This window comes from Kitasatospora sp. NPDC059827 (genome assembly GCF_042731675.1).
Lineage (GTDB): Bacteria > Actinomycetota > Actinomycetes > Streptomycetales > Streptomycetaceae > Kitasatospora.
Genome location: NZ_JBHWIV010000002.1, coordinates 172612 through 262251 on the forward strand (window position 1 = coordinate 172612; position 89640 = coordinate 262251).

61 protein-coding genes and 1 pseudogene (1 of these 62 only partly in view) are annotated in these 89640 nt (G+C 73.9%); 37 read left to right on the forward strand and 25 right to left on the reverse strand.

Annotated features, from left to right (window positions below; genetic code table 11):
- The 8 genes from ACFV8H_RS01990 to ACFV8H_RS02025 all read left to right on the forward strand — a co-directional run.
- Positions 1-483 carry the 3' portion of a TauD/TfdA family dioxygenase gene (locus ACFV8H_RS01990; RefSeq protein ID WP_380396108.1) on the forward strand. The gene continues 387 nt to the left of window position 1, outside the view, so only the last 483 of its 870 coding nucleotides appear in the window; the start codon falls outside the window, past its left edge; its stop codon occupies positions 481-483.
- Positions 480-1250: an SDR family oxidoreductase gene (locus tag ACFV8H_RS01995; RefSeq protein ID WP_380396109.1), complete on the forward strand. Its 771-nt coding sequence runs from the start codon at positions 480-482 to the stop codon at positions 1248-1250. The genes ACFV8H_RS01990 and ACFV8H_RS01995 overlap by 4 nt, the downstream gene beginning before the upstream one ends.
- 3 nt (positions 1251-1253) lie before the next feature.
- The gene (locus tag ACFV8H_RS02000; protein WP_380396110.1) at positions 1254-2012 is read left to right on the forward strand and encodes a methyltransferase domain-containing protein; all 759 of its coding nucleotides are present in this window, start codon (positions 1254-1256) and stop codon (positions 2010-2012) included.
- A gap of 83 nt (positions 2013-2095) precedes the next feature.
- Positions 2096-3190, forward strand: coding sequence for a methyltransferase (locus tag ACFV8H_RS02005; protein ID WP_380396111.1), 1095 nt, complete (start codon positions 2096-2098; stop codon positions 3188-3190).
- A gap of 64 nt (positions 3191-3254) precedes the next feature.
- Complete coding sequence (locus ACFV8H_RS02010) at positions 3255-4094, forward strand: hypothetical protein (RefSeq protein ID WP_380396112.1); 840 nt, start codon at positions 3255-3257, stop codon at positions 4092-4094.
- 79 nt (positions 4095-4173) lie between these two features.
- Positions 4174-4566 carry a RidA family protein gene (locus tag ACFV8H_RS02015; RefSeq protein WP_380396113.1) on the forward strand — a complete coding sequence of 131 codons (393 nt, stop codon included), beginning with the start codon at positions 4174-4176 and terminating at the stop codon, positions 4564-4566.
- Between the two features lie 67 nt (positions 4567-4633).
- Complete coding sequence (locus tag ACFV8H_RS02020) at positions 4634-5341, forward strand: alpha/beta fold hydrolase (protein WP_380396114.1); 708 nt, start codon at positions 4634-4636, stop codon at positions 5339-5341.
- Positions 5342-5752: 411 nt separating this feature from the next.
- Complete coding sequence (locus tag ACFV8H_RS02025) at positions 5753-6805, forward strand: LuxR C-terminal-related transcriptional regulator (RefSeq protein ID WP_380396115.1); 1053 nt, start codon at positions 5753-5755, stop codon at positions 6803-6805.
- 36 nt (positions 6806-6841) lie between these two features.
- Here ACFV8H_RS02025 and ACFV8H_RS02030 read toward each other — a convergent pair whose 3' ends face one another.
- Positions 6842-8320 carry a DHA2 family efflux MFS transporter permease subunit gene (locus ACFV8H_RS02030; RefSeq protein WP_380396116.1) on the reverse strand — a complete coding sequence of 493 codons (1479 nt, stop codon included), beginning with the start codon at positions 8318-8320 and terminating at the stop codon, positions 6842-6844.
- Positions 8321-8353: 33 nt separating this feature from the next.
- Positions 8354-9436, reverse strand: a complete 1083-nt coding sequence (locus tag ACFV8H_RS02035) for a ferritin-like domain-containing protein (RefSeq protein WP_375886182.1) — start codon at positions 9434-9436, stop codon at positions 8354-8356.
- 217 nt (positions 9437-9653) lie between these two features.
- On the opposite strand from ACFV8H_RS02035, the pseudogene ACFV8H_RS02040 reads away from it, so the two are divergent.
- A pseudogene (locus ACFV8H_RS02040) lies at positions 9654-12404 on the forward strand (AAA family ATPase); the annotation flags it as partial.
- A gap of 69 nt (positions 12405-12473) precedes the next feature.
- On the opposite strand, the gene ACFV8H_RS02045 reads toward ACFV8H_RS02040, so the two are convergent.
- Genes ACFV8H_RS02045 through ACFV8H_RS02080 form a run of 8 tightly spaced genes read right to left on the reverse strand, consistent with a single transcriptional unit; the run spans position 12474 to position 31089 of the window.
- Entirely contained in the window at positions 12474-14081 is a 1608-nt protein-coding gene (locus ACFV8H_RS02045; RefSeq protein WP_380396117.1) for an acyl-CoA carboxylase subunit beta, read from the reverse strand.
- The gene (locus ACFV8H_RS02050; RefSeq protein WP_380396118.1) at positions 14078-14677 is read right to left on the reverse strand and encodes an NADPH-dependent FMN reductase; all 600 of its coding nucleotides are present in this window, start codon (positions 14675-14677) and stop codon (positions 14078-14080) included. Before ACFV8H_RS02050 ends, ACFV8H_RS02045 begins: the two co-directional genes overlap by 4 nt.
- A gap of 5 nt (positions 14678-14682) precedes the next feature.
- On the reverse strand, positions 14683-14877 hold the full coding sequence (locus tag ACFV8H_RS02055) for an MbtH family protein (RefSeq protein ID WP_375890436.1): 195 nt from the start codon (positions 14875-14877) through the stop codon (positions 14683-14685).
- Positions 14878-14900: 23 nt separating this feature from the next.
- Positions 14901-16136, reverse strand: a complete 1236-nt coding sequence (locus ACFV8H_RS02060) for an amidohydrolase family protein (RefSeq protein WP_380396119.1) — start codon at positions 16134-16136, stop codon at positions 14901-14903.
- A gap of 1 nt (position 16137) precedes the next feature.
- Positions 16138-20490 (reverse strand): type I polyketide synthase, encoded by a 4353-nt coding sequence (locus ACFV8H_RS02065; RefSeq protein ID WP_380396120.1) that lies wholly within the window; start codon positions 20488-20490, stop codon positions 16138-16140.
- A complete protein-coding gene (locus ACFV8H_RS02070) occupies positions 20487-24989 on the reverse strand; it encodes a MupA/Atu3671 family FMN-dependent luciferase-like monooxygenase (protein WP_380396121.1) in 4503 nt (1500 codons plus the stop codon). Before ACFV8H_RS02070 ends, ACFV8H_RS02065 begins: the two co-directional genes overlap by 4 nt.
- A complete protein-coding gene (locus tag ACFV8H_RS02075) occupies positions 24986-30145 on the reverse strand; it encodes an amino acid adenylation domain-containing protein (protein WP_380396122.1) in 5160 nt (1719 codons plus the stop codon). The genes ACFV8H_RS02070 and ACFV8H_RS02075 overlap by 4 nt, the downstream gene beginning before the upstream one ends.
- A complete protein-coding gene (locus ACFV8H_RS02080) occupies positions 30142-31089 on the reverse strand; it encodes a DUF5829 family protein (RefSeq protein WP_380396123.1) in 948 nt (315 codons plus the stop codon). The genes ACFV8H_RS02075 and ACFV8H_RS02080 overlap by 4 nt, the downstream gene beginning before the upstream one ends.
- Positions 31090-31325: 236 nt before the next feature.
- On the opposite strand from ACFV8H_RS02080, the gene ACFV8H_RS02085 reads away from it, so the two are divergent.
- From ACFV8H_RS02085 to ACFV8H_RS02100, 4 genes are all read left to right on the forward strand, one after another.
- The gene (locus ACFV8H_RS02085) at positions 31326-32093 is read left to right on the forward strand and encodes a BTAD domain-containing putative transcriptional regulator (RefSeq protein ID WP_375890417.1); all 768 of its coding nucleotides are present in this window, start codon (positions 31326-31328) and stop codon (positions 32091-32093) included.
- A 67-nt stretch (positions 32094-32160) separates the two neighbouring features.
- A complete protein-coding gene (locus ACFV8H_RS02090; RefSeq protein ID WP_375890416.1) occupies positions 32161-32400 on the forward strand; it encodes a phosphopantetheine-binding protein in 240 nt (79 codons plus the stop codon).
- Complete coding sequence (locus ACFV8H_RS02095) at positions 32397-33623, forward strand: beta-ketoacyl-[acyl-carrier-protein] synthase family protein (RefSeq protein WP_380396124.1); 1227 nt, start codon at positions 32397-32399, stop codon at positions 33621-33623. The genes ACFV8H_RS02090 and ACFV8H_RS02095 overlap by 4 nt, the downstream gene beginning before the upstream one ends.
- An 86-nt stretch (positions 33624-33709) precedes the next feature.
- On the forward strand, positions 33710-35260 hold the full coding sequence (locus tag ACFV8H_RS02100; protein WP_380396125.1) for a GMC family oxidoreductase: 1551 nt from the start codon (positions 33710-33712) through the stop codon (positions 35258-35260).
- 25 nt (positions 35261-35285) lie between these two features.
- Here ACFV8H_RS02100 and ACFV8H_RS02105 read toward each other — a convergent pair whose 3' ends face one another.
- Positions 35286-36140, reverse strand: a complete 855-nt coding sequence (locus ACFV8H_RS02105; protein ID WP_380396126.1) for a TIGR03619 family F420-dependent LLM class oxidoreductase — start codon at positions 36138-36140, stop codon at positions 35286-35288.
- Between the two features lie 20 nt (positions 36141-36160).
- Positions 36161-37066, reverse strand: a complete 906-nt coding sequence (locus ACFV8H_RS02110) for a proline iminopeptidase-family hydrolase (RefSeq protein WP_380396127.1) — start codon at positions 37064-37066, stop codon at positions 36161-36163.
- 215 nt (positions 37067-37281) lie between these two features.
- On the opposite strand from ACFV8H_RS02110, the gene ACFV8H_RS02115 reads away from it, so the two are divergent.
- From ACFV8H_RS02115 to ACFV8H_RS02145, 7 genes are all read left to right on the forward strand, one after another.
- On the forward strand, positions 37282-38313 hold the full coding sequence (locus tag ACFV8H_RS02115) for a methyltransferase (protein ID WP_375890404.1): 1032 nt from the start codon (positions 37282-37284) through the stop codon (positions 38311-38313).
- Positions 38314-38351: 38 nt separating this feature from the next.
- Positions 38352-39410 carry a methyltransferase gene (locus tag ACFV8H_RS02120; RefSeq protein WP_380396128.1) on the forward strand — a complete coding sequence of 353 codons (1059 nt, stop codon included), beginning with the start codon at positions 38352-38354 and terminating at the stop codon, positions 39408-39410.
- Between the two features lie 25 nt (positions 39411-39435).
- Positions 39436-39876 carry an acyl-CoA thioesterase gene (locus tag ACFV8H_RS02125; RefSeq protein ID WP_375890400.1) on the forward strand — a complete coding sequence of 147 codons (441 nt, stop codon included), beginning with the start codon at positions 39436-39438 and terminating at the stop codon, positions 39874-39876.
- Between the two features lie 187 nt (positions 39877-40063).
- Positions 40064-41263, forward strand: a complete 1200-nt coding sequence (locus ACFV8H_RS02130) for a cytochrome P450 (RefSeq protein ID WP_375890398.1) — start codon at positions 40064-40066, stop codon at positions 41261-41263.
- Entirely contained in the window at positions 41254-42684 is a 1431-nt protein-coding gene (locus ACFV8H_RS02135; protein WP_380396129.1) for an MFS transporter, read from the forward strand. Before ACFV8H_RS02130 ends, ACFV8H_RS02135 begins: the two co-directional genes overlap by 10 nt.
- A 52-nt stretch (positions 42685-42736) precedes the next feature.
- A complete protein-coding gene (locus ACFV8H_RS02140; protein ID WP_380396130.1) occupies positions 42737-43786 on the forward strand; it encodes a ketoacyl-ACP synthase III family protein in 1050 nt (349 codons plus the stop codon).
- Positions 43787-43793: 7 nt separating this feature from the next.
- Positions 43794-44096 (forward strand): hypothetical protein, encoded by a 303-nt coding sequence (locus tag ACFV8H_RS02145; RefSeq protein WP_380396131.1) that lies wholly within the window; start codon positions 43794-43796, stop codon positions 44094-44096.
- Between the two features lie 43 nt (positions 44097-44139).
- Here ACFV8H_RS02145 and ACFV8H_RS02150 read toward each other — a convergent pair whose 3' ends face one another.
- A complete protein-coding gene (locus ACFV8H_RS02150; protein WP_380396132.1) occupies positions 44140-45300 on the reverse strand; it encodes a hypothetical protein in 1161 nt (386 codons plus the stop codon).
- Between the two features lie 364 nt (positions 45301-45664).
- Between ACFV8H_RS02150 and ACFV8H_RS02155 the strand changes: the two genes are divergently transcribed.
- The 5 genes from ACFV8H_RS02155 (at position 45665) to ACFV8H_RS02175 (ending at position 54797) form a co-directional block, all read left to right on the forward strand.
- A complete protein-coding gene (locus ACFV8H_RS02155; protein ID WP_380396133.1) occupies positions 45665-46675 on the forward strand; it encodes a D-alanyl-D-alanine carboxypeptidase family protein in 1011 nt (336 codons plus the stop codon).
- Positions 46676-46788: 113 nt separating this feature from the next.
- A complete protein-coding gene (locus tag ACFV8H_RS02160; protein ID WP_380396164.1) occupies positions 46789-47685 on the forward strand; it encodes an endonuclease/exonuclease/phosphatase family protein in 897 nt (298 codons plus the stop codon).
- Positions 47686-47833: 148 nt separating this feature from the next.
- Positions 47834-48580 carry a two-component system response regulator CseB gene (cseB, locus tag ACFV8H_RS02165; protein WP_380396134.1) on the forward strand — a complete coding sequence of 249 codons (747 nt, stop codon included), beginning with the start codon at positions 47834-47836 and terminating at the stop codon, positions 48578-48580.
- A gap of 4 nt (positions 48581-48584) precedes the next feature.
- Positions 48585-49961, forward strand: a complete 1377-nt coding sequence (locus ACFV8H_RS02170; protein ID WP_380396135.1) for a sensor histidine kinase — start codon at positions 48585-48587, stop codon at positions 49959-49961.
- Between the two features lie 645 nt (positions 49962-50606).
- A complete protein-coding gene (locus tag ACFV8H_RS02175; RefSeq protein WP_380396136.1) occupies positions 50607-54797 on the forward strand; it encodes a molybdopterin-dependent oxidoreductase in 4191 nt (1396 codons plus the stop codon).
- Between the two features lie 67 nt (positions 54798-54864).
- Here ACFV8H_RS02175 and ACFV8H_RS02180 read toward each other — a convergent pair whose 3' ends face one another.
- Both ACFV8H_RS02180 and ACFV8H_RS02185 read right to left on the reverse strand, forming a co-directional pair.
- On the reverse strand, positions 54865-55953 hold the full coding sequence (locus ACFV8H_RS02180; protein ID WP_380396137.1) for an alpha/beta fold hydrolase: 1089 nt from the start codon (positions 55951-55953) through the stop codon (positions 54865-54867).
- An 11-nt stretch (positions 55954-55964) separates the two neighbouring features.
- The gene (locus ACFV8H_RS02185) at positions 55965-57251 is read right to left on the reverse strand and encodes an esterase/lipase family protein (RefSeq protein WP_380396138.1); all 1287 of its coding nucleotides are present in this window, start codon (positions 57249-57251) and stop codon (positions 55965-55967) included.
- A 255-nt stretch (positions 57252-57506) separates the two neighbouring features.
- Here ACFV8H_RS02185 and ACFV8H_RS02190 point away from each other — a divergent pair, with 255 nt between their 5' ends.
- Positions 57507-58844 carry a GH1 family beta-glucosidase gene (locus ACFV8H_RS02190; RefSeq protein WP_380396139.1) on the forward strand — a complete coding sequence of 446 codons (1338 nt, stop codon included), beginning with the start codon at positions 57507-57509 and terminating at the stop codon, positions 58842-58844.
- Between the two features lie 533 nt (positions 58845-59377).
- On the opposite strand, the gene ACFV8H_RS02195 is transcribed toward ACFV8H_RS02190, so the two are convergent.
- Complete coding sequence (locus ACFV8H_RS02195) at positions 59378-60007, reverse strand: winged helix-turn-helix transcriptional regulator (protein ID WP_380396140.1); 630 nt, start codon at positions 60005-60007, stop codon at positions 59378-59380.
- 81 nt (positions 60008-60088) lie between these two features.
- On the opposite strand from ACFV8H_RS02195, the gene ACFV8H_RS02200 reads away from it, so the two are divergent.
- The 3 genes from ACFV8H_RS02200 to ACFV8H_RS02210 are packed head-to-tail and all read left to right on the forward strand — an operon-like array spanning position 60089 to position 62798.
- Positions 60089-60841, forward strand: coding sequence for an MBL fold metallo-hydrolase (locus ACFV8H_RS02200; protein ID WP_375946412.1), 753 nt, complete (start codon positions 60089-60091; stop codon positions 60839-60841).
- A 43-nt stretch (positions 60842-60884) separates the two neighbouring features.
- Positions 60885-61529, forward strand: a complete 645-nt coding sequence (locus tag ACFV8H_RS02205) for an NAD(P)-dependent oxidoreductase (RefSeq protein WP_380342638.1) — start codon at positions 60885-60887, stop codon at positions 61527-61529.
- A 3-nt stretch (positions 61530-61532) separates the two neighbouring features.
- Positions 61533-62798, forward strand: coding sequence for a multidrug effflux MFS transporter (locus ACFV8H_RS02210; RefSeq protein ID WP_380396141.1), 1266 nt, complete (start codon positions 61533-61535; stop codon positions 62796-62798).
- A gap of 85 nt (positions 62799-62883) precedes the next feature.
- Here the strand turns inward: ACFV8H_RS02210 and ACFV8H_RS02215 are convergent, their stop codons facing one another.
- A complete protein-coding gene (locus ACFV8H_RS02215) occupies positions 62884-64821 on the reverse strand; it encodes a BTAD domain-containing putative transcriptional regulator (protein ID WP_380396142.1) in 1938 nt (645 codons plus the stop codon).
- A gap of 112 nt (positions 64822-64933) precedes the next feature.
- Between ACFV8H_RS02215 and ACFV8H_RS02220 the strand changes: the two genes are divergently transcribed.
- Positions 64934-65812 carry an alpha/beta fold hydrolase gene (locus ACFV8H_RS02220; protein WP_375942947.1) on the forward strand — a complete coding sequence of 293 codons (879 nt, stop codon included), beginning with the start codon at positions 64934-64936 and terminating at the stop codon, positions 65810-65812.
- A 290-nt stretch (positions 65813-66102) separates the two neighbouring features.
- Positions 66103-66927: a Gfo/Idh/MocA family protein gene (locus ACFV8H_RS02225; RefSeq protein WP_380396143.1), complete on the forward strand. Its 825-nt coding sequence runs from the start codon at positions 66103-66105 to the stop codon at positions 66925-66927.
- Positions 66928-66986: 59 nt separating this feature from the next.
- Here the strand turns inward: ACFV8H_RS02225 and ACFV8H_RS02230 are convergent, their stop codons facing one another.
- On the reverse strand, positions 66987-69242 hold the full coding sequence (locus ACFV8H_RS02230; RefSeq protein ID WP_380396144.1) for an MMPL family transporter: 2256 nt from the start codon (positions 69240-69242) through the stop codon (positions 66987-66989).
- Between the two features lie 141 nt (positions 69243-69383).
- Here ACFV8H_RS02230 and ACFV8H_RS02235 point away from each other — a divergent pair, with 141 nt between their 5' ends.
- From ACFV8H_RS02235 to ACFV8H_RS02245, 3 genes are all read left to right on the forward strand, one after another.
- On the forward strand, positions 69384-70058 hold the full coding sequence (locus ACFV8H_RS02235; RefSeq protein WP_380396145.1) for a TetR/AcrR family transcriptional regulator: 675 nt from the start codon (positions 69384-69386) through the stop codon (positions 70056-70058).
- Positions 70059-70363: 305 nt separating this feature from the next.
- Positions 70364-72379 (forward strand): sensor histidine kinase, encoded by a 2016-nt coding sequence (locus ACFV8H_RS02240; RefSeq protein WP_380396146.1) that lies wholly within the window; start codon positions 70364-70366, stop codon positions 72377-72379.
- 124 nt (positions 72380-72503) lie between these two features.
- A complete protein-coding gene (locus ACFV8H_RS02245) occupies positions 72504-73073 on the forward strand; it encodes a GNAT family N-acetyltransferase (protein WP_380396147.1) in 570 nt (189 codons plus the stop codon).
- A gap of 48 nt (positions 73074-73121) precedes the next feature.
- Here ACFV8H_RS02245 and ACFV8H_RS02250 read toward each other — a convergent pair whose 3' ends face one another.
- The 6 genes from ACFV8H_RS02250 to ACFV8H_RS02275 all read right to left on the reverse strand — a co-directional run bounded on the left by ACFV8H_RS02250 (position 73122) and on the right by ACFV8H_RS02275 (position 82512).
- Positions 73122-75755, reverse strand: a complete 2634-nt coding sequence (locus tag ACFV8H_RS02250; RefSeq protein WP_380396148.1) for an acyl-CoA reductase — start codon at positions 75753-75755, stop codon at positions 73122-73124.
- Complete coding sequence (locus ACFV8H_RS02255; protein ID WP_380396165.1) at positions 75752-76918, reverse strand: acyl-protein synthase; 1167 nt, start codon at positions 76916-76918, stop codon at positions 75752-75754. The genes ACFV8H_RS02250 and ACFV8H_RS02255 overlap by 4 nt, the downstream gene beginning before the upstream one ends.
- Positions 76919-76965: 47 nt before the next feature.
- Positions 76966-78111 (reverse strand): GNAT family N-acetyltransferase, encoded by a 1146-nt coding sequence (locus ACFV8H_RS02260; protein ID WP_380396149.1) that lies wholly within the window; start codon positions 78109-78111, stop codon positions 76966-76968.
- Complete coding sequence (locus tag ACFV8H_RS02265; protein ID WP_380396150.1) at positions 78111-79499, reverse strand: MFS transporter; 1389 nt, start codon at positions 79497-79499, stop codon at positions 78111-78113. The genes ACFV8H_RS02260 and ACFV8H_RS02265 overlap by 1 nt, the downstream gene beginning before the upstream one ends.
- Positions 79496-80758, reverse strand: a complete 1263-nt coding sequence (locus ACFV8H_RS02270) for a phenylacetate--CoA ligase family protein (RefSeq protein WP_380396151.1) — start codon at positions 80756-80758, stop codon at positions 79496-79498. Before ACFV8H_RS02270 ends, ACFV8H_RS02265 begins: the two co-directional genes overlap by 4 nt.
- 590 nt (positions 80759-81348) lie before the next feature.
- Positions 81349-82512, reverse strand: a complete 1164-nt coding sequence (locus ACFV8H_RS02275; RefSeq protein WP_380396152.1) for an alpha-hydroxy-acid oxidizing protein — start codon at positions 82510-82512, stop codon at positions 81349-81351.
- A gap of 211 nt (positions 82513-82723) precedes the next feature.
- Between ACFV8H_RS02275 and ACFV8H_RS02280 the strand changes: the two genes are divergently transcribed.
- Positions 82724-83560: a class I SAM-dependent methyltransferase gene (locus ACFV8H_RS02280; RefSeq protein ID WP_375890326.1), complete on the forward strand. Its 837-nt coding sequence runs from the start codon at positions 82724-82726 to the stop codon at positions 83558-83560.
- A 106-nt stretch (positions 83561-83666) separates the two neighbouring features.
- Here ACFV8H_RS02280 and ACFV8H_RS02285 read toward each other — a convergent pair whose 3' ends face one another.
- Positions 83667-85226: an amino acid adenylation domain-containing protein gene (locus ACFV8H_RS02285; RefSeq protein WP_380396153.1), complete on the reverse strand. Its 1560-nt coding sequence runs from the start codon at positions 85224-85226 to the stop codon at positions 83667-83669.
- 392 nt (positions 85227-85618) lie between these two features.
- Here ACFV8H_RS02285 and ACFV8H_RS02290 point away from each other — a divergent pair, with 392 nt between their 5' ends.
- The gene (locus ACFV8H_RS02290) at positions 85619-86446 is read left to right on the forward strand and encodes an aminotransferase class IV (protein WP_380396154.1); all 828 of its coding nucleotides are present in this window, start codon (positions 85619-85621) and stop codon (positions 86444-86446) included.
- 175 nt (positions 86447-86621) lie between these two features.
- Positions 86622-89640 (forward strand): amino acid adenylation domain-containing protein (locus tag ACFV8H_RS02295; protein WP_380396155.1); only part of this gene is annotated, 3019 nt, incomplete at its 3' end.

An 89640-nucleotide genomic window follows, 5' to 3' on the forward strand; every position in this document is an offset into this window, starting at 1 on the left:
CTGCTCGTCCTGCTCTGCCTCCAACCCGCCTACCACGGCGGGGGGCTGACCAAGCTGGCGAGCGCCCGGCACGTCCACGACCTGATCGGCCGGGAACGGCCGGACGCCCTGGCCACGCTCTGCCAGGACTGGACCTTCGACCGGACCGGCCGGGCGGGCCCGCAGCTGGTCGTCACCCCGATCCTGTATCCGAGGAAGGACGGCACGACCGGCTGCTACTACCAGACCCGGACCGTCCGCTCCTCACCCGACCGCGGCGGACCGGAACTGACGGACCGTCAGTGGGAGGCGCTCGGCGTGCTGGACGAGGTGCTGTACCGCCCGGAGATCGCCTTCGGCCTGCCGATGGCCGCCGGCGACCTGCTGATCATCCGCAACAGCCGCGTCCTGCACGGACGTTCGGCGTACGTCGACGAACCCGGCCGGTACGCCCGGCGGATGCTGCGGATCTGGCTCAACGAGGGGGAGACGTGGGCGCCGTGAACCGACCGGACGGAAAGGTCGCCGTGGTCACCGGCGGCGGCAGCGGGCTCGGCCGGGCCTCCGCGCTGGCCCTGGCCGGCGCCGGCTGGACGCTGGTGCTCGCGGGCCGCCGCAAGGACGCGCTGGAGGAGACCGCCGCACTCGCCGTCGACACCGGGGCCGTCGACCCGGAACGGGTGCTGGCCGTGCCCACCGACATCCGCAACCCCGAGGAGGTCTCCCGGCTGTTCGACGCCGTCCGCGACCGCTACGGCCGGCTCGACCTGCTCTTCAACAACGCGGGCGCCGCCGCCCCGCGCCGGCCCATCACCGAGACGACCTTCCAGGACTGGAACCGCGTCCTGGACACCATCGTCACCGGCAGCTTCCTGTGCGCCCGGGAGGCCTTCCGGCTGATGAGCACCCAGCAGCCGCAGGGCGGCCGGATCATCAACAACGGCGCGCCCTCCGCGCACGTGCCGCGCCCCCACTCCCACGCCTACACGGCCGCCAAGCACGCCGTCCTCGGCCTCACCAAGGTGCTCGCCCTGGACGGCCGGCCCTACGGCATCACCTGCGGGCAGATCGACGTCGGCAACGTCAGCCCGCCGGACGGCGCCCCGCAGCCCGCCGCCACCCAGGCCGACGGGACGTCGGCGGTGGAGGCGACCATCCCGGTCGACCGCTTCACCGACGCCCTGCTGCTGATGGCCGCGCAGCCGCCGGACACCACCATCCAGTCCCTGGTGGTCCTGCCGGCCACCATGCCGTTCGTCGGAAGGGGTTGACCCGTGCTGGTCAGCGCACGTTCCTTCGCCGAGTACCGGGCGATGTTCGCGCTCACCGACCGCGACCTCGGCCCCGGCCGGCGCATCCTGGACTGCCCGGCCGGGGCGGCGAGCTTCGTCGCCGAGGCCGGGCGGCGCGGGATCGACGCGGTCGCCGTCGACCGCGAGTACGCCGTGCACCGGGAGGAGTTGGGCCTGCTGGTCGAGCGGGAGACCGGCTTCAAGCGGGAGCTGCTGGCGCGCGAGACGGCGGGCTTCACCCCGTCCTGGTACACCGACACGGACGACCTGATCCGGCAGTGGACCGCCAACTCCCGGCAGTTCCGGGCCGACATCACCGCCCGCCCGGAGCGCTACGTCGCCGGGACGCTGCCCGAACTCCCCTTCCCGGACGCCTCCTTCGACCTGGTGCTCAGCTCGCACCTGGTCTTCTCCTACGGCAACCGGCTGGGCGAGGAGTTCCACCGGGCCGCACTGCTGGACCTCGCCCGGGTGGCCCGGCGCGAGGTCCGGCTGTTCCCGCTGACGGTCTACGACACCGGCGAGCGCTACCGGGGGCTGGAACGGCTGCGGGAGGAACTGGCCGGAGCCGGGATCGGCAGCCGGGTGGAGCGGGTGGCGTACGAGTTCCAGCCGGGGGACGGCGAGATGCTGGTGCTCTCCTGCGCCGGGTACCGCGCGCCCACCGGGGCGCGGCCCCGGGCCGTCGCCGACGACCCGGTGCGGTGGCGGCACCGGGAGGGGGCACGGCCGCAGGCGTAGGACACCCGAGTACCACGCGGGCAGGGCGCGGGCACGGCTCGGACGTGACTAGGACAGGACTCGGACACGATGAGGAGGACGGCATGCGGCAGGACGACGGTGACAGGCCCGGTGCGGAGCGGGCGGAGGGAGGGGCGCCGGACACGGGAGGCGCCGCCGGTGACGGGTCGGAGGACGGCTTCCGGCGCTCCGCCGCCCACCTCATCGACGAGGCCCTCGGCTTCCTCTTCCCGGCCGCCCTCCGCGCCGCCGCCGACATCGGGGTGGCCGACCACCTCGCGGACGGCCCCCGCGCCCCCGCCGAACTCGCCGCCGCGACCGGCACCGACGCCGACGGCCTCCACCGCGTCCTGCGGCTGCTCGCCACCCGGGGCGTGGTGCGGGAGGACGACCGGGGCCGCTTCGCACTGACCGAGACCGGGCAGGCCCTGCGCGGCGACGTCCCGTACTCCGCGCGGACGGCCGTCCTGATGCTGACCGACCGCACCATGTGGCGCCCGGCCGGCGAACTGACGCGCTGTCTCACCGACGGCACCTCGGCGTTCGAGGCGCTGTTCGGCATGCCCTTCTTCGACCACTTCGCCCAGGACGAGCGGACGGCCGCCGTCTTCCACGTGGGCATGGCGGCGATGTCCGACCCGGAGAACGCGCTGATCGCGGCCGCCTACGACTTCCCGAAGGCCGGCACGGTGGTGGACGTGGCCGGCGGCCACGGCGGCCTGCTGCTGGAGGTGCTGCGCCGCAACCCGGGCCTGGACGGGGTGCTCTTCGACCGCGCCCACGTCCTCGCCGGGCACCGGCTCGGCGCGGCCCCGGAGGTCGCGGGCCGCTGGACGACGGCGGAGGGCGACTTCTTCGAGGCCGTGCCGCCCGGCGACGTCCACGTGCTCAAGCGGATCACCCACGACTGGGACGACGACCGCTGCGTGACCTTCCTCGGCCACTGCCGCCGCGCCCTGCGCCCGGACGGCCGGGTCCTGGTCGTGGACGCCGTCGTCCCCGCGGGGAACGCTCCGCACCAGTCGAAGGCCCTGGACCTGATGATGATGGCGTCCCTCGCGGGCCGCGAGCGCACCGAGGAGGACTTCGCGGAGCTCTTCCGGCGGGCCGGCCTGCGGCTCTCCCGGGTCCTGCCCACGCCGACGGTCCTGTCGGTGGTCGAGGCGGTCGCGGCCTGACCGGTTCGCTCGGAGCGGAACGGTCGCGGGAACGAGGCCGCAACGGGCCGCGTTCGTGGACGGTATGAACACCCATCAGCACCACGACCACGAGCAGCACCACCAGCACCAGCACCAGCAGCACGAGCAGCACGCCGGTCACGGTGACCACCACGGTGACCACCACGCCGGGCACCACGGCGGGCACCACGGCGGGCACGGCGCTCCGCAGGGGCTGGCGGCCTCCGACCAGGGCTACACCCTGATACCGGAGACCGTCGGCCCCGAGGGCGAGTTCACCTTCCGGATCACCGGGCCGGACGGCGCGCCCGTCACCGCGTACGAGCCCCAGCACGAGGCCCTGCTGCACCTGATCGTGGTCCGCCGCGACCTCTCCGGCTACCGGCACGTCCACCCCACGCTGGACGCGGACGGCACCTGGCGGGTGGCCAACCCCTTCGACGGGCCCGCCGACTACCACGCCTACGCCGACTTCAAGGCCGTCGGCGCCGCCCCGCTCACCCTCGGCGTGGACCTCGCCCTCCCCGGCGGGAGCGCCGCGCACCCGCTGCCGGAGGCCTCGGCCACCGCCACGGTCGACGGCTACACCGTCACCCTGGCCGGGCAGTTGACGGCCGGCTCGGCCGCGCCGCTCACCTTCACCGTGACCCGCGACGGCGCCCCCGTCGCCGACCTCCAGCCCTACCTGGCCGCCTACGGCCACCTGGTCGCCCTGCGCGTCGCCGACCTCGCCTACCTGCACGTCCACCCGAACGGCGAGCCCGGCGACGGGGTCACCGCACCCGGCCCGGAGATCACCTTCCACGCGGTCGCGCCGACGGCCGGCCCGTACCGGCTCTACCTCGACTTCAAGCACGGGGACGCCGTCCGCACCGCCGAGTTCACGGCCGTGGCCGGGGCCTGACGACGCCCCGGCGGGCCGCGCCCGTCCGCACCTCGGGACGGTGTGGCCGGGCCGCCCGCCGCTCTGCCAGCATGGCGCGATGGACAACACGCGCCGGCTGGTCAGTTCGGGTTCGCCCCTGGAACCGCGCATCGGGTTCTCCCGGGCGGTCCGCAAGGGGCCGTTCGTCGCGGTGGCGGGCACCGCGCCGATCGGCGCGGACGGCAGGACGGTCGGGCCCGGTGACGTCCACGCCCAGACGGTCCGGTGCCTGGACATCGTCGAGGCCGCGCTGGCGGAGGCGGGCGCCTCGCTGGCGGACGTGGTGCGGACCAGGCTCATGCTCACCGACGTGACGGCCTGGGAGGAGGCCGCCCGGGCGCACGGGGAACGCTTCGGGGCGATCCGCCCGGTCACCACCGTCGTCGAGGTCTCCCGCTTCATCGACCCGGAGTGGCTGGTCGAGGTGGAGGTCGACGCCGTCCTCGGCTGAGCGGGCCCGGCCGCCGGCCCCGGATATCCGCGCGACGCCCTCCGGGCCGCTCCACTACGGTGCGGTCATGCTGAACTTCGTCCTGGTGGCCGGTGCCCGGCTCGGCGCCTGGGCCTGGGCCGACGTGACCCCGGCGCTGCGCGCGGCCGGGCACGCCGTCCACCCGCTGACGCTCTCCGGGCTGGCCGAGAAGCGGGACGTCCCGGCCGGGCAGCGGACCCACGTCGAGGACGTCGTGGCCGAGGTCGAACGCCACGACCTGCGCCGGGTCGTACTGGTCGGCCACAGCTACGCGGGCGTCCCGGTCGGCCAGGCCGCCCAGCGGATCGGCGACCGACTGGACCGGCTGGTCCTCGTCGACGCGGCCGTCCCCGTCGACGGCCGCTCCTTCGCCGACGGCTGGCCGGACGGCGGCACGACGCTCCGGGCCGCCCTCGCCGCCAACGGCGGCTCCTGGCCCTGCGCCCGGCCCGAGCACTTCGCCGGCCACGGCCTCACCGCGGAGCAGACCGCCCGCATCGTCGCCGGCGCGACCCCGCACCCGGGCGCCACCCTCACCGAGCCCGCCACCCTGACCGGCCCCCTCACCACCCTGCCCACGACGTACGTCAAGTGCCTCCTCGCGGGCGAGGAACCCGACGAGGACGCGGCCGACCTGCTCACCGCCGCGCCCTGGCAGCTGGCCGAACTGGACACCGGCCACTGGCCGATGTTCTCCCGCCCGGCCGACCTCGCCCACCTGCTCCTCACCGCCGCGGCACCCGCGGCGCAGTGACGGCCACGGCGGGCCCACCCCGGCCGGGCCTGGTCGCGGAATTCCCGGTCCACAGTCCGGGGAATTACCTTCCTTTGCCCGTGCCGAGGGAACGGAAACAATTCTGGGGAGGCCATTTCCCCGGTCGTTTCGGGGTCGTTTCGGGGCCGTTTCCGAGGTCGGTCCTCCGGGTCTTCCGGTCGAATTCGTTTCCCCGGGTCGGTCGGGAGTCGGGCGGTGGGGAACTGCCCGTGGGGAGTCGGGTTCGCAGGTCCGGCGTGCCGGGGCGGGTGGTGCGGGGCCGGCATTTCCGGGGACGGATCCCCCGGAGGGCGGTGGCGGCTGTCAGAGTTGGCCGAATGCGGGCGCTCTCCTGTCGGGCGTATCGATCTAGGATCGGTAGGTGTCCGGCATAAGGAGAAGAGGTGTAAAGTGGACATCACAGCGGACAACTCTTCGGAATTAGCTGCCCGTTCACGTGAGCTGACGGCCGCTGAGATCGACCTCTACCGCGACTTCGCCGAGCACGGGCCGCTGCGGGTCGAGGAGCTCCTCGTGGGGGAGGGCCGGGAGGCCGTGGCGCACAGCATCGAGGTGCTCTCCGCGTCCGGTCTGCTCAAGCACGTCGGTCCCGGGCGGCTCGCCGTGGCCGACCCGGCGGAGGCCGCCGGCCGGGTGCTCAAGCGCTGGGAGGACCGGGTTCACGCCACTCAGCTGGACCTCCTGCGGGTCCGGGGGCAGCTCGCCGAACTCGCGCTGATCCACGGTGCCCGTCAGCACGCGTACCAGGGCCCGCACCTGGAACGGTTCGAGTCGCGTGAGGACGTCGTCCGGCTGCTCGACCGGTACGCCGGTGAGTGCTCGCGGGAGGTGCTCGCCGCCCAGCCCGGGGGTCCGCGTCCGGCGGCGCAGCTGCTGGCCGCCCGGGACCGGGACCGGCAACTCCTGGGACGGGGCGTACGGATGCGCACCCTCTACCAGTACGCCGCGCGGTTCGACCGGACCACGGTGAAGTACGCGGAGGAACTGATCGGGCTGGGCGCCGACGTCCGTACGGTCACCAGCGCGCTCCCCCGGTTCATCCTCTTCGACCGGGCCGTCCTCTTCCTGCCCCTGGGGGACGCCCCGGGGGGAGCGCTGGTGATCCGCAGTCCCGATCTCATCGCCTTCGCCGCGCAGGCGTTCGAGTTGCTCTGGTCGACCGCCGAGCCCATCGACAAGCCGCGCGAGAAGGAATTCGTCCGGAGCATCGCCCAGCAGACGAAGCGTTCGATCCTCCGGCACCTGGTGCAGGGTGACGACGACCGCGCCACCGCGCGGGCCCTCGGGATCTCCGTCCGCACCTGCCAGCGGCACGTCTCGGAGATCATGCACGGCCTCGGTGCGTCCAGCCGCCTCCAGCTCGGCTACCTGATTGACCGTCACGGGCTCCTGGAGGACGGCGCGGACGCACCGGCGGCTCCGGGCGGGACCGCGCGGCCGTGACCGACGACCGTCCCGCCGGCCGGATGTGACGGTCCGTCAGTTGGGCTGCGCGGGCTCCCGGGTCGACGGCGTGCCGTCCGCGCCGGCGGGGGGAGCGGCCGGGGCGGGAACGGCGGCGGCGGCGGGAGGCGCCGGGCGCAGCGCCACTACGGCGAGGACCAGGCCGATGACGACCACGACGGTGGAGAACACGAACACCGAGGTGAAGACACTCGCGCTGTCGACCTTCCGGTGACCGTCGACGAAGACCGCGAAGGCGGCGATGCCGAGCGCGCCGCCGAACTGACGTGCCGTGGTGTTGAGGCCGCTCGCCGTGGCGAAGCGGACGGGCGGCGCGGAGAAGGCGGCCGAGGCGGCCGTCCCCATGGTCACCAGGCCCATGCCGATGCCGGCCAGCGAGGCGACCGGGAACCACAGCGTCCAGAATGCCGGGGTGTCGCCGAGTCCCAGGACCAGCCAGACGCCGCAGACCAGGAAGACCGCCAGGCCCGCGATGGCGACCGTGCGCGGGCCGCCGACCTTCGGGGCGAGCCGGCTCATGGCGAGCGCCGCGACGGAGGCCGTCACGGCGCCGGGGGTCATGGCGAGTCCGGCGTCGAGCTCGCTGTAGTGCCAGACGTTGGTCAGGCAGATCACGCTGGCGAGCAGCCAGGGGTACTGGGCCATGCCGTAGAGCAGTGAGACCAGGTTGGTGACGGCGAAGGGCCGGTGGCCGAGCAGCGACAGGTCGATCGCCGGGGACCGGTGCCGCAGGGAGCGCGGCACCACCACGCCGACGGCCAGCACGCCGGCCACGAAGACCGCCAGGGTCCGGACGTCGAGCCAACCCCAGTCCGAACCCTCGGTGATGCCGAGGGTCAGGGCGCCGATCCCGAGGGTGAGGAGCACCGTGCCCAGCGGGTCGGGGAACCTGCGGGCGGCGGGGTCCACCACGGTGCGCGGGATCCGGGTCAGCGCGGCGACGGTGAGCAGCACCCCGAACGGGAGGTTGATGTAGAACACGGAGCGCCAGCCGAGGCTCTCGACCAGGACGCCGCCGACGCTGGGCCCGACCGCGGCGGCGAAGGCGGACGCGGCGCTCCAGATGCCGATCGACTTGACGCGCTGGTCGGCGGGCCCGTCGAGCAGCAGGATGGCGAGCGAGGCCGGGATCATGGCGGCCGCGCCGGCGCCCTGCAGCATGCGGGTGGCGATCAGCACCGGCAGACTGGGTGCGAGGGCGCACAGCAGCGAGGCCAGGGTGAAGGTGATGATGCCGCCGACGAACAGCCGGCGGCGACCCAGCACGTCGGCGAGCAGGCCGGCCGAGGTGAGCAGTGCGGCGAAGAGGACGGCGTAGCCGCTGATGACCCAGGACAGCGCGGGGAGCGAGGCGCTGGCGAAGTCGTGCTGCATGTCCGGGACGGCCAGGTTGGTCACCGTGGAGTCGAGCATCGCCAGGAACGTGCCGCCCGACGCGGTCAACGTCAGTGCGAGCGTTCCTCGTTGTGCTTGAGCGGAAGCTGTCTGCTTCACTGCTGGGTACTCCTGGAGTAGGTGGGCGGCGCGTCACGCTTCTCCGGATGCCAGCCGGATAGTCCTGTCGACCTGCGCGACGCGCTCTCTGTCGAAGGCTTCCGCGATGCTCTCGTCCTGCTCGGCCAAGGCGTCGAGGTTCTGCTGCTCGAAGCCGATGATCCCCATGTCGGCGAAGGTGTTCCTCATCCGGGCACCGAAGAGTCCGATGTCCTTGAGGGTGGGTACGATCCGCGAGAAGAGGTAGGTCTGGAACATGCGGTAGTGCTCGGATGATCGCATATGGCTGACGCACTCGTCGGCGTCGACGTCGAGATTACGCCAGACCTCCTCGCCGAGGAACCGCTGTTGCATCAAGTGGCATGCCTCGACACAGAATTCCTCCCGTTCGTCCCGCTCGGCCTGGGTCAGTTCGGGGTAGTACTCGCGCAACGCCAGCCGCCCGAAGGCGACATGGCGCGCCTCGTCCTGCATCACGTACGCGTTCAGCGCCTTGGCCAAGGGCTCGCTCGCGTTGTCCCTGATGAGGCTGAACGCGGCGAGGGCGAGGCCTTCGATCAGCACCTGCATGCCGAGGTACGTCATGTCCCAACGCGAGTCGGAGATCACGTCGTTGAGCAGTGCCTTGAGTCCCGGGTTGATGGGGTAGGCGAGTTGGAGCTTCTCCCGCAGGTACCGGGAGTAGACCTCGACGTGGCGGGCCTCGTCCATGACCTGGGTCGCCGCGTAGAACTTGGAATCGAGATCCGGAACGGTGTGCACGATCTTGGACGAGCAGATCAGCGCGCCCTGTTCGCCGTGCAGGAACTGGGAGAACTGCCAGGCCGCCAGGTGGTGGCGGACGGTGCCGCGCTCCTTGGGGCCGAGCCGGTCCCAGGTGCGGGTCCCGTAGATCGCGATGGTCTGCTCCGGGACGCCCATCGGATCGCTGAGGTCGACCTCCGTCGACCAGTCGATCCGGGTGTTGGCGTCCCATTGCTTCTGCTTGCCCCGTTCGTAGAGGCCCAGCAGCCTGTCCCTTCCCTCGTCGTACTCCCAGTCGAACACGGTGGTGCCGCCGCCGGGAACCTGCCAGCGGGTCTGCTCGACCGGCAGCGCGTAGATGCGGGTGCTCATCGGACGTCCCTCCTCGTGGGGTGGCCGCCCACCAGTCTGCGAGGACGGGAGCCGCGGGTGCAGTGGGGATATCCCTGGCGACCCCCTGGCGCGGCCCTGTCACATCCTCCGCTTCACGCATGTCGTGATGACGTCACTTCTGTCAGCACGCACCCGGCCGTCGGGTCCGGCTACGTTCGAACTAGTCAGCGGCTGTGTCGGCTGAGGAGGGGGCTCGGTGGATCATGCTGTCCATGTCGTCCGGGATTCCGCACAAACGCGCCAGGGGGTCGTCGGCAGGACGGCCGAACTGGAGTCCCTGGAAGGCTCCTTGAGACAACTGCAGAGCACGGCCGGCCTCCCGTGCGCGGTGACGGTGACCGGCGACCCGGGCATCGGCAAGACCGCCCTGCTGGCGGAGTTCGCGGACCTCGCGAGATCCCGGGACATGGTGGTGGCCACCGGCCGGGCCGGCGCCTCACGGGGGACGCCGCTCGGCGTGGTCGCCGACGCCTTCGACGAACAGCGCGAGCTGGTGCGGACGGTGCTGTCCGAGTGGCCCCGGGAGAGACGGGAGCAGATGACCCGCGTCCTCCAGGGCGAGCACTCCGGCCACGGCCCCGCCGTCGCCGGTACCGGCGCCGGCCCGGACTTCCGGATCATCCACGACCTGATCGAATCCCTCGCCCGGCCCGGCCTGGTGCTCATCCTCGACGACGTCCACGCGGCCGACCCCGACTCGCTGGGCCTGGTGGCGACCCTGCTGCGCCGGCCGCCCCGGGCCCGGCTCCTCATCCTGCTCGGCTACCGCGACCGCCAGGTCCCGGCCCGGCTGCGCACGGCCATCCACGGGCGGTCCGAACGCGTGGCGGTCGAGCACCTCCACCTCTCCCCGCTGTCCGAGCAGGACGCCGACCTGCTCCTCGCCGACACCACCGCCATCCGGCGCAAGGAGCTCTACCGGCACAGCGGCGGCAACCCCGGCTACCTGCGGATGCTGACCGCCGAACGCTCGGCCGACGCGAGTGCGGGCATCCTCGACGAACTGGCGTCGCTCGCGCCGGACGTGCGCCGCACGGCGCGGGCCGCCGCGATCATCGGGAGCGAGTTCGACGCCGAACTGCTGACCCGGGTGCTGGACGAGTCCGAGACGACCGTGCTGGCCGCGCTCGGCGCGCTGGTCCGCTGCGACCTGGTCCGGCCCGTGGCCGGCAGCCACCACTTCGTCTTCCGGCACGCCACGGTGCACCGGGCGGTCGAGGAGACCGCCGAACTGGCCTGGCGCATCGGCATCCACACCCGCGCCGACGAGGCGCTGCGGGCCCGGGACGCCCTGCCGACGGAACGGGCGCGGCACGTCGACAGCAGCATCAGGTTCGGGGACCTGGAGGCCGTCGACGTGCTGTGCGCGGCGGCCCGCGCGGTCGCGGCCACCGAACCCGCCAGGGCCGTCGCCTGGCTGCGGACCGCCCTGAGGGTGCTGCCCTGCGGCGCCGAGTTCGCGGTGCAGCGGGCCCGGCTGCGGGTGGAGCTCGCGCGGTCGGTGACCGATCGCGGGGGCCTGCGGGAGGCCAGGGAACTCATGCAGGAGGCCCTCCGGGTGCTGCCCCGGGAGCCGGCTGCCGAGCACGCCGAGGCGGTGGTCTTCGCCGCCACCGTGCAGCGGATGCTCGGTGCCCGGGAGGAGACCGAGGTGATCCTGCGCACCAAGGTGGACGGGCACGAGGACCAGCACGGCGCGGTGGTCGCGGCCCTCAAGTGCCAGTTGGCGGCAGGGCAGTTGTACACCGTCGACCACGACGGGCGGGCCGTCCGCTGGGCCGAGGAGGCGCTGGCCGCGGCCCGCGGCAGCGGCCACCACGCCTTGCAGGCGTCCTGCCTCGGCCTGCTCGCGCTGGTCGCCGCCGCCGATGGGCGGGTCGAGGCCGCCGTCGGCCGGCTCGCCGACGCGGCCCGGATCGTCGACGGCATGCACGACGACGAGCTGGCGGGCAGCCTCAACGCCGTGCTGTGGATCGGCTGGAGCGAGGTCCTCTGCTCGGCCTGGGACGACGCGCTGCGGCACTTCCGGAAGGCCGTCGAGTTCGCCACCCGGACCGGCCACCTGCTCTACCTGCCGCACCTCCTGGTCGGGCTGGCCTACGTGCTGCGCACCCGGGGCGAGCTCGCGGAGGCGCAGGCCACCGCCGAGCACGCGGTCCACCTCGCGGAGGAGGCGGAGTGCCTGGAGGGCGTGATCAATGCCCACGCCATGAAGGCCCTGGTCGACATCGCCGGCGGGCGGACGGAGAACGCCCTGGCCTCCGCGCTCACCGCGACGTTGCCGCCCCGCCACTCGGCGAGCAACTGGAAGGAGGCCATGGCGCTGCGGGTGCTGGCCGAGGCCCGGTTGGCGAGCGGCGACCACGAGGGGTGCATCGCGACGGTCTCCGAGGCGGGCGGCCCCGAACTGCCGACCTCCGACGCGGGCTCACGGCCCGTCTGGTACGAGTTGCTGACCCGCGCCGAACTGGCCGCCGACCGGTACGACCGGGCGGCGCACTGGGCCGCCCGGGCCGCGGCCGTCGACCGGACCGGGGCCGTGGCCGACCTGGCCCGGGCGCAGGTGCTGCTGCGGACCGTACCCGGCCAGGCCCTGCCGCCCGCCCAGCGCGCGGTGGCGGGGCTGGAGTCGAGCGGGCGGGTGATCGACGCCCTCCGGGCCAGGACGGTGCTCGGCCTCGCGCTCTGGCACCAGGACCGGTTCGACGATGCGGCACGGGAGTTGAAGGCCGCCGAGACGGCGCTCGACCAGTGCGGGGCGGTCCTGCTGGCCCGCGCCGCCCGGCAGGAGCGGCGCCGGCTGGCGGCCAGGGTCCCACGGGGCCGGGGAGGGCCCGGCGGCCCGGCGGCGGCGCTGGTGCTCACCACCAGGGAGCGGCAGATCGCGGAGCTGGTCGGCGACGGACTGACCAACCGGCTGATCGCCAAACAGCTGCACATCGCGGAGAAGACCGTCGAGATGCACCTGTCACGGGTCTTCGCGAAGCTGGGGGTGTCCAACCGGGCCGCCCGGCCGTCACAGCGGGATGTTGCTGTGCTTCTTCGGCAGCGGGATCACCCGCTTGTCGCGCAGCGCGCGCAGAGCCCGGGTGACCGCGAGTCGGGTCTCGGCCGGCCGGACCACGTCGTCGACGCAGCCGCGTTCGGCCGCCACGTACGGACTGATCAGCTGCTCCTCGTACTCCTCGGTGAGCCGTGCCTTGAGCCCGGCCGGGTCCTCGGCGCCGCTCAGGTCGCGGTGGAACAGCATGTCCACCCCGCCGCGTGCTCCCATCACCCCGATCTCGGCGGTGGGCCAGGCGAAGCAGAGGTCGGCTCCGAGTTCCTTCGAGCCCATCGAGGCGTAGCCGCCGCCGTACGCCCGCCGGGTGATCACGGTGACCTTGGGGACGGTGGCCTCGACGTAGGCGAAGCCCAGCTTGGCGCCGCGGCGGATGATCCCGCCGTACTCCTGGACCGTCCCGGGCAGGAACCCGGGTACGTCGACGAAGGTGAGTACGGGGATGTTGAACGCGTCGCAGAACCGCACGAAGCGCGCGGCCTTCTCCGAGGCGTCGATGTCCAGGACGCCGGCCAGGTGCAGCGGTTGGTTGGCCACCACCCCGACGCTGGTCCCCTCGATCCGGGCGAAGCCGCAGATGATGTTGGGGGCGAACTCCTGCTGGATGTCCAGCAGGTCGCCGTCGTCGACCACGGCCTCGATCACCGTGCGCATGTCGTACGGCTCCTCGGGGCTGTCCGGGATCACCCGGTCGAGCGCCGTGTCGCGGGCGCTCGGGCCGGTGACGGCGCCGGACAGGTAACTGGGCGGTTCGGTCGCGTTGTTGGCCGGCAGGAAGGAGAGCAGGTCCTTGACGAACGCGATCGCCTCCTCCTCCCCGTCGGCGCGGTAGTGTGCCCCGCCGGTGCGCCGGGCGTGCACCTCCGCGCCGCCGAGTTCCTCCAGCCCCACCTTCTCGCCGGTCACCGCCCGGATGACGTCCGGTCCGGTGACGAACATGTGGGAGGTCCGCTCGACCATGACGACGAAGTCGGTGGCGGCCGGGGTGTAGACCGCCCCTCCGGCACACATGCCCATGATCAGGGAGATCTGCGGGACCACGCCGGAGGCCTCGACGGTACGGCGGGCCACCTGCCCGTACGCGGAGAGCGCCAGCACGCCCTCCTGGAGCCGGGCCCCGCTGGAGTCGTTGATGCCGATGACGGGGCAGCCGGTGCGCAGGGCCAGGTCGAGCAGCTTGCCGACCTTCACGCCGAAGACCTCGCCGACGCTTCCGTTGAAGGCCGTGGCGTCCTGGGCGTACACGCACACCCGGCGGCCGTCGACGGTGCCCACGCCGGTGACGACCCCGTCGCCGTAGGGCCGTTGGTCGTCGATGCCGAAGGTGGTGGAGCGGTGTCGGGCGAGCGCCTCCGTCTCCATGAACGAGCCGTCGTCCAGCAGCAGCCCGATGCGTTCCCGGGCGGTCAGCCGGCCGAGGATGCGCTGGCGCTGGGCGGCCCGGGGTGAACCGGGCCGCAGCGCCTCGTCCTTGCGCTCCTCCAGCTCGGCGATGCGCTCCGCGGTGGTGCGCCGGGCGAGCAGGGCGGGAGTGTCGGTGGCGAGGTGCTCGGTGGTGTTCATCGGGCTCCCTGTGCGGCGGCGCCCTGCCGGGCGCCGAAGGCCTGGGCGAACTCGGTCGTCATGCGTCCGACGGCGGACAGCTGGTCCCGCACGTGCTCCGTGCGCCCGGTCTCGGCGGTCAGGGTCACGCCCAGCGGGACCGGCCAGGCGCGCAGGGCGTGCACGATGGAGCGCAGCGAGGCCATCGTGGTACCGCCGGCCTGCCAGCCGGCGCAGCTGACCAGGCAGCCCACCGCCCGGCCGTGCAGGTAGGGCCGGGTGTCCTCGCGCAGGTCCTCCAGGTAGTCGAGGGCGTTCTTCACCAGTGCCGAGACCCCGCCGTGGTAGCTGGGGGTGGCCAGGACGACGCCGTCGGCCTGGGCCACCCGGGCCAGCAACTGCCGGATCGCCGGGACGCGTCCGGGGTGGTGCGGGCGGAACAGCGGCAGTTGCTCCAGGAAGGCGCCGTCGAACTTGAGGGTCCTGGCACCGGCCTGCTCGGCGCCGCGCAGGGCCAGCGTCAGGGCCAGGTCGGTGGTCGAGCCGGCGCGGCCGGTGCCGCCGATCCCCACCACGAGGGGCGCCGGGCCGGCCGCCGTCACGTTCAGGACGTCCACGCGGCTCACCGGTCCGCGGTGCGCAGGCTCAGCGGTCGCAGATCGGTCCAGCGCGTCTCGATGTGCTCCAGGCAGGCGGCCCTGGGGCCGGCGAACCCTTCCCGGCGCCAGCCGCCCGGTACGGACAACGTGGCGTCCCAGAGCGCGTACTGCTCCTCGTCGTTGACCACCACGACGAACCCGGGCTCCTCGGCGGACATGTGCGACTCCTCGGCTGGTGCGGTCACTTGCGGGTGTCCTTGACGATCCGGCCGCCCTTGACCACGAGGACCACGCGGTCGGGGTCGTCGAAGAGCCCGGGCTCTTCGAGGGGGTCGAAGTCGACCGCGATCAGGTCGGCGAACTTGCCGGTCTCGACGGAGCCGATCCGGTCGGCGACCCGCATGATGCGGGCGTTGACCGAGGTGGCCGACATGATCGCCTCGCGGGCCCCGATCACCTCGGCCTTCAGGGCGAGTTCCAGGCCGCGCCGGTTCTGGTTCGGGCCGATGAGGTCGGAGCCCGAGCCGATCGGCACGCCGGCGGCCCGGGCGGCGAGCAGGCCGTCGGTCATGCCCTGCATGGTGTCGCCGACCCGGTGCCGGATCTGCTCGGGCAGCCCGTGCCGGTCGAAGTCCTCCTCCAGGACCTTGGCGATGGCGAGGGTGGGCACCAGGGCGACGCCGCGCGCGGCCATCATCGCGGCCGTGCCCTCGTCGATGCCGGTCCCGTGCTCGACGCACTCGACGCCGGCGGTGACGGCGTTGCGGATCCCCGCGACGTTGTGGGCGTGCACGGTGACGTAGGTGTGCCGGGCGTGCGCCTCGGCCACCGCGGTGGCGATCTCCTCCACGGTGAACTGGGTGTCGTCCAGCGAGTCGGCGAGCGAGACCACTCCTCCGGTGACGGCCATCTTGAGGAAGGACGCCCCCTGCCGGAAGCACTCCCGGGCCGCCTTGCGCACCTCGTCGCAGCCGTCCGAGATCCGGCCGACGGCGGTGAGTCCGCGCACCCGGAAGTGGAAGGTGGCGTCCGGCGGCTGGAAGGGCGAGCCGAGGTGGCCGTGCCCGCCGCACTGGACGAGCGGCGAGGCGGAGGCCCAGATGCGCGGGCCCGGCACCAGGCCCCGCCCGACCGTGCGCAGGATGCCGTGGTCGATGCCGCCGCAGTCGCGCACCGCGGTGAAGCCCGCGTCCAGGGTCTGGCGCAGGGTCCGGAAGATGTCGGCGGCCCGCTCGGCCACGGACAGCTCCATGTTGAGGACCGCCCGGGTCTCGCTGGAGTGTCCGAGGTGTACGTGGGCGTCGATCAGGCCGGGCAGCAGGGTCAGCCCGCCGAGGTCGACCACCTCGGCCTCACCGGTGGGCGCCCGGTCGTCGACCGCGACGATCCGCTCGTCCTCGATCCGCACCGCGCCGCCGTCGACGGGGTCGTTGCCCAGTCCGTCGAGCACGGTGGCTCCGGTCAGTAGCAGTGTCATGTCAGTGGTCCTCGCTGCTGGGGTCGATGGGGGTGGCGGCCGGGGCGCCGGGGGCGTCCTGCGGCGGGGGGAGCAGGCCGCGGCGCACGAAGGCGTCGAGCATCCGGGCGAAGTAGTCGCCCTCCAGCGCCGGGGCCGTGGCCAGTTCGGCGGCGGCGTGCGCCCGGACGTTGGCGCAGTCCATGACCGGCATCCGGCGGTCGGGGACCTCGCCGATCATGGCCATCAGCGGTGCCAGGGCGTTGTCCTCGCCCTCGTGCTCCACCCGGGTGACGAGCGCGCCGCGCCACTCGGCGAACGGAACGCTGCGGACGGGGAAGCCGTGGGCCCGGACGTACGCGAAGATGTCGTCCCAGGCGAGCGGCCGGGGGTCGATGGTGTGGTACGTGCGGTCGAGGGCCGCCGGTTCCAGGGACAGGCCGACGACGAGCCGCGCCAGGTGGTCCACGGTGCCCACCGACAGGTCGTACCGGCGCTGCGGGGCGAGGCCGAGCTGGACGCAGCCCTGGACCACCTTGGTGATGTAGTCCTCGCTGTTGGCGGCCCCGCTGCGGGCGGAGGGCAGGACGCCGCCCGCCCGGTAGACGGAGACCGGCACGCCCCTGGCCCGGGCCAGGCCGATGAGGCCCTCGGCCACCCACTTGCTCTGGCTGTAGGCGGTGTCGTGGCCGACCGGCGGGGGCAGCGGGTCGTCCTCGCGGATGCGGTCGGCGCCGCCCAGGACGGCCCCGGCGAGCACGGCGAGGGTGGAGACGTGGTGGACGGGCTTGAGCCGCCGTCGGGTGGCCAGCCGCAGCACCTCCTGGGTGCCGAGCACATTGGCCGCCTTGAGGGCGCGGTAGGGGCGGACGAAGTTGACCCAGGCGCCGCAGTGGTGGACGGCGTCGACCGTGTCGGCGAGCCGGTCGAACGCGTCCTCGGTCAGTCCGAGCAGCGGCTGGGCCAGGTCGCCGCGGACGACGCGCAGCCGGGGGCTGTCGCCGCCGTCGAGGCCGTAGGAGTCCAGCGCGGCGCGGACCCGCTCCAGGCCCTCGGCCGGGGTGGCGGCCCGCACCAGGCAGTGCACGTCCGCCTCGGTCCGGCGCAGCAGTTCGGCGCAGAGGAAGGCCCCGACGAACCCGGTGGCGCCGGTGAGCAGGACCGCCCGGGGAGCGGCCGACGGGGCCGGCGCCGGGAGTCCGGCGGCGGTGATCGCCGGGTCCAGGGTGACCTCGGCCGCCAGGTCCGGCCCGCCGGGCGCCGCGGCGGCGGGTTCGCCCGCGACGATCCGGTCGACCAGGGCCGCCAGCTCGGCGACGGTCGGGGCGCCCAGGACGTCGCGGGCGCTGAGCGCGGTGGCGCCCAGTCGGCGCAGCTGCCGGGTGGCCTGGGTGACCATCAGGGAGTGTGCTCCGAGGTCGAAGACGTCGGCGTCGCAGCCGATCCGCTCGATCCCGAGCAGGTCGCACCAGATCTCCGCGACCTGCCGCTCGCGCTCGGTGCGCGGGGCGTCGGCCTCCGGCCGCTCCGGGTCGGCCGGCTTGACCGGCTCGGAGCGGCCGGTCGGCCCGGCCGGCTCCTGCGGCACCGCCGAGCCGCGCTCCACCCAGTACCGGGGACCGGCGAACGGCCGGCCCGGCAGCGGGACCCGGCGCGGGGTCGCCTCGCCGTGGAAGGCCCGCCAGTCCACCGGGACGCCGGACTGCCAGAGCCGCCCCACGGCGGTGACCAGGTGGGCGAGGTCGGGCAGCGGGTCGCGGGGCAGACCCATGGTGGGTACGGCGACCGGGGCGGGCGCCAGCTGCTGGGCGGCGGCCAGTTGGGTCAGCGCCCGGCCGGGGCCGATCTCGAGCAGGACCCGGCCGGGCCGGGCGAGGACGGTCCGCAGCCCGTCGGCGAAGCGGACGGGCTGCCGCAGGTGGCGCACCCAGTGGCCGGGGTCCTTGGCCTCGGCGTCGGTGATCCAGTCCCCGGTCACGCCGGAGACGAAGGGGACGGCGGGCGCCGACGGGTTGAGGGCCGCCACCCGGTCGGCGAAGGCCGGCAGGTACGGCTCGACCATCCAGGAGTGGCTGGCCACCGGCACGCTCACCTTGCGGCAGTCGACGTCCCGCGCCCGCAGCCGGGTCAGCAGCGCCGCGACCTCCTCGTCCGGGCCCGCCACCACCGTCAGTCCGGGGGCGTTCACCGCCGCGACCGACAGCCGGTCGCCGAGCAGCGGTACCACCCGTTCCTCCGGCAGCGCGACGACGAGCATCCTCCCCGGCGGCATGGCGGCGAACAGCTCGCCGCGCGCGAGTGTGACGTCCAGCGCCTCGGGCAGCGAGAGGACTCCGGACAGTGCCGCGGCGACGTACTCGCCCAGGCTGTGACCGATCATCGCGGCCGGTCGGACGCCCCAGGCCAGGAGTTGACAGGCCAGCGCGTACTCCACGGTGAAGAGGGCGCAGACCACGCCCGCACCCTGCCCGCGGCCCATGGTGGCCGCCCCGCCGACGAGTCGGCGCCCCTCCAGGGGCGGGAAGGCGGACGGGAACAACAGCCGTCTGAGGTCGAAGCCGAGCCGGCCGCCGAGCAGTTCCGCGCACCGGTCCACCTCCTCGCGGAAGACCTTCTCGCTGCGGTAGACGTCGAGCCCCATGTCGGGGTGCTGCATGCCGCCGCCGGGAAACATGAAGACGGCCTCGTGCACGCCCTCGGGTGCGGGGCGGGTGACCAGCCGGCCGGGCCGGGCGCCGCGCAGGGCGTCCACCGCGTCCGTCCGGTCCCGGCAGACCGCGAACCCGCGGGTGCGGAATGCCCGGCGTCCGGCCTGGAGGGTGAACGCCACGTCGTGCAGCGGGAGTTCGGGTGCGGCCCGGTCGAGGTGGTCGGCCAGGCGGGACGCCGCCGAGGCGACGGCGGGCCCGGTGTCCCCGGACAGCGGCAGCAGTTGCCAGGGCCGCGCGGGGGTGGTGGGCCGGGGGAGCCGTGGGGCCTGTTCCAGGATGACGTGGGCGTTGGTACCGCCGACCCCGAAGGCGCTGACCCCGGCTCGACGCGGTCCGGCGGGGGTCCACGGCTCGGCCGCGGTGGGGACGCGGAACGGCGTGTGCTCCAGGCGGAGTTCGGGATTGGGTGTGCGGAAGCCCACCGTGGGCGGGACGACCCCGTGGTGCACGGCCAGCGCCGCGCGCATCAGTCCGGCGGCGCCCGCGGCCGCGTCCAGATGGCCGATGTTGGCTTTGACCGAGCCGAGCGCGCAGTACCGGTCCGTGCCGTCGGGCCCGTCCTGCCCGTCCTGCCCGGGGTCGTCCGGGTGGCCGAACGCCTGGGCGAGGGCGGTGACTTCGATGGGGTCGCCGACCCTGGTGGCGGTGCCGTGGGCCTCCAGGTACCCGACCGTCTCCGGGGCGATGCCCGCCAGGGCGAGGGCGGTGGCGACGACCCGGGCCTGGCCGTCCACGCTGGGAGCGGTGAACCCGGCCTTGAGCGAGCCGTCGTTGTTGACCGCGGAGCCCTTGATCACCGCGTAGACGTGGTCGCCCGCGGCGAGCGCGTCGGAGAGCCGGCGCAGGACCAGGACCACGGCCCCGTTCCCGGGGACCGTTCCCCCGGCACCGGCGTCGAAGGGCCTGCAGTGGCCGTCGGCGCTGAACAGGCCGCTCTCCGCGACCGGGTAGCCGGCCTTCAACGGCACGTTCACGGTCACCCCGCCGGCGAGGGCGACGTCGCACTCGTGGCCGAGCAGCGACTGGCAGGCCACGTGCGTGGCGACCAGGGAGGTCGAGCAGGCGCTCTGGACGGTGAAGGCGGGGCCGTCGAGGTCGAGCAGGTGCGCCGCCCGGGTGGCCAGGAAGTCCTTGTCGTTGTAGATCCGGGCGGCTGCGGCCATCGGGGAGCGCTGGAACCGGGCGTTGGTGGCCAGGTTCGCGGTGAGGTACTTGTTCATGAAGGAGCCGGCGAAGACGCCGATCGACCCGTCGATGCCCGCCGGGTCGTGGCCGCTGTTCTCGAACGCCTCCCAGGCCGTCTCGCAGAACAGTCGGTGCTGGGGGTCCATCGCCTCGGCCTCCGCCGGGCCGAGGCCGAAGAAGGCGGCGTCGAACCGGTCCGCATCGGGCAGGTACCCGGACGCGGGCACCTGGTCGGGGTCGTCGACCGCCTCGGGGTCATTGCCCGCCGCCAGGAGTTCTTCCCGGTCGAACCGGGTGATGCTCTCGACGCCCTCCCGCATGTTGTGCCAGAACGTGTCCACGTCGCGGGCCCCGGGGACCCGACAGCCGAACCCGATGACGGCGACCGCCTCGACGTCCCCGTCCTCGGCACCGTCGTCCTCGATGTTCTCGATGTCCTCGATGTTCTCGGCCACGCCGGGCCGCCCCCCGTCCGTCATGGGTTGCTCCGTTCCTGGCGCAGCCGCGCCCGGCGGTTGCGCGCCTGTGCCTGTCGTTCGGCCCGTTCCCGGGCCTCCTCCCGCACCCGGGGTCGTGCCCCGGCCGCCGCCCCGCCGTCCGCGTCCGCGAAGGCCGAGGCCAGGGCCCGGACCGTCGGGTAGCGGAAGATGTCGACCAGCGTGAGCCGCTCGCCGAGCACGGGCTGCAGGCGGGTCCTGGCCTGTACGGCGAGCAGGGAGTTGCCGCCGTGGTCGAAGAAGTTGTCGGTCGCCCCGAGTCGGTCCACCCGCAGGACCTCGGCGAGGACCTCGGCGGTGCGGCGCTCCAGGTCGGTACCCGGGGGTTCGTCGGCGACGGCGCCGACGGGCCGGGGAAGGGGCAGGGCGGCCCGGTCGACCTTGCCGTTGGGCGTCAGCGGCAGGGCGTCGAGCAGGACGACGTCGGCCGGGACCATGTGGGCGGGTAGCGCGGCGGCCGCGTGGGCGCTCAGTCCGGCGGCGTCCGGGGCGCGCCCGGCGCCGGCTTCCACGACGCAGTGCGCGACGAGCCGCGCGTGCGGCCCCTCGCCCAGCACCGTCACGACCGCCGCCCGGACCCCGGGGTGCTCGCGCAGGACGTTCTCGATCTCGCCCGGCTCGATGCGGTGTCCGTGCACCTTCACCTGGTGGTCCAGCCGGCCGATGAACTCCAGTTGCCCGTCGGGCCTTCGCCGGGCCGCGTCCCCGGTCCGGTACAGCCGTCCGCCGTCCGCCGTGAAGAGGTCCGGGACGAAGCGCTCGGCGGTCAGCCCGGGTCGGCCCAGGTAGCCGCGGGCGACCCCCGGCCCGCCGAGGAGCAGTTCGCCGGGGGTGCCGAGCGGCGCGGGCCGCAGGTGGGCGTCCACCACGTGCGCGGTGGCGCCGGGCAGGGCGGTGCCGACGGTGACCGGGCCGGTGGCGCCGACCGCCCCCGAACTCGCCCACACGGTGGCCTCGGTGGGGCCGTACATGTTGTGCACGCCGCCCGGCACCAGGGCGTCGAGGTCGCGGGCGAGCGGGGCGGGCAGCGTCTCACCGCCGACCAGCAGCCGGTGCAGCCCGGCGAGCGCGTCGTGGGCCGCCGGATCCCCGGCCAGGACCCCGGCGAGCGAGGGGGTGCACTGGAGGTGGGTGACGCCGTGTCGGCGCAGCTGTTCGGCGATCGGCTCGTCGGCCCGGGCCCGGTGCCGCCGGTCCTCGGACAACTCCCTGACGTCGGCGAGCAGTTCGAGCGAGGTGAGCACCCGGTCCGGGTCGACGCCGAAGTCGACGAGGCAGGCGATCTCGTCCACCCCCACGCCTTTGAGCCGGTCGACCAGGTCGGCGCAGTGCTCCGGGGTGCCCAGCAGCCCCGAGGTCTCGAAGAAGCGCTCGAAGGCACGCTCCACCAGCGCGTCCAGTTCCGCCTCGGGCAGCAGCCGGGGGTCGGTGTCCCGGCCGAGCGCCCCGCCGAGCCCGGAGAGCAGGTCGAGGGAGGTCCTGATGTACGCGCAGAGCGGTGCCCGCACCTGTTCGCGCACGGCGTCGGTGTCCGTGCCGACGAAGGTGTGCAGCATCAGGGTCACGTGGCCGTGGCCTGGGTGGCCGCCCGCCCGCCAGGCCTCGCGGTAGAGCCGGATCTTCTCGGCGAGCTGCTCGGAGGTGTGGCCGAGCAGGTGGGTGAGCAGTCCGGCACCGGCTTCGCCGGCCGTCCGGAAGGTCTCGGGGCTGCGGGCGCTGGTGATCCAGACCGGGAGGTCGCCCTGGAGGGGCGGCGGGAAGATCCGCACCTCGCTGTCCTTGCCGACGCCGTTGCGGCGGGTGACCGAGCCGCCGCGCCACAGCGACCGCAGTTCGGCCAGGCCGGCCAGCATCGCCTCCCGGCGGTCGGCGTAGCGGTCGGGGGCCAGGACGAAGTCGTCGGGCTGCCACCCGGAGGCCACCGAGATGCCGACCCGGCCGCCGGAGAGCTGGTCCACGACCGCCCACTCCTCGGCCACCCGCAGGGTGTCGTGCAGCGGCAGGACGACGGACCCGGCGCGGACGGCCACCCGCTCGGTGACGGCGGCGACGGCCGCTGCGGTGACCGAGGGGTTGGGGTAGAGCCCGCCGAAGTCGTGGAAGTGGCGCTCCGGGGTCCACACCGCGGCGAAGCCGTGGCGGTCGGCGAACCGCGCGCCCTCCAGCAGCAGCCGGTAGGCCTCCCCGGGGCCGGCGGAGGCGGGGCTGCCGCCGAAGTAGAACAGGCTGAAGTCGACGGCCCGGGCCTGGTCGGCCGCCGTCACCGCGGCTCCGGAGGCCGCGGCGGTGACGGCGGTGGGCTGGTCGCCGCGCACCACGATCCGGTGCCCCCGGGTGAGCGGCCAGAGGAGTTCGAGGACGGAGATGTCGAAGGACACGGAGGTGACCGCGAGCCAGGTCGACCCGGGGGCGGCGTCGCCCAGCACGCGGTCCATGGCGGAGAGGAACCAGGACAGGTTGGCGTGGCTGACCATGACGCCCTTCGGGCGGCCGGTCGAGCCGGAGGTGTAGATGACGTAGGCGAGCCGGTCGTCGGTCGTGGCGGCGGTGTCGGCCGTGGTGGCGGCGCCGGTCGTGGCAGCGGTTCCGGCCGTCGGCGCACCCGCCCGCCCCGCCGGAGCCGGCGCGTCCACCAGGACCGGTACCGCGGCCGTGGGCGGCAGTCGGCGGGCCAGCCCGCGCCGGGTGAGCACGACCGGCGCGGCGGAGTCGGCCAGCATGAAGGCCAGCCGCCGGGCCGGGTAGACCGGGTCGAGGGGCAGGTAGGCGCCGCCGGCCTTGAGTACGGCGAGCAGGGCGACGACCAGGAGCGGCGAGCGGTCCAGGTAGATGCCCACGGGGGTGTCGGCGGTGACGCCCGCGGCCCGCAACCGGTCCGCCAGGTCGTCGGAGAGTTCGTCGAGCCGTCGGTAGCTGAGGGGCTCGTCGTCGCCCGTCGCGGCGAGTACGGCCGGGGCGTCCGGGGTGCGCCGGGTCCGGCGGCGGATCAGCTCGTGGACCGGGAGGGGATCGGGGCCGGGTGCGGGGGCCGGGTTCCAGGCGGTCAGGATGCGCCGCTCCTCGTCCGGCTCCAGGACCGGGAGCGCCCCGACCGGGCGGTCCGGGTCGGCGAGCGCGGCGGCGAGGAATACCCGGAAGTGGGTGGCGAAGGCTTCGATCGTCGAGGCGTCGAAGAGCTCGTCGGCGTACTCCAGCCGTGCCCGCAGCCGGTCGCCGGAGCGGGTGACGGCCATGGTGAGGTCGAACTTGGCGGTGGCGGTGTCCCCGGGCTCCATCCGGACCGTGCAGCCGGGCAGGACGAGCCCCGGCCCGGCCTCCTCGTGGTAGCTGAACATCAGCTGGAACAGCGGGTTGTACGCGGGGTCGCGCTGCGGCCGCAGCTCCTCCACCAGGCGTTCGAAGGGCAGTTCCTGGTGCGCGACGGCGGCTCGGCTCTCCGCCCCGGCCCGGGCGACCAGCTCCCGGAAGACCGGGTTCCCGGAGACGTCGATCCGCTGGACCACGGTGTTGGCGAAGAGGCCGATCAGCCGCTGCCAGGCGGCCTCCGGACGGCCGGCCACCGGGGAGCCGACGACGACGTCCTCCGTGCCGGTGTGGGCGTGCACGACGGCGGCGAACGCGGCCAGCAGCACCGCGAACAGGGTGGTCCGGCCGGAGCGCGCGAGCTCCTCGGCCCGGGTCACGAGCTCGGCCGGCAGGGTCAGGTCGACGTGCCCGCCGGTGTGGCCCTGGACGGGCGGCCGGGGGCGGTCGGCGGGGAGGGTGACCAGGGCCGGCGCGTCGGCCAGCCGACCCCGCCAGTGGTCGAGCAGCCCGGCCAGGGCCGGGCCGCCGAGCAGCTCCGCCTGGTGCGCGGCGAAGTGGCGGTACTGGACGTCGAGCGGTTCGGGCCGCGGGGCGTCCCGCCCGGGGTGCAGCCGGCCGGAGTACAGCGCGCCGAGGTCCTCGGCCAGGACGCCGAGGCTCCAGCCGTCGCAGGCGATGTGGTGCAGGGTCAGGCAGAGCCGGTGCTCCTCGGGGGCGAGCCTGAGCAGCACGGGTCGGATCAGCAGGTCGGTCGCCACGTCGAAGGCCGTCCTGGCCTGGGCGTCGCAGTACCGGTCGGCCTCGGCCGAAGGGTCACCGGCGGTCGAGAGGTCGACCAGCTCGACCGGTACGGGCCCGGCGGGCCGGACGAACTGCCGGGGCAGGCCGTCCACGGAGCGGAAGACCGAGCGCAGCACCTCGTGCCGCTCCACCAGGGCGGTCAGGGCCGCCTCCAGGGCGGGCAGGTCCAGCGGACCGGAGATCCGGTAGGTGAGCGGGACGACGTAGACCGCGCTCTCCGGGTCCAACTGGTCCAGGAACCACAGCCGTTGCTGCGGGTAGGAGAGCGGGTGGTGGCGCTCGGTGATCCGTTGCCGGAGCCGGTCCGCCAGGCGGGCCCGCCGTTCGGCGGCGGAACCGCCCTGCCGGTCCTCGGGTGTCGGGTGCTGCGTCATCGTTCGACCTCGTTGTCCGCCATGTCGTCCAGGAGTCCGGCGACCTCGTCGTCGGTGAGTTCGTCGAGCCGGGCGAGCAGCCGCTCCTCGTCGGTGGGGCCGCCGTCCGTCACGTGGTGCCGGGGCGCGCTGCGCACCTCCGCCGCCAGCCGGGCCGCCGTGGGGTCGGCGAGGAAGCGGCTGAGCCGGATCCGCACGCCGAAGTCCTCGCCGAGCCCGGCCACCAGCCGCATGGCCAGCAGGGAGTTGCCGCCGAGCGCGAAGAAGTCGTCGGTGACCCCCAGGCCGGTGACGCCGAGCAGGTCCGCCATCCGTTCGGTGACGGCGCGTTCGGTCCGGTCGCGCGGGGCGGGCCGTCCTCCGGCCGGCGGGACCGCGTCGTCGACGGCGGGCAGCGCCGCCCGGTCGATCTTGCCGCTCGGGGTGAGCGGTAGGGCCGGCAGCAGTCCGTAGGCGGCGGGCAGCAGGAAGGGGGGCAGGGTGCCGACGAGGAAGGAGCGCAGCTCGGCGGCGGACGGCAGGGCACCGCCGGGCGGCGGGGCGACGTACGCGACCAGCCGGCGCCCGCGCGGGTCGTCGTCGACGACGACCGCCGCCTGGCCCACCGCCGGGTGACCGGTGAGCACGGTCTCCAGTTCGCCGGGTTCGACCCGGTAGCCGCGGATCTTGACCTGGTGGTCGGCGCGGCCGAGGAAGTCGAGCGCGCCGTCGGAGCGGCGGCGGACGGTGTCCCCGGTGCGGTACATGCGCGATCCGTCGGCGGCGAAGGGGTCGGGCAGGAACCGCTGCGCGGTGTCGGCCGGCCGGGAGGCGTAACCCCGCGCCACCCCCGGGCCGCCGATGTACAGCTCGCCCGGGACGCCCGGTGGGACGGGGGCCAGCCGCTCGTCGAGCACGTAGGCCGTGGTGTTGGCGATGGGGCGCCCGATGGGTACCGAGCCCGCGTCGTCGGGCAGCTCCTCGACGGGGTGGCAGACGGCGAAGGTGGTGGTCTCGGTGGGGCCGTAACCGTTGCTCAGCCGGGCCGGGCGGCGGGCCGGGCTCTGGGCGAGCAGGGCGCGGACCCGTCCGGGGTGGAGGGCGTCGCCGCCGACGATCAGGTGCGAGAGGCCACCGAAGGTGCCGGGCCGGTGGCTCATCACCTCGGTGAACAGTGCGGAGGTGAGGAACATGTCCGTGATCCGGTGGCGGCGCAGTGCCTCCTCCAGCCCGCCGGGGGCGAGGAGTTCGTCCCGGTCGACGATGCACACGCAGCCGCCGTTCAGCAGCGCGCCCCACAGCTCGTAGGTGAGCGCGTCGAAGGAGACGTCGGCGACCTGGGCCATCCGCACGCCGGGGCCGAACTCGGCGTAGTCCGCGCCGCGGACCAGCCGGAGCACGGACCGGTGCTCGACCAGCACGCCCTTGGGGCGGCCGGTGGAGCCCGAGGTGAAGAGCACGTACGCGAGCGAGCCGGGGGTGGCCCGGGGCTCGGGCGCGGTCGCGGGGGCGGCGGCTAGGTCGGCCTCGTCCAGGGCCAGGAAGTCGACCGGCGCCCGGCCCGCGATCAGGGGCCGCAGGGCGGCGCGGGTGACGACCAGGGGCGCCCCGGTGTCCCGCAGCATGGCCTCCAGCCGGTCGGCCGGGTAGCCCGGGTCCAGTGGCACGTAGGCGCCGCCGGCCTTGAGCACGGCCAGCAGCGCGGTCACCATCTCCTCGCCCCGATCGAGCAGGACGCCGACCGGGACGTCGCGGTCGACCCCGCGGGCCCGCAGCAGGTGGGCCAGCCGATTGGCCCGCTCGTCCAGTTCCGCGTACCGGAGCGTCCGTGGGCCGTGCACCAGGGCCGGCGCGTCGGGGTGGCGGGCGGCGCACTCCGCGAACAGTTCGGGCAGGGTCCGGTCGGCGGGGAACGGGGTGCGGGGGCCGGTGGCCGCCGCCAGTTCCCGCTGCCGCTCCCGGGGGGTGAGCAGGTCGAGCCGGTCCAGCGGCCGGTCCGGGGCGTCGAGGGCGTGCCCCAGCAGGGTGAGGTAGCGGTCGACGAGGGAGCGCATGGTCGCGGCGTCGAACAGGTCGGTGGCGTACTCCCAGATGAGGGTGATGGTGTCGTCGCCGCCCCCGTGCTCCTCCGTGCCCGGCACTGCGCGTCCGGCCCGCTGTTCGGCGCGCGGCAGCACGACCACGTTGATGTCGGTCTTCGCCGATCCGTTGTGCAACTCCCGCACGGTGCCGGTCAGTCCGGCGAACGCGAGGTCGGGGATGTGGGAGTCGTGGAAGCTGAACATCACCTGGAACAGCGGGTTGCGGGTGGGGTCGCGGGGCAGTTGCAGGGCCTCCACCAGCCGGTCGAGCGGGACGTCCTGCCACTCGTGGGCGCGGGCCGTCGTCGCGTGCACCTGGCGCACCAGCTCCGCGAAGGTGGCGGCCGCGGTGAGGTCGAAGCGCAGTGGCAGGGTGTTGACCACCATGCCGATCAGCTCCTCGACCTCGGCCAGCCGGCGGTTGGCCGCACCGGTGCCGACGACCAGGTCCCGCTGGCCGCTGTGCCGGGACAGCAGGGCGGCGAACCCGCTGAGCATGGTGGTGTACAGGGTCACGGCGCCGGCCCGGCTGAAAGCGCGCAGCCGGCGGCTCAGGCCCGCCGGCAGGTCCACCCGCAGGGCGGCGCCGGCGAAGCTCTGCACGGCGGGCCGGGGCCGGTCGGTCGGCAGCTCCAACGCGGGCGGGGCGCCGTCCAGTTCGACGGCCCAGTGGTCGAGCTGGGCGGCGAGGGCGTCGCCGGTCAGCCAGGAGCGCTGCCAGCGCGCGAAGTCCGCGTAACTGAGCGGATCGGGGCGGTCGACGGGGGTGCGGCCCTCGGCCAACACCTGGTAGCCGTCGCGCAGTTCGCGCAGGAAGACGGCGAAGGACCAGCCGTCGTGGACCAGATGGTGCTCGACGTGCACCAGGGTGTGGTCGTCGGCCGCGTGGCGGACCAGCACCCAGCGCGCCAGCGGAGGCGCGCCGAGATCGAAGGGGTGCCCCGTCGTCTCCCGGACGATCCGCTCGGTCCGCCGGTCCCGTTCGTCCGCCGGGACGGCGGACAGATCGACCAGCGGCAGCCGGACCGGTACCGGCGGCTGCCGGAACTGCATCGGGACACCGCCGACCTCGCGGAACGCCATCCGGAAGACGTCGTTGCGCCGGACGATCCCGGTGAGGGCGGCGCGCAGCAGCCGCGGGTCGAGCGGGCCGTGCAGGCGGATGGTGGCCTGGGCGTTGTAGGCGAGGTTGCCGGGCGCCAACTGTTCGAGGTACCAGACGCGTTCCTGCGGGAAGGAGAGCGGCACGGCCTCGCCGTCCGCCGTCCCGGTCGGGCGGATGGCGGGCACGGCCGGGGCCGGCCGCCGTGAGCCGGGCCGGTCGGCGGGGTCCGGGCCGCCGTCGAGGAGGCGCGCCATGGCGCGGACCGTCGGGGTCTCGTAGACGGCCTGGAGGGAGAGTTCGCGGCCCAGTTCCTCGCGGACCCTGGCGGCGAACCGGCCGGCCAGGAGCGAGTGGCCGCCGAGCGCGAAGAAGTCGGCCTCCTGGGCGACGGGGCCCCCGCCCAGGAGTTCGCCGAGGATGCGGGCGAGGTCCCGCTCGGTGGGGGTGGCGGGCCCGGTCGACGGATCGTCACCCGCCGCGGTCGCGGGGCGGTCGGGAGCCGGCAGCCGGCGACGGTCGATCTTGCCGCTGGGGGTCAGCGGCATGCGCTCCAGGACGACCACGGCGGCGGGGACCAGGTGCGCGGGCAGGCGGCCGGCGAGGTAGCCGCGCAGCCGGTCGGCGTCCGGTCCCGTGCGGTTGAGTCCCGGGCCCGCCGCGTAGCCGACGAGTTCGGGACCGGCGGAGGTCTCCCGCACGGTGACGACCGCGTCGGCCACCTCCGGGTGCTCGGCCAGGTGGTGGGCGATCTCGGCCGGCTCGACCCGAAAGCCTCGGATCTTTGCCTGATGGTCGGTCCGGCCGATGAACTCCAGCTCGCCGTCCGGGTGTTGGACCACGAGGTCGCCGGTGCGGTAGACCCGCCCGCCGGAGCCGGCCGGGTCGGGGACGAAGCGCTCGGCGGTCAGACCGGGCCGGCCCCGGTAGCCCCGGGCCACGCCGGCCCCGCCGATGGCCAGTTCCCCGGGCGTGCCGGGAGGGACGGGCCGAAGCCGCTCGTCGAGGACCAGGGTGTGCGCGCCGGGGACCGGTCGGCCGATGCGCGGCTTGCCGCCGCCCGGGGCGAGTTCGGCGACGGTCGCCCACACCGTGGTCTCGGTCGGCCCGTACGCGTTGAAGACGCGCCGGCCCGGCAGCCAGCGTGCCGCCGACTGCTCGGGCAGGGCCTCGCCCGCGCAGACCAGCACGGCGAGGTCGGGCAGCGGGACGACCGGCAGGGTGGCGAGCACCGACGGCGGCAGGGTGACCAGGGTGATCCGCAGGTCGCGTAGTGCGTCGGCGAGTTCCGGGCCGGGCGGGATGTCCGCGCGGTCGGCGAGCACCAGCGTGGCCCCGGCCGACAGCGCCATGACCACCTCGAACACGGACGCGTCGAAGCTGGTGGGGGCGAACTGCAGGATCCGGTCGCCCGGCGCCACCCCGAAGGTGCGGGCCTGTGCCCGGGCGAGGTGCACCAGGCCCCGGTGGGTGAGTTCGACACCCTTGGGGCGGCCGGTGGAACCCGAGGTGTAGATGACGTACGCCAGGTCCTCCGGGCGGATCGCGGGCCGCGGCTGCACACCGGGGTTGCCGCCAGCGGGAGTTGCGGCGGGGGGCGTGGCGGGGGCTGTGGCGGGGGAGCCGGTCGGGTCCAGGAACTCGATGCCGCGGGCCGGCAGGCGCCCGGCCGTGGCCGGGTCCGCGATCACCAGCGAGATCCCGGAGTCCTCGATCATGTACGACAGGCGCTCGGCCGGGTAGCCGGGGTCGAGCGGGAGCCAGGCGCACCCGGCCCGCAGGACGGCCAGCAGTGCCACCGGGAAGTCGGGGGAGGCGCTCGCGGCCAGGCCGACCAGGGTGCCGGGGGCGACGCCGCGCGCGGCCAGGGCGGTGGCGAGCGCGGCGGAACGGGTGTCGAGTTCCCGGTAGGTCGTCCGCAGCCCGCGGTACTCCACGGCGACCGCGTCCGGTCGGGCGGCGGCGACCTCGTCGAACACGTCGCGGAAGTTCATGCCCCGGCCGTCCCCGCCGAGTCGGGGAGGGACGGGAGGGACGGGACGTCCCCCAGCGGGGCGTCCGCCTTCGAATCCCTCGGCTCGTCGAAATACCAGCGCGCGGTGCCCCGTTCGACGACCAGGCGGGAGGTTTCCCCGAAATCGAATGCGGCCCGGTCCGGAATTCCTCCGGCAGGGGGGTCGGCGAGGTCCATCTCGATTTCCAGAACGCGTTCCGCGGCGCTTTCCGTGTAGGTCAGCAGCAGCCGCAGGCCGTGGCCCTCGACGGAGAGGCCGACGTCGACCGGGGTGCTGGTGTAGCCGAAGGCGGTGAGCGCCGCGGCCATCGCGGCGGCCCGGGCGGGCCGCAACGCGAGGGTGACGCCGACGACGTCCCGGAGCAGCCGGGGGCCGTCCTGCGGGGTGCCCAGCGTCGCGTCCAGGTAGGCGCTCCGGGGCATCGCGCCGTCCGGTGCGGTGCGGGCGCCGATCGCGTCGAAGTACTCGGGCGTCACCTCGTTGAGGAAGAGCAGTACCGGGCTCGCCTCGCCCAGCCCGACGCTGATCAGGTGGTACCAGGGCTGCCGTTCGTCGTTGCCCTCGACCGCGCGTCGTACCAGGTCGTAGTGGTGCACCACGGTCCCGGAGGCGTCGAGCAGGCCGCGCGCGGCAGGGGAGGAGCCGGGCTCCTCGAAGGAGAAGACCAGGCCGGCGGTGATCGGGGAGGTGCTCGGCAGGCCGGTGCCGAAGCACTCGACGAGGGTGTTGCGGCCGGCCACCCCGAGGGTGGAGTACTGCCCCGCGAGGGAACTGTCGGCGTCCTTGCGCTTGGTCCTGCCGAAGCGCTGCGCGAGGAAGCCGCTGTCGGCCGCGGAGCGGTAGGCCGGCTCGTCGAGCAGAACCATGACGTGGTCGAGGCGGGGCACGGGGCGCCCGCCGTCGAGTGCGGATCCGGTCGTCACTCAGTCACTCCGATCGGCGTCGGCCAGGGTGGGGAGCCGGGGGCGGCCCGGTGCGGAAATCCTGGCAGGACGGTCCGCCGGAACGTCATTGGGGGAATCCCCGGGACCCCCCTGGGTCGCCCCTGTCCCCGACCCTGTAGCGGGTCCTGGCAGTTCCCCGGAAGGGAATTGACCGCTTGACATTCCTTTCGCGCGGCGACAACCATCGAATACCCGCCGAACTACCTAGGAGAGCCGTGCGCATTGAGATTCTCGGCACCGTCTCCGTGTACCCGGACCGGCGCGAGCAGCCGATCGGGGCCAACAAGGTGCGCGCCCTGCTGGCCACCCTGGCGCTGGACCCCGGCCGCTCGGTGTCGGCCGTGGAACTCGCCGACGAGCTGTGGTCGGGCCAGCCCCTCGGCAACGTCCACAACGCCCTCCAGGCCCACGCGACCCGGCTGCGAAAGATCCTCGACGGGCCGCAGCGGCGGCCGTCCGGAGCGACGGTGCTGCGCGCCGTGCAGGGCGGCTACATCCTCGACGTGCCCGGCAGTTGCGTGGACGCCAACCGGTTCCTGGGGCTGGCGGCCCAGGGCTCCGCGGCGCTCCCGGCCGACCCGCGACGCTCGGTGCGCCTGTTGGAGTCGGCGCTGCGGCTGTGGCGCGGCCCGGCCCTGCTGGACGCCGGCGACGGACTGCGCTGCCGGGCCGCGGCCGCGCTGTACGAGGAGCGCCGGCTGATGGTGTGGGAGAACCTCGCCCTCGCCCGCCTCGCGGTCGGGGACGCCGGACAGGCCACGGCCGAACTGCGCCGTCTGGAGACGGAACACCCGCTGCACGAACGCTTCTGCGAGCTGCTGATGATCGCCCTCTACCAGTCGGGACGGCAGGGCGAGGCACTGCACGCCTACCACCGGATCCGCGAACGCCTGGACCGGGAACTGGGGTTGGCGCCGGGCGCACCGCTGCGCGAGCGGCACATGGAGATCCTCGCCCAGCGGCCGGTGCTCACCCTGACCTGACCGGCCCGGTACGCCCTGCCACGTCGCACCGCACCGTCACTTCACCACTTCACACCCTGGAGTCACCGTGTACGAGAAGCTCGCCGACATCCTGGTCGACCACTTCCAGGTGGAACGCGCCGCGATCACCCCGGACGTCACCTTCGAGGACCTCGAGATGGACTCGCTCTTCCTGGTGGAGCTCCTCGTGGTGGTGGAGGCCGAGCTCGGCGTCAAGATGGGCGACGTCCCGGCCACCCCCCGTGACACCATCGGCACCGCCGCCCGGATCATCGCCGAGCAGGCGGAAGCGGCGGCGTCCTCGTGAGCAGGGCGGCCGTCGCGGTCACCGGCCTCGGCCTGGTGACCGCTGCGGGAATCGGCGTGGAGCCGACCTGGCGGGGCGTGTGCGCCGGAGTGTCCACGGCCCGCAAGGACCCGGCGCTGGCCGGGATCCCGGTGGACATCTCCTGCACCGTCCCCGGCTTCGAGGCCCGGAGCCTGGTCGGGCGGCGCAGCGCCCTGGTGCACGACCGCTTCACCCAACTGGCCATCGTGGCGGCCCGCGAGGCCGTCGCCGACGCCGGACTGGACCCGACGGGCTGGGACGGCGCCAGGGTCGGCGTGGTCGTCGGCTGCGGGCTCGGCGGCGTCGCGACCTGGGAGAAGCAGCACCGGTCGCTGCTGGAGGCGGGCCCGCGGTCGGTCTCGGCGCTGCTCATCCCGATGCTGATCCCCAACATGGTGGCCGGCCACGTGGCCATGGAGTTCGGGGCCCGCGGGCCCAACCTCGTCACCGCGACCGCCTGCGCCTCCGGTGCGACGGCCATCGGCACCGCCCTGGACCTGTTGCGGAACGACGTCTGCGACGTGGTGCTCGCCGGTGGGACGGAGTCCGGCGTGGTCCCGCTGATGGTGAGCGGGTTCGCGCAGATGGGGGCGCTGTCCGCCGGCCGGCTCGACGACCCGTCGGCCGCCTCCCGGCCGTTCGACGCCGGCCGGGACGGCTTCGTCATCGCCGAGGGCAGCGGCATGCTGGTCCTGGAGCGCCCGGAGGATGCCCGGGCCCGCGGCGCCCGGGTCCGGGCCCTGGTGGCCGGGTACGGCGCCTCCGCCGACGCGCACCACATGACCGCGCCCGACCCCGAGGGCACGGGCATGACCGCGGCCCTGCGGTCGGCACTGGCCCAGGCCGGTGCGGACCCGCAGGATGTCGACCACGTCAACGCCCATGGCACCTCGACCCCGCTCAACGACGCCGTCGAGGCGCGGGCACTGCGCAAGGCCCTGGGCGCCGGAGCGGCGGTGACCTCGACCAAGGGCGTGCTGGGACACGCCCTCGGCGCCGCCGGGGCCATCGAGGCGGGCCTGACCGTCCTGGCCGTCGAGCGGTCGCTGGTCCCGCCGACCGCGAACCTGTCGACCTTGGACCCGGAGGTCGAGGTGGACGTGGTGACCGGTGCCGCGCGCCACCGTGACATCGAGGTCGCGGTGAGCAACTCCTTCGGCTTCGGCGGCCAGAACGCGGTGCTCGCCTTCACCGCCGCGTGACCCGCCGGGCGGACCCCGGCACCCCACCGCACGGCACCCCACCGCACGGCACCCCACCGACCACGACCCGCGGAGGAGCGGCACACGTGACGAACTCAGACGGTTCCGGCTCGCCCACCGGCGACTACGACGTCATCGTGGTCGGCGCCGGATCGGCGGGCTGCGTGGTGGCCCGCCGGGCGGTGGACCGGGGTGCGAGGGTCCTCCTGCTGGAGGCGGGCGGCCCGGCCGACAACCCGGCGATAGCCGACCCCAGGCGCTTCGGCGAGCTCTGGATGAGCCCCGAGGACTGGGCGTACACGACGGTCGAGCAGCCGCACGCGGCGGGCCGCCGGCTGTTCTGGCCGCGCGGGAAGGTCCTGGGCGGTTCCAGCGCGCTCAACGCGATGATCTACGCGCGCGGCGCGGCCGCGGACTACGACCACTGGGCCTACCTGGGGAACGACGGCTGGTCCTGGCGGGACGTCCTGCCGGTCTACCGGAGCATCGAGGACTTCGACCGGGGGGCGGGCGAGCACCACGGTGCGGGCGGCCCGTTGCGGGTGCTCTCCGACTACCGGGTCGACCCGGTCCACGCGGGGCTGATCGAGGCGGCGGCGGAGATCGGCATCCCCTACCAGGAGGACTACAACACGGGCTTCCCGGAAGGCATTTCACGCACCCAGTTGACCATCCTGGACGGCCGGCGGCAGAGCGCCGCCGACGCCTACCTCGCCCCGGTGCTGGGCCGGGCCGAGCTCACGGTGAGGACCGGGGCCCGGGTCCGCAGGCTGCTGCTGGACGGTACCCGGTGCATCGGAGCGGAGTGGGCGCAGGGTGGCCGGCTGCACACCGCGCGTGCCGCCGAGACGGTGGTGAGCGCCGGCGCGCTGGAGTCGCCGCGGCTGCTGATGCTCTCGGGCATCGGCGAGCCCGAGCACCTCCGCTCGGTCGGCCTCGCCCCGGTGGTCGGGTTGCCGGGCGTTGGGCAGGGGCTGCACGACCACGTCCTGGCCCCCGTGGTCTTCGCCACCGAGCGCGACCCGGGCCGCAGTTCGGCCGGGCTGTCCCCGGCTCAGACCCACCTGTTCTGGCGCAGCCGCCCCGGCCTGCCGGTGCCCGATCTGCAACCGCTGCACTTTCCGGTGCCGATGTACCCGCCGGGAGTGACCGGGCCGCCGACCGGATTCACCCTCCAGGCGGGCATCGTCCGGCCGACCAGCCGGGGCACCATCCGGCTCACCGGCCCGGATCCGGAGGACCACCTGCTGGTCGACCCCGCGACGCTGCGCACCGCCGCGGACCGGGCGGCACTGGCGGCGGCGGTCGAGCTCTGCCGGGAGCTGGGGGCGGCGCCCTCGCTGCGGGCGGAGTGGGGCGCTCGGGAGGTGTACCCGGGGCCGGACGCGAGCGACCCGGAGCGCGGGCCGGCGGCGTTCGACCGGCTCCGGAGCACGGTGGCGACCTACCACCACCCGGTGGGCACCTGCCGGATGGGCACCGACGCCGGTGCGGTGGTCGACCCGCGGCTGCGGGTGTACGGCACCGAGGGGCTGCGGGTCGCCGACGCCTCGGTCTTCCCGGCGGTGACCACCGGCAACACCCACGCGCCCGCCCTGCTGGTGGGGGAGCGGGCGGCGGCCTTCATCGGGGGGTGAGGGAGCGGGGCGGGGCCGGTCGCGGTCAGGGCCGCACGGTCGCGGCCAGCCGCGCGGGGGCGTGCTGTTCGACGAAGTCGGCGAGCTGATCGGCGGTCAGGTCCAGCGGCGGGACGATCACCAGGCGGTCCACGCCGAGGCCGCCGTACGCCCGGACCACGTCCGCGTCGAGGCGGCGGGCGGGCGCGACCGAGACGTGCAGCGGCCGGTCCCGGCCGGCCTCGGCCGCTGCGGCGCGCAGCGCGGCCAGGTGCTCGGCGGTGGCGCGCAGGCCCAGCAGGTAGCCGAACCAGGCGTCCCCGACGGCGACCGCCCGCCGGTGCGCCGCCGGGCTGTGCCCGCCGATGACCAGCGGGACGCGCTCCTGGAACGGGCGGGGGTGGGCGTCGACGCCCTCGAAGTCCACGTGCTTGCCGTGGAAGGCGGGGCGCTCGTCGTACCAGAGGCTCTGCACCGCGCGCAGGTGTTCCTCCGCGCGGTCCCGGCGGTGGGCCGGGTCCACGCCCAGGGCCCGCAGTTCGGGCTCCAGGTAGCCGATGCCCGCCCCGAACAGCAGCCGGCCCGAGCTGAGGACGTCCACCGAGGCCAACTGCTTGGCCAGGAGCAGCGGATCGCGCTGCGGCAGGACGACGACGCCCGTACCGAGCAGGACGTGTTCGGTACGGGCGGCCAGGTGCGCCAGGGCCACCAACGGGTCCAGCAGCGGCGTCTCCGGAGCCAGCGGGGACTCCTCGGTGCGCGGGGACGGCAGGACCACGTGGTCGGCGACCCAGAGGGAGTCGTACCCCAGCCGCTCGGCGAGCCCCGCGATCCGACCGGCGGTCGCGGGGTCCGCGGCGGCGTTCATGTTCATGGCGAAGAGCCCGACGGTGGGTGTCATGGCGGCCATGCTACTCGTCGTCAGACGTCGGCCCGGTCGACGAACTTCCTTACCAGTTCGAGAAATTGAGCGGGCTGTTCGAGGTGGGGGTGGTGGCTGGAAGCCTCCAGGACGGCCCGCTCGGCGTTCGGCAGTCCGGCGTACAGTTCGTCCGCGGCCGCCGGGGTGACCTCGTCCCGGCGCCCCGAGACGACCAGGACGGGGGAGCGCACCAGGTGCAGCCGCTCGCGGATGTCCCAGTCGCGGAGGCTGCCCGTCATGGTGAACTCGCTCGGGCCCATCATGGCCAGGCACACCGTGGGATCCGCCCGCATCGCCGCCACCGAGCGCAGCAGGCACTCCGGCGCCGGGCGGGCCAGGATGACGTGCCGACGGTAGAACTCCAGCATCGCCTCCTGGAAGGCGGCCGAGTCCGTGGTACCGGCCGCCTCGTGCTGCTCGATCACGGAACGCGCCTTCTCGGGCAGGGCGTCCACGAGTGCGCGCACCTCGGTGATGTACGTCCGCGAGGCGGCGTACGCCCCGACCGTGGTCAGCGAGCGCAGCCCGGGGGGTCGGGTGACCGCCAGCTCCAGGCCCAACATCCCGCCCCAGGAGTGCCCCAGCAGGTGGAAGCCGTCCTCGATCCCCAACCGGGCCAGCAGCAGGCGGAGTTCCTCCAGGTAGAGGTCCACCGTCCAGTGCTCGGCGGGGGCGTCGGGACGGTGACCGGAGCGGCCGGCGCCGTACTGGTCGTACAGCACGCAGGGCCGGCCGCCGCCGACCGGTCCGGACAGCGCCTCCGCGAGCGGCAGCAGGTAGTCGTGGGGCAGGCCCGGCCCGCCGTGGACCAGGACCACCGGCGGGCGTCCGCCGTCGAGGTCGCCGAGGATCCGGTACCAGGTCCGCCGCCCGTGCCACTCCATCGTGGCCTCGAAGTCGGTCATCGTGCCTCCTGTCGTCGGGCGCGCCCACGGGGCGGGCGGCCGCCCGGACGAGTCTGGAACGGTCCCCTGACCGGGGCCTGACGGCTGTTTGACGGTGTGCGCGCCGGGGCGGGCCCGGGGTGACGGCCGGAACGGTCAAACAGCCGTCAGGGCCCGGTCAGCCCGGAGCCGCACACTGGTCGGCGACCCCATCGGACGAACGTGGAGGGCACACCGTGAGTGACGACAAGGCGCAGCAGGCGGCGCGGATCGCGGGGGCGATCCGGCAGGTCCTCGGGGATTCGCTGGGGTACCTGTACCCGGCGGCGCTGCGGGTGGCGGTGCGGGCGGGGATCCCGGACCGGTTGGTGGCCGGGCCGCGTACGGCCGAGGAGTTGGCGGCGGAGGCGGGGCTGCACGGTCCGTTCCTGTACCGGGTGCTGCGCTTCCTGGCCACCCGGGGGGTGTTCCGGGAGGACGGCGCCGGTGCCTTCCACCTGACCCCGGCCGCCCAGGTGCTGCGTTCCGACGTCCCGTACTCGGTGCGCAGCACCGCGCTGCTGCTGACCGACGAGATGTACTGGAAGTCCGCCGGGCGGCTGGAGGACACCGTCCGCGAGGGCACCACCGTGTTCAACGAGATCTTCGGCGCCCCGCTCTTCGACTACCTCAACACCCACGAGGAGAGCGCCCGGACCTTCCACACCGGCATCGCCGACCTCTCGACGATCGAACAGGGCCGGGTGGCCGAGAGCTACGAGTTCCCCGCGCAGGGCACGGTCGTCGACGTGGGCGGCGGCCCCGGTGGCTTCCTGCGCACCATCCTCACCAAGAACCCCGGCCTGCGCGGCGTCCTGTACGAGCAGGCCCCGGTGCTGGAGCAGCACATCCTGGACGCCCCGGAGACGGCCGGCCGGTGGGAGACCGCAGAGGGCGACTTCTTCGAGTCCACCGCGACCGGCGGCGACTTCTACGTGCTCAAGCGGGTCCTGCACGACTGGTCGGACGACGACTGCCTGCGCATCCTACGGGCCTGCCGCCGGGCGATGAGCGGCGACGCCAAACTGCTGATCGTCGACTGCGTCGTCCCGCCCGGCAACGACCCCGACCCCGGCAAGCTGTACGACATCGCCATGATGACGATCTTCGACGGCATGGAGCGTACCGAGGCCGAGTTCGACGCGCTGCTCACCGCGACGGGCTTCAAGCTCGCCAGGATCATCCCGACCAACGGGCCGGTCTCCATCGTCGAAGCCGTCCTGGCCTGACATGGGCGACCGCACTCGACGAACCCGGAGGACACACCGTGAGTGACGACCGGTCGGAGCAGCCAGGACAGGCGGAACAAGCGCAGCAGGCGGCGCGGATCGCGGGGGCGATCCGGCAGGTCCTCGGGGATTCGCTGGGGTACCTGTACCCGGCGGCGCTGCGGGTGGCGGTGCGGGCGGGGATCCCGGACCGGTTGGTGGCCGGGCCGCGTACGGCCGAGGAGTTGGCGGCGGAGGCGGGGCTGCACGGTCCGTTCCTGTACCGGGTGCTGCGCTTCCTGGCCACCCGGGGGGTGTTCCGGGAGGACGGCGCCGGTGCCTTCCACCTGACCCCGGCCGCCCAGGTGCTGCGTTCCGACGTCCCGTACTCGGTCCGCAGCCCCGCGCTGCTGTTCACCGACGAGATGTACTGGAAGTCCGCCGAACGGCTGGAGGACACCGTCCGCGAGGGCACCACCGTCTTCGACGACATCTTCGGCATCCCGCTGTTCGACCGCGTCGACGGCGACGGCGCCCCCGCCGAACTGTTCTCCGCGGCGCTGGACAGCCTGTCCGCCACGGAGGAGTCCTCGATCGCCGACAGCTACGGGTTCCCGGCCTCGGGCACCGTCATCGACCTCGCGGGCGGCACCGGCGGCTTCCTGCGGACCGTCCTGGCCAAGAACCCGAAGCTCCGCGGCATCCTGTTCGAGCGCGCCGCCGTGCTGCGCCGCCACCGGCTCGACGACCCGGCGGTCGCCGGCCGGTGGGAGACGACGACCGGCGACCTCTACGAGTCCGTACCGCCCGGCGGGGACGTCTACGTGCTCAAGCGCATCATCCACGACAAGTCCCGCGCCGACTGCCTGCGCATCCTGGGCAACTGCCGCAAGGCCATGGGCGACGACTCGCGATTGCTGATCGTCGACGCGGTGGTCCCCCGGGAGGACGTGCCGCCGGGGGCGGTGCTCTCCGACGTCCTGATGCTGACCGTGTTCGAGGGCAAGGAACGCACCGAGGACGAGTTCGCGTCACTTCTCGAAGAGGCCGGGCTGAGGCTCTTGCGCGTGCACCCGACTCCCGGGAGCCTGTCGATCACCGAAGCTGCCATCGGCTGACCGTCCAACCCTACGGAGGCACCGGATGACCCCCCTACCGCGGATCGTCGTCGATCGCGGGCACGTGCAGCCCGGCTACGCCCACTACGACGACCTGGACCTCATGGGGTTCGTGCACAACTGCCGGTACCCGGTGATGGTCGAGCGGGCGCTCACCGGCTTCTGGTCGGAGAACGGCTTCACCTACACCGACGGGAAGTACAGCCAGCCGGACATCTTCCTGGCCGTCGCGGAGTTCTCCGTCCGGTACCTGGCGCCGATCCGCGGCACCGTGCCGTACGCGGTGCACTTCTGGATCAGCAAGCTGGCCGAGTCCAGCGCGGTCTACGAGTTCCGGGTGCTGTCGGAGGACGGCACGACCGTGCACGCGGAAGGGCGCCGGGTGCACATCCGGATCGACCAGGAGACCCTGCGGCCGACCCCCTGGACCCCCGCTTTCCACGAGGTGGCCGAGAAGCTGCTCTAGCCACCGCGCCACCTCCACCGAGCGACGGCCCCGGTTCCGCACCGGGGCCGTCGCTCCTTCGCGTCCGGGTGCACGGCGATCCGTCAGAAGCCTTCCGGTGGGCCCGCGGTGGCCGTCAGGCGGCGGTCAGGCCTCCGTAAGCGGTGCGGGACACACTGGCTGACGACCCGAGACGACGGAGGCTGCGATGTCCGAGGAACGCCCGACGATCGCCTACCCGGTGGTCCGCACCGACCCCGCCCGGCCGCCCGAGGAGTACGCGCGGCTGCGCCGCGAACAGCCCGTGTGCCCCATCACCCTGGCCACCGGCGACCCGGCCTACCTGGTCACCCGCTACGAGGACGTGCGCACCGTGCTGTCCGACCGCAGGTTCAGCCGGGCGCTGATGCTGGAACCGGACGCGCCGCGCTTCCAGGCCGCGGCCCCCTCGCCGGACGTCATCCTGAACATGGACCCGCCGCGGCACACCAGGGTCCGCAAGTTCGCCGCCCAGGCCTTCACCACCCGCAGGGTCGACGAGCTGCGCCCCCGGATGGAGACGGTCATCGGCGAGGTGCTGGACGAGATGGCGGCGGGGCCCCGGCCGGCCGACCTCAACGAGGCCTTCGGCCGCCCCGTCCCGCTGCGCATCGTCTGCGAGATGCTCGGCGTGCCGCTGGCGGACCAGGACCGGTTCGTCGGCTGGACCGAGCGGATGATGTCGCTACGGGACTTTCCCGCCGCGGAGGTCCGCCAGGCCTACCTGGACATGCGCGCCTACTTCTCGGACCTGGTGGACCACAAGCGCGCCGACCCCGGGGATGACCTGCTCAGTGCGCTCACCACCTTCTCCGACGCCGAAGGGCCGCTCACCCAGGCCGAGTTGGTCGGTCTGGGCACCGCCCTGCTGGTCGCCGGACACGACACCAGCGTCACCGTCTTCGCCAGTGCGGTCCTGACCCTGCTGCGCCACCCCGAACAACTGGCGGAGTTGCGGAAGGACCGTTCGCTGTGGCCGGCGGCCGTCGAGGAACTGCTCCGGCTGGACAATCCCGGCGGCGTGATCTCGCCCCGCCGGGCCGGCACCGACATCGCGCTGGGGGACGTCGTCATCCCGGCCGGTGCCGCGGTGATGCAGCACATCGGCTCGGCCTGCCGGGACGAGACGGTCTTCCGCGACCCGGAACGCTTCGACATCCACCGCACGGAGTCGACCCAGCTCTTCTTCGGGCACGGGCCGCACTTCTGCATCGGGGCGCCCCTGGCCCGGGCCGAGATGGAGATCGGGCTGCGCATGCTCTTCGAGCGCTTCCCGGACCTGGAACTGGCCGTCGACCTCCAGGCCCTGAAATGGCGGGACTTCGCGGCGCTCGGCGGCTACACGGAGTTCCCGGTCACATGGGCGTGACCGGGGCCGGGCGGCGCACGAACCCACCCGGCCCGCGCCCCGACCCGGCCGGGGCCGGACCGGCGGGGCTCCCCGGGGAGCCGGCCGGGCCCCGGCCGGACCCCCGGGCGGGAGCGAGCCTGGTCACCGGCCTGGTCGTCGCCTCGCTCGGGCTCTGGACCGCCTTCTACACGCCGGCCCAGGTGCTGCTCGCCGGCCAGTTGGAGACGATCGACCCGCAGCGCAAGGAGGCCCTGCTCGCGCTCGTCACCGGGATCGGCGCCCTCGTCGGCCTGGTGGCCACCCCGCTGGCCGGCGCCCTGTCGGACCGCACCACCTCCCGTTTCGGCCGCCGCCGCCCCTGGGTGGCCGGGGGAGCCCTGGTCGCCGCCGCCGGCCTCCTGCTGACGTCCGGCCGGTCCACGGCGGCCGGGATCGCGCTGGGTTGGGCCGTCGTCCAACTCGGGCTCAGCGCCGTCCTGGCCGGGCTGATGGCCGAGCTCCCCGACCGGGTCCCGGTGGCCCGACGGGCCCGGGTCAGCGCCTGGACGGGGGCCGCCCAACCGGTGTCGCTGCTGGCCGGCACTGCCCTGGTGACCTCGGTGGTGGACGGCGGCGCCGGCCGCTACGCGCTGGTCGCGCTGGTCCTGGTGGTCTGTACCGTGGTGTTCCTGGTCCTGGTCAGGGACGACGCACGGCTGGACCGGCGGCCGGACCGGAGGTTGAACCGGCCCTCGGACCGGCTGTCGGAGCGGTCGTCGGAGCGGCCCTCGGACCGGCTGTCGGAGCGGTCGTCGGACCGGCCGTCGCCGGGCACCGGCCTCCGTCGCTTCCTCGGCGGCTTCCGAGTCGCCTTCGCCGGCCACCCGGACTTCCGGTTCGCCTGGTCGAGCCGGTTCCTGATCCAGTCGGGCAACGCCGTCGGCACGCTCTACCTGCTGTACTTCCTGCGCGACGAGGTCCACTACGAGCAGCGCTTCCCGGGCCGCAGCGCCGAGCAGGGCCTGACGATCCTGGTGTCGCTGTACTCGCTGGGCATCGTGCTGGCCGCTTTCGCCGGCGGGGCCTACTCCGACCGGACCGGCCGCCGCCGCACCCCGGTCACGGCGGCCGGGGCGGTGATCGCCGCGGCGGCCCTGCTCCTCGCGGTGTGGCCCAGCTGGCCGGGCGCACTGGTCGCGGCCGGGCTGATGGGCCTCGGGTACGGCGTCTACGTCTCGGTCGACCAGGCCCTGATCACCCAGGTGCTGCCGAGCGCCGACGACGGGGGCAGGGACCTCGGGATCACCAACCTGGCCAACGTGCTACCCCACCTGCTGGGCCCGCTGCTCGCGGCCGCCCTGGTGAACTCCCCCGGCGGCTACCGGTCGCTGTACGCGGTCACCGCCGGCCTGACGCTCGGCGGCGGGATGCTGGTCCGCCGCGTGCGCGGCGTCCGCTGAGCCGCCCCTCGCCGTGCCGAAGTCCCCGTCTCCCCCGCAGAGAAGGATCTCGATGACCGACGAGCTGTACATCGCAGGTTGCGCCTCCTGGCTGCCGCGGGCCGTCCCGGTCGCCGAAGCGGTCGCGTCGGGAGCGTTCCCGGAGAGCGAGGCCGTCCGGACCGGAATGCAGGCGGTGCGGATCGCCGCCGAGGAGGACTCGGCGGCGGACATGGCCGCGCGCGCGGCCCGGCTCGCCCTGCGGCGCGCCGGACGCGACCCTGCCGAGATCGGGCTGCTCCTGCACGCCACCCTCTACGACCAGGGCCACGACCTCTGGGGCGCGGCCTCGTACGTCCAGGCCCTGGCGTTGGGCACCGGACCGTCGGCCTGCCCGGCCGTCGAGATCCGTCAGGTCTCCAACGGCGGCATGGCCGCCGTCGAACTCGCCGGTGCCTTCCTGCGGGCCGGCGGGTCGTCGGCCACTGCGCTGCTGACGGCCGGGGACGTCTTCTGCCCGCCCGCCTTCGACCGCTGGCGTGCAGACCCCGGGACGGTCTACGCCGACGGCGGCGCGGCCCTCGTCCTCGCGCGGAGCACCGGCTTCGCGTGCCTGCGTGCCCTGGTCACGGTCTCCGATCCGGGGCTGGAGCGCATGCACCGCGGAGACCACGCCTTCCGGCCGCCCGCCGACGGCGGCGTCCGGAGGGTGGACCTGGAGGAGTGCAAGGAGCAGTACCTCGCCCGGCACGGGATGCGGGCGACGGTGGAGCGGGCCGCGCGCGGGCAGCGCTCGGCCGTGGAGGGCGTCCTGGCGGAGGCCAAGGTCGAGCTGGCCGACATCGCCCGGTTCGTCCTGCCCCACCTCGGCCGCCGCAGGCTGGAGTCGGCGTTCTTCCGGCCCTTCGGCATCGCCCCGGAGCGGACCACCTGGCCGTGGAGCCGAGGCGTGGGCCACCTGGGCGCCGGCGACCAGTTCGCCGGACTGGCCCGGCTGGTCGAGGACCGCCAGGTGGGCCCCGGAGATCTGGTGCTGCTGCTCGGTGTCGGAGCGGGATTCACCTGGTCCGCCGCCGTGGTGGAGATCCTCGAAGTCCCGGACTGGAGCGCCCCGGAGAGGTGAGGTGCGGATGTCCCTGAGAAGCGTCGGTAGCGGCGACGACACCGAGGACGACGGCACCGAGGACGACGGCACTGGGAACGACGAGGCCCCCGTCGTGCGACCGGCCGTCGTCCTACGCGATGCGCAGGCGGCCCCTCGGGCCGATGTGTCGGCGCTCCCGCAGCGCCCACCGGGCCAGCTCCCGGCGAGCTTCGGCCAGCTGTTCCAGCAGATCGGCGCCGAACTCGCGATCGGCCTGACCCTCCGCCGTGGGGGTCGCCCCCGGGGCGGGCGGGGCGGGGGCGAGGGTGGGGTGGGTCAGGGGGTGTAGCCGGCCCGGCCGTTGGTGACGGTGGCGTCCGCCGGCGTCGCGCTCAGAGGGTGCCGGTGATGAAGACGTCGAGGGCCTGGGTCACGACGTCGATCGGGTTCGCGAACGCCCTGCTCTGATCGACGGTGCCGGCGAAGTGCATGCCGACCGGGTTGCGGTTGTCGTCGTCGGTCCAGACGATCGCCCCGGAGTCCCCGAGCGCGGCGAACGGCCCGAGGTTTCCGGTGATCGCGAGGGAGCCGGAGAAGAAGGCGGAGTTGCCTCCCGGGTAGTCGGCCCAGTGCGAGGCACCCACCTCCTGGACGGTGCCCGCGGTCACCTCCGTCGTCCGCCCGCTCTTGCCGACCGCCAGGCCGACCGTCGCGGCCGCGGTCGTGGAGCTGATCGCGAGTTCGAACGTCCCGCCCGGCCCCCGGGCCAGGACGTTGCGGCTGACCTTGGCCGGGTCCGCCCATGCCGTCGCGCAGTCCACGAGGTTGACGGGCCCGCCGAAGGTCACCGGGACGAAGCGTTCCAGCACGGCGATCAGGTCGTCCGGGCAGACCCCGAAGTCGCCGGTGGCGGGCTGGTCGACGCAGTCCCCGAGCTGCCCCAGGTTGCTGTTCGCGAGGACGTGGTTGCAGCTGAGGATGAGCGTCCGCTGGTCGCGCGGGGACGACCGGCCGGTGGTCAGGCAGCCCAGCGTGCCGAAGCCGAAGCCGAGGGCGTTGGGGTTGCCGAGCACCGACGCGCCGCCCGGCGCCGGACGCTGCCGCAGCTCGAAGGTGTGAGCCTCGATCGGCCCGGTCACGACCGGGACCACGACCACTCCGGGTGACGCGGCGGCGCCGACGCCCATGCGCTCGACGAGCACCGCCCTGACGTCCTCGGCCGTCCTCGGCCTGGCCAGGTAGACCGTCAGCGTCGGCCGCCCCGGCCCCACGGCAGTGCCGGCCGGGCCGCGCTCCGGCGGTGCGGACCTGCCGATGCCGATCCCCTGGATGTTGGTCAGCTCGGTGACGTCGTCCGCGGAGCGGGCTCCGCTGCGCTCGTCACCCTGCCCGCTCAGGATGCCCTCGATCGCGGCCCGCGCCTCCAGCAGCTCCGGCGGGAGCTCGGCGGGGTCGAAGCCGGGGACCTCGGGCAGGCCGTTCGGCGGTCGCAGTTCGACGCCCTCGCCGGACCGTGCGAAGTCCTCGGGCGGTGGCTGAATGGGCCCTGACATGGGAAGAGCTCCTCACGGATTCCAGGTCGCCAGGAATCCGGATGGCCGTCATCACTACGACCATGCTCCCATCCCGGCAACTCGTCCGCCTCCGCACGGGTGTGCTCCCGGATGGCGTCGGGGCGGGCCGAGGCGCGTCGGCGGCCGCCGGTACACGGCTGATACACGACTGCGCGCCGGTGGAAGTCCCGCTCCGACCGGGCGGAAGCGCCGGTCGCGGAGGCTGTGGGCACACCCGGTGGCCGTCGGCGGCACCGGGGCCCGTGTCCCTCTGCTCCGGGAGGCAGCCGTCGTGTCCGTCGTTTCGAAAGTCCGCACGAACCATGAAGGCCGAGACGGTCGTGCCGGGTCCGGCCGGGGCCGGGTGCCCCGCCGCGGGGTGCTGTGGGCGCTCGCCGGGGTGCTGGTCGCCGGTGCCGGCGGGGGTGCGCTGGCCGCCCTGCCCGACGGCGGCCCGGGCGCGGGCCCCGGTGCGGGCGGGGACGCCAGGGCGGACGGGGCGTTGGTGCTCCCGGCGCCCGAGGCCGTCGCCGACCTCGACCTCCCGTGGCCGACGGACGGGCAGGCGGCCGTCGCCGTGGCGAAGGCCGGCGTCCTCGGGGTCAAGGGGCCGCAGCAGCAGCCGGTGCCGATCGCGAGCGTCACCAAGGTGATGACGGCGTACGTCGTCCTGCGGGACCACCCGCTCAAGGACGGCGAGGACGGGCCGACGATCACGGTCGACGCGCAGGCCGCGGCCGAGTCGGTCTCGGCGAGCGAGTCCACGGCTCCCGTCACCGAGGGGCAGCGGCTCACCCAGCGCAAGCTGCTGGAGGTGATGCTGCTCCCGTCCGCCAACAACGTGGCCCGGCTGCTGGCCCGTTGGGACGCGGGCAGCCAGGAGGCGTTCGTGAACCGGATGAACGCGGAGGCGGCCCGGCTGGGGATGACCGGCACGACCTACACCGGGGCCAGCGGCTTCGAGGCCACGACCGTGTCCACCGCCGCCGACCAGCTCAAGCTGGCCCGCGAGGCGATGAAGGAGCCGGCGCTGCGGGCCACCGTGGCCCTGCGCAGCACCACGCTCCCGGGGCGGGCCGAACCACTGCGGAACACCAACACGCTGCTCGACCGCCCCGGGGTGGTCGGCTTGAAGACCGGGTCGAGCACACCGGCGGGCGGCAACCTGATGTGGGCCCTGGAGGTCCCGGACGGCAAGGGCGGCTCGGGTCGCCGGCTCGTCTACGGGGTGGTGCTCGGGCAGCGCGCGGGCACCACGCCCACCGAGGGCCTGCGGGCGGCGCTGGAGAACAGCGGCCGGCTCGTCGACGCCCTGCGGCAGAAGCTGCCGGGCGCCCTGGCGGCGCTCGACGGCGGTCAGCGGGAGTGGGCGTGAGCGCGGGCAGCGGGGCGGCTCCGGTGGTGCCGGCGGCGGCCTCCAGGACCGGCTGCCGTCGTCCGGTCCACCGTCCGGCGCGGCAGGCGCGGCAGCGACGGCCGCGCGGGCGGCTGATCGTCGTGGCGGCCGTGCTCTGCGCCGCCCTGATGGCCCTGAACGCCCAACTGCCCAACGGCGTCGGCCATCTCGGCAGCCTCTGGCAGACGGTGCTGCCCTGGTCGGGCGCGGCCGTCGCGCCGCTGCTGCTCCTGGCGGCGGCCCGGCGGTCCGTCCTGGCGGCGGCCGCCGTCCTCGTCCCCGCCCTCGTCTGGACCGTGCTCTTCGCTCCCGCCCTCGTCGACAAGCGCGCCGGCGGCGGGGACCTCACGGTGGTCAGCCACAACGTCAACGAGGAGAACCCCGACCCGCGCCGGACGGCCCGCGCGCTGGCCGGCTCGGGCGCCGACGTCGTGGCGGTGGAGGAGCTGGCGAGCCGGGCGCAGGAGACCTACCGGCACGAACTGGCCGCCGCCTACCCCTACTCCGAGGTGCGGGGCGGCGTCGGGCTGTGGAGCAAGTACCCGCTGGAGGCGGTGGAGCCGGTGGAGATCATGCCCTGGACCAGGGCGCTGCGCGCCACCGTCCGGACCCCGAAGGGGCCGGTGGCCGTCTACGCGGCGCACCTCGCCTCGGTCCGGGTGCACCCGGTCGCCGGTTTCACCACGGCCCGCCGCAACGAGGCGGCCGCCAGGCTGGCCGAGGCCGTACGGGCCGAACGGCTCCCGCGGGTCGTCGTCCTGGGGGACTTCAACGGCTCGGTCGACGACTCCGCGCTGGACGCGCTCACCGGGCCGCTGCGGTCGGCCCAGCAGGAGGCGGGTGACGGCTTCGGCTTCACCTGGCCGGCGTCGTTCCCGGTGGTCCGGATCGACCAGATCCTGGTGAAGGGCATCACCCCGCGCTCGGCGTGGACCCTGCCCGACACCGGCAGCGACCACCTGCCGGTCGCCGCGACCCTGCGGCTGTGACCGGCCGCCGCCCGACCCCCGGCAAGCCGTCCGGCCGCCGCCCCCGGGCCGCCCCGGGCATCCTCGGCGCCGCACCCCGTCCGGCTACGATCGGTGACCAGTGAGCTCGAACGAGCGCGAATCCCCAGGCCACGACACGGGAGAACTCTTGTCCGGAACCCGCGTACCCGACCCGGTCAGCGTGCTGGTCGTCGAAGACGACGCGGTCATCCGCCGCTCGGTCCAGCTGGCCCTGGAGCGCTACGGGTACCAGGTCGAGGTCACCGGGGACGGGCTCGACGGCCTGGAGGCCTTCCGGGCCGGGGCGCACGACGTGCTGATCCTGGACGTGATGCTGCCCGGCCTCGACGGCATCGGCCTGTGCCGGCGGATCCGCGAGGAGGGCCTCACCCCGATCCTGATGATGTCCGCCCGCGGCGACGCGCTCGACGTCGTGGCCGGACTGGAGGCCGGCGCCGACGACTACGTGGTCAAGCCCGTGGACATCCCCGTCCTGGTCGCCCGCATCCGCTCCCTGCTGCGCCGCGCCACCTTCCACCGGGAGCCGGCCGCAGAGCGCGCCCAGGAGCCCGCGCCGGAGCGCCCGCAGGACACGCGGCCCGGGCCGGACCTCCTCGTCTTCGGCGACCTGACCATCGACCTGCGCGGCCTGGACGTCCGGCTGGACGGCCGGGCCGTCCCCCTCACGCCCACCGAACTGCGCCTGCTGCTGGCCTTCGCCGAGAACCCCGGTGCGGTCCTGGACCGCCGCCGCCTGCTGCGCGACGTCTGGGACTACGGCTGGGAGGGCGACACCCGGGTCGTCGACCTCTGCGTGGTGCGGCTGCGCAAGAAGATCGGCGCCGACCGCATCGAGACCGTCCGGGGCTTCGGCTACAAGCTCGTCCGGAGCTGACCGGATGACCGAGCGAACCCGCGACCCGCGCCGCCGTGAGCCGCGAACCCCCGACCCGCGCCGCCGCCGCCGCGACCTGTGGCGCCTCAACCCGCGCTCCCTGCGCTGGAAGATCGCCGCCCTGGTCGCGCTCGCCTGCTGCACGGTCGCCGCGACGATCGGCCTGCTCGTCCACCGGGCGACCGCGGAGCGCGGCGACCGGACCGGACGCGACCGCGCGATCGCCCAACTGAGCTCCGCCGAGAAGGAGTTCACCCGCACCGGCCGCCGCCCCGACCCCGCCGACCTCCAGCCCCCGGCCGACCTGCCCGGGCCGCTGGCGCACGCCGTCGCGAACCTGCGGACACCGGGGGAGTACGCCCTCTGGTACGACGTCAAAGCGCCCAACTGGTACTGGATGTGGGCGGCCGTACCCGTCGGCGACAACCAAGTCCTCACCGTCCGCACCGACATGAGCGCCGAGGTGCGCAACCTCCAGCTGCTGGACCGGAACATGGTCAAGGCCGCCCTCGTCGCCCTGGCCGTGATCGTGCCCGTCACCGCGCTCGCGGCCGAGCAGATGAACCGGCGGCTGCGCCACGGCTCCCGGACGGCCCGCCGGATCGCCGACGGCGAGCTCGACGCCCGGATCGGCCGGCGGGGCCGCGCCCGCGACGAGATCACCGAGATGTCGGCGGCCGTGGACGAGATGGCCGGGACCCTGCAAGGGCGGCTGGCCGCGGAGAAGCGCTTCACCGCCGACGTCGCCCACGAGCTGCGCACCCCGCTGATGGGCCTGGTCACGGCGGCCGGACTGCTGCCCGAGGACGACGAGGCGGCCGATCTGGTCCGTACCCAGGTCCGCACCCTGCGCGGCCTGGTCGAGGACCTGCTGGAGGTCTCCCGGCTCGATGCCGGGGCCGAGCGGGCCAGGCTCGACGAGGTCCCCCTCGGCGACCTCGTCGCCCACGCGATCGGGCAGGCGGGCGGCGACACCCGGTTCCGGCCGGCGGCCCCCGCCGTCGTCCGCACCGACCCGCGCCGGGTGGAGCGCATCGTCACCAACCTGGTGGCCAACGCCCACCGGCACGGCGCCGCCCCCGTCGAGGTCGCCGTCACGGGCAGCCGCATCACGGTGCGCGACCACGGCCCCGGTTTCCCGGCCGACCTCCTCGCCCACGGGCCGCAGCGCTTCCGCACCGGCGCCGCCGAACGCGGCCAGGGCCACGGCCTCGGCCTCACCATCGCCGTCGGCCAGGCCGCCGTCCTCGGCGCCCGCCTGACCTTCACCAACGCCCCGGACGGCGGAGCCCTCGCCACCCTCGACCTCGCCACCCTCGACCTCGGCCACCCGGAGGGTCCGGACGTCCCGGAGGAGCGGGAACGGCCGGACAGCGTCTGAGGAGGTAAGGCCGGCTGCCAGGCCGCGTCGCCGAGGTGCGACAGCTCGTACGAGAAGATCGCCGCCTGGGTGCGGTGGTCGAGTTGCAGCTTCGTGAGCAGCCGGGACATGTACGTCCGCACCGAGGAGGCCGTGACGTCCACGGCGATCCCGGCGGGCAGGGCACGGGCATCGGCCTGGGCGAGGGCCAGCGCGGGGAGGTCCACCGGCTGCTCGCGGCCGGGGCGGTGGGCGTCGACGCGGGCGAGCAGCAGCAGGTCGTCGACGAGGTCCTGGAGCTGCTCGGTGTCCTTGAGCGCCTCGGCGGCCGTCCCGGGCCAGTCGACGCCTGTCGGAGACCTCCCGGCGCAGGGCCTCCACCGGGGCCGGCACCCGCCCCAGCGCGCTCCAGGAGGAAGCCGCCGGCAGCCGCCGGGTGATCCGGCCTTCACCGGGCGGTCCCGGACCCCGCCCGCTCCCGGGCCCTCCTCACAGCCCGGACCAGGGGCGGTGCGGGGCCCGTAACGCGACCGAAGCGATCACCGTCGCCGGTTGCAACACCCGGTTCCTACGGTGACTTCCGGCCGGAGTACGGTATCCGGCTGCTGGTTGCCGGCGGACGCGACCGGCGGTGCCACGGCACTCGTACGGGTGAGGGGGGCAACGATGGCGGGGACGGACAGCAGCCGGGTGCGGACGGTCTGCTCGTACTGCGGGGTCGGCTGCGGGATCGTGCTGGACCTGGAGCAGGACGCGGGCGGCCGCCGGACCGTCGCGAAGGTGTCCGGTGACAAGGCGCACCCCGCCAACGGCGGCCGGTTGTGCACCAAGGGCGCGACGCACGCCGACCTGCTCGCCGCGCCCGGGCGGCTGGAGACGGCCCTGATGCGCACCGCCCGCGGCCGGCCGCGGGAGCCCGTCGACGTGGAAGCGGCGGTGGCGGCGGTGGCCGACGGGCTGCGGGCGGTCCTGGACGAGCACGGCCCCGACGCGCTGTCGTTCTACGTCTCCGGGCAGATGAGCCTGGAGGCCCAGTACCTGGCGAACAAGCTGGCCAAGGGGTTCGTCCGGACCACCGGGATCGAGTCCAACTCCCGCCTGTGCATGGCCAGTGCGGGCAGCGGCTACAAGCTCTCGCTCGGCGCGGACGCCCCGCCCGGCTCGTACGCCGATTTCGACAGCGCGAACGCGTTCCTCGTCATCGGCGCCAACATGGCGGACTGCCACCCGATCCTCTTCCTGCGGATGGCGGACCGGATCAGGTCCGCCGGTGCGAAGCTCATCGTCGTCGACCCGCGCCGCAACGCCACCGCCGACCGGGCCGACCTCTTCCTGCAGATCAGGCCCGGCACCGACCTCGCCCTGCTGAACGGCCTGTTGCACCTGCTGGTCGAGAACGGGCACACCGACGAGGAGTTCATCGCCGAGCACACCGACGGCTGGGACGGCATGCCGGGTTTCCTGGCCGACTACCCGCCGGCCACCGTCGCCGGGATCACCGGCATCCCGGAGGAGGACATCCGTACCGCCGCCCGGTGGATCGGCGAGGCCGGCGACTGGATGAGCTGCTGGACCATGGGCCTCAACCAGTCCACCCACGGCACCTGGAACACCAACGCCCTGGTCAACCTGCACCTGGCCACCGGCGCGATCTGCCGACCGGGAGCCGGCCCGCTCTCCCTGACCGGCCAGCCCAACGCCATGGGCGGCCGCGAGATGGGGTACATGGGGCCCGGCCTGCCCGGCCAGCGCTCCGTCCTCGTCGAGGCCGACCGCGCCTTCGTCGAGGACCTCTGGGGCATCACGGCGGGCACGCTGCGTGCCGAGACCGGGCGCGGCACGGTGGAGATGTTCGAGCGGATGGCCGCCGGCGAGATCAGGGCCTGCTGGATCATCTGCACCAACCCGGTCGCCTCGGTGGCCAACCGCAGGACCGTCATCGCCGGCCTGGAGGCCGCCGAACTCGTCATCACCCAGGACGTCTTCGCCGAGACCGAGACCAACGCGTACGCGGACGTGATCCTGCCCGGCACGCTGTGGGCGGAGTCCGACGGCGTGATGATCAACTCCGAACGCGGCCTGACCCTCGTGCCCGGCGTCGTCACCCCACCCGGCCAGGCCACCGCGGACTGGCAGCTGATCGCCCGCGTCGCCTGCGCGATGGGCTTCGCCGACGCCTTCACCTACGCGAACTCCGAAGAGGTCTTCGAGGAGATCAAACAGGCCTGGAACCCGAACACCGGATGGGACGTGAGGGGCGTCACCTACGAGCGGCTGCGCCGGACGCCGGTGCAGTGGCCCGCCGCACCGGGCGGGCCCGACCGCAACCCGATCCGCTACCTCAACGACGGGATCAGCCAGGCCCTCCTGGAACGGGAGGACGGCACCCGGCCGAGACTGAACTTCCCGACCGCGAACGGCCGCGCGCAGTTCTTCCCCCGACCGCACCTGCCGGCCGCCGAACTCCCCGACGACGACTACCCGTTCGTCCTCAACACCGGCCGGTTGCCACACCAGTGGCACACCCTCACCAAGACCGGCAAGGTCGCCAGGCTGAACAGGCTCGATCCGGGCCCGTTCGTCGAGATCCACCCCGAGGACGCCGCCGCGCTGGACGCCCGGGACGGGGACCGCATCGAGATCGCCTCCCGCCGCGGCCGGGCGGTGCTGCCCGCCGTCGTCACCGACCGCGTCCGTCCGGGCAACTGCTTCGCCCCGTTCCACTGGAACGACCTCTTCGGCGAGTACCTCGCCGTCAACGCCGTCACCAACGATGCCGTCGACCCGGTGTCCTTCCAGCCGGAGTTGAAGGCCTGCGCGGTGTCGATGCGGGTGGTTGCCGCTCCTGTTGCCGTTCCTGCTGCTCCTGTTGCTGCCCCGGCTCCGGTGGCGACCGGCAGCCCGTCCGCTGCCGTGCCGGCCCTCGCCGCGCTGCTCGGAATCGGCGACCTCACCCCGCCCGCCCTCACCGAACCGGAGCGCCGCTACCTGTCCGGCTACCTGTCCGGAATCGAACTCGCCCCGCCCGGCGGGGTTCCGGTGCTTCCCGCGGACGCCCCCCTCGGCCCGGCGACGGCACAGTGGGTCAACGGTCTGACGGCCGGGATGTTCTCGCGGACCACCGCCCCGGTCGTGCCCGTCCCCGGGCCTGCCGCGCCGGTCCCCGAGACGTCCGTGCCCGTCCCCGGCACGACCGCCGATCCGGCCCGGAGCCTCCTCGTCCTGTGGGCCTCGCAGACCGGCACCGCCGAGGAGTACGCCGCCACCGCCACCGCCGCCCTGGCCGAGGCCGGCCGCACCCCGGCCCTTCATGCCATGGCCGACGCCACTCCCCGGCAACTCACCTCCGACACGGACCTGCTGATCATCACCAGCACGTTCGGCGACGGCGACGCCCCGGACAACGGCGCCCGCTTCTGGCAGGACCTCGTCGCTCCGGGCGCTCCGCGCCTGGAGGGCGTGCGGTACTCCGTGCTGGCGTTCGGCGACTCCAGCTACGCCGACTTCTGCGGCCACGGTCGCCGACTGGACGAGCGCCTCGCCGAACTCGGGGCCACCCGCCTGCACCCGCGTACCGACTGCGAACCCGACGACGACGAGCCCGCCTCGCACTGGCTCGACGAGGTCACCGCCGCTCTCGCCAGGGCGGGCGCCGCGGTGGGGCCCGGTGGGGGAGTCCCGGCCGAGGTGGTGCCGACCGCCGCGCTCCCCTCCTTCGGCCCGGCCGTACCCGTCACGTACTCGAAGTCCGCCCCCTTCGCGACCCTCCTGATCGGCAATCGGGTGCTGAGCCGGTCCGGATCGCGGAAGGAGGTACGGCAGTTCGCCTTCGACACCCGCGGCGGTGAACTCGCCTACGAGGCCGGTGACGCTCTCGGCGTCTGGCCCTCGAACGGGTCCGCGCTCGTCTCCGAGTGGCTGGCCCTCACCGGTCTCGATCCCGAGGAGACCGTCCAGCTGCCCGGCGACGCAGGGATCCCCCTGGGCGAGGCCCTGCGGACCCGACTCGACATCACCCGCCTCACCCCGGACCTGCTCGGGTTCGTCGCCGAGCGGACGGGGGACCGCCGGCTCAGGCGGCTGCTGCGGCCCGGCAACACGGGCGAACTGGCCAAGTGGAGCTGGAGCCGGCAGGCCGCCGACGTCATCGGAGAGTTTCCCGTCAAGGCTTCCGCCGCGGAGTGGGCGGGCGTGCTCAAGCGGCTCCAGCCCCGGCTGTACTCGATATCCTCCAGCCCGCTGGTGCACCCGGGCGAAGTCCACCTCACGGTGTCCGTCGTCCGCTACACCAACGACCTCGGCCGTGATCGCGCGGGCGTCTGCTCCACCTACCTCGCGGACTGCGCCGACGACGGCCCGGTCCAGGTCTTCGTCCAGCCTTCCCGCCACTTCCGACCGCCCACGGCCCCCACCACCCCGATGATCATGGTGGGCCCGGGGACCGGCGTCGCGCCGTTCATCGGGTTCCTGGAGGACCGGCGCGCCCGCGGCCACACCGGACCGAACTGGCTGTTCTTCGGCGAGCAGCGCGAAGCCACCGACTTCTACTACCGGGAGGAGTTGGAGGCGTACCGGGCCTCCGGTCACCTGGACCGCCTCGACGTCGCGTTCTCGCGCGACCAGCGCAACAAGGTCTACGTCCAGGACCGGATGCGCGAGCACGGCGCGCGCCTGTGGCGCTGGCTCCAGGAGGGCGCCCACTTCTACGTGTGCGGCGACGCCGGCCGCATGGCCAAGGACGTCGACGGAGCCCTGCGGGAGATCGTCGTGGCCCACGGCGGCATGGACGAGGAGACGGCCGCCGCGTACGTCCGTCAACTCGCGAGCGACAAGCGCTATGTCCGTGACGTCTACTGATCCCGCCGCGCCGGCCGTGCGGACCCGCCTCGGGCAGTGGGCCTGACGGCGCCTCCCGGAGCCGCCGTCAGGCCTCGCCCAGCACCTCCACCAGCGCGGTCAGGAACTCCTCCAGCCGCTCCAACTGCACGCTGTGCCCGGCCCCTTCGACGGCGACCTCGCGCACCCGCCCGCCCGCGGCGGCGTAGCGGTCCAGGACGGCGCGGGTCTGCGCCACCATCGGCTGAGCCGGGCAGGTGTCGGCGCCGGGCCAGCCCGGGACGGCGCCGATCGCCCCCAGGTGGGCCAGGTCGAAGAGCGAGGTGTCGGAGACGATCACGTCGGCGGTGCCGCGGATCCACAGGACCGGCGGCTTCGGTTCGACCGACTCCAGGTCGTCGATCCGGAAGTGGGTCGGCGCCATCGAGTTGAGCACCCCGCGGTCGCCGGGCCGGAAGCCCGGCCAGGCCCCGCTCGGACGGCTGTCGCCCGGGTAGTGGTCCTCGCCGGTCCGGGTGGTCAGCATCGCCGCCAGGTAGCGGGCCGGGTCCGGCAGCGGCTCGCTGACGTAGGCGGTGTTCAGCACGGAGAGCGGCGCGAACGGCGACCCGGAGCCCGTTTCGCCCTCGCCCAGCAGCCGGACGAACTCGGGGGCCGCGCCGCCGGCGCCCGAGCCCGCCCCGTCGGGGGAGTTGAGCCGCCCGTCCGCCCCGTGGGTGCCGCCGAACCCGTAGGGGGAGACGGGATTGACCAGGGTGAGCGTACGGACCAGCTCCGGGTGGTCGCGCAGCAGTTGCAGCGCCACGCCGCCGCCCATGCTCCAGCCGACCAGGTGGACCGGGCCGAGGACCAGCGCCCGGAGGTAGGACAGCAGGTCCTCGCTGTGGTCGCGCAGGCCCCGGGTGGCGTCCACCGGCAACGGCTCGGTGCCGCCGAAGCCGCGCAGGTCGGGTGCCAGCGGGCGGTAGCGGTCGGGGAGCGCGGTCATGGTCGGGTGCCAGAAGGCGCCGGAGGAGACGTTCCCGTGCACCAGGACCACGGGTTCCCCGGTGCGGCCCTCGATCTCGGCGTGGTGCACGGTGAGCCGGTCGGTGGTGACCAGCCGCTCGGTGACCAGTCGGTCGGTGGTCGGTCGCTCGATGGTCGGTTGCTCGATGGTCGGTCGCTCGGTGGTCATCCGGATCGTCCTCAGTTCAGCCAGCCGGCGACCTGCGCGCCCGCGGCGCCGTCCCAGCCGAGTTGCAGGTGGTTGGCGAGGGGGATCAGCGCGGTGCCGCCGACGGTGCCGAAGCCGGTGGTGTCCAGCGCGCTGGACACGAACACCACGCCGTCGCTGGGCCCCCGGTTCTCGTTGAAGATCCCGACGATGCTCGGCGTGCCGCCGGCCAGGAGGTACGCCGTCACCGAGGAGGGCACTCCGGCCCGGTGCAGCGGGGCGATCAGCGAGCCGGCGTCGATCGCGGCCTGGATGCCGCCGCCGTCGGTGTAGAAGCCCTGCCCGCCGTAGTAGGTGGTGTACCAGTCCTGTTGGGTCTGGTCGACACCGAACACCGAGTCCCAGCGTGCCAGCATCTGCCGCTGCCCCGGGTAGTCGTCGTAGCCGCCCGTCGCTGTGAAGGAGAACTCCGGGTGCGCGGTGTAGGTGCCGTAGCAGGTCATGCGCAGGTGCGGGGACGGGGCGTTGACCGCGCCGCCGCACTGCGGCCAGATCGAGAAGTCGTGCGCCCACCCGTGCGCGAACGGGTAGTCGTAGCCGCCGTTCGGGCCGCCGAGGGTGATCAGCTTGCGCACGTCGCCCGCGTACGGGCGGCCCCAGGAGGGCTTCACCGAGGAGACGTAGGCCCGCGCGGACATCTCGCCCTTGCTCCAGCCCACCACGTCGACCTGCGGGACGCCCAGTTTGGCGCGGATCAGCGCGACGGCGTCGCCGACCTCCTGGGCCTGCATCAGGTTGTCGCCCTGCTTGTGGGCGAACCCGATCGCGAACACCCGGTAGCCCCGCCCGGCGAGGTTCTGCATCAGCCCGGTGTTCGGGCAGGAGGCGGAGCCGCAGCCGTACCCGCCGGACTCGCCGGGGTTGGCCCAGGCCCGGTCCGGGTTGTCGTTGGCGCCGTGCACCAGCAGCACCGGGACCGGGTGCGCGCCGGTGTTCCAGCCGGGGGCCGAGTAGAGCAGGAAGCGGCCGGAGTAGGGCTGCTTGACGCCGCCGAAGAAGGTCAGCCGCTGCCCGTCCTGGTCGCCGCGGCCGTCCGGCGGGTACTGCTCCTGCCGGAAGCCGGCGGTGGTGTCGAGGTAGCGCTCCACGCGGTCCCAGCCGTTGGCGACGGTGCCGTAGGTCGCCTCCAGGGTCAGGTTGGCGGGCACCGCTGCTGCCCGCCCCGCCGGGGCGACCACCCCCACCAGCGCCAGCACGGTCGCGAGCAGCCAACCCGCGCCTCTGCGCCTACCACTGCTTCTCCCCGAGCCGTGTTCCATGCCGCGTCCACTCCTCCGCATCGCGCCGCCGGTTCGCGACACCCTACGAACGCCGGAGTGCCCCTCCCTATGGCGGCGAGCCATACCCCGGCCACCCCGCTGTGGTCGCCGACCACATGGTCAGGACGCGAACCCGGGCGACCCGCCACGACGACACCCGGGCCTCGCGCCGACCGGGTCCTCTGGTGTTCCGCCGCCCCGCCGGTAACATGAGTACCCCTCACGTTTCCATCGCGTTCGCGCCAGGAGGCTGTCATGCCGGACCGCTACGACCTGCCGGCGGGGTTCCGCTGGGGTGCCGCCACCGCCGCCTACCAGATCGAGGGGGCGGTGACGGAGGACGGCCGCGGCCCGTCCGTCTGGGACACCTTCACCGCCCGCCCCGGGGCCGTCCGCGACGGCCACACCGGCGCGGTCGCCTGCGACCACTACCACCGCTACCCCGAGGACATCGCCCTGATGAAGGGCCTCGGGCTGGACGGCTACCGCTTCTCCCTCGCCTGGTCCCGGATCCTGCCCACCGGCAGCGGGCCCGTGAACCCCGCCGGACTCGCCTTCTACGACCGCCTGGTGGACGCCCTCCTGGAAGCCGGCATCACCCCGCTGCCCACCCTCTTCCACTGGGACCTCCCGCAGGCCCTGGAGGACCACGGCGGCTGGCTCAACCGCGACACCGCCCACCACTTCGCCGACTACGCCGCCGTCGTCACCGACCGCCTCGGCGACCGCGTCCCCACCTGGATCACCCTCAACGAGCCCTTCGTCCACACCGTCTTCGGCTACGCCCTCGGCACCCACGCCCCCGGCCGCACCCTGATGTTCGAGGCCCTCCCGGCCGCCCACCACCAGCTCCTCGCCCACGGGTTGGCCGCCACCGTCCTGCACGACCGCGGCCTGGAGGTGATGCTCTCCAACAACCTCACCCCGGTCGAACCGGCCACCTCCTCACCCGAGGACGCGGCCGCCGCCGCGGCCTACGACGCCCTCCACAACCGCCTGTTCACCGACCCCGTCCTCCTCGGCCGCTACCCCGACCTCTCCGCCCTCGGCGTCCCCGACGACATCTACGGCGCCGTCCACCCCGGCGACCTCGACCTCATCCACACCCCCGGCCTCGACGCCCTCGGCCTCAACTTCTACAACCCCACCCGCGTCGCCGCCCCCACCGACCCCGGCCTCCCCTTCGACCTCGTCGACATCCCCGAAGCCCCCCACACCGCCTTCGGCTGGCCCGTCGTCCCCGACGCCCTCCGCCAACTCCTCCTCCACCTCCGGGACTTCTACGGCAAGGCCCTCCCACCCCTCACCATCACGGAGAACGGCTGTTCCACCGCCGAGGACCTCGACGACACCTTCCGCATCGACTACCTCGCCACCCACCTCGACGCCCTCGCCGCCGCCACCGCCGAAGGCCTCGACATCCGCGGCTACTACACCTGGTCCCTCCTCGACAACTTCGAATGGGCCGAGGGCTACCACCAACGCTTCGGCCTCGTCCACGTCGACTTCGAGACGCAGCGCCGCACTCCGAGGGCCTCGTACGCGTGGTACCGCGACCTGATCGCGGCCCATCAGGCCCGGCACCGACGCTGAGGCTGTGAGCCGTACAGGTACGTCCGGCTTGGGGGCGGGCCGCGCAGGCTCAGGGGTGTTGGACCGATATGCCGCGCGCGGAACTGAAACCGCCGCCACGGGTTCCGGCCACCGGGGCGAGGCGTGCCGTCCGGCCCGGGGACAAGTCGTGCAGTCTCCAGCACGATCCACACCGCCCCCTCACGGAACTCGGCGTCGTCGCCACGTCGCTGACCCGCCCTCAACTCCACATCGGGTCAGAGCTCCACGTTACGAGGGGAAGCACAGCGCAGACCTCTCCGGGAGTCCGGCACGGTCCGCTGCTGGGGTCATCGGGCAGTCGGGGAAACGGACATCCGCGCCATCTCCCGGCCGCTCTCGTCCTCCACGAGCACCACCGCTACGGCCTGGCGTGGTACGGCCGTCGTGATCCTCATGTGCACGGTCTCACCCTCGGGGATGCGCACGCCGCCGCCCAGGGCGCGATTCCCGGCGGCGTGGGCGGTCAGCACACGGTAGGTCCGACCGGGATTCAGACCGGTCAGTACCACGGTTCAGCGGGGCAGGATGCGCAGTACTGCCTCGCGATTGCCGCTGAGCTGCAGGCCTTGCTGTACCGCGGTGCTCAGATCGAGGTCGCCGAGCAGGGTCGCGGCCAGCAGGTGCGGCGGTCCGGTCAGGGACGCGGTGGGGTGGTCGACCCGGCCGGCGTGGGTGTGCACCGAGCCGTCCTTGACTTCGATGACCAGGTCTTCGTTGCCGTCGGCGTGCAGTTGCAGGGCGATTGCCGGCTGGTCGGGACGGTGGTCGGTCAGTGCCCGGGCGGGCATGTCCAGCCAGTGGGTGCGGAAGGTGTCGCTGCCGGCCGGCTCGCGCAACAGCGGAATTCCCCATCGGCTCAGTTCCTGCAGCACCGGCTCCAGCGCGCGGCCACGCTCGGTGAGGGAGAACAGGGTGGTGGCCACCGGCGGCGGGGCGGCCTTGCGGTGGATCAGGCCGGCTTCCTCCAGTTCGCGGAGCCGGTCGACCAGCAGATTACTGGCGATCCCGGGCAGCCCGTTGCGCAGGTCGGTGTGCCGGCACGGACCCAGGGCGAGCAGTTCGCGGACGATCAGCAGGGTCCACCGGTCGCCGATGGTGTCCAGTGCTTTCGCGATGCCGCAGAACTGCCCGTAGGTGCGCATGCCACCACCCTACCTTGCGGCGTTGAGATTCAGAACTCTCTTGTTGACTTTCTCAACAACGGCGGTCTAGCGTCGCTGCCCATGACCACCACCCTTTCCGTGCGTCGGCTGGCCTGGGCCGGCGTCGAGATCCGTCTCGGCGACACCCGCCTGCTGATCGACCCGCTTGAGAACGTCGCTCCGCTGGCGCCGGTGATGGGGCCGCCGCACCGGCCGGTCGACCCGGTCGACACCCCGCCCGGCACCCACGCCCTCATCACCCACCTGCACCCCGACCACTACGACCACGACCTGATCGCCCGGATCGCGGCCACCGGCACGATCGGCTGCCACACCCCGAGCGCGGCGGCGCTGCAAGAGGCGGGCATCACCCCCGTTGCCCAGGACCTGGGCCGGTCACGCCGCATCGGAGAGCTGACCGTCACCCCGGTGACCTCGCTGGACTGGCGCGGCAACGACTGCGACCAGGTCGCCTGGGTCGTCGAAGGCGCCGGTCGGCGGATCATCCACTGCGGCGACACCCAGTGGCACGGCAGCTGGTGGCAGATCGCCCGCGACCACGGCCCGTTCGACGTCGCGTTCGTCCCGGTCAACGGCGTCATCGCCCACTTCGAGGGCTACGCGGCCAACGTCCCGGCGACCATGACCCCCGAGCAGGGCGTCGAGGCCGCCGTCGCGCTCGGCGCCGGCACCGTCTGCGCCATGCACTACGGCCTGTTCCACAACCCGCCGTTCTACACCGAACAACCCGACATCGAACAGCGCTTCCAGCACGCCGCCGACGAGCGCGGCATCACCGCGGCCATCATCGCCGACGGCCGGCCCGTCCTTTGACCATCAGAAAACCTCAGAGACCATCAGGAACAAGGAGCAACACATGAAGATCGTCCTGTTCGGTGCCGGCGGCAACATCGGCCGGCCCACCACCGAGGAACTACTGCGTCGCGGCCACACCGTCACCGCGGTCACCCGAGCCGGCCACGTCGACGGACTCGAGCACAAGGCCCTGACCGTGACCACCGGTGACGTCACGGACGCCGCCGCGGTCGCCGGCCTCGCCGCCTCCCACGACGCCGTACTGTCGGCCGTCGGCCCCCGGATCGGCCAGGAGGACGACCGCGCCACGATCGTCGGTGCCGCCCGTGCGCTGATCGACGGACTCCGCCGAGCCGGCGTCACCCGCCTGGTCACCATCGGCGGTGCCGGCAGCCTGCGCACGCCGACCGGCGCCCGGGTCATGGACGACCCGGACTTCCCCGCGCTGTGGAAGGCCAACGCCGAGGCCCAGTCCGAAGCGCTCGACCTCTACCGCGGCGTGCACGACCTCGACTGGACGTACGTGTCGCCCGCCGCGGTCATCGCAGCGGGCGAGCGGACCGGGGCCTACCGCAGCGCCGGGGACACCCTGCTCACCGACGACGACGGCAACAGCCGCATCTCGTACGCCGACTACGCGATCGCCTTGGCCGACACGATCGAGAGCGGCACCGCGATCCGCCGCCGCATCACCGTGGCGTACTGAGCCATGAGCAACGACGCCGCCGGCCCGCACACCCGATTCATCGTCCTGCTCGCAGCGCTTGTGGCCCTGGGACCACTGTCCATCGACGGCTACCTGCCCGGACTGCCGGACCTCGCCGGCGACCTGCGCGCCGGCGCCGCGGCCACCCAGCTCACCATCACCGCCTGCCTGGCCGGGCTGGCCGTCGGGCAGCTGATCGCCGGGCCGCTGAGCGACACCTACGGCCGGCGGCGTCCGTTGCTGGCGGGCCTCGCCCTCTACACGATCGCCAGCGCGTTCTGCGCGGTGGCGCCCGACGTCCCGACCTTCGTCGGCCTACGCCTGGTCCAGGGCATCGGCGGGGCGTTCGGCATCGTCATCGCCAACGCCATGGTCCGCGACCGCACCTCCGGAACCCGCACCGCACGTCTCTTCTCCACACTGACCTTGATCACCGGCCTGGCGCCGGTGCTCGCGCCGGTCCTCGGCGGCCAGCTACTGCGCGTCACGGCCTGGCCTGGAATCTTCGTGGCCCTGGCCGTACTCGGCGCCGTGATGCTGGCGGCCTGCGCCGCAGGACTGCCGCAGACCCGGCCCTCCGCGTCACGCCAGCCGCTGCCGGCTGTCATCGGGCAACTGCTCGGCGACCGGGTCTTCACCGGGTACGTCCTGGCCAACGGCCTGGTCTTCGCGGCGATGTTCGCCTACATCTCCGGCTCGCCGTTCGTCCTGCAGGAAATCCACGGCCTGTCACCGCAGCAGTACAGCGCCGTGTTCGCCGCCAACGCCGCCGGACTCGTCGCGGCCGCCCGGATCAGCGGCCGGCTGGTGGTCCGGGCCGGCGCCCGCGTGCTGCTGCTCGCCGGTCTGCTGGGCGCGACAGCCGGTGGCACCACGGTCCTGGGCGCGGTGCTGACACGGGCGCCCCTGCCCGTGCTCCTGATCGGCCTGTTCGTCCTGGTCTCCAGCGTGGGCCTGGTCATGCCGAACGCCACGGCCCAGGCCCTGGCCGGCCACGGCGGACACGCCGGGTCGGCCGCCGCCCTGCTCGGCTTCAGCCAGTTCATGTTCGGAGCGGCACTTGCTCCGCTGGCCGGCGCGGGTGGCGCCACCGACGCCTTGCCGATGGGAATCATCGTCGCCGTGCTGCCGGCGCTCGCCCTGCTCACACTCGGCGTCCTCACCCGGTCGATGCCCGGTGAGCGCACCCGCAGGCCGGCCCGCCAAGGACCTCCCGGGCACCGGCGACCGCGCCGGCACACCGATCGCAGACGGGCCCGCATCAAGTGAATCGGGCCGGCGGCCCGGGCCGCGGTCCTCCGGCACGATCACCTCAAGCCATGACGGAGCGGGGGTACGAGGGTGAGCAGGTGGATCACCCCGCTCCGGCGCATGCCTCCGCTTCTGCCAGGTACCGCGCCACCGGGCCCAGGGTCAGCATTCCGCTGGCGGCGCCCGCGTGTTCTGCACGGGCATCACGCAGGGCAGCCGCAGCGCGGGCGGCGATTCCGCGCTCGCCGAGGCGTACGGCGGCACGGGCGGTCAGGCACCACATGGCCTCCTGCATGTGGTCACGCGGTGGTTCGGGTACCGCGGCGAGGGCGGTACGGGCCTGTTCGCCCCGGTTCTGGGCGAGCAGCACGAGGGGTCGCGTCCAGGGCCCGTACGGGCCCCAGTCGAGGTGCGGGTCGGTGGGCGCGGGCCGGTCGTGCAGCAGGCGCAGTCCCAGCAGGGCGAGCGGGAAGAGGCCGCGGTGCAGCCCCGGCATTCCGGCCGTCCGGAGGGTGTCCTCGGCGGCGCGGTAGTGCGCTGCTGCCGTGGCGGCGGTCGGTCCGCCGGGTTCGGCGCTGCGGGCGGCCGTGGCCCGGGCCCTGAACCACCCGGTGAGGACGGGGACGAGGGGCGCCTCGGTGGCGGCGGCGAGCCGGTCGGCTGCATCGGCGTGCGAGGTCGCGGCGTCGAGGTCGCCGAGGGCCGAGGCGGATTGCAGGCGGACGAGTCGGCCGAGTACGGCGAAGTTCGGCAGCTCGTGCTGGGTGGACAGGTCGAGGATCTCGGCGCCGATCCTGTCCCGTGCCGCCGCGAGCCCGGGGCCGTTGAAGGACTGCAGGAACACCCCGTTGAGGGCGAAGGCCAGCAGGGCTGGATCGGCCAGGTCCCGTGCCAGCGCCTCTGCCTGACGCGCCGCCTGCTGCGCGTGCTTCAGCTCGGTCCCGGACAGATCGGCGCTGCGGCTCTCGACGGCGACCGTGGCCAGGAGGCGGGCGCGCAGGTCGGCGGGGCCGCCTGGTCCGAGCCCGGTGAGCGTGCGCTCGGCAGCAGCGACGACGGCGCGGGACTGCTCCGGGTCATCGGCCCGGCTCCAGATGGCGGGCACGTCGTAGGCGCCGATGATGCGGGCGGTCAGGGAGAGGTCGCCCGTGCGTTCCGCCGCCCGGACGGCGGCGAGGCGGTCGCGCCGCGAGTGGACGAGGGCGTCGCCACCCGCCAGTGCGAGGGTGCGGGCCAGATCCACGGTGGTGCGCGGGCCGAGCCGGACACCAGGGCCGGTCCACGCGGTACGTGCTCCTTCCGGGCGCGCGGACCCGTTGAGGATGTCCCTCTCCAGGCGCTGCAGGTCGCCACCGGGGTCGAGTCCGAGTTGGCCGACGAGCATCGCGCGGGCGCGGCGGAGAGCGGCCAGCGCGTCGGCCCGGCGGCCCGCGCGGTACAGCGCGCGGGCAACCAGCTCCCAGGCCGACTCGCGCCACGGGTGTTCGGCGACATGGGCACCCAGTTCGGCGACGAGATCTGCCCCTTCCCCGGAGTCGAGGAGGATGCGGGCGCGCACTTCCACCCCGTCCAACCTGAGCTCCTCCAGCCGGGTCTGCTCGCGCTGCGCCCATGGGGAGCCGGTCACATCGGCGTAGGCGGGTCCGCGCCAGGCCGCGAGTGCCGCGCCGAGGTCGGTCACCGCCTCGGGGGTGCGGCGGGCTCGGGCCAGGGCGTCCTGGAACCGATGGACGTCCACGTCCTCGCGCGGCAGGCGCAGCGCGTAGCCGGGACCTTCGGTGACGATGACGCGCGGCGGATCGCGGGGCGGTCGGTCGGGTTCGAGGGCGCGGCGCAGCGCGGCGACGAAGGTGCGCAGCGCGCCCACGGCGCGGGCAGGTGGATCGGTCCACAGGTCATTGACGAAGGTGTCGGTGGTGACCATCCGTCCCTCGGCGGCGACGAGCCGGGCGAGTACCTCACGATGGCGGGGTCCGCCCAGGTCAACCGGGCTGCCGTCGTCGTGGAGGGCCCGCACCGCACCGAGCACGTCGATTCGCATGCTCCTATCCTCCGGGCCAGGGGCCGGCTGCGCCCAACCGTACTGATCGGCTGCTGATCGCTGTCGCCCAAGCTGATCCGGTCAAGTCCCCGACCCGCAAGGATGCTCCCTCATGACGCTCACCATTCCCGGCTTCGATCACATCCGCCTGCCCGGCGCGGACGGTGTGGAGCTGGCTGCCGCTGTCGGCGGCAGCGGCAGCCCGGTCGTGCTGTTGCACGGTTTTCCCCAGACCCACCTGATGTGGCGGCACGTCGCCGAGCGTCTCGCCGACGAGCACACGGTGATCTGTCCCGACCTGCGGGGCTACGGCGCCAGCGACAAGCCGGCGGCCACTGACCCCGATGTGTACGCCAAGCGCACCATGGCCGCCGACGTCGTGACCCTGGCGGCGGCGCTCGGGCACGAGCGCTTCGCCCTCGTCGGCCACGACCGGGGAGCCCTGGTCGCCTTCCGGGCGGGGTTGGACCACCCTGAGACCATCACGCACCTGGGCATTCTCGACATCGTGCCGACGCTCGACATGTGGAACGTCCTGCACGGCGCCTCGGCGTCGGTCGGTTACCACCTTTTCCTGATGGCGCAGCCGCCGGGCCTGCCGGAGGCGATGATCGCAGGCAGTGCGGACGCGTTCTTCGGCTCGTTCCTCGACGCCTGGGCCAACGACCCGACCACCATGCCCGAAGAGGTGCGTGCCGAATACCTGCGCGCGAGCGCCGCGGCGGTGACGTCGATCGTCGCGGACTACCGGGCCTCGGCGGACATCGACGTCACGCACGACCAGGCGGACCTGGACGCCGGGTCGCAGCTGGCCATGCCCGTGGCGGTCGTCCAGCAGGACTGGGGTGCGCAGCTCGGCTACGACGCTGTCGGGGTGTGGAAGGCATGGGCGCCGGATCTGGACCACCGGCTGACCCGAGCCGGGCACTTCATGGCCGAAGAGGCACCCGACGAGATCGCGGCCGCGATCCGGGACCTGCTGGCCCGCTGAGCCTTCTGCTCTCGACTCGCCGGCTGGGCCACGGCCGGTCGGCGAGCGCCGACCACCCTCCGCCTGCGCGTGCTCGCCGGCCGCCCACTCCGCCACCGGGCCCGCCACATCCTCGCCGCCTTCGAGCAGCTGCGGCCCGGCACCAACGGCCCGCAAAACGCGGACACCCGGCCACGATGATGAGCGGCATGTGACGGCTGCTCAGTGCGCGGTCACGAAGACATGCGCGGCCGCCCGTGCGGGAAGTTCCGCGGCCCCTTGTGGTGAAGGTGCCGCACCACCGGGAACTGGTGCGGACGGCGCTGAGCGCGTGCAAGAGCGTGCTGTGCGAGTGGCCGTTGGGCAACGGGCTCGCGGAGGCCGAGGACATGGCGCGGCAAGCGCGCAGCCGCGCCGTGCCGACCGTCGTCGGACTCCAGGCACGGTCGCATCCGGCCCTCGCGTACGCACGGGATCTGGTGGCCGACGGCTACGTGGGGGAGGTGCTGTCGACCACGGTCGTCGGCTCCGGCGGTGCCTGGGGTGCCACCGTCGGCCCCGGCGATCACTACGTGCTCGACGCCGCCAACGGCGCGACACTGCTGACCATTCCTTTCGGCCACACCCTCGACGGACTCGCGTCCGTCCTGGGAGAGCCCGAGGGACTGCGGATCCACCTGGCGTCGCGGCGTACGTCGGCCGTGGACACCGAGAGCGGACAGCCCGTGCCCATGACCGCCGCTGACCAGGTGGTGGCCTCGGGACGGCTGCCGGGCGGTGCGGTGGTCACCTTCCACTACCGCGGGGGCATGTCCCGGGGCACCAACTTCCGCTGGGAGATCAACGGCACCGAGGGCGACCTCGTCCTCACCGCCCCGACCGGCCATCTCCAGCTCAGCCCGGTCGCCCTCGAAGGCGGCCGCGGAACAACCCCCGGACTCGCTCCCCTGCCGGTGCCGGAATCGTATGTCCACGTCCCGCACCTCGATCCCCGAGCCGACGCGCCGCTCTACGCGGTCGCCCACGCCTACCGGCAGTTCCTGGACGACCTGCGCGAGGGTACGTCGGCGGTACCCGATTTCGCGCACGGAGCCGCCCGGCACCGCAGCATCGAAGCTGCCATGACGACAGCCTGACCTCACGTGCTGACCTCACGTGCGCCCGCGGTCCGCTGTGGTGACTGCCGCTGTGGCGACTACCCGACCACCGCCGGGGAGCGGGGTGCTTCGGCGGCGGCCTCCGGCTGGTAGAAGTCGGTGTGTCCTTCGACGTGGAGGTGGGGCAGGAGGCGGTCCAGCCAGCCGGGCAGCCACCAGTTGCCGCGGCCGAGCAGGTGCATCACGGCCGGTACCAGCAGCAGTCGGACCAGCGTGGCGTCGATCAGGATGGCCGACCCCATGCCGACGCCGATGACCTTGATCGGCAGGTCGGGCGCCGGGACGAAGGCCGCGAACACGGCGACCATGATGGCCGCCGCCGCGGTGATCACCCGCGCGGTGCCCGCCAGTCCGCTGACGATGGACTCCGCGTTGTCGTCGGTGCGCAGCCAGGCCTCACGCATCCGGCTCACCAGGAAGACCTCGTAGTCCATCGAGAGGCCGAACAGGACGGCGAAGGTCAGCACCGGGACGAAGGCCGGCAGCGGGGTGGGGCTGTCGATGCCGATCAACCGGCCGGCGGTGCCGCCTTCGAGGACGAGGGCGACCACGCCGTACGCGGCGCCGACGGAGAGCAGGTTCATCACGGCGGCCTTGAGGGCGACGGCGAGGCTGCGGAAGGCCACCAGGAGCAGGAGCATCGACACCGTGACCACGCCGCCGACCAGCAGCGGGATGCGGCCGGCGATGTTGTCGGTGCTGTCGATCGCGGCGGCGGTCGCCCCGCCGACGTGCACCCGGACGCCGGGGCCGACCGCGGCCGGGATGACGTGATCGCGGAGGTCGCGGACCAGGGTCTTGGTGGCGCCGGACTGCGGACCGCTGTCCGGGACGACGGTGAGCAGCAGCGAGCGGCCGTCGGCGCCGGGCATCGGCGGGCTCACGGCCGTGACGCCGGGCACCGCCTTCAGCGCGGTGGGCAGCGAGGCCGTCGCGTCGGCGGGGGTGCCCGGCGTCAACTCGGCGACCAGGACCAGCGGTCCGTTGCTGCCCGGTCCGAATCCGGCGGCCACCGTGTCGTACGCCAGCCGGTTCGAGCGCCCGGCGGGGTCGTTGCCCGCGTCGGGGAAGCCGAAGCGCACGCCGAGGAACGGCGCCGCGAGCGCCAGCAGGACGACGACCCCGGTGACGGCGCCGAGGACGCGGTGACGTTCGACGAGCCTGCTCCAGCGCAGCCAGCCGGCGCCCACCGGGCTCTCGCCCCGGGCGGCGTGGCGCCGGGGCAGGGGCAGCCGGAGGCGCTCGACGTGGCGGCCGAGGTAGCCGAGCAGGGCGGGGAAGAGGGTCGCGGACGCGGCGATCACGACGAGCACGGAGAGGATCGCCGAGACCGCGGCGCCGCGCATGAACGACAGGCCCATCGCGAACAGCCCGAGCATGCTGACCACCACGGTCATCCCGGCGACCACGACCGCACGGCCCGCGGTGTCCAGCGCGGCGACCGTGGCGGCCTCGGGGTCGAGTCCCTCGGCGCGCCACTCGCGGAACCGGGTGACCAGCAGCAGCGCGTAGTCGATGCCGACGCCGATGCCCAGCATCGCGGCGAGCGAGGTCGACCAGTCCGGGACCGGCATGATCGCGGCGAGGACCGGCAGCAGGGCGCTGCTGACCGCGAGCCCGCCGAGCGCGGTGAGCATCGGCAGGCCGGCGGCCACGACCGAGCCGAAGGTGATCACCAGGATCACGGCGGCGGCCGCGATGCCGATGGCCTCCGAGCCGATCGCGCCCTGCTCGGCCTGCTGGACCGTCATGCCGCCGAGGTGGACGCGCACGCCGCCGTCGACGGGCCGGGCGAGGTCGAGCAGCCGCTGGGTGTCGGCCTTCGGCATGTCGGGGGCGACGGCGACGTCCAGGTGGATCTGCCCGAGGGCGGTGCGGCCGTCGGCCGACACCCTGCCGCGCGGGCCGTACGGGTCGTCGATGCCGTTGACGTGCGGCACCTCGGCCATCCGGGCGAGCAGGTCCTTGACCCGGTCGCGGGTGGCGGCGTCGGTCACGCTGCCGTCGGTGGTCAGTACCAGGCTGATCGATTCACCGCCCAGCCCGGCGAAGTCCCGTGCCAGCAGCTGCTGGGCCTGCTGGGAGTCCGAGCCGGGCGCGGTGTAGTCCGCGCTGTACTTGCCGCCCAGGCCGGCCGAGAGGCCGAAGGCCGCGCCGGCGGCGAGCAGCCAGAGCAGCACCGTGCGGCCCCGGTTGCGGAAGCTCCAACCGGCTATTCGGCCGAGCGGGCCGGGCCTGTGCGGCCCGCTCGGCCCGGCGGCCGTCCGCCGATCCTCGCGCGTCCCCTGGGACATGGTGGTCCTCCGTGCGTCGTCAGGGGCTCCGCCCCCGGCAAAGCGTTACGCTTCATAACGGATCTTATGAAGCGTAACGTTTCCCTCGACGGGTACGGATTGTCAATGCGGTGACCGGTGCAGCGAGCCGATGGAGATGTGATGACGGGTGGGGCGACCGAGGAGAGCGGGGGGCGGAGCCGCCGTGAGCGGCTGCGCGCCGACACCGTGGAGGAGATCAAGCACACGGCCCTGGGCCTGATCGTCGAGCGCGGCGCGGCGAACCTCCGCTTCACCGACATCGCCCGCGTCATGGGGATGACCCCGCCCGCGCTGTACCGCTACTTCGCCGACCGGGACGAGCTGCTCACCGCCCTGGTCGCCGACTCGTACGACAGCCTGTCGGACGCGTTGGCGGAGACCCGCGGGACCGTGCCGCCGGACGACCTGGACGGACGCTTCGTGGCCACCTGCACCGGCTACCGGGTCTGGGCGCAGCGGAATCCGGAGCGCTTCGCCCTCATCTTCGGCTCCCCCGTGCCCGGGTACGCCGCCCCGCCGGACGGACCGACCGTGGTGGCCGCCCGGCGGGCGATGGAGCACATGGCCGAACTCGTCGCCGACACGGCCGAACGCGGCCGGCTCGGCAGCCCACTGGTGCCGGATGCGGCGGAAGCCCTGATGCTGGCCTGGGCCACCGTGCACGGCTTCGTCGCCCTGGAGGCGCACGGCCACTTCCACGCGCTCGACCAGGACGCGCGGGACCGCCTCTTCGCGGTCCAGGCGGGCGTCGCCGCGCGCACCGCGGGCCTGTCGCCGGCCGCGGACCGGTGGTGACCAAGTCCCGCGCGGCGGACGGCCATAGCCGCCGCTGACGTATCGCCACCCGTCCGACGGGTGTCCCGGTCATTCCTCGGTGGGGCCTCGGCGGCGACGAGCACCGCGCGTGGCGCGGCCGAACGGGCGAATCCCACCCGCTGACGGGCGGTGACCGAACGCGCGGCTCGACATCGATCGGCCACGGAGTGTAGCCATACAGTGCTTCGGCCGGTGTGGTGCACGTGGGGCGGGAGAGGGACCGGTGGCCCGTGCGGTCGGGACGGGGCGCCGGGCAGGATGGAGTGCGGCAGGAAGGTGGGCGGATGAGAGGGCTCGGGGTCGGCGGTGGCGGGGTCGCCGCGGCCCTCGCGGCTGCCGGGACCACGCTGGTGTGCGTGGCGGCCTGGTCGCTCCTCGCGCTCACCCACCCCGGGGTCGGGGGCGTCAGTGACCAGTACCTCTACAACGGCGTCTGGGTGGCGGTCGGCCTGGCGTTCACGCTCGCCGGCCTGTTCCTGGTGGTGAACCGGAACGGCCAGGCCCTGGGGGCGTTGCTGCTGTTCGCCGGCCTGCTGCAGTCCTTGCGCATGGTGACGCTGCTGGCGGCCGCGTTGGCCGGAGCCGGACCGACGGCCGTCGCGGTGGTCGCGGCGCTGATGCTGGCCGCCGACATCGCCAACGCCTCCGTGGTGATCGGCTTCCCGCTCTGGCTTCCCGACGGCAGGTTGCTCGGCGGGGCCTGGCGCGGCATCACCGCCTCGGTGGCCGCCTGGAGCGCCCTGCTCGCCTTCGGCAACACCGCCCAGGTGCCCGCGTGGTACGGCCTGCCCAACCCGCTCCACCACACCGCGCTGTTCGCCTGGCTGGACGGGTGGCTCAGCCCGTACGCCGTCAGGGAGTTCGCCGCGACCCTGGTGTTCACCCTGACGGTGGCCGCGGTCCGCTGCTGGCGCCTGCCCGGACCGCACCCGTACCTGCGTGCGGTGATCGCCGCCTACCTGCTCTGGTGCGTGCTGGCCGTCGTCCCGCACTTCGTCGGCGAGTGGCTGCCCTACGCGGTCGTCGTGGCCGGTGAGGCCGCCTGGATGCTGGTGCCGATGGCCGCCTTCCGCCGTGACCGCCAACTCTCGCTGGACCGGGCCACCCGGCGCTACCTGGCGGCGTTCGCGTTCTGCGCGCTGTTGTTCGTCGGCGCCCTGCTCACCGCCTGCCTGACGTACCGCCTGCTGCCCACCGCCGGGCCCGGCGCGCGCTGGTGGCAGGTGGTGGCGGCCGGGGCCGTGGGTGCGCTGCTGCGGCCCACCGCCCGGGCGGTGGGCCGCGCCGTGGACCGGTACTACTACGGCGAGCGGGCCCACCCGTACCAGCTGGTCCGGCAGTTGGCGGAGCGGATGAGCCATGCCGTCGACCCGGCGGACGCGCCGCCGCTGCTCTGCCGGACGGTGGTGCAGGCCCTCGGGCTGCCGGCCGCCGTGGTCCGGGTGCGGACCCGGAGCGGGCCGCGGGAGCTGGCCCGGCTCGGGACGGTCGAGCCGCCCGGCGTGCGCTTTCCCCTCACCTACGAGGGCGCCGAGATCGGCGAGCTGCTGGTGCCGCCCCGCCTCGGGCAGTCCGAGCTGGACCGGCAGGACCGCGAGGTGCTGGGCCTCCTCGCCGACCAGGCATCGCCCGCGATCGCTTCGCTCGGCCTGTCCGAGGACCTCCGGGCCAGCCGGGAGCAGCTCGTCCTGGCCCGCGAGGAGGAGCGCCGCCGTCTGCGCCACGACCTCCACGACGGCCTCGGCCCCGCCCTCTCCGGCCTGCGCCTGCGCATCGACGCCGCCGGCACCGACCTGCCCGACGGCTCCGGGGCCGCCGCCTCGCTCACCGCGGCCTCCGTGGGCATCGGCCAGGCGATCACGGAACTCCGGCGGATCACCGGCGGCCTGACGCCCGGCCCCCTCGACAGCAAGGGCCTGGCCGAGGCGCTCCGCCGACTTGCCGACACCCTCGGCAGCCAGGCCCTCCGGATCACCCTCGACCTGCGCCCCGACCCGCTGCCCGCGCTATCCGCCGCCGTCGAGGTCGCCGTCTACCGGATCAGTGGTGAGGCCCTGAACAACGTGGTCCGTCACTCGGGTGCCACCGCCGCCAGGCTCAGCCTCCGCGCCCTCTCCGACCGTGTCACCGTCGAGGTCGCCGACAACGGCGCGGGCTTCGCCGGCCGCACCTCCACGTCCGGCGTGGGCCTCCGCTCCATGGCCGAGCGCGCCGAAGAGCTCGGCGGCACCTTCACGGTCGGCAAGGCCCCCGTCGGTGCCGTCGTCCGCGCCGTCTTCCCCCGCGGCCGCGCCGACTGATACCGGGAGGTGGTCGTCGGCCGGCGGGAGTGACTGGTGGCAGTGGGCGGTGGGAGTGACCGGCGGGAGTGGGCGGTGGGAGTGACCGGCGGGAGCGGGCGGTGAGCTGGGTAGGGTGCCGGGCATGAGCCGGAACGTGAGTGGTGCCGCGGGTGTCGGAGACCTCGTGATCGTCGGGGCGGCGGCGGTGGGTGGGGAGTTCGCGGGGGCGGCGCAGGGGATCCTGGCGGAGTTGGTGCTGGGGGGAGCTGCGTTGGGGTGGGTGGAGCCGCCGTCGGGGGAGGAGGTGGCGGCGCTGGTGGAGGAGGTGGTGGCGCGGTCGCGGGCCGGGGACGGGGCGTTGCGGGTGGCGTACCTGGGTGGCCGGCCGGTCGGCTTCGGTTACTGGCTGCGCCACCGGCGGCCGACGCACCGTCCGCACGCGGAGCTGGAGAAGCTCGCGGTGTCCGCCGCCGCCCAGGGGCGGGGCATCGGGCGGGCGCTGACCACGGCGCTGATCGCGGACGCGAGGGCCGCGGGCATCGAGGTGCTCACCCTCGACGCCCGCGGCGACAACGCCGACGCGCTGCACCTGTACTACTCGCTCGGCTTCACCGAGTACGGGCGGCTCCCGGACTACGTGGCCGTCGGGGAGCGCCGGTACGACAAGGTGTTCGCGATGGTGGACCTGCGCCGGGCCCACCCCCGGGCCTGAACCGGCCAGGCCCGGGGCGGCCCGGGGCGGGCCCGGCGCAGGCCGGTGTCACGAGGTGGTCTGCCGCCGGTCGACCACCGCCCGGAGCTTGCCGCTGGTGGGCGTCCGTTCGAAGGCGGCGGAGGGGGCGGTCTCGACCGTGACGTCGAGCAGGCCCTCGGCGACGGCCGAGCCCAACTCCGGGACGGCGGCCAGGAACGCGGCGCGGGCGGTGGCCGCGGGCGGGGCGTAGCGTTCGTCGAGGCGGACGGTGGCGTGCTCGCGCTCCGCGCCGGTGTCCAGGACCAGCTGGAGTTCGCCCTGGTAGCCGAACTCCTCCTGCGCCACCGCGCCGAGGCGCCGGACGTTGAGGAAGTACGTGCCGACCCGGACGACGTCCCCGTAGCGGCCGAGGAGCTCGATGCGGGGGGTGTGGCTGCCGCAGGGGCAGACGCCCTCGACGGCGCGGCCGAGGTCGCCGATCTGGTACCGCTCCAGGCGCTGCCCGGCCCGGGTGCGGCTGGTGAAGACCAGGCGGCCCGGCTGCCCGGCGGGCGCCGGGGCGTCGGCCTCCGGGGCCAGGATCTCCAGGGTGTGCAGGTCGGTCAGGACGTGGTGGACCGAACCCTCCGAGTGGGTGCACTGGTAGCCGAGCGGCCCCAGGTCGGTACTGCCGTACGCCGCCGAGCGGATCACCTCGACGCCGAACTCCTCGGTGAGCACCCGGCGTTGCTCCGCCGTGAAGTGCTCGCCGCCGTAGAACACCTTGCGGATCCCGCCGTACGCGCGCAGCGCGGTGGCCTGGTCGTGGAACAGCTGCCAGAGGTACGAGGGCATGCCGAACACGGTGTCCGCCCGGTGCGTCACCAGGGCCTCGGCGGTGGCGGCGTGGTCGGGGCCGGCGGCGATCGGGAGCTGGGTGGCGTTGAGGCGCTCCAGGATCGAGAAGAAGCTGATGAAGCTCCCGTACATGCCGCCGCAGTAGAACAGGTTGGCGGCGCGGTCCCGGGCCGGGTCGAACCCGGCGGCGAGCAGGCCGTCGGCGGAGGCCCGCATCTGGGTGTCGTAGTCGGCGTTGGTGAACACCGACAGGGCCGGGGCCCCGGTGCTGCCGCCGCTGCGGAAGTGGAGGTGGGCGTGCTCGGGAGCGAGGGTGCCCAACTGCTCCTGGACCCCGGCCTTGTCCAGCAGCGGGCCGTCCGGTGCGGCGGGGACGAAGGCGGGGGCCGCCAGGTCGTCCAGGCAGGCGGTGGTGGCGAAGGCCTCGTCGGCCCGGACGCTGACCCGGCGGCTGTAGCGCTGGAGCGCGTACACGCCGTCGTGGGGCTCGCCGTGGTAGCCGTCGAGCATCCCACCGACCGGGGTGACCCGCAGCACGCCGGCGGCGAGCACCGCCTGCGACAGCCGGGCGACGTCGGCCCGGCTGCCGCCGATCGCGGCGGTCTGCAGGTAGCGGCGCATCGGGCGCAGCACCGTCATGACGGAGCCGCGGGGCAGCGGCTTGACCCAGACGCTGCGGTGGAGCGGCGAGGCGGCCAGGGCGGGGCGGGTGTCGGCGAGGACGCGCCAGGACCCGTCCTCGGCGGCCAGGACCCGGGTGAGGCCGAGGTGTTCCTCCAGGCGGGCGATCAGTTCGGTGGTGGTGACCTCGGCGTGCTCGGCCGGTTCGAGTGCGGGCCGGGGGAGGCGGGCGGAGGCCTCGGCGAGGTGGGCGGCGAAGCGCTCGGCGAAGGCGAAGACCTCGGTGGCGTCGGTGGTGCCCTCGGCGTCGGCGGTGCTCTCGGTGTCGAGGTAGATCACCTGGGGGCTGGAGCAGGCCTGCTGTTCGAAGCGGCAGACGTCGGCGGCGAGCGCGTCCAGGGTCCGCGGGTCCGACCAGGCGTCACGGGTCAGGTAGGCGAAGGAGATCCGGTGGCCCCACTCGACCAGGCGGCAGCCGGCCGGGACCAGATCGGCGACCGAGCGGACGGCGTCCTCGCCGCCCCACACCGCGACCGCGTCGGCGGGCTCGCACAGCAGGCGCAGCCACTCGGTGCGGGCGGAGGGGAAGCGCAGTGCGACGATCCGGCGGGCCAGCGCGCCGGTCGGGTCGGCGGCGGCCAGCTCGGCGAGCAGGAGCTGGGGGAGCAGCGTGTCGTTGCTGCTGGTCTTGAGCACGTTGAGGTTGCCGGTGAGCAGGCCCTCGATCACGCTCAGCGGGGCCACGGCGGCGGCGTTGCCGGGGGCGATGTGGACCAGGAGCCCGACCGGCGCCCATGCCTCGAAGGTGGTCTCCCGCGCGTCGGGCCGGGTGAGCCGCTCGGGGCGCAGTCCGCCGAGTTCGCGCCGGAGCTTGAGTTCCAGGGCCGGGCGGGCGATCACGCCGGTGATCTCGGCGAGCGTCGCGGCCGCTTCGTCCGGGTCGACACCGTCGCCGCCGGTGACGAGTTCGGCGAGGAGGCGGGTGCGGACCGGGCTGCCCGGCGTGGCGAGGGCGTCGGCGAGGCGTTGGCAGGCGCTCAACACCAGTTCGGTGGGCAGGGGTTCGGCGAGGACGCGGGCGGCGAGCGCCGGGAGCTCGGCGAGCCGGCGGGCGGCCTCGGCGTCGTCGATGAACGAGCCCTGCCAGAAGTGGGGCCCGGTGCCGGCGAGTTCGGTACTCGTGGGCCCGACGGCCACGGGCTCGATGGTCATGGGCTCGGTGGTCATGGGTTCGGTGGTCACGACATCCCCTTCAGGAGTTCGGCGGCGGCCGCCGCGCAGTTGCGGTTCCGGCTGACCCCGGCGCGGCCGTGGATGGTGAACCACGGGGTGGGCAGCGGGCAGGGGCACTCCTGCCCGGGGTGCAGCGAGGCGAGGTCGCCCATGACGACGCTCTGCGCCGGCACCGAGGTGATGTACGGGGAGACGAGGTGGAGGAAGCCGCGTTCGCCGTACGGCAGCGGCTCCAGGGTGCGGGTGTCGCGCACCGCCGCCCGCGACCAGACCGGGACGTGCAGGCGGTGGTGCCCGCACTCGATGTACGGCACGCAGTGCTCGACCGAGCCGAAGGTGTCGCGGATGCGGTCCGAGGGGATGCCCAGCTGCTCCGTCACTCCGGCGTAGAACTGCTCCTTGCCGATCTGCCGGTCGGTGTGCCCCTTCCAGCCGCCGCCGAGCAGGACCAGGGAGCCGGCCGGGAGTCGCAGCGGCGGGAGGCCGAGGGCGCGCATGCGCTCCAGGGTGAAGTGGAGGAAGGACGGGAAGCCCAGGATCCGTACCGGCAGGCCCTCCTCGGCGTAGCGCTGCAGGGCCTCGATGCAGCCGTGGACGTCGAACTCGTGGCCGCTGCCGGTGTGCCGCAGCGCGTGCGTGGTGTGGTTCGCCGGGGCGAAGTCGCAGAGGTAGTTGTCGGTGAACGAGGTGCCGAGTTTCAGCTGCGGGGCCGGCTCGTAGCTGTACAGCAGGTAGTTGACGGGCTGGTCGGGCGTGATCCAGCCGTAGTGGTCGAAGATGCGGGCCACCATGCGCTGCGCGGAGCGGATCGTCCAGGTGTCGAAGAACATCTGCGACTTCTGGCCGGTGGTGCCGGAGGAGGTGAGGTGGAGGAACACGTCCTCGCGGGGGATGGAGAGCACCTCGTGGCGCTTGAAGAAGTTGGCGTGCACCAGGGGCGTGCGGATCCCCTCGCCGACGGTCGGCGCCGGGGTCTCCACCGGGCCGTCCAGCAGCGAGCGGAGGAACGGCGAGCGCTGTGCGTGCCAGGCGTGGGACTCGGCCATCGCAGCGGCGAACAGGGCGTCGGTCTCCGGCCCGGCCGCGTACGGGGCGGCGAGGTCGCAGAGCTGCTGGATGTGCGCGAGCGCGGCCGGGTCGGGGACGGTGACCGGCGCGAGATGGGTGTTCACGGGTCGGTCGGCCGGGTGGTCGGCCGGGTGGTCAGTCAGGTGGTCAGTCATCGTGAGACCTCGGGAATGGGTAGGTAGGTCGACGTCCAGGCGGTCAGGTAGGCCAGCAGGTACGGCTGGAGCGGACTGCTGACGGCCGCGGCCCGGAAGTCGATCTGACGGCTGGTGCGGGAGAGCACCACGTAGTCGTGGAACCGGTCGCCGATCCGGCGCATCGCCGGGTAGACGGCGCTCGGGATGAACCCGGCGGCCAGGAACGCGTCGAGCCCGGCGGTGTCGGCCAGCGGCAGCAGCGTCTCGACGTAGTCGGCGCCGGCCCGGGTGACGGCCGCCATCAGTGGCTCCAGCGCCCCGGTGAGGGCCGCCGGGGACGGGTGCACCGCGATCAGCGAGCAGCTCGCCGCGACCCGGTCCAGGTCGGCGTACGCCTCGAACGCGCCGTCCGGTGGGGTGAGTACGGCGTTCGGGACGTGCAGCGGGAAGAACCGTTCCCCCGGATCGGGGAAGAGTTCGAGGAAGCGGCGGCGGACGAAGCCGGGTGCGGTGATCAGCTCCATCGGCGCGGTGACCGGCGCGGTCCGTCCGAGGACCGGGACGGGGGCGTCCGTCGGGCGGGGGAGGCCGTAGTCGACGCCGGTGCTCTGCCGGGCCGCCTCCAGCAGCGGGACCAGGGCCCGGGGCACGGCGTCGACGCGCTCCCGGCGGGCCAGGACGCCGTCGGCGTGCCGGGCGAACAGGGCGAGGCTCTCGCACCCGGCCACCTCGACGGCGTTCGGCATCAGGCCGAGCGCCTGGAAGCCGTTGCGGGAGAGGACCTGCTGGGGGCCGGGGGTGACCACCCGGGCGGTCGCGTAGACCGAGTCCAGGGTGCCGGCCGCGAAGGCGTCCGCGCAGACGGCGGCGGTCAGCCGTCCGGCCAGCCCAGCGCCGCGCTGGTCCGGATGGACCGCCAGGCCCACCAGCTTGCCGATCCGGCCGCCGGGGTCGGTCTGCACCGCCACCGAACCGGCCAGCCGGCCGGCACCCTCGGGGCGGGCGGTCAGCCAGTGGGTGTGCGGGTCGTCGATCAGGCGGCGCATCTCGGCGGGGTCGCTGCCGAGCGCGACCGGGTAGCCGTGGCCGTAGACGTCGAAGTAGAGCTGCCGCAGCTGTGCGACATCCTGCGGTGCGGCCGGGGCGAGCGTCACGGTCATCACACGGCCCCGTTCGGCTGCGCGGTCGCGGTCGCGGTCGCGGTCGCGGTGGCGGTGGCGGCGGCGCTGGTGTCGATGGCCGGTGCCGGGGCCGGTTCGCGGCGGCCGGTCCACCACAGCGCGACGGCGACCGGCAGCACGCCGACGGCCTGGATCAGGCACAGCGTCCGCGCCGGGAGGTGGTCGCCGAGCAGGCCGAACGCCAGCGACGACACCGGGAAGGTCGCCCCGAGCAGCGCCTGCATGACGGCGAAGAAGCCGGGGCGGTCCTCGGCCGGTACCAGGCGTTGGAACAGCGCCACGAACCGTACGCCGATCACGCCGACGCACCAGCCGGCGACGGCCATCGCCCCGACGGCCGGCGCCTGTCCCACGGCCAGGCCGGGCAGGCCGAGCGCGGCGGCCATCAGGCCCAGGCAGCCGGCGCCGACCGCGGTCGGCGAGCCCGGGAGCCGGCCGCCCGTGAAGGAGCCCACCAGGGTCCCGGCGCCGAGGGCCGCCTCCAGGGCGGCGACGGTCGAGCCGTCGGCGTGCAGCACGGTCCGGGTGTACAGCGGCATCACCACGAACACCGCCGTGGTGAACACGTTCGCGGCGGCGAAGCAGAGCAGCACCCGGCGGATGAAGGGGAGTTCGGCCAGGATGCGGCGCAGCGGACGCCGGGCGGTGGGCGACGGGACGTCCGCGGTTGCCGGGCCGTCCACGCCCGGGGCGGCGGGGGTGCCCGGGGCGGCGGGGGGCGCCGGGAAGCGGGTCGCGCCGACCAGGGCGGCCGCCAGCAGGTAGGCCCCGGCGCATCCGGCGACGATGCCGGGCAGACCCGCGCCGTCGACCACCAGCGGGCCCAACAGCCCGCCGGCGAGGCCGGCCAGCGACTGGGTCGCGAGTTCGAAGCCGGTCGCGGCCTCGATGTCGGCGTCCTGGACCAGCTCGGGGACGGACGTGGTCAGGCAGGGGTCGAAGACCGCCTGGCAGCCCGCCAGCAGCAGCGCGGCACCGTACATGACCGCCATCGGCGGCGTCGCGGTGTACGTCCAGCAGGCCGTGCCGAGCGCGACCAGACCGGCGACGGCCGCCGAGGCGGCCAGCACCGTGCGGTGCGGGCGGCGGGCGATGAGCGCGGCCACCAGCGGGGCCAGCGCCACCGCGGGCAGGGTGCTGACGGCGAGGAAGGTGCCCGAGGCGAGGCCCCGGTCCGGGCCGGCGGCGTAGCCGATCAGCCACCACACCGCGCCGACCTGGAACATCCGTCCGGCGGCCTGGGTGAGGACCTGCGCGCCCCAGACGGCGGCGAAGCGCCGGTTGCGCAGCACGAGCGGCAGGCGGCGGGCGGCTGCCTCGGTCGCGTCGACCGCTTCGGCTGCTCCCGCAGCCCGGGCCCCCGTCACGAGTGCGGCCGTTCGTCGAGGACGCGGATCAGCTTGCCGGTCCGCGGGTTGACGGCGAGTTCGTGCGGACGCACCCACGTGACGGACAGCGGGTGGACGTGGCCGGCGGCGGCCGCCTCCGGGTACAGCGGCCGCGCCGTGTGGACGGCGGTCGTGACGGCGGCGGCCAGTTCGGGGAGCCCGGTGGGGTTCCCGTCGCAGGCCAGCCGCAGGACCAGCCCGTCGCGGCCCTCCCAGCGCCGCACCACCAGCTGGACACCGATCACCCGGCCGGCCGGGTCGGCGGCCCGGACGAGGTCGAGCACGTCCTGGGTGTACAGCGACACCGGCCCCACCCGTACGCCCTCCTGGGCCCGGCCGAGGATGCGGAACCGGCCGGAGGCGACGTCGGTCCACTCCGCGCGGTCCCCGACGGGGTAGCGCAGGACGGGCATCAGCCGTCGCCGCAGGTCGGTCACCACGACCCGGCCCGGTACGCCCTCGGTGTCGATCGGCTCGCCGGTGTGGTCGTCGAGGATCTCCACCACCGTCTCCGGGGTGAACGCCCGGTGCACCCGGGTGTCCGGCCCCGGTACCGGGCGGCCGAGCAGCCCGGCATCGACGGCGGCGTAACCGATCGACGAGACACGGGCGTTGGGGAACACCTTGCCCAACAGCGGCTGCTGGTCCTGGTAGAGGCCCTCGCCGCCGAACAACAGCAGTTCCACGGAGGGGAGTTCGCGGCCGGAGGCCAGGAGGTGGTCGGCCAGGGCGCACAGCGTCGTCGGGGTGCCGGCGACCACCTCGACCTGGAACTGCTCCAGGGTCTGCGCGGTCGACTCCAGGGGCGCCGCCCCGCCGATCGGCAGCCGGACGTTGGAGACGGGCGAGCGGTGCAGCGAGTCGAGGATGAAGGTGTAACTGGCGTACAGGTCGCCCGCGTAGAAGAGGTCGGCGACCCGGTGCCCAGGGCGCAGCCCGGCGTCGACCAGTCCGGCGCCGAAGGAGGTGGTGAACTCCCGCCACTCCTCCCGGCTGTAGAAGGAGAACTTCGGCGAGCCGGTGGTGCCACCGCTCTTGAAGACGACGGCCTCCTCCAGCGGACCGGTCAGCAGCCGGTTGTCGCGGGGCGTGTTGGCCTGCCAGAACTCGGCCTGCGGGACGACCGGGAGGTCGGTCAACCGAGCGGCCGAGTCGGGCAGGCCGGCGTACAGCTCGGCGTAGAAGGGTGAGTTGCGGCGGGCGAAGCGTATGAGCTCCGCCAGGGGTTGAACGGGCATCAGTTCCTGCTTTTGGGCGTGCGAGGGCGGAGCGAGGTCGTGCGGGTGCACGAGCTCGCCCTACGGGTCGGAGGCGATCTTGGAGCCGGCGGTCGGTGGAATTCGATTCCGGTGCGACGCGGCGGGCAATGGGTTCGGGAAACGGACCGAGCGTGCGCACCGAGGTTCAGTGGTGCGCGGATGGTTCGTCAGCTGATGCGACATCGGGGTCTGTGGGGTCACCCGCTCGCAGAATGCAAGGCTATCACCAGGATATGCCTTCGGAACCCTGGTTGAGTTGTCGTCGAATGGTATGGATACGACCCGAGCCTTCATTGCTGCCGTGTTACAGCGATATGACGCGCGGAGGGTGAGGTGGATCTCCCGGCGGCCGGACGGGGGCGGGGGGTTCGCACCCCCGTCGGCCGGTATTCGCCATTCAGTTAGTTGAATTGACGACATTTCATGCTCGGACTGCCTGATGGCGGCTCGGATGTCGGAATTACCGACGGCCTCAGGGGGTGTCGGGCCCGGATCCGGAGAACTCGCCCCGGCGGAGGCCGCGTTCGGGCCCGGCCGGGGACGGCCGACCGGGCCCGGACGTCCCCGTCTCAGAGCCGTACCAGTGCCTCGGGGGTCAGGTCGGCCAAGGTCGGGTAGCCGTCGACGGCCATGAGGAGGTCGGCCTCGGCGAGCAGGGCGCGCAGGACGTGGACGATGCCGTCCGTGCCCTCCAGTGCCAGCCCGTAGGCGTACGGGCGGCCGACGCCGACCGCCGTGGCGCCGAGGGCGAGCGCCTTGACGACGTCGGCGCCGGTGCGCACCCCGGAGTCGAACAGGACGGGCAGGCCGGCCGCGGCCTCGACCACGCCGGGCAGCGCGTCGAGCGCGGGCAGGCCGCCGTCGGCCTGGCGGCCGCCGTGGTTGGAGCAGTAGATGCCGTCGACCCCGCCGTCCCTGGCGCGGCGGACGTCCTCGGGGTGGCAGAGGCCCTTGAGGATGATCGGCAGGTCGGTGAGGGACCGCAGCCAGGGCAGGTCGGCCCAGGTCAGCGGGTTGCCGAAGACGCCCGCCCACTCCAGGACGGCCGCGCCCGGGTCCTCCTCCGGGGCCTTGGCGAGGCGGGCCCGGAAGACCGGGTCGGAGGTGTAGTTGGCGAGGCAGTGGCCGCGCAGCTGGGGGAAGTTGGAGGCGGCCAGGTCACGCGGGCGCCAGCCGGTGACCCAGGTGTCCAGGGTGACGACGATGCCCTTGAACCCGGCGGCCTCGGCGCGGTGGACCAGGCTGGCGGCGAGGTCGCGGTCGGTGGGCGTGTAGAGCTGGAAGAAGCCGGGGGTGTCGCCGAACTCGGCCGCGACCTGCTCCAGCGGGTCGACGGTGAGGGTGGAGGCGACCATCGGCACGCCGGTCCGGGCGGCGGCCCGGGCGGTGGCGAGGTCCCCGTGGCCGTCCTGGGCGCACAGGCCGATCACCCCGACCGGCGCCATGAACAGCGGCGACGGCAGCCGCAGCCCGAACAGCTCCACCGACAGGTCCCGCTCCTTCGCGCCGACCATCATCCGCGGGTAGAGGCCCCAGCGCTCGAAGGCGGCGACGTTCGCCCGCTGGGTGGACTCGTCCCCGGCCCCGCCCGCGACGTACGACAGCACCGACGGCGGCAACGCGGCCTGCGCCCGGGCCTCCAGCTCCGCGAAGGTCATCGGCATCGTCGGCAGCACGCCGCCGAGCCCGTTGAGGTAGATCTCGTTCTGGTAGTCACCGAAATGCTGCGCCATGATGCGCGGGCCTTCCTGTCGGTGTTCGGGGCAACGGTCGCGAAGGTACCCCGGGCGCGCCGTCCTTGGGGCGGGTGGTGGGGGTGGGGGCCGGGTGGGGTGGCGGGGCTCGGTGGAGGGGCGTGACGGCCCCATTCCCATGGGCATGTTCATGCTCTAGCTTGTTGGTGGTGGTCGATCTCGCTAGTGATCCTTGGGGAGGATGGAAACCATGCGTCCCATCGCGAACAAGCACCACGCAGAGGCCTGGAACGGTGAGGAAGGCGCCCATCGGGCGGAGAATGCGGACCGGTACAACGCGATCGTGGAGGCCTTCAACGAGGATCTGTTCCGGGGGGCCGCGATCGGCCCCGGGGACCGGGTGCTCGACGTGGGCTGCGGCACCGGGCAGGTCGCGCTGCTGGCCGCCCGGCAGGCGGCCGGCGGGCAGGTGCTCGGAGTGGACCTGTCGGTGGCGTCGCTGGCGCGGGCCCGCGCCGACGCCGCCGAACAGGGCGTCGGGAACGTCGAGTTCGCGGAGGGGGACGCGCAGGTCTACCCGTTCCCCGACGGCGGGTTCGACGTCGCGCTGAGCCGGGGCGGGTGCCTGTTCTTCTCGGACCCGGTGGCCGCGTTCGCCAACATCCGGTCCGGGCTGCGGGAGGGCGGCCGGCTGGTGTTCATGGTTCCGCAGGCGGGGTCGGCCGACAGCCCGATCGCGCGGGCCACGTCGGCGCTCGTTCCGCTGATGCGGATCCCGGCGCCCACCGCCCAGGGCATGGACTCGCTGCTGGAGCCGGACCGCATCCGCGAGGTGCTCGGCGGGGCCGGGTTCGACGGCGTGGAGATCGCGCCGGTCCGGGCGCTGATGAACTTCGGCCAGGACGCCGACGACGCGGCCGAGTTCATCCTCGGCCAGGGCGGTGTGCGGATCAACCTCAAGGACGCGGACGACGCGGTCGTCGAGCAGACGCGGCAGGGGCTCAAGGACGGGCTGCTGGGCCACGAGACGGCGGAGGGCGTGCTGATCCCCGGGGACGTCTGGCTGGTCAGCGCCGTCCGCCCCTGAGGCCGGAGGCGATGGCGAGGCCCCCGGACCCGGCTTGTGGGTCCGGGGGCCTCGGCCTTGGCCGGCACGGCTACGGCTACGGCTATGGCTACAGCTACGGTTACGGCTACCCGCGGGCCGACCGGGCCAGCAGGGCCTTCTCGTCGACCTTGCCGTTGAGGGTGAGCGGGAGTTCGGGCACGGGCAGGTACACGGTCGGCACCATGTAGGCCGGGAGGGTGCGCGCGAGTGAGTCGCGCACGGTCTCCACGGGCACGGCCTCCTTGAGCACGAGGTGGGCGACCAGTCGCGGCGCGGGCGGGGCGGTGTCGAGCAGCACATGGCAGTCGAGGACCCCGGGCAGGCCGCGGAGTGCGGTCTCCACCTCGCCCAACTCGATCCGGTAGCCGTTGAGTTTGGTCTGCCGGTCCAGTCGGCCGAGGTAGACCAGGTCGCCGTCGGCGGTGCGGAGCACCTCGTCGCCGGAGCGGTACCAGCGGCGGCCGGGCTCCACGTCCTCCCGGAACCGGGCCGCCGTCATCGCGGGGTCGCCCAGGTAGCCGAGCGCCAGTCCGGCCCCGGAGACCAGCAGTTCACCGGGGGTGCCGTCGGGGACCGGCCGCAGCTGCTCGTCGACGACGCGGACCTCCAGGTCCGGGAGCGGCCGGCCGATGGTGCCGGGGCCGCCGGCCTCGGCGTCGCGCGGCGACAGCCTGGCGCAGGTCACGTGCACGGTGGTCTCGGTGATGCCGTACATGTTGATCAGCTCGACCGCGTCCCCGGCCAGGGCGTACCACGGGCGCAGCGCGCCGGGGTCGAGCCGCTCCCCGCCGAGGACCACCCGGCGCAGCGCCAGCCGGCGCGTCTGCTCGGGGGTGAGGACGGTGCACAACTGCCGGAAGGCGGACGGGGTCTGGTTGAGGACGGTGACCGCCCGGTCGCCGAGGAACCGCGCGAAGTCGGCGGGCGTGCGCCTGGTCCCGGGCGGCACGATCTCCAACCGGCCGCCGTGGAGCAGGGGGCCGAACAGCTCCCACACCGAGAAGTCGAAGGCGGGGGAGTGGAACAGGCACCAGACGTCGTCCGGGCGGAAGTCCAGGTGCCGCGCGCAGGAGCGGAAGAGCCGCAGCACGTTGTGGTGACTGACGACCACGCCCTTGGGGACGCCGGTCGAGCCGGAGGTGAAGATGACGTAGGCGGGGGACTCCGGGTGCGGCTCCGCGGGGGCGAACGGCGGGCCTGCGGGGACGAGCGGCGGAAGGCCGTCGGCGGCCGCCATCGCCTCGGAGATCCGGACCGGCCGGACGCCGGGCAGCGCGGGCAGTCCGGGGAGCACCTCGTCCTCCGCGAGGAGCGGCAGGGCGAGGAACTGTTCGAGGATCCGGCGCATGCGCTCCGGCGGGCTGTCGGGGTCGACGGGGACGTAGGCCTTGCCGGCCCGCAGGACGGCCAGCACGGCGGTGACCAGGTGGAGCCCCGGCCGGAGCGCCAGGCCGACGTACGGGCCGCGGGCCGTCCGCCGGAGGTGGGCGGCCAGGCTGCCGGACACGGCGTCGAGTTCGGCGTAGGTCAGCTCCCGGTGGCCGTCGCGGACGGCGACGCGGTCGGGGTGGTCGGCGGCGGCGCGTCGGAAGGCGGCGTGGAGGGACGTCGGCGCGGTGCCTGGCTCTTCGGGTGCAGCGGACAACGAGGACTCCTTCGGGAAGGCGGCCCGGTTCGTATTTCACCGGTATTTCGACGTCTTTGCTGGTCAGCGAGCCCGTGGTGATTGTAGTTCGGGCCGGTGGCCGTCGTCTCGGGTTTGACGCGACGGGAATCGCTTCCGGTGGCATCGGTGACACCGGGAACGGCGGTGACCCGTGGGGTTCCTGACGGCTCCTGAGCGGGGGAGGGTTAGCCGGGTGTGCCGGGTGGTGGGGGATGTATCGGGATTGACTGACATGGTCATGAATGTTAATCTATTGAAGATCATGGAACTGGCGAGTCGTGAACCGCCCTTCTGGTCCGACCGTCGTACTTCATTTGCTATCGGATTTCCGGCACCTGTCGAATCCTGAGCGAAAGTGGGGTCATGGGGTCATGAAGGTGTGGATCAACGGCGAGCTGTTCGATCCGGAAGAAGCTTCGATATCGGTGTACGACCACGGCCTGATCGTGGGCGACGGCGTCTTCGAGACGGTCAGAGCCAGTCACGGCCGACCCTTCGTCCTGACCCCCCACCTGCAACGCCTGGCGCGCTCCGCCGAGGGCCTCGGGCTCCCCGCCCCGGACCTGGACGCCGTCGAACGCGGCGTCCGGGACGTGCTCGCCGGGGCCCCCGCGTGGGCGGTCGGCTGGATCCGGATCACGCACACCAGCGGCGTCGGCCCGCTGGCCTCGAACCGCGGCGACCAAGGGCCCACCACCGTGGTGGCCGTCGCCGAGGGATGGTCGTTCCCGGCCCCCGCGGACGTCGCCGTGGTGCCGTGGCCCCGGTGCGAGAACGGCGCCCTCGTCGGCCTCAAGACCACGTCGTACGGCGAGAACGTCAAGGCCCTGGACCACGCGCGGCAACGGGGGGCCGGCGAGGCGGTCTTCGCCAACCTGGCGGGGAACCTCTGCGAGGGCACGGGGAGCAACGTCTTCGTGGTCGTGGACGGGAGGCTGAGGACCCCGCCGCTCTCCTCCGGGTGCCTGGCCGGAATCACCAGGGAACTCGTCCTGGAATGGTCCGGTGGTGAGGAGGCCGACCTGCCGATCGAGCAGTTCGGGAATTGCGAGGAGGCATTCCTGACCTCCACCACGCGGGACGTCCAGCCGATTCGACTGGTGGACGGAAAAGCGCTCCCGACGGCACCCGGACCGGTCACCGCCCGGGTGCGGGAAACCTTCGCCGAACGCAGCGCGAAGCTGCTGGAATCCTCCTAGAACCCCTCCGTCCGACAAGGCGTTCCACCCCGGGAAACGGTGTTCCGTCCCCGCCGCCGACCCGGGTGACATTCGCGCGCAGAAATACCGCCAAGGCGTTCCGGCAGAACTCGCCGCGAACTCCGTCGGCATGCCCGTTCCTTCGTCAGCGCCGGAGCTCGGCCGAGGAGAGAGAATGCGACTGCCTGGCCGTGGAACGAGTCATCCGTTCTTCGTGGATGCCGTCCTCGCACACGCCCGCCGGGATCCCGACCGGATCGCGGTGGAGTCCGACGGGGGCCGGCTGACCCACCGGGAGCTGGCGGTCCGGAGCGGAGAGCTGGCCGCCGTCCTGCGCGGCGCGGGCGTCGTCCCGGGCGACCGGGTCGCCATGATCGTCGGCCGTGGGGTGGGGATCGCCGTGGCGCTCCTGGCGACGCTGCGGGTCGGTGCGGTGTACGTGCCGATCGACGTCTCGTGGCCGGACAACCGGATCCGCACGATCCTGGCGGACGCCCGGGCCTCGGCCGTCGTCTGCGACGAGGACAACGGGCGGCGGGACTGCTTCCCCTCCGGGCAACTGCTGCTCGGCGTCGGCGACCACGAGGCCGACAGCGCAACGGACTTCACGGTGGCGGACTTCACGCCGCCGGACTTGACGGTGGCGGACTTCACGCCGGACGGCTCCCACCCGGCGTACATGATCTACACCTCGGGGAGCACCGGCCGTCCGAAGGGCGTCGTGGTGCCGCACGGGGCGCTGGCCGCCCGCCTGGGGGCCTTCGAGCACGTCTTCCGGCTGAGCGGGCGGGACCGCTTCCTCGCCCAGTCCTCGGTGGCGTTCGACGCCAGCATCCTCGACCTGTTCCTGCCGCTGGCCCTCGGCTGCCGGACCTTCATCGCCTCCGACGCCCAGCGCCGCGATCCCGACGAGGTGCGGGCCCTCCTGGAGTCCCGCTCGCTGAACGCCACCTTCGCCACGCCGACCCAGTGGCGCTCCCTCGTCCTGGTCGGCTGGCAGGGCGGCCACGACATGCGGATGCTGTCCAGCGGCGAGGCGATGCCGCCCTCGCTCATGGAACAACTCGCCCGGCGCGGAACGGTGTTCAACGCCTACGGGCCCACCGAGGCGACGGTCGTGGTGTCGGTGGCGGACCTGCGCGCCGGGGACGCCGTGCACCTGGGCACGCCGCTCCCGGAGGTGGAGCTGAGCATCGAGGACGAGGACGGGACTCCCGTCACCGAACCCGGACGGGCGGGCGAGCTCTTCATCGGCGGCCCGCACCTGGCGACCGGGTACTGGAACAACCCGGAGCTGACGGCGGAGAAGTTCGCCGGCGGCCGGTACCGGACCGGCGACCTCGCCTCCTGGAACGCCGACGGCTGCCTGCTGTACCACGGCCGGGTCGACGACCAGGTGAAGGTGCACGGCCACCGGATCGAGCTCGGGGAGATCGAGGAGGCCGCGCGCTCGCTCGGGCTCGTCGACGAGATCAAGGTCGTCGTGGACGACGGGGACCCGGTACGGCTGGTGGCGTTCTACACCCCGGCGGGACGGACCCCGGCCGAGGTCCGGGCCGCGCTGGCCACCGAACTCCCGGGGTACATGGTGCCTGCGGTGTGGACCGAGGTGGCGGCGCTGCCGCAGGGGACGACCGGAAAGGTGGACCGGCAGGCCCTGTTGGCACTCCTCGACCGGCGCACGACCGGCGGCACCACAGCCGGAACCGCGCACGAACCCGCAGCCGAACCCGCAGCCGGAACCGCGCAGGAACCCACCGGCAAAGGGCCCGCCGCCGTCGAGGCGGCGCTGCTGGACATCTGGCGGGACGTCCTGGACGAACCCGGCCTGACCGCGGAGAGTGACTTCTTCGCCAGCGGCGGCAACTCGGTGCTCGCCGTCCGCACCGTGAGCCGGGCCCGGGAGGCCGGCATCTCCTACCGGATGTCGGCGCTGTTCGCGAACCCGACCGTCCGGGAGCTGGTGACGACCGGCCTGGCGGTGCCCGAGGCCGCCCCGGGGGAGGGCCGGGCACCGGCCGGGGCCCCGGAACGCTTCGCCCAGCTGCCGAACGCGGAACAGCTGCTGCGCGGCGGCGGGTTGGACGTCGCGCGGGTGCAGGACGCGTACCCGCTCAGCTCCGTCCAGGAGGGCATGCTGGTGCGGTCGCTCACCGCGCCGGAGAGCGGGGACTACCTGATCCGCATCCTGTGCGACCTGCGCGGGGAGTTGGACCAGGAGGCCTTCCGCCGGGCGTGGGAGGAGGAGGTCGCGAGTCAGGACCTGTTGCGGTCGGTGTTCGCGTGGCACGGTCCGTTCCCCTTCCAGGCCGTACTCGCCGGGCCCGTCCTGCGCTGGGAGGCCCATGACTGGCGGGAGTTGGGGCGGCGGGCCGCCGAGGAGGCCTACCAGGAGCTGAGCGCGGCCCGCTTCGAGGAGGGGCTGGAGTTCGACGCGGCACCGCCCCTGCGGCTCGACCTGATCGACTTCGGCGCAGGGGCCGCCCGGCTCCTGCTCACCTTCCACCACCTGCTCCTCGACGGCCTGAGCATCCCGCTGCTGCTCCGACGGGTCCTGCGCCGGTACGACGGGGACCCGGCCGTCGCGGGGGAGCCGGTCCTGCGGTTCGGCGAGTACGTGTCCTGGACCCGCCGCCCCGCCGGAGAGCCGACGCAGGCGTTCTGGCGGGACCACCTGGGCGGGAACGGCACGGAACCGGCTGTGTCCCTGGTGGCCGACCGACCGGAGGGCGGTGCCGACGGCGGCCACGGCCACGGGGCCGACGGCGCGCACCTGTCGACCGCCCTGCACCTGGACCCGGACCGCTGGGCCGCCGCCGTCCGGCGCTGTCGCCGGGCCGGGATCACGCCGAGCAGCCTCGTGCAGGCCGTCTGGTGCCGGGTGGCGCAGGCCTACACCCAGGCCGACCGGGTCGTCTTCGGCCTGACCCAGGGCGGGCGCGGCCTCCAGCCGGCCGGGGCGCAGGAGGCGGTGGGCACCTTCGTGGTCACCGTGCCGGTCGCGGTCGTCCCGGGCGCCCACGACTCGCTGACCGCGGTCGCCCGCTCCGTGCAGGAGGTCAACGCCCGGACGGCGGAGCTGGACCACGTTCCGCTCAAGGACCTCCAGCGGATGGCGGGGGCGGGCCCGGACCGCCCGCTCTTCGACTGCCTGCTCTCCTTCGACCGGGAATGGACCCCGCTCACCGTCGGGC

Bases quoted from the DNA above. Each gene is read 5' to 3' on its own strand.
- ACFV8H_RS02005 (WP_380396111.1), top strand. From the start codon at position 2,096: ATGCGGCAGGACGACGGTGACAGGCCCGGTGCGGAGCGGGCGGAGGGA.
- ACFV8H_RS02010 (WP_380396112.1), top strand. From the start codon at position 3,255: ATGAACACCCATCAGCACCACGACCACGAGCAGCACCACCAGCACCAG.
- ACFV8H_RS02015 (WP_380396113.1), top strand. From the start codon at position 4,174: ATGGACAACACGCGCCGGCTGGTCAGTTCGGGTTCGCCCCTGGAACCG.
- ACFV8H_RS02020 (WP_380396114.1), top strand. From the start codon at position 4,634: ATGCTGAACTTCGTCCTGGTGGCCGGTGCCCGGCTCGGCGCCTGGGCC.
- ACFV8H_RS02035 (WP_375886182.1), bottom strand. From the start codon at position 9,436: ATGAGCACCCGCATCTACGCGCTGCCGGTCGAGCAGACCCGCTGGCAG.
- ACFV8H_RS02045 (WP_380396117.1), bottom strand. From the start codon at position 14,081: ATGAACACCACCGAGCACCTCGCCACCGACACTCCCGCCCTGCTCGCC.
- ACFV8H_RS02055 (WP_375890436.1), bottom strand. From the start codon at position 14,877: ATGTCCGCCGAGGAGCCCGGGTTCGTCGTGGTGGTCAACGACGAGGAG.
- ACFV8H_RS02060 (WP_380396119.1), bottom strand. From the start codon at position 16,136: ATGACACTGCTACTGACCGGAGCCACCGTGCTCGACGGACTGGGCAAC.
- ACFV8H_RS02065 (WP_380396120.1), bottom strand. From the start codon at position 20,490: ATGACGGACGGGGGGCGGCCCGGCGTGGCCGAGAACATCGAGGACATC.
- ACFV8H_RS02070 (WP_380396121.1), bottom strand. From the start codon at position 24,989: ATGACGCAGCACCCGACACCCGAGGACCGGCAGGGCGGTTCCGCCGCC.
- ACFV8H_RS02075 (WP_380396122.1), bottom strand. From the start codon at position 30,145: ATGAACTTCCGCGACGTGTTCGACGAGGTCGCCGCCGCCCGACCGGAC.
- ACFV8H_RS02105 (WP_380396126.1), bottom strand. From the start codon at position 36,140: ATGACACCCACCGTCGGGCTCTTCGCCATGAACATGAACGCCGCCGCG.
- ACFV8H_RS02110 (WP_380396127.1), bottom strand. From the start codon at position 37,066: ATGACCGACTTCGAGGCCACGATGGAGTGGCACGGGCGGCGGACCTGG.
- ACFV8H_RS02125 (WP_375890400.1), top strand. From the start codon at position 39,436: ATGACCCCCCTACCGCGGATCGTCGTCGATCGCGGGCACGTGCAGCCC.
- ACFV8H_RS02130 (WP_375890398.1), top strand. From the start codon at position 40,064: ATGTCCGAGGAACGCCCGACGATCGCCTACCCGGTGGTCCGCACCGAC.
- ACFV8H_RS02135 (WP_380396129.1), top strand. From the start codon at position 41,254: ATGGGCGTGACCGGGGCCGGGCGGCGCACGAACCCACCCGGCCCGCGC.
- ACFV8H_RS02140 (WP_380396130.1), top strand. From the start codon at position 42,737: ATGACCGACGAGCTGTACATCGCAGGTTGCGCCTCCTGGCTGCCGCGG.
- ACFV8H_RS02145 (WP_380396131.1), top strand. From the start codon at position 43,794: ATGTCCCTGAGAAGCGTCGGTAGCGGCGACGACACCGAGGACGACGGC.
- ACFV8H_RS02150 (WP_380396132.1), bottom strand. From the start codon at position 45,300: ATGTCAGGGCCCATTCAGCCACCGCCCGAGGACTTCGCACGGTCCGGC.
- ACFV8H_RS02170 (WP_380396135.1), top strand. From the start codon at position 48,585: ATGACCGAGCGAACCCGCGACCCGCGCCGCCGTGAGCCGCGAACCCCC.
- ACFV8H_RS02175 (WP_380396136.1), top strand. From the start codon at position 50,607: ATGGCGGGGACGGACAGCAGCCGGGTGCGGACGGTCTGCTCGTACTGC.
- ACFV8H_RS02180 (WP_380396137.1), bottom strand. From the start codon at position 55,953: ATGACCACCGAGCGACCGACCATCGAGCAACCGACCATCGAGCGACCG.
- ACFV8H_RS02185 (WP_380396138.1), bottom strand. From the start codon at position 57,251: ATGGAACACGGCTCGGGGAGAAGCAGTGGTAGGCGCAGAGGCGCGGGT.
- ACFV8H_RS02190 (WP_380396139.1), top strand. From the start codon at position 57,507: ATGCCGGACCGCTACGACCTGCCGGCGGGGTTCCGCTGGGGTGCCGCC.
- ACFV8H_RS02195 (WP_380396140.1), bottom strand. From the start codon at position 60,007: ATGCGCACCTACGGGCAGTTCTGCGGCATCGCGAAAGCACTGGACACC.
- ACFV8H_RS02200 (WP_375946412.1), top strand. From the start codon at position 60,089: ATGACCACCACCCTTTCCGTGCGTCGGCTGGCCTGGGCCGGCGTCGAG.
- ACFV8H_RS02205 (WP_380342638.1), top strand. From the start codon at position 60,885: ATGAAGATCGTCCTGTTCGGTGCCGGCGGCAACATCGGCCGGCCCACC.
- ACFV8H_RS02210 (WP_380396141.1), top strand. From the start codon at position 61,533: ATGAGCAACGACGCCGCCGGCCCGCACACCCGATTCATCGTCCTGCTC.
- ACFV8H_RS02215 (WP_380396142.1), bottom strand. From the start codon at position 64,821: ATGCGAATCGACGTGCTCGGTGCGGTGCGGGCCCTCCACGACGACGGC.
- ACFV8H_RS02220 (WP_375942947.1), top strand. From the start codon at position 64,934: ATGACGCTCACCATTCCCGGCTTCGATCACATCCGCCTGCCCGGCGCG.
- ACFV8H_RS02230 (WP_380396144.1), bottom strand. From the start codon at position 69,242: ATGTCCCAGGGGACGCGCGAGGATCGGCGGACGGCCGCCGGGCCGAGC.
- ACFV8H_RS02235 (WP_380396145.1), top strand. From the start codon at position 69,384: ATGACGGGTGGGGCGACCGAGGAGAGCGGGGGGCGGAGCCGCCGTGAG.
- ACFV8H_RS02240 (WP_380396146.1), top strand. From the start codon at position 70,364: ATGAGAGGGCTCGGGGTCGGCGGTGGCGGGGTCGCCGCGGCCCTCGCG.
- ACFV8H_RS02245 (WP_380396147.1), top strand. From the start codon at position 72,504: ATGAGCCGGAACGTGAGTGGTGCCGCGGGTGTCGGAGACCTCGTGATC.
- ACFV8H_RS02260 (WP_380396149.1), bottom strand. From the start codon at position 78,111: ATGACCGTGACGCTCGCCCCGGCCGCACCGCAGGATGTCGCACAGCTG.
- ACFV8H_RS02270 (WP_380396151.1), bottom strand. From the start codon at position 80,758: ATGCCCGTTCAACCCCTGGCGGAGCTCATACGCTTCGCCCGCCGCAAC.
- ACFV8H_RS02275 (WP_380396152.1), bottom strand. From the start codon at position 82,512: ATGGCGCAGCATTTCGGTGACTACCAGAACGAGATCTACCTCAACGGG.
- ACFV8H_RS02280 (WP_375890326.1), top strand. From the start codon at position 82,724: ATGCGTCCCATCGCGAACAAGCACCACGCAGAGGCCTGGAACGGTGAG.
- ACFV8H_RS02290 (WP_380396154.1), top strand. From the start codon at position 85,619: ATGAAGGTGTGGATCAACGGCGAGCTGTTCGATCCGGAAGAAGCTTCG.